We start from the raw sequence: 115,343 nt of genomic DNA, 5'->3' as shown, positions 1-115,343 counted from the left end.
GGCCAGATACACGAAGGGAAACGCCAGCCCGTCGTTGAGGCCGGCCTCGCCGGTGAGGGCAAAGCGCACGTTGTCTTCGCGGCCCTCGCCCGGGTCGCCCACCTGCACGTCGCCGGCCAGCACGGGGTCGGTGGGGGCCAGGCAGGCGGCCAGCAGCACGGCGCTGGCCAGGGGCAGCCCCACCAGCCAGGCGCCGCCGGTCAGCCCGGCAATGTTCAGCACCATCAGCACCAGCACCAGCAGCAACGGCGGCAGCCAGGGGCGCCACGAAAACGCGCGGTCAATCTTGAGGCCGGTGCCGGTGAGGGCCACAATCACGCACAGCTCGGTGGCGTGGGTGACCAGCTGGGGGTGGGCCAGCGGGTCGGGCACGGGCAAACCCAGCGGCAGGGCAAACACGCCCATGCCCAGCAGCAGGTATAGAATGGGGTAGGAGAGCGGGTATTTCTCTAGCAGCGACGGCAGCCAGGCCACGCCCAGAATGGCTAGGCCCAGCAGCGTCAGCCCGATGGTGTAAGGAGACATGCAGTAACGGTGAGGCAAGCAACTACCGGGTACTACGGGAAACCCCGACAGAACGGGTGACGCGGGGTGGCGCGGCCGCCGGGCTTACAGCTGCTGCAGCTCCACCGTTACGGCCAGGTTGGGCGTGGAACGCTTGCTAATGGGCACCAACGAGAGCCGCTTATCTACTGCTGGGTAGCGCTCGGGCACCATCACCGAGATGCACTGCGCCGGCGCGGCATTCCACGTGGTAGCCAGGGCCGGATAATCACAGGCGGATGTCATGCGCAGCTTGCTGCCGCCGCCGGGCAGGTGGCAGCGCACGGCCACGCGGTTGCGCGCCGGTGCCAGCTCGGAACTGGCCATGGTTTCGTTGCCCGCGGTGGGCAGCACATCCACCATCACCACCACCCCCGCCGGCGGCAGCAGCAGGTGGCGGCTCGTCAAATCCAGCCGCAGGGTGCCTTTGTGGTTGCGGCGCGACTCCGCCGGCGTAATGATGAAAGCCGTCGTCAGCGAATCGGCCAGCGCCACCGTGCCATCGGCGGCCGGCACCAGCAAGCGCACCCGTACCCGGCCCTCGCGAAATGCCTGCTGGTCCTGCACTACCTCGTCGGGGCTGCACAGCGGGCGTTTGGCCAGCAGCAGCTCCACGGCGCGCAGCCGGTACGTGCCTTCGGTTGTGGGGGGCTGATGCCAGATGGCCCGGGCGTACCAGTTGGGCGTGTCGGAAGGGCCGCTCTTGTGCAGGTCGCCGGCCGGAGCCAGCCGCAGCACCTGGTTGGCGGAATGCACGACTACGTTGGCCAGCTCCACCGTGCGCGGCTCCAGCTGAACGGTGGCCGGCGGGGACTGGCCGCGGAGCTGCACGCGCAAGGGTTGGTAAGATACGTGCGTGAGCTCCACCTGGCCGGTGTCGGCCGCCACCGGCAAGCGGCCCTGGGCGTCGCTGGTATACACCGGGCCGGGGCCGCGCAGCCGGCCCGTAACGCCTGCTACCGGCCGGCCGGTGCGCGCATCCTGCACCACAACGTGTCGTTGGGCCAGCGCAGCCGCCGCCGGAAAAAGCAATGCACACAGGAGGGAAGCAAAGCGGTTCATCGGCCGGGTACAAACGGGTGGATTATCGGAGCAAGTATACAAGACTAAGCAGCGGCGGCGACGAATAAAAGCCCGAAAACACAACGAGCAGCCAGCATCATGCTGGCTGCTCGTTGCAGAACTTGGGCAAGTGTTACTGCTTACGCCGATACTTTGTCGCCTTTCAGCACGCGCAGCATGGTGTCGCCGATTTCGGCCGGCGAATCCACCACGTGAATGCCGCACTCGCGCATGATGGCCATTTTGGCCGCGGCCGTGTCGTCGGCGCCGCCGACGATGGCGCCGGCGTGGCCCATGCGGCGGCCGGGAGGCGCCGTTTGGCCGGCAATGAAGCCGACGACGGGTTTCTTGTTGCCGGTTTCCTTGATCCAGCGGGCGGCTTCGGCTTCCATGCCGCCGCCGATTTCGCCGATCATCACGATGCCCTCGGTTTCGGGGTCGTTCATGAGCAGCTCCACGGCTTCCTTGGTGGTGGTGCCGATGATGGGGTCACCGCCGATACCAATGGCCGTGGTCTGGCCCAGGCCGGCCTTGGTCAGTTGGTCAACGGCTTCGTAGGTCAGCGTGCCCGACTTCGACACGATGCCGATTTTGCCTTTCGAGAAGATGAAGCCGGGCATGATGCCCACTTTGCACTCGCCGGCGGTCATCACGCCGGGGCAGTTCGGCCCGATCATGCGCAGGCCTTCGCGGCCCTTCAGGTACTCTTTCACCGCAATCATGTCCTTGGTGGGAATGCCTTCGGTGATGGTCACGATAACCTTGATGCCGGCGTCGGCGGCCTCCATGATGGCATCGGCGGCGTAGGCCGGGGGCACGAAAATGATGGTGGTGTCGGCGCCGGTTTCGGCTACCGCGTCGGCCACGGTGTTGAAGACCGGCTTGCCCAGGTGCTGCTGGCCGCCCTTGCCGGGCGTCACGCCGCCCACCACGTTGGTGCCGTAGTCCATCATTTGCTGGGCATGAAACGAGCCTTCGGAGCCCGTAAAGCCCTGCACAATCACTTTCGAGTCCTTATTGACCAGTACGCTCATGTGGGGTAGGTTGGGAGGAAATATCGGTGGGAGTGTGGCGCCCGCGGCGGCACGGCCGCAAAGGTAGCCTTTTCGGGCGGCGGCGAAACCCGGAGGTGGGGAAATTGTGAATTTGAGCGGCGCGGGTGCACCTGTCCGCCGCCGTCCGGGTTAACCGGGAAAGCGCCTGGTGCCGTCGGGCAGCCCGGCGGTCGGCTCACCATTTGGCCCCCTCACCATCCGGCCTTTCCGTACCTTTGCGCTTTCCCAACCTCCCGCTCATGTACCTCAATAACATCATTGAAGCCATCGGCAACACGCCGCTGGTCAAGCTGAACAGCGTCACGAAAGGCATTCCCGGCACCATCCTGGCCAAGGTCGAGTACTTCAACCCCGGCAACTCGGTGAAAGACCGCATGGCTGTGCGCATGATCGAAGACGCCGAAAAGGCCGGTCTGCTCAAGCCCGGCGGCACCATCATCGAGGGCACCTCGGGCAACACCGGCATGGGCCTGGCGCTGGCCGCCATTGCCAAGGGCTACAAGTGCATTTTCGTGATGAGCGACAAGCAGAGCAAGGAAAAGCAGGATATTCTGCGGGCCGTGGGCGCCCAGGTGGTGGTATGCCCCGTCGACGTGGCGCCCGAAGACCCGCGCTCCTACTACTCGGTGGCCAAGCGCCTGAGCGAAGAGACGCCCAACTCGTTTTACCCCAACCAGTACGACAACCTTTCCAACACCGCCGCGCACTACGAGGGCACCGGACCCGAGCTCTGGAAGCAGACCGAAGGCACCATCACCCACTACGCCTGCGGCGTGGGCACCGGCGGCACCATCTGCGGCACGGCCAAGTACCTCAAGGAGCAGAACCCGGCCATCGTGAGCATCGGCCTCGATACTTACGGCTCGGTGTTCAAGAAGTACAAGGAAACGGGCATCTTCGACGAAAACGAAATCTACCCCTACAAAACGGAGGGCATCGGCGAGGACATTCTGCCCAATAACGTGGACTTCGACTTGATCGACCTGTTCATCAAGGTAACCGACCAGGACGCGGCCCTGATGACGCGCCGCCTGGCCAAGGAAGAAGGCTTGTTCGTGGGCTGGTCCTGCGGCTCGGCCGTGCACGGCGCCCTCGAATACGCCAAGGAAAACCTCAAGGAAGGCGACACGATGGTTATCGTGCTGCCCGACCACGGCACGCGCTACCTCGGAAAAATCTACAACGACGAGTGGATGCGCGAGCAGGGCTGGATCGAATAGTTTTCGTACCTTTAAGTACTTAAGCCGACTGCTGCCGTGGCCGGTTATCATTCACTTAACCCGGCATCAGCTATGGTACGCAAACTGCAGAAAGTCGTCCTGATCGACGACAACGAAACCACCAGCTTCCTGAATAACCGCCTGTTGCAGCGGCTGGACCTGGCCGACAACGTACTGTCGTTTACCAACGCCGAACAGGCCTTTGCCCACTTCTGGGGCAAGCCCGCCCCCTCGGTCGACGAGGCGCCGGACCTGGTATTTGTGGACCTGAAGATGCCCGGCATGGATGGCTTCGAGTTCTTAAACCAGTACAACCGCCTGTCGCCCGAGCTGCGCGAAAAAACCGTTATGGCGGTGCTCACCACCTCCATGCACTCGGCCGATACCAGCCGGGTGGCGCAGTACGAAGGCGTGGAATACTTGGCCAAGCCGCTCACGGAAGAAAAGATGCAGAAGCTGCTGGACAAGCACTTCGCCGGCCTCAACTAAGCCGGACTTGCCCTTTACGAAAAAAGCCGCTCCGGGCAACCGGAGCGGCTTTTTTGTGCGCCTTGGGGCCGCGCTACTGCAACACGGGCACAAACTCAAACTTCTCGCCGTCGAACAAACCCTTGTCGCTGAGCTTGAGGGCGGGAATCACCAGCAGGGCCATGAACGAGAGGGTCATGAACGGCGCCGCCAGGATGCTGCCCAGTTGCTTAGCCAGCTGATCGACGGCTGTGTAGGCCTCGGCTACGGCGTAGCCTTCGCCGTCGGACATGAGCCCGGCCACCGGCAGCGGCAGCAGCAGCTCTTCGCCCGCGGCTCCCACGGCCGCCAGCCCGCCCCGGGCCGCAATAACCAGGTTCACGGCGCGGGCAATGGATTCGTCGTCGCAGCCCACGGCGGTGATGTTGTGCGAGTCGTGGCCGACGCTGCTGGCCAGTGCCCCGCGCTGCAGTCCGAAGCCGCGAATGAAGGCCACGGCCGGGGCGGCGCCGGCCTCGTAGCGGTTGACCACCGTGAGCTTAAGCACGTCGGCGGCCACGTCGGCTACCAGATTGCCGTCGTGCACCGGTACCTGGGCAGGCTCGGCGCTGGTAATGAGCTGGCCGTCGTAGCAGCGGATGGCGCGCACCGGGACCGAAGCCGCGGCGGCGGCCGGGGCCAGGCGGAAGTCGGCGGCCTGCACGGGGCGGGCCTGGAAGTTGTTGGGCGCCAGGTTGCGGCCCGCCGGCAGCAGCGTTTGGCCGTTTTCGGCCACCAGCTGTCCGCGCAGGTAGGTGTGCTGCACCCGGAAATCCCGCAGGTTGTCGACCACGATAAAGTCGGCCGCGTCGCCCACGCGCAGCAGGCCCACCGGGAGGCGGTAGTGCAGCACGGGGTTCAGGCAGGCGGCGCGCAGCACCTTAAACAAGTCGATGCCGCGGGCCAGCGCCCGGCGCACCAGCGCGTCGATGTGGCCCAGCACCAGGGAGTCGGGGTGCTTGTCGTCGGAGCAGAACATGATGCGCTCCGAGTGCTCGGGCAGCAAATCCACCAGGGCCTCGAAGTTGCGGGCGGCCGAGCCCTCGCGGATGAGAATGTGCATGCCCACGGCTAGCTTGTCGAGGGCTTCGTCGGCAGTGAAGCACTCGTGGTCGGTGCTCATGCCGGCGGCGGCGTAGCGGCGGGCGTCGTCGCCGCGCAGACCGGGCGCGTGGCCGTCGATGGGGCGGTTGTAGCGGCGGGCCAGGGCAATCTTTTCCAGCACGTCTGCATCGCCGTGCAGCACGCCGGGCCAGTTCATCATCTCGGCCAGGTAGCCGATCTGCGGATTCTGGAACAGCTGCTCGATGTCGTCGGCCGAGATGACCGCACCGGCGGTTTCGAAGGTGGTAGCCGGCACGCAGGAAGGCGCCCCAAAGCAGAAGTGAAAGGGCGACTGGCGGGCGTTGTCGAGCATGAACTCCACGCCGGCCACGCCCAGCACGTTGCCGATTTCGTGGGGGTCGGAGACGGTGGCCACGGTGCCGTGCACCACGGCCAGGCGGGCAAACTCGGCCGGCACCAGCAGGGAGCTTTCCACGTGCACGTGGGCATCCACGAAGCCCGGCAGGGCGTAGGGCAGGGCCGGGTCGGCAGCATCGCCTTCGTAGGCTATGGCGGCCACGCGGCCCTGGGCTACCTGCAGGGTAGCGGGGCGGATGGTGCGGGCAAACAAGTCAATGAGGTTGGCGCGGAGCAGGAAATCGACGGACATAGCGGCGGGAAAGGCACAAAACGGAAGAAAGCGGCGTTCAAGCCAGCGGGCAAAGAAGGTTATCTTTGCCTGAAATTCTAGCTACCGGTGAGGAAGACCCTGACATTGCTGCTTTCCCTGCTCATTCTGGGTACTTCGGTGCCCCTCACTACGGGCTGCGCCCGCCGCACGGCCCAGCAGAAGAAAACGGCGACGTTTAAGCGCAAAGCCAAAGGCGGCAAAACGCCCTGTCCCTGCGACTCGCACTGAGGCGACGGGCGGTATATTGCCCGAATTGTGCTTTGGTATGAGGGAAATGTTACTGCATTTGAGTCCGTCGGCGACTGATTACGTCCGCCCGAAAAAAGGCAGCCCTCGGTGGGTGGCGGGCTTGCCGGGCCGCAAGTGGCTGCTGGCGCTGCTGGTGGCCGGTCTGGGAGCGGCGCCGGGCGCCCACGCGCAGGGAGGAGCCATCGGGGCGGCTATTTCGGGCTTCAATATGGTATCCGGTGCTGCCACCCCCGTTTTCCGGCCCGGCGCTTACCAGCAGTTAGGCGGCGACTGGGTAGCGGCCAGGGTGTGCGTGCGCGGCGGCGACGTGCTGCTGGTGCGGCGGCCCGAAGAAGACAACCGCGAAAAGGCGTTGGGTCCGGAGAGCGTCAAGCGCGTGGTCGTCGGGCGCGACACCATGCAGGTGCTCACCCGGTTTACGTACCGGGTTAAAAAGCAGGATTATTACTGCTCGGCCGGTTTCGTGCAGCGCGTAGTGGGGCAGCAGGGCTACAGCCTGTACCGGCGCCAGCACTTCGACCGCTCGGGCCTGACCGAGCCAACCACGGTGTTTCTGCTGCAGCGCACTCCCGATGGGCCGCTGGAAACGGTGCCGGAGCAGCAAAAGGCGTTTCAGGCGTTTATGCTACCCATCCTGGCCGACAACGCGGCCCTGGCGGAGCAGCTGCAGCGCGGGCAGATTTTTCACTCACAGACGCCCTACGTGCTGTGGAAATACCTGGCGGGCAAACAGGCCGCCCGCTGAGCTACCGGCGGCTCCAGGATTCAGGCTGCGCCAAAAAAAATCGACCATTTTCACCCGCAAGTCCCGCGGTGGTCACCCGCCGGCAGCGGCAACAGTCGTTGCGGTTGCGGATATTGCCCAGCCCTCGTTAGGTCCCAACTCTGTTTTATGATTGAGCTTTCGCCCAACTCCACGCCTAGAGCTTCTTCTCAAGCTGCTTCGCCGCCAGTTCGCAAGCGGACAGGCAGGCGCCTCATGTTGCTGATGGCGGCCCTGCTGGTGGGCATTCCGGCCAGCTACGGGCAACTGGTGGGCATTGTGGCGGTGCTGGTGGCCAACTCCGTTGCCGCCGCCGACATGCAGTTTGTCACCCGGGGGCGCGGGCAGTTTCACCGGGTGGGCGGTGCTGCGTGGGAAACGGATTACCTGGTACTGACGAGTCGGAACGTAACCGTAGGCCAGGGCAGTGCGGCCAACACGCTGCATCTGGAGGCTTTGGAGGGAGTGGTCATCCACCAGGACTCTTTTGCCGTCGTCCGCCAAGCGCATTTTGCCCTGGTCGCCAAAGGAAAAGAAGCCCTGCCGCCTGCCACGGTTTTAGGGCGGCGGCTTTGGCGGCGGCCGCAGGTCGAATTGCTCAGCTACCGGGCAACCGCTGGCGAACTACCCCTGCTGCGCTTTGTCGATGGCAAGGCGGCCGTGCTGCCGAAGAAGCCCAGGGACTTTCGGGCGGCCATGCTGCTGCTCGTCGGGGACCACCCGATTCTGGCGCAGCAACTGAAAGGCGGCGAAAGCGCCTTGCAGCCGGAGCACCTCCGGCAGATCCTCGAGGTATACCTGCGTTGGAAGCCCGCCGGATTCGATACGACGGCCTTTTTTGCGGCGGCCGCTGGGGAAAAGGGCGAGTAATTGGTAGGTGGCCGCGCTGAGGAAGGTGCATCAGCACGCTTTGGGGCTTGCAACAAACCCGGCCAATGACGTGCAACGCGCCGGCCGCTGCCCGGCCTCCCGACTATATGACTGCTGCCTCGTTTCGCTTCTCTGGCCTGTTGACCGCGCTACTACTGGCTTCGGCCGGCTGCCTGGCCCAGCGGGTACCTTCCGCCGCCGCGCCGCCACCTACTCCCGCGCCGGCAGCCGACGCCGCCCAGTACCGCGGCACGGGGCTGCACGGCCGCTACCAGACCCCCGACGGCCGTTGGCACGCCGCGCGCGTGCACCAGTGGCGGCGCGACCGGGTGTACCTGGGCGAGCCGGACCGTCCCGACTTCCGGCCCTACTTCCCCAGCGAGGTAAAGCGCTTTGTGGTGGGCCCCGACACGATGGCAGCGGTGCAGCACTTCGTGCTGCCCAAGGGCCGCGGGCAGCTGGTGGCCCAGGGCTTTGCCCGGCAACTGCTGCGCCAGGGCGAGTACCGACTCTACCAGTATGACCATTCGGAAAACCCTTCGCCCCTGACGGCGCTTACCGCCCAGGTGATGCTGTTGCGCCGGGGAGCGGAGCCGCTGCAGGTAGTGCCCACCAGAGCCCGGGCGTACCGCGCCTGGATGCTGGCGCAGTTCGGCGCGTGCCCGGCGGTGGCGCGGCAACTGCGCACCGGCGCCGCCCGGCCCTGGCGCGACACCCCGCAGTTGCTGGCCACGTACGTAAGTTGGCAAACCCAAACGGCGGCCGCGGCCCCGGTTTCTCCCTAACGTTCGTTCCAATGTCCGAAAACCCCCTCGCCCAACTCCAGCAAGCCGCCGAAGCCGTGCGGCAGCAACTCGAGGTCAACGCCTTCGACGAGGCCGCCGTGCAGCGCCTCGAAGCATTCATTGAAGAGCAGCGCCCCCTGCTCACCCCGCAAACCACCCAGGGGGTGGTGGTGGCCTTGGGCGCATTCCTGGGGCAGTGCCTGGTCGAGGGCTTTCAGGGGGAATGGGCCTCGGCGCCCGACGGTACCACCGGCATCGGCGTGCGCGGCGACCTGTTTTTCAACCCGTTTTTCCGGGTAGCCATGCAGCTGGAGAAAGGACTAAGCGAGTCGGTTACGGCCTTCTACGCTTCCATGCCGGCCCGCCTGGCCGAGCCGCCCAAAAAGCGCAGCTGGATTTAGGCCTACCCCAAACGTTTGCAGTAAGAAATTAACAGAATAATTCAATAAATAGCCCCCGAACCGGACTAGGGTTTGGGGGTATTTTTTTGCTGAAAATTCGCGTTTGCGGCAAAAATTTTGTAACTACGTTGTCTCCCGAACGCGGGTTGCTTCATCTTTCTTTTTTCTTACTTCTTCTTGTCATGGAAGAACTCCGGACTGCCGCCGAAGCTGTGCGGCAACAACTCAACGTATCCGCCTTCGACGCTGTCGCCGTGCGGGCACTCACCGATTTTATTGAACAACAACGCCATGAAATTGAACCCGGCGCCCGCGCCGGCGTGGTCAATGCCCTCGGCTGCTTTTTAGGTCAGTGCATTATCAACTCATTTGGAGGGCGTTGGGAAACCAACGAGCACGGGGTAGTCGGCGTACAGCTTGGAGCGCATACCTTTGTGCGGCCGTTCGTGCACGTGGACCGTCAGCTCACGCACGGGCTTGTTGAATCGGTGGATGGGTTTTACCAGTCGGTGCCCGCCCGCCTGCAGCAGCCCGCGCCGCGGCGGACGTGGATTCCCGTGCCGCTTCCGCCGGCCACCCGCCGAACGCACGCTTCATGAAAAACATCGTCATAGCCATCGACGGCTACTCTTCCTGCGGCAAAAGCACCACGGCCAAAGCCGTAGCCGCCGAATTAGGCTATGCATACATCGACACCGGGGCCATGTACCGCGGCGTCACCCTTTACCTGCTCGAGCACGAGATTTCCTTCGACGACCTGCCGCGGGTGGAAGAAGCCCTGCACCAGCTGCAGATCAGCTTCAAGCGCAACCGCCGCACCGGCCGCAACGAGCTGTGCCTCGACGGCGTCATCCGCGAGGACGACATCCGGCAGATGCGGATTTCCAACTCCGTGAGCGAGGTGTCGGTCATTGCGGCCGTGCGCCACGCCATGGTGCGCCAGCAGCAGCGCATGGGCCGCAAGCGCGGCGTGGTGATGGACGGCCGCGACATCGGTACCACCGTGTTTCCCGACGCGGAGGTGAAGGTGTTTATGACCGCCGACGTGCACACCCGCGCCATGCGCCGGCAGATGGAGCTGGCCGCGAAAGGGGAGGAGGTGCCGCTCGACGACATCATCCAGAACCTGCAAAAGCGCGACCACATCGACTCAACCCGCGCCGAAAGCCCGCTGCGCCGCGCCGCCGACGCGGTACTACTCGATACCTCGCACATCACCATCGACGAGCAGGTGGATTTCGTGCTGGAGCGGGTGTCGTCGGTGCTGGTGGATGCGCTGCGCATGGCGGAAAAGGCCTGAGTTTCTGAGGGAAATGAGCTGGTGGAAAAACCTGTTTTCGGGGCGTCCGGCAACCCCGGTGCCCGCCGAACCTATTCCCCTGCCGCCAGCTGTGATTGATGAATCGGCCAAACCAGGCCTGCCGCCCGAACGGCCGCTGGCTGAGCTCCAAGGGCTGATCCGGTCCTTCGCGCGCCCGGCCTGGCTGCCCCTGACAGTTGACGCAGACCACGGTGCGCTGGCTTCCAAATTCGGCGGCCTTGGCTTGGTGAGTGCCAGCCACCCCGGGCCCGTATGCCCCGGCTGCCAGCAGCCCATGCCCTTGTTCGTGCAGCTGAACCCGGCCGATTTGCCCGCGGAAATGGCGCCCCGGCTGCAGGGCCAGCTGCTGCAGCTGTATTACTGTCCCAACGAGTGCGACGACGGGTTTTTGCCCTTCAGCTCCAGCTCGGTGGTGCGGCTGGTGCCGCCGGCCGAGCCGCCAGCCGCGGGGGCAGTAGCCGAGAGCTTGCCCGCCAAAACCATCGTCGGCTGGCGGGCGGTGGCCGATTACCCGCACTGGGAAGAATGGCCGACCATTGGCCTGACGCTGACCCTGGACGAAGGCGTGCGGCTGGAGCAGGAAAGCGCCGAGCCCCTGCTGCCCGCCCACCAGGACAAGCTGGGCGGCTGGCCCCACTGGGTGCAGGCACCGGACTACCCGGCCTGCCCCGAGTGCCACGAGCCGATGCAGGTGCTGTTTCAGCTGACTTCCGAGGAGCACTTGCCGTATATGTTTGGGGATGTGGGCACCGGCCATATTTCACAGTGCGCCCGGCATCTGCCGGTGCTGGCTTTCGGCTGGGCCTGTCACTAGCCACCTAATACCCGCGGGCTGCGGCACTAAACGTACCTTTGCCGCGTCTCCCGTTTGATCAAACCGCAGGACATGAACGTCACCATCGATAAAAATTCCGGGTATTGCTTCGGGGTCGAGTACGCTATTCAGATGGCGGAAGACGAGCTGGAAAACAGCGCGGAGCTGTATTGCCTGGGCGACATCGTGCACAACCGCATGGAAGTGGAGCGCCTGCACCAGCAGGGCCTGCGCGTCATCGACCGCGAGCAGCTGGGCACCCTGCACGACTGCAAGGTGCTGATTCGCGCCCACGGCGAGCCGCCCGAAACCTACGAGCTGGCCCTGCGCAACAACCTCACACTCATCGACGCTTCCTGCCCGGTGGTGCTCAAGCTGCAGAACCGTGTCAAGCACGCCTTCGACGCCACCCGGCGCCAGGACGGGCAGATCGTCATCTACGGCCAGCCCGGGCACGCCGAAGTGGCCGGGCTGGCCGGGCAGACCGGCAACCGCGCCATCATCGTGATGAACGAGGCCGACCTCGACCAGGTCGACTTCTCGCGGCCCGTCACTTTGTTCAGCCAGACCACCAAGAGCACCGCGGGCTTCTACCGCATGAAGGCGCTCATTGAGCAGCGCGTGGCCGCCGCGGGCACCCCGCAGGAAACCTTCGACGCCAACGACTCGATTTGCCGGCAGGTGTCGAATCGCGAGCCGCAGCTGCGCCGCTTTGCCCAGGAACACGACGTAATTGTGTTCGTGAGCGGGCGCAAAAGCTCCAACGGCAAGGCCCTGTACGCGGTGGTGCAGCAAACCAACCCGCGCAGCTACTTCGTCGAAAATGAGCAGGAGCTGGCCGAAGCCTGGTTTGAGGGCGCCCAGTCGGTGGGCATTTGTGGGGCCACCAGCACGCCCATGTGGCTGATGCAGCGCGTGGCCGACCGCATTGCCGAAATCGGCGCGGCCGTCCCGGCGTAGTGCAGCACCCCCGGCATTTTAATAGCTTGCCCGCCCGGTCGGCCCGACCGGGCGGTTTTGTGTTTCGGCCATGAAAAAGATTATTGGCTATTTCCTGCGCGGCCTGCTGATTCTGGCGCCGGTAACGCTCACCATCTACTTGCTGCTGGCCGTGTTCCGCTGGCTCGACGGCGCCTTCGACCTCAACGGCATTCCCGGTCTGGGGCTGGGGCTGATGGTGGTGCTGCTGACGCTGGTAGGCTACATCGGCTCGCACGTACGGCCCTTCATCGTGCTGGGTGAGCGGATTCTGAACCGCCTGCCGGTGGTCAACATCATCTACTCCAGCATCAAGGACGTGTTCGACGCCTTGCTGGGCGAGGAAGCCAAGTTCAACTGCCCGGTGCTGGTGAAGGTGTTTGCCGGCACCGAGTGCTACAAGCTCGGCTTCGTGACCCAGGAAACCATGGATATGATTCACCGCGACGACCTGACGGCCGTGTACTTCCCCGACTCCTACAACTTCTCGGGCGAGCTGCTGCTGGTGCCCAAGGAAAGCGTGATACGCCTCGACTTGCCCAGCTCCCAGGTCATGAAGTTCGTGGTATCGGGCGGCGTGGCCCGCCTTTGAGTCATTTATCAATTAACATTTATCATTTATCAGCCGGCACCGGCCTTGGTTAACCTTTTTAGCCGGCCTGTTTAGCTGGGGGCTTTTCATTTATCGCCTATCGGCCGGTGCCGACTTGGCAGCTGGGTTCGGCCTGGGTTGACTCATTTTACCCTGGAGCATTTTCATTTATCAATCATCATTTAACAGCCATCAGCCGTATCCGTCGCCAGCCGGAGCGGCTTGGCTTTCCCACGCCTGGGGCTGAGTCTGGCTTTTTGCCGCCGCAAGCCAATAAGTGGTCGAAGGTGCCTCAGGGCTGATGAATGATAAATGTTAATTGATAAATGACCCAGCTGCACTACGAGGTGTATGGGCACGGACCGCGCGTGGTGCTGGCCTTTCACGGCTACGGGCAGAGCGCGGGCCACTGGCGCAGCCTGGCCGGGGCGGTGGGCGAGCAGGTGACCCTCTACGCCTTCGACCTATTTTACCACGGCCGCAGCCGGCTGAGCAAGGCCGACGCGCCGCTCAGCAAGAAGCGCCTGAGTCAGCTGCTGGAAGCGTTTCTGGCCGAGCACGGCATCGAAAGCTTCGGGCTGCTGGCCTTCAGCATGGGGGCCAAGTTTGCCCTCACCCTGGCCGAGCACCGCCCCGCGCGCGTGCAGCAGCTCTGGCTCATTGCCCCCGACGGCATCCACGCCCAGTTCTGGTATTCGCTGGCTACCTATCCGCCCTGGATGCGCGGGGTGCTGGGCCGCGCCGTGCTACGTCCTCAGCGCCTGCTGCGCTTTATCGACCGGCTGGCCGAGCGCCGCCTCGTCGACCACGGCCTGGTGCGCTTTGCCCAGTGGCAGCTCGACAGCCGCGAAAAGCGCCTGCGCGTGTACCGCAGCTGGACCGGCTTCCGCCACCTCACCTTCGATTTGCGCCGCTTGGCCGCCGCGCTCAACCGTCGCCCCACGCCCATTACCTTTTTCCTCGGCCGCCACGACAAGGTGATTCCCCAGGCCGGCCTGCAAACGTTCATCGGCTCGTTGCACGCCGCCCACACCGTGCTGCTCGACACCGGCCACGCCGGGCTGATCTACGACGTGGCCGCCTACCTGCGCCGCCACCCTGAGGAGTGGCGCTGGGCCTGAGCTAAGCCGCCGCCCAGAGCCTGTCATTGCGAGCGAAGCGAAGCAACCGCAGGAAGGCGTAGTCAATCTTTCCCCTCGCGGCACGACCGAAAGAGCCTGACCACCCGAAAACCCGCTGTCATTGCGAGGAGGCACGACGAGGCAATCTTTCCCCGCGTGGCACGACCCAACGAGCCTGACCAGCCGGAATACGTTTTCAACTGGTCAGGCTCTTTCGGTTTCTACCACCGACAAGGACCGATTGCTGCGCTTCGCTCGCAATGACAGCGGATTTTCGGCTCGTCAGGCTCCGGCAGTTTTTACCACCGAAAAGGACCAATTGGCTATGCCTTCCTACGGTTGCTTCGGCTTACGCCTTGCCATGACAGCTGGGACGGGCGGCACGCAGGTATGTAACACGGCTTAGCTGGCCAGCTCCCGCGCGTAGAGGCGGAAGCTTTCCTCGTCGAAGGCCACGAAGACCACGGTTTCGGGCAGCGGGTGCTCCTGCAGAAACTGCCGCACCTCGCGCACGGCAATGCGCGTGGCCTCGGGCTTGGGGTAGCCGTAGACGCCGGTGCTGATGCCGGGGAAAGCCACGCTGGCCAGCTGCTGCTCGGCGGCCAGCTGCAGGCAGTGGCGGTAGCAGGCGGCCAGCAGCTGCGGCTCGTGCTGGTGGCCGCCCTGCCACACCGGCCCCACGGTGTGAATCACGTAGCGGGCCGGTAGCCGCCCGCCGGTCGTGATGACGGCCTGTCCTGTGGGCAGCCCCTCGGGGTATTGACTGAGACGAAGGGCGCGGCACTCCGCCAGAATCTGCGGGCCGCCGGCGCGGTGAATGGCTCCGTCGACGCCACCGCCCCCGAGCAGGGAGGAGTTGGCGGCGTTGACGATGGCGGCGGTGTCGAGGCGGGTGATGTCGGCCTGGGTCAGCAGGATGCGGCCGAAGGCCTGACGGGCGGAGTAGGGCAGGGGCATAGCGCGGGCCACCGATGGGCAGAACGGGATGATTGGATGGCTATGATACGGGAATGCCGGCTCCCCATTGCACTAGCTCACCCATTCACCGCTACGGCTCGTCGGCGTCTTTTGACGGTTCGGCGACTCCGCCCGGTGGTTCGGCACCTTTTACTTGAAGCTGAGGGGCGGGACCGGCTAGGTTTGATGCAAGATAACCGCCTAACCACCAGCCACCATGAACCTGCAAGACCCTAACGCCCGCCTCTGGAGCCTCGCCCAAAGCCGCGCTCAGTTCAAAATCCAGCTCCTGCGCTACGTGCTCGTCAGCGCCGTGCTCTGGGCCGTATGGTACTTCACCGGGCACCGCCTGCACGCCGGCCAGCAGGTGGCCTGGCCGGCCTGGGTGATGCTGTTCTGGGGCCTGGGCCTGGCTATTAAAGGGCTGACCAGCTACGGCCTGCTGGGCACCGACTCGCTGCCGGAGCGCGAGTACCAGCAGCTGCTGCGCGAGCGGGAGGCCAGCCGGCGCTAGGCCCCTCCCGGCAGCGCCCGCGCCGGGGCCATCCTGCCCGGCTTGTTCCAGGTATCGTCTGCGCGCTATATTTAACTCGGCCTCAGCCTCCTCACCCCACTACTGCCATGAACGCCCCCATCCAAGACCGTGACCCCCAGCTCTGGCGCATGGCCCGCCGCCGCGCCGCCTTCAAATCCCACCTGGTAACCTACGTATTCGTCAATGCGCTGCTGTGGGCTATCTGGTACTTCACCGGTGCCTACACCCACGGCTTCGTGCCCTGGCCGGTCTGGCCCAGCGTGTTCTGGGGCCTGGGCCTGGCCATCCAGGGCCTGACCACCTACGGCTTCCTGAACGAGCAAAGCTGGTCGGAGCGCGAGTACCAACAGCTGCTGCGCGACAAGGAAGCCGGTCGGCTGTAAGAACGAGTGGTGCCACGGCTTTGAAGTCGTGGCACCACTCGTTTAAGCTACCAGTATTGCTTGCCTGCCGCCTTGTTTGGGCAGCGTGGGCTAAACGTCGTGGCCCCGGCCGAACCGCCGTAACCTTTGCTCCCGGCTGGCAGTTGGTAGCGCTATGATACGCCGACTGCTTTCCCTGCTGGTGCTGCTGCCGCTGGCCGGCGCCCGCCCCGTAACCCCGCCCGCGCCCGACAACCTGGCCCGAATCAAGCTGCCGGCGGGCTTCCGCATCAGCTACTTTGCCCAGAACGTGGGCGGCGCCCGCTCCCTGGCCCTGGGCGCCGACGGTACCGTGTACGTGGGTACCCGCGGCCAGAAAGTATACGCCCTGCCCGACCGCAACCGCGACGGCCGCGCCGACGAAGTGCTGACCATTGCCGCGGGCCTGAACGAGCCCAACGGCGTGGCCGTGCGCAATGGCGCCCTGTACGTGGCCGAAATCAGCCGCATCCTGCGCTTCGACAACATCGGCGCCCGGCTCAAGAGCCCTCCCCGGCCGGTGGTGGTGTACGACCAGCTGCCCGACAAGGAGCACCACGGCTGGAAGTACATCAGCTTCGGGCCCGACGGCAAGCTCTACGTGCCCGTGGGCGCGCCTTGCAACGTGTGCCTGCAGGAGGAGCCCATCTTCGCCACCATCACCCGCATGAATCCCGATGGCACCGGCCTGGAAATCTTCGCCCGGGGCGTGCGCAACACCGTGGGCTTCGACTGGAGCCCGGTGGACCAGGCCCTGTGGTTTACCGACAACGGCCGCGACCTGATGGGCGACGACGTGCCGGCCTGCGAGCTGAACCGCGCCCCCAACGCCGGCCTGCACTTCGCACTTCGGCTTTCCCTACATCCACCAGGGCGACCTGCCCGACCCGCAGTTCGGCAAGGGCAAGTCGGCCGCGACCTACGTAGCCCCGGCCCGCAAGCTGGGCGCGCACGTGGCGCCGCTGGGCATGAAGTTCTACACCGGCCGCATGTTCCCGGCTGCTTACCGCAACCAGATTCTGATTCCCGAGCACGGCTCCTGGAACCGCTCCCGCAAGAGCGGCTACCGCATAATGCTGGTGAAGCTCGACGCCAGCGGCCGGCAGGCCACGTCCTACGAACCCTTCGCCACGGGCTGGCTGCAGGGCGAGCGTAGCTGGGGCCGCCCGGTGGCCCTGCTGGTGCTGCCCGACGGCTCCCTACTGGTCTCCGACGACCAGAACGACTGCGTGTACCGCATCAGCTACGTCGGCTAGGGGGCCGGGGGGAGGCTACCGGAGGGGCTGGGGAGAGAGGGCCGGGGGTGAAGCGAAAAAAAACCGGCCGTTCTGCCGCTGCACTGCCGCCCGCGCCCGTATTTTGCCCCCGTGAAGCAGCCCCAGTCCCGACGTCCGCCGAAGAGAACCGTAGGCCGCCGCGAACTGGTGGATTTTCCTCTGCTCGGGCTGAGCGGCGTGGAGGCCAAGGTCGACACCGGCGCCTTCACCGGGGCCATTCACTGCTCCGACATTCACGTGGACGCGCTGCCGGACGGGCGGCCCGTGCTGCGCGTGCTGCTGCTCGACGACGAGCACCCCGCCTTCAACGGCCGCCCCCTGCACTTCCCCGAGTTTGCCTTGCGCGATATTCGCTCCTCCAACGGCGACGTGCAGGAGCGCTACGTCATCCGCACCACCATCCGGCTGTTCGGCGAAGACTTCGACACCGAGTTTTCGCTTTCCGACCGCTCCGACATGAAGTACCCCGTACTCATCGGGCGGCTGCTGCTGCGCCGGGCCCGGCTGGTGGTCGACGTGGCCCGCCGCAACCTCTCGTACCGGCAGCAGCACCGCCGCCAGCCCGACTAACGCCGGTTCTTTCGAAATTCCTACCCGTTATTCCCTCGCCCCATGAAATTGGCGATTCTGTCGCGTGAGCCCAAACTGTACTCCACCCAGCGCCTGGTGGAAGCAGCCGTAGCGCGCGGCCATCAGGTCGAAGTCATTGACCATTTGCAGTGCAACCTTGTGCTCGAAAAGGGCACGCCCAGCATCATCTACGAGGGCCGCCGGCTCGAAGGCTTCGACGCGGTGATTCCCCGCATCGGCGCCTCCGTCACGTTCTACGGCACGGCCGTGGTGCGCCAGTTCGAGATGATGAAGGTGCGCACGGCCGTCGACAGCCAGGCCATCGTCCGCTCCCGCGACAAGCTGCGCTCCATGCAGATTCTGGCCCGCGCCGGGGTGGGCATGCCCAAAACGGCCTTCACCAACTATTCCGACGAGGTGCTGGAAATGATTCAGCAGGTGGGCGGCGCGCCGGTCATCATCAAGCTGCTCGAAGGCACCCAGGGCCTGGGCGTGGTACTGGCCGAGACGGAGAAGGCGGCCCAGTCGGTTATCGAGGCCTTTCACAACCTCAAGGCCCGCATCATCGTGCAGGAGTTCATCGCCGAAAGCAAGGGCGCCGATCTGCGCGCCTTCGTGGTCAACGGCGAGGTAGTGGGGGCCATGAAGCGCCAGGGCAAGGAGGGCGAGTTCCGCTCCAACCTGCACCGCGGCGGCACGGGCAAGCTCGTCAAGCTCACCCGGGCCGAGAAGGCCGCCGCCCTGCTGGCCACCAAGGCCCTGGGTTTGGGCATTGCCGGCGTGGATATGCTGCAGAGCCAGCGCGGGCCGTTGGTGCTGGAAGTGAATTCCTCGCCCGGCCTCGAAGGCATCGAAAAAGCCACCGGCCTCGACATTGCCGGCAAAATCATCGAGTACACCGACCAGCTGGCCGCCAAAAGGAAGCCCAAGAAGAAGCCCAGCCCCCAGTCGGCCGCCAAATCCCTGCCCGATACCCAGTCGGACGAGCAGCACCTGTAGGCGGGAGCCGAGCAGCGCGTAGTAATGCGCCTCGGGCGTTTGGGCTTGGCCGGTTAACCGCCTGGTCGCACATGGCGGTGTTGCTGAGCAGGCGGGCGGGTTACCTCGTTCCCGGCAGGCCTATCAAGGGGCAGGTTCTAACCGTTTCCGACTATGCGACCGGCTCCTGGTATTCGATGGTGGCCGCTGGCGCTGCTCCTGTTGCCAGGCTGCGGGGCGCCGGATGCTGCCGAAGTCTACCCCTTCGAAACGGCCCCCACCAAGCGCCGGCTGAACCTGGTCCGGCTTCTGGGGCCGCAGCTCACCCTGGTAGCGGCCGCCGATACGCTGCAGCTGGCCGTGCGCTTCGAGCGACCGACCCGCACGAGCCTGGTGCTGAACGCCCGAACCGGTGATACCCTGCTGCGGGGCTGGGTGACGCGCTACCGGGGGCTGTACTACCTCACCCAGCCCCGCACCGATTCCAGCTACTGGGTGCACGCCTGGCGCCGCACCAGTACCACGGTGCAGGGCCTGACCAACGACTGGGAGCAAATGCTGGCGTTGCGGTACGCCGCCGACCGGGGCGAGCTGCCCCCGCCGCTATTGCGGGCAACAGTGCAGGCGGATACCGTTCTAACCAAGCGGCTGCGCTACGACGCCGCCCGGCTACGGCCCTTCTTTGAAGCGCTGGTTGACAGCTGTCCGCGCTACCAGGTGCTGACAGCCCGGCTGCCGGCGGCTCAGCCAACGGCAGCTTCCCTGGTGCGCAGCGTGTACCCCAACCCCGCCCGCAGCTACGTGGAAGTGGTATTCGGGCGTACCGGCGCCAGCAAGGCGGAGCTGCTTGACCAGCAGGGCCGGCGCCGACGCATGGTCCGGCACGACTCCACTAACCGGCTGACCTTGTCCCTGCACGAAGTTCCGGCCGGCGTTTATCTATTACGTCTGCACGATGAGGCCACTCACGCCGCGGCTACCCGTCGGCTGGTGGTGGAATAGGCCGCCGGAATTTGCGGAACTTAGACCGCCCCGCCTCACGCCATTTACGCCGCCTTTGGACCCTACCGCTACTCCCGCCGCCCCCGTCCCCGATTTCAGCCTCAACGGCCTCACCATCCGCCCCGGCGAGCAGGTGCTCACCCGCCTCGTCATTGCCCGGCTGCCCTCGGGCACGGTCATCGACGTGCCGGTGCACGTGTTCCGTTCGACTCAGCCCGGCCCCACGGTGCTGCTGATGGCGGGCATGCACGGCGACGAGGTAAACGGCATCGAAACCATCCGGCGCATGGTGCGGCGCGGGCAGCTGCAGCAGCCGCTGCGCGGCAGCATCGTGGCCATTCCCATCCTGAACATCTACGGCTTCCTGAACTTCTCGCGCGAGGTGCCCGACGGCAAGGACGTGAACCGCTCGTTTCCCGGTCACCCGCGCGGCTCGGTAGCCAGCCGGGTGGCCCACCGCTTCATGCGCGAAATCATGCCGCTGATCGACTACGGCATCGACTTCCACACCGGCGGGGCGGCGCGCTCCAACCACCCGCAGGTGCGTTGCCTGCTGGGCGAAGACCCCGAAACCGACGCCCTGGCCGCTGCCTTTGCCGCGCCCTTCACCCTGCACGCGGCCCTGCGTCCCGGGTCGCTGCGCGAGGCCGCCATGCAGCAGGGCCGGCGCATCATCGTGTACGAGACCGGCGAGTCGCTGCGCCTCGACGAGGGCGGCATCGAGCTGGCCACGGCCGGCACCTTCCGGTTTCTGCACCACCTGGGCATGCTGCCCGACGCGCCCGCGCCCGCCCAGGCCACGGTGGTGTGCCGCCGCCACACCTGGCTGCGGGCCAAGTACGCCGGGCTGTGGCGCAGCTACCTGAAAACCGGCGACTACGTGCAGAAGGGCCAGGAATACGGCGTGGTGGCCGACCCCTACGGCGAGCAGGCCGTGCGGCTGGTGTCGCCGGTGAGCGGCTTCATCATCGGCCTCAACCACATGCCGGTCGTCAACCAGGGCGATGCGCTGCTGCACATCGGCGTGCCCGAGCCGGCCGACAAGGCGGGCTAGGCCAGCCCGGGCAACCCCGATAGGCTCTGCTGGGGCTTCGGGGGCTTCGTAGCCAGAGCATTCGAGAGGAGCAACCGGCGGGCAGTAAGCCGCGAAAGTGGGGCGCCCTGCCCAGCGCGGACCACGCTTAAAACATTCATTCTTGTTGAATTAATATTCAGACGCACGTCGCCCGGCCTATCTTGCCGCCATGAGAGTGTGGCTGCTGCTGCTGCTTGTTATTGGGGGGCTGGTTAGGCCGACCCGGGCCGCGCCCGGGGGCGGGTGGCTGCCCGATGCGGCTCTTGGCGGCCTGATGCTGCGCAACCTGACCTCGACGCCCGACGGCCTGCTCTGGGTAGGTACCGACGACGGCGTGTACCGCTACGATGGCAGCGAACTGGTGCCCCTCAATGCCCTGCGCCGCGGCGGCGTGTCCCTGCCCCCTGTACCCTGCAACGAACTGCTGGCTTTGCCCGACGGCCAGCTCTGGCTGGGCACCGAGGCCGGCCTCTTCCGCTTTCGCCCCGACGGCGTGCTGGAGGCCCTGGCGCTGCCCGAGCCTCGCAGCAGCAACCGGCACATTACCACCCTGGCCACCGACGGGCGGCGGGTGTGGGTGGGCCAGGACCGGGCCGGCGTGCGCGCCTACACCCTGGCCGGGCGGCCTACCGCGCAGCCGCTCAGCGCCGGCACCAGCGTGGGCGACATCTGGACGGCTCCCGACGGCACTCTCTGGCTGTCGGGCCCCGATAGCCTGCGCCAACTGCGCCCCGGCGGGCAGCGGCTGGGCGCCTGGCCGGTGTCCATTCCGGGCGTGCTGCGGCTGGTGTACGACCCCGCCGGCCGGCCCTGGCTGCTGAGCAGCAGCGCCGCCTACCGCCTCGGCCCCGCCGGACGGTGCACCGAGATGCTGCGCTGGGCTTCTCGCGCCACTGAAACGGGTACCGACTTGCTGCGTCTGCCCGAGGGGCCCGTGCTCATTACCCCGGGGCAGGTGCGGGAGCTGAAATGGACGCCCGGCCCTGCGCCGCAGCTGCGGCTGCGCACCGTCCTGCCGCTGCCTTTTCCCGTGGGCGACATTTGGCGCGGCCGCCTTAAAGCCGACCAGGCCGGCCGTTGGTGGGTGTTCGATACCGGCCTGCGCGGCTGCTGGACCCGGGCTGCTTCTACCGACTTTATCCGGGCGCTGCCGGGGCCGGACGGGCGCCCCTACAGCGTGCGGGCCGCTGTGCGCCTGCCCGATGGCCGCTTGCTGGTGAGCAGCTACGGCCGCCTGCTGACTCAGGCTGCTGATTCGTCGCTGGCCCCGCTGCGGCCCTGGCGGGCGGCGGTGCTGCCCACCGGCAACGCCCCCGTGCTGCTGGGCATCGTGCCGGCGCCGCTGGGGCCGGGCGGCGACTGGCTGGCGGCGGGCGCCTTTCCGCTGCTGCGCTTCAACCCGCGCACCGGGCAGTTCCGGCACCTGGTGCCGCGGGGACAGGTGCAGGCCGACATCGGCGTCAACAGCCTGGAGCGTGACCCGGGCAGCGGCCGCGTGTGGGCTGCCACCCGCATCGGGCTGTACGAGTACGACCCCGCTGCCCAAACCTTCCGGCCCTATGTGCCGCCCGCCCGGCCCGGCGCCGCCCCGCCCCTGGCCGGGCAGCTGCTCGAGGACGTGTGCCCCGATGGCCGGGGGCACCTCTGGCTGGCCACGCCCGAGGGCGTGGAACAACTCACGCTGCGCACCGGCGCGCGCGTGCGCTACGGCCCCACGGTCCCGGCGCCGCGTCGCGTGGCCGTCGGCGGGGCCCGCTGCCTGTACCTGGCGCCCGAAGGCCGGCTGTGGGTGGGCACGCGCGCCCACGGCCTGGCCGTTATCGAGCCCGATGGCCGCGCCCGGGTGGTGCTGACGCGGGGCCAGGGCCTGCCCAGTTCCTCGGTGGCTACCATCACGCCCAGCGCGGGCGGTTTCCTCTGGCTGGGTACCTACCAGGGGCTGGTGCGCTACCAGCCAAACAGCAGGCAGCTGGCCGTATTTACCACCGCCGACGGCCTAGCTTCTGATGAGTGCAACGCCCGCGCCGCCTACGTAGACCCGGCCGACAGCTCCCTGCTGATCGGCAGCGTGGCCGGGATGCACCGGGTGTGGCCCGGCCGGGTGCCCCTGACCTCCGCCGTGCGGCCGCGCCTGTTGCTGACGGCCCAAACCGTGCTTAGCGCCTCGGCCGAGGCCAGTCGCACCCGCTACCTGCTGCCCCCCGATGGCCTGCCGGCCCTCACGCTGGCGCCCGAGGCGCCTCTCATCGACCTGCACCTGGCCCTGACCAACACCCCCGACCCCGCCCGGGCCCGGTACGCCTACCGGGTGCGCGGCTGGCTGGCCGACCGGTGGCTGGGTCTGGGCACTACCCCGCAGCTGCGCCTGCAGGGCCTGCCGCCGGGGCGCTACACCGTGGAAGTACGGGGCGAAACCAGCCAGGGCGTGCCCGCCGCCAACGTGCTGCGCCTGCCCTTGGTGGTGACGGCCGCGTGGTGGAACCGACCCCTGACCTGGGTGCTGGCCGCGGTGGCCGCCGTGGCCGCGGTGTACCTGTGGCAGCGCGGCCGGCTGCGGCGGGTGCAGCGCGAAAATGCCCTGCGCGCCCGCCTGGCCGCCGATCTGCACGACGAAGTGGGCTCGTTGCTGACCCGCGTGACCATGCAGGCCGAGCTACTGCGCGAGCTGGAGCAGGGCCCGCCCGCCCGCCTCACGGCCTTGGTCGACGACAGCCGCGCCGCAGCCAGTACCGTGCGCGACATTATCTGGAGCGTGGACGCGGGCGCCGACAGCTTGGCGGCCCTCGTGGACCGCATGCGGGACCACCTCGACGCCACGGCCCGCGCCACCGGCCGCCAGCTGCTGCTCGACGACGCGCACCTACCGCCTGAGTTAAATCGGCCCCTGCCGCCCACGGTGCGCCAGCACGTGTACCTGATCTTCAAGGAAGCCGTCAACAATGCCCTGAAATACTCTCGGCCCGGCAGCGTCATCGGCGTGGCCCTACACTACGCCTCCCCGCTGGAGCTGACGGTGAGCAGTCAGGGAGCAGCAGCGGGCACCTCGCGAGCGGGGCAGGGGCTGCGCAACATGCGACACCGCGCCCAGCTGCTCGGAGCCGAGCTGGCCGCCGGGCCGGTGCCGGGCGGCTGGCAGGTGCGGCTGCGGGTGCCCTAGCTGCCCCGGAAACGTTTACAGGTCGCCCTTCACGGCCCGGCTCAGCAGTTCGGCCCGCGAGTTGACTTTCAGCTTGTCGTAGAGACGCTTGACGTAGGTGTGCACCGTGTCGGGGGAGAGGGTGAGGCGGGCGGCTACCTGCTTTTCGGTGAGGCCTTCGACCAAGCCCTGCAGCACCTCCTGCTCACGGGCCGAGAGCAGGTCGGGCTGCTGGCTGGGGGCGGGCTGGAAGTGCTGCAGGGCCTTGCGGGCCACCGAAGGGGAGAGGGCCGCCCCGCCCTGCAGCACGTCGAGGATGGCTTGCCGGTACTGGGGCAGGCTGGTGGCGTTTTTGATGACGTAGCCCGTGGCGCCGGCCCGCAGCGCCTGGTAGATGCGGTCGGGGTCGTCGTGCATAGTTTGCAGAATCACGTCGCAGTTGGGCAGGCGCTTGCGCAGCTGGGGCAGGGCTTGCAGGCCAGTCTGGCCGGGCAGGCTCACGTCGAGCAGAATGACGCGCGGGGGCAAACTCAGTTCCAGCTCCGCCCAGAACTCTTCCATCGAGCCGACGACGATCGGGCAGGTAAACTCGGGCTGGCGACCCAGGTACTCCCGTAGCAGCTCGCGCACGCGGGCGTCGTCTTCAACGAGGGCCAGGGCAATGGGAAAGGTGGGGGCGGTCATCGGCCGCAAAGGTGGGTTGCGGCGGCCAAAAGGATGTGGCGCGCCTGTCCCCTGAACAGGGTACAAGGCCATTGTATTTATCGGCTATCTGGTTGGCTTAGCTTTGGCGCTGCAATCCGGGTCGCGAATGCGGGACCGGACTCCTGCCCCAAACCCCTATGAACAAACCGCTACGCCTCGTTCGGCCTGCCTGGCTGACCGCCGCTTTGCTGCTCGCCGCCGCCCCCGCTGCCCTGGCCCAGACCGGGGGCGTGCGCATCGGCACGGCCGGCCAGCCCGACGCCAAGGCCGTGCTCGACCTCTCAGCCACCGACAAGGGTCTGCTTATCCCGCGCCTGACCCAGGCCCAGCGCCTGGCCATTGTCGCGCCCCCGCAGGGCCTGATGGTATACCAGACCGACGGCACGGCCAGCGGCGGCCCGCAGACGGGCTTCTGGTACTACGCCGGCACGCCGGGCGCCTGGGTGTTCCTGAGTCCGGCCGGCGACAACCTGGGCAACCACACCGCCACCCAGAACCTCGACCTGGCTGCGAACCAGCTGGTGGGCAACGGCGGCAGCACCGGCCTGGCCATCAGCAGCAGCGGCCAGGTGGGCATCGGCACCACCGCGCCCACGGCCACGCTCGACGTAGTGGGCAGCGTGCGGGCCGTGGGCCCCAGCAGTAGCGGCAGCGTGAGCCAGACGAACAACAACGTCACCTACAGCACCGCGGGCGACGTGGGCCAGAGCTTTCAGCTGCCCGCCGGAGCCACCATCACCCAGATTAGCCTCACGCGGGGCAGCGCAGGCAGCACCACGGGCACACTCACCATCTACGCGGGCACGCCGGGCGGCACGGTGCTGGGTACCCAACCGGGGCTGACGTATACCAACGGCGTCAATACCATTGTGCTGACTACCCCCTTGACAGTAGACGCGGCGGGTACGTACTCGTTCAGCACGGGTGCCACCGGGTGGCGGCGCGCCGTCGGCGACCCCTACGCCGGGGGCTCCATCTACAACGGCGCCACTGCAGCGAGCAACGACCTGGTGTTTACGGTGAGCTACACCCTGCCCGGCAGCCCGGCCCTGTACAGCACTACCAGCGGAAACGTGGGTATCGGTACCGAGACGCCCAGCGCCCAGCTTGATGTGGCCGGCAGCACCCGCCTGCGCAGCCTGAGCACGGCCGGCGTGGTGACCACCGACGCCAGCGGCAACCTGGGCAGCGTGGCTGCCAGCAGCCTCGGCGACAACCTGGGCAGCCACCTCGCCAGCCAAACCCTGGCCCTGGCCAATAACGCCCTGCACCTGCGCTCGGCCGCCGACGCCAACCACCGCCTCATCTGGGTGGCCTCACCCGACGGCCCCGAGCTGACCGGCGCGGGTGGCGGCCTGCTGGGTACTCGCAGTGGCAGTACCACCACCGGTGTGCTGGGCTGGCGCAGTACCGGCCGCGTAGGCATCGGCCCGGCGGCCGGCAACCCGGCCACAACATTCCACGTGGGGGGCACCGCCGGCACGGCGAACGTGCGCCTCGAAAGCCTGGGCGGCGCCGGCAGCCGCATGGTGGTGGCCGATGCAACCGGCAACCTGAGCACCCAGGCCATTCCCATCGGCGGGGGCGGCGGGGCGCCTACCGGCGCGGCCGGCGGCGACCTGACCGGCACCTACCCCAACCCCACCGTGGCGGGCGGGGCCATCACCAGCGCCAAGCTGGCCGACGACGCGGTGACCATTCCGAAGCTGGCGGCCACGGGCACGGCCAGCAGCAGCACCTACCTGCGCGGCGACAACACCTGGGCCACCCTGCCCAGCAGCAGCGGCTGGAGCCTGACGGGCAATACTCTCGACGGTACCCAATTCCTCGGGAGCAACAACAACGAGGACCTTGTCTTTAAGCGCAACGGAGATGAGGCCTTTCGGGTGTTCGGCAACGGGCGCGTGTCGCTGGGCAACAACTCCCCCGGTTCGACGTCGGTGATGCTGGGCTTCAATGCCGGCGTGGCCGTAACCACCGCCCAACAGAATACCTTCGTCGGGAACAAGGCCGGCGAGAGCAGCACCCAGCAGGGAGCCAATACCTTCATTGGCAACACGGCGGGGCAGCGGTCGACCGAAGCAAGCAATACCATCGTGGGGTCCAGCGCGGGCTACCGCATGACCACGGGCGCCAACAACGTGTTTATCGGCGCCAGCGCGGCTACCGGTCTCATCACCAACGGCGGTAACGTCGTGATTGGGGCCAGCGCCGGGTCGGACCTGACCAACAATTCCAGCAACATCATCATCGGGACCAGTGCGCAGGCCGACGCCGGTCTGAACAATGCCTACGCGATTGGCAACAGTGCCCGCGTCAAGCAGAGCAACTCCCTGGTCATGGGCGGCACGCCGGGCAACTCTACGGCTACCAGCGTGGGCATCGGTGTGGAGCAGCCGCACAGCTCGCTGCAGGTCGCGGGCACCTTTGCCGTGGGCGTAGTGAATGGCTACGGGGGCGGCACCAGCGGCAACGCCAACGGCCTCGACCAGGGCCGCATTCACTTGACGGATATCATTGGAAGCTACTACGGGCTGGCGCCGAGCAGCTCCAGCAACCAGTACTACCGCCTGCCCAACCCGGGCACCTGCACCGGCCGCATCTACTACCTGCGCAACAACAGCGGCAGCACCAACGCCATTCTCACCGTCGGCAGCGGCCAGCTCATCGACAGCGCCGCGGGCAGCGGCATCCAGCAGTACACCCTCAATACCACGGGTTCGAGCAAAACGGTCATTGCCATATCGGATGGCGTGAACTGGACCATTATGCGCACCGGCAACTAAGCCTTGGTGCTGAAGCAAGCTCAGCACGACGACCCGTGACTGCGGGTGCTTAGGACGAACCACCTGAAAGCCTATTCCAACCCTGCTGCCCTTTCGGAGCGGCTGGTGGGACTGGCTCCAGGGGCGCGGGTATCGTTTGCCTACTATCCCGGAAAAGGGCGGTCCGCTGGGCCGCCCTTTATTATGTCTGGCCGCAGGGGCAGGGCGCGGCCGCCGCTTTCAGGGGGCGTTGCCCACCGTCAGCTGCCAGTAGGTCCCGACGGACGACTTGATCATCGCCAACCACCGAGGCGTGGTTGACCAGGGCAACGCACTGCTGCACCTTGGCGGGCCCAGGCCGGAGCCTCCGTGCCAGTACGCAGGTGGCCATCGGGAGCGGCGGGGAGACTAAATTGCCCGGTGGCGCGGATTGCCGCGGGGGGTGGGAAAACCGTGCTTTGTTAGGAGCCTTCTAAAAGTCCGCCGGGCGGGCCGGTTGGCAGGCCTCCTCCCATGCAGATAAGCCTTGTTTCTTTTGTTGCGCGGGCGCGGGTGTTGTTTCTTCGCAAGCCCAAGCTTCCTGCCGCCATGACTCCCGCTCCCGAGCCCCCGGCCGACCACCGGATTCCCGTTCTGCTCGTCGACGACCACCAGCTGGTGCTGGAAGGCGTACGGGTGCTGCTGCTACCCGAGCCCGACCTGCGCGTGGTGGCCACCTGCACCTCCGGCGCCGAAGCCCTGCGCTGCCTGGCCCAGCACCCCGAGGTGCAGGTGGCGGTGGTCGACCTGAACATGCCGCAGATGTCGGGCGTGCAGCTCACCCAGGCCATTCGCGAAACCCACCCGCAGGTGCGCGTCATCGCCCTGAGCATGTTTCACGACCACGCCTCCATTCAGGAAGTGCTGGCGGCCGGGGGCTCGGGCTACCTGCTGAAGAACACCACCGGCACCGAGCTGGCCACCGCCGTGCGGCGCGCCGCCGCCGGCCGCACCTACTTCAACGCCGAGGTGGGGGCCACCCTGCTCGACCACCTCGACGTTCCCGCCAACCGCGACGGCGCCGAGCGGCCCGTGACGCTGACGGCCCGGGAGCGGGAAATTCTGCAGCTCATTGCCGGGGAGTACTCCAACGCCGACATTGCCCAGAAGCTGTTCATCAGCGAGCGGACGGTGGAAACCCACCGCAAAAACATCTTCACCAAGACCAAGGCCAAATCCATCGTGGGCCTGATTCAGTACGCCCTGCGCCACAAGCTGATTCTGCTCTGAGTTGCCAGTTGTCAGCTCTGAGTGGTGAGCTTTCAGCTGCCAGCGCGACTGTTTCGGAAGCTATTCCCGCACTGCAGCTGCGGCGCTACGGCAATAGGGGCGCCCGCCGCAAACCGGGCCGAGCTCCGGCGGAGCGGCACCTTACCTGCGCGGTAAAGGTGCCGCTCCGCCGGAGCTCGGGTTCGTTGTCGGCCATTCCGGGCGACCGATGTGGCGCCGCTACGCGGCTGCAGTGCCGGCACGGGGCTACTGTACGGTCAGTCGGACCAACCGCCCGCTCAACCAGCACCTTATCCTTAACAACTGGCAACAATCAACCAACCACTGACAGGGGCACTTCCAGCGTGACGGTGGTGCCGCGGCCGGGGGCGGCGTCGAAGTGGGCATGGCCGCCGAGGAAGGCCATGCGCGTCTGCACGTTGCGCAGGCCGATGCCGGCCTCGGGCGCCAACAACTGCGGGTCGAAGCCCACGCCGTTGTCTTCCACCACCACCGTCAGCTCCTGCTCGTTCTGGATCAACTGCAGGGTGACGTCGGTGGCCTGGGCGTGCTTGACGATGTTCTGCACCAGCTCCTGAATGACGCGGAACAGCACGCTCTCCACCGTGGGGGCGAGCCGCTCCTGCTCGAAGCCGAACACCTCTACCTCCACGCGCAGCGCGTCGCCGGCGGGCAGCTTGTCGAGAAAGTCGCGCACGGCCTGGGCCAGGCCGCGCTTGAGCAGGGCGTTGGGCATCAGGTTGTGGGAAATGGTGCGCACCTCCCGAAACGACTCGTCGACGGTTTCCACCGCGTTATCAAGCAGCACCTGGTGGCCGTTGAGCTGCCCGTTCAGGTCGCGGTGCAGCCGCTGGCCCAGGGCGTGCAGGTTGAGCTTGGCGGCGGTGAGCAGCTGGCCGATGCCGTCGTGCAGGTCGGAACCGATGCGCCGCCGCTCGTTTTCCTCGGCTTCGAGCACGGCCGCGGCCCGGTGCCGCTCCAGCCGCTGGCGCTGCTGCTCCAGCTCGAGCTGCTGGCCCAGCGCCCGGCGCTTGTAGAGCAGCCAGCCCACCGCGGCCAGCAGCAAGAGCATGCCGCCGGCGGCCCCCAGCTGGATGTTGCGGGCGCGAATAACCTGGTGCTGGGCCCGTAGCTGAAGGGCCTGAATGCGGTTGCGGGCGTCCTTTTTCGCGGTTTCGTAGCGGGTCTGCATTTCCGTGACGCTGCGGGCCGCGGCCTCGCTGCGCAGGCTGTCGTTGAGCTGGGCCAGGGCGTGCTGGTAGCCGTAGGCCTCAGTGAAGTCGCCGCGGCGGGCAGCCAGCTGGGCCAGGCCCTGCAGGGCATCGGCGGCTTCCTCGCGGGCGCCGCAGCCGCGGGCCAGGGTCAGCGCCGCGCGCAGGTACTGCTCGCCCCGGGCCGGCTGGCCCAGCTGCCCGTAGGTTTGACCTATAATGGCCTTCAGGTCGGCGTCGCTGATGGGGTTGGCGAAGGCCGCGGCGGCGTAGATGCGCTCGGCCCGCAGCAGCGGGGCCAGGGAGGCGGCCCACTGGCCCTGGCGCTGGCGCAGCACGCCCAGCGTCACCAGAAAGCTGCCGGCGTCGGCGCTGTCGCCTTTGTGCGCGGCCAGGTCGAGGCCCCGGCGGATGTAGGCCAGGGCCTGGGAGTAGCGGCCCGCGTCGCGGTGAATGATGCTGAGGTGGTTGAGCGCGTCGAGCACGAACACGGGCACGTTCAGGGCCTGCCAGCGGCGCAGGGCTTCCTCGTAGGCGGTTTGGGCGGCGGGAAAGTTGCGCTGCTGCAGGTATACCTGCCCGATGCAGGAGTAGGAGTCGGCCACGCCGCCGGCGTCCTGGGCGGCTTCGCGGCGGCGCAGGCCGCGCATCTGGTAGCGCATGGCCAGCTCGTACTCGCCCAGCTCGGTATAGCGCGCCCCGATGTTGCGGTAATTGTGGCCTTCCCAGAGCGCGTTGCCCAGGGCCGCGAAGTAGCGGGCCGAGGCCCGGTGGTGGGCAATGGCGGTGTGGGCGCGGGTGACCATGGCGTTCATGGTGCCCAGGTTGTAGTGCACCCGGGCCAGGCGCAGGGTGTCGCCCAGTTCTGCGGCCAGGGTCAGGGCCTGCCGGGCGTAGCGACCGGCGGTAGTGGTGTCGTTATACTGATAGTAGTACATGAGCGTGACCAGGGCGCGGGTGCCGTGGGTGTCGCGCGGGTGGCGGGCCAGCACCCGGCGCAGGCTGTCGATGGCCCGGTCGTCGCGCTCGGGGATGAGCTGGGCGGGGGCGGCGACCGGCAACAGCAGCAGCGCCAGCAGGCAGAAGCGTAGGGAAGCGGAGAGTAGCGGTAGGGGCATAGCAAGCGGCTGATAGCGGCGGGGTAAGCGCAAAAGCAGGGTGGAGAAAGTCAGGCTCGGGCGGAGAAAGGCGCTGCGGGCGCGGCAGCGGCTGGGCGAGGCCAGGCGCGCGGCGGCTTCGGCGGATAAGGGGTCGGCCAGCTGAGCCCGCAGTTGCGGCGGCGGGCTTGGCGGCTCCAACTGCGCCCGGGGAGCCGGTAAAAAGCACCCAGCAGCCTGATCCGGAATGCAACGGTAACCGGCCGGCCCAGGCCGCGGAAAGGCCAGCTTAAAGCTACGGGTCAGGGGCATATATCCCAAAAGGTATTTAAGCTGATGGTCAGTGAATAAAATCCGAATACCGAGGGGCGAACCGGAGCGCGGCGGCGCAGGAGCCCGGTAGCGGGGCAGGAGCATGCTGCTACCCAAAAAGACACCCCGACGGGAAGCCCGCCGGGGTGTCTGACTCAAGTAGCAAAGGGGAAAGGCACGCTTATTCTTTCACCAGGCGGCGTACCAGCGTGCCCTCGGCCGTGTGCAGGCGCAGGGTGTAGACGCCGGTGGGCAGCTGCTGCAGGTTTAGCTCTTGGCTGATAAGGCCTTGGCGTACCGGCAGCTGCAGCCTGCGCACTACCTGGCCCACCGAGTTCAGCACTTCGGCTTTCACCGTGCTCTGCTCGCGCAGGCCAGCCACCGTCAGTGTTACGAAGCCCTGGGTCGGGTTCGGGTACAAACTCAGGCTGGCTTGCAGCGAAGCGGCGCTGGCGCCGGCCAGTACACGCGGCTGCAGCCAGAGGAAGAAGCGCGCCCGGGTAGAATCGGGATGCATCGTGAACGAGTACACCGAGTCCAGCGCCAAATCCTGGCGGCGGTTCAGCAGGCGGTCTTCCAGCAGCACCCGGGTGCCGGCCGGCAGCAGCTGCTGGGCCGTGAGCACCAGCGTGTGCTGGCCGGGCTGGCTCACGCGCAGGCCCAGCGGCACCACCCCGGCCGTGGCTAGGTCGGGCAGGCCGTTGATGCTGAGCGCGTCGTTGCCGGCCTGGCTCCACAGGCTGGGCCGGCCCGAGCCGTTGAGCTGCACCTTGTAGGCGTCGTAATTTGCCTGGTAGCCGGCCCCGGCCTGGGGCTCGAAGTACAGCACCGCCTCGTCGGCCTGGCCCTGGGCGTTGCGGGCTTCGAGGCGCAGCAGCGGCCTGGCCGCCGTGGCGGCAGGACCGTTGGGCCCGGTGCGGTTGAAGGCCGGGTTCAGGTAGCTGGTATGGCGCACGGCGTTGCTCAGGCTCAGGGTCGCCGAAGCTGCGGTGGCGCGCACGAAGAAGCCCTGCATGGCGGCCAGGTCCTTGCTGCCCCCGTTCTGGCCGATGCCGTTGACGTAGCTCTGGTAGGCGCCGGTGTACGGCCCCGAGGGCACGAACACGTAGAGCGCCTTGTCCAGCCCTGGGGCAGCCGGCACCAAATCCCAGTCAATGGGGGCCGGGTAGGGGTTGCCCAGCAGGTTCCAGCCCGAGCCGGTTTGTGTGCCTCGCGTGAGCGGGATGCTGACCGGGCCGTTCTGCAGCACGCCCGAGATGTCCACCGTGGTGGTCGGGTTGGTCTGGGCCGAGTAGCCGCGCAGCGGCAGCAGGTTGTCGGTGGCCGCGGGCGTCATCCAGCCCCGGTCGAAGAAGCCGGCCGCGGCGTTCAGGCGCGCCTCGTTGTACTGGAAGAAGGTCGGGAAGGGACTCACCGTGTTGCCCTGGGTGTTGTAGGCCGGGTTCAGCTCGAAGACCGGCAGGTCGTCGGCAAATTCCTGGACCGTGGCCGAGCCCAGCTGCATGGGCGAGGCGTAGTGGCGGTAGCCGCTGCTGCCCACGCCCGTGATGAAGCGCTCCATCGTGGCGCGGCCCGTCACCACGCCGCCGCCGGCCGGGTTCACCACCATCGCGGTGCCCGTGGCCGAGGAGTGCAGCGTCAGGTGGCCGTTCGAGGCCAGGTTGCCCTGGGTCAAGGTCAGCACATGGCCCACGCCGTAGGGGCTGGTCAGCGTCACGCCCGCCGGGTTCTGAATCAGCAGATCGTGGAAGCGGATGGGTGTGCTGCTCGTGCCGCCCAGCGTTTGGGCCGCCGTGCCCACGCAGTACCAGGGGTAGCTGCCCACGTTCACCCGGCCGGTGTTGGTGAGGTTGCCGGAGAGGTACACTGGGCCGTTGCAGGTTACCCCCACGGTGTTGCTCACGTTCAGGCCGTGGAAGCGGATCTGCCCCGAGCCGGCTATGGTCTGGGCCAGGGTGCCGGTGAAGTACACCGTGTAGGTGGCCGGGTTGAAGGGGCCGTTGCAGAGCCAGTTGCCCGTCACGTAGATGTCGCCGCCCAGCACGCAGCCCACCGGGTTAGCCCAGGTGACGTGGTGGAAGCTGGTCTTCGCGGTCGAGCCGGTGGTGGTAATGGTCTGCTGAGCCGCACCGTTGAAGGTTACCAGCTGGCCGTTGCCCGAGAAGATGCCCGAGTTCAGCCAGTAGCCGCCCACCACGATGCCCCGCAGCAGCTGCACGTTCACGACGTTGGTGATTTGCACGTTGAAGAACGTGCTCAGCGCCGGGCCGCCAATGGTTTGCAGGACCGTACCGCTGAACAGCACCAGCTGCCCACCGTGCACGAAGCCCGCGTTGTTTACCCAGTTGCCGGTCACCCCGATGGCGTCGAGCAGGGTTACCCCGGCCGCGTTGTCGAAGGTCAGGTCGTGGAAGCGGGTGTTGCCCGAGGTGCAGGTGATGGTCTGCGCCAGGGTGCCCACGAAGCGGGTTTTCTTGCCGCAGCCGCAGAAGATGCCCGTGTTCACGAAGTTGCCGGTTACGTCCACGTCGTAGTCCAGACTCACGCCCACCAGGTTGCTGAGCGTCAGGTGGTGGAACACCGTCAGGGCCGTGCCGCCGATGGTCTGGGCCACCGTGCCGTTGAAGAGCACTGCCAGGCCGTTAGCCGCGAAGCTCGCGCCCTGGTTCAGCCAGTTACCCAGCAGCGTAATGGCCCGGTCGAGGCGCACATTGGCCCCGGCAGCCAGGGTGAGGTGGTGGAAAGCGGTAGCCACCGAGCCGCCGATGGTTTGCAGCGCCGTGCCCTGGAAGGTTACCCGCTTGCCGCCGCTCACGAAGCCGCCGTTGTTGAGCCAGTTGCCCGTCACCAGCACGTCGTGGTAGAGCGTCACGCCGCCAGTGTTGGCGAAGGTCACGTGGTGGAAGCTGAGCGTGCCGCTCGGGCAGTAGATGCCCTGGGCCAGGGAGCCGTCGAAGAACACCGTATGGGCGCCGGCTGCAAACAGGGCCAGGTTGCGCAGGTCGCCGCGCACCCGGATGTCGCGGAGCAGGCTTACGCCCGCGGCGTTGTTGAAGGTCAGGCCGTGGAAGGCCGTTACCTGCGTGCCGCCGATGGTCTGGGCCACCGTGCCGGTGAAGCTCACCAGGTAGCCGGCCACGCTAAACAGGCCGTCGTTCAGGAAGTTGCCCGTCACGAAAATCGGCCCGCCCAGCGTTACGCCCACCGGGTTCAGAATGCTCAGGTGGTGGAAGGTCGTGTGGGCTGTGCCGCCGATGAGCTGGGCCACCGTGCCGTCGAAGGTCACGGTGTAGGTAGCGGGCACGAAGGTGTTGTTCGTGGCGCCGTTGTTCACCCAGCCGCCGCGCACGCGGATGTGTTGGGCCAGCGTCAGCGTACCCCCGGTTTTGTTGATGACGATGCCGTAGAAGGGCACCACCACCGAGCCGCTGATAATCTGGTTTACGGTGCCCGCGAAGGTCACCGCGTAGCCGTTGGCCAGGAAGCCGCCGTTGGTGGTCCAGTTGCCCAGCAGAGTCACGGTCCGGTCGAGGCGCACGTTGGCGCCGGTGCCGATGGTCAGGTGGTGGAACTGCGTCAGCACCGAGCCGGCAATGGTCTGCAGCGCGCCGCCCACGAAGTACACCCCGTAGCCGCCGGCCACGAAGCCGCCGTCATTCACCCAGTTACCGGTCAGGTACAGGTGCGAGAGCAGCGTCACCGAGGCCGGGTTCTGGAAGCGCACGTGGTAAAAGCGCGTGGCGGCCGAAACGTTGATGGTCTGGGCCGCCGAGCCGTTGAAGTACACCAGGTAGTTGCCGCCCAGGAATACCCCGGTGCCCAGCCAGTTGCCGAGCACCGTAATCGGCTGCGCCAGCGTCACCGACACTAGGTTGCCCACGCTCACGTGGTGGAAGGTGGTCGATACCGCGCCGCCGATGGTCTGGGCCGCGGTGCCGTTGAAGTACACCGCGAAGCCGCCGTGGGCGAAGCCGCCCGAGTTAACCCAGTTGCCGAGCACGTACACGTTCTGCTGCAGGGTTACCGTGGCCGGGTTGTTCCAGGTCACGTGCCAGAAGTTGTAGCTGCCCGCGCCGCCGATGACCTGGGCCGTCGAGCCGCCGAACACGCAGGTGTAGCCCGTGTACACGCCGCCCACCAGGTTGTAGCCGTAGAAGGTGCCGGCATTGGTTACCGAGCCCGTCCAGGTCACGTTCTGCAGCAGGCGCACCTCCGTGCCGGCGCCGATGTTCCAGCCGTGGAACGAGAGGCCGGTGTAGCCACCCACCGTCTGCGCGTAGCCGCCCAGGCCGTTGAAGTACACCGTGTAGGTGCCGGGCGCGAACGAGCCGCTGTACAGGTAGTAGTTGCCCGCCACGTAGATGTTCGAGGCCAAACTCACGCCCGCCGCGTTGTCCACGTAGAAGTGCCAGAAGTAGGTCGTAGCGTTGGTCGTGATGACCTGGGCCGCCGTGCCGCCGAAGCGCACGAAGTGGCCCGTGGGCACCCCGCCCGCCAGGTAGTAGCCGTAGAACACGCCGGTGTTGACGAAGCCGCCCAGCACGTAGATGTTCTGGTGCAGGGTCACCGACACCGGGTTCTGGAAGGTCACGTCGTAGAAGCTGGTGACCTGCGTGCCGCCGATGACCTGCGCCGCCGTGCCGTCAAACACCACCGTGTAGGAGCCGGCCACGAACTGCCCGTTGTTGATCCAGTCGCCGAGCACGTAGATGTCCGACCCCAGATTCACGCCCACCAGGTTGTTGATGGTTACGTGGTAGAAGGTGGTCTGCTGGCTGCCGCCGATAGTCTGTAGCACCGTGCCGTTGAAGGCCACCGACTGCACACCCACCGCGAACGAGCCGTTGTTGACGAACGCCCCAGCCAGCCCGATGCCGGTGTTCAGCGTCACGCCGCCCGCCGTGTTCAGGATGGTCAGCCCGCCGAAGTTGGTAACGGAGCTGCCCCCGATAATCTGGTTGACGGTACCCGCAAACGTCGTCACGTACGAGCCGCCCCCGAACACGCCGTTGTTGGTCCAGTGGCCCAGCACGTACATGTTCTGGCTGAGCGTGAGCCCCACCGTGTTCGATACCACCACCGAGTAGAAGCTGGTCACCTGCGAGCCGCCGATAACCTGCGCTACCGTGCCGTTGAAGTTCACGAAGTACGAGCCGCCGATGAAGCCGTTGCTGGTCGTGCCGTTGTTGACCCAACTGCCCGAAACGTAGATGTTGGTGCTCAGGCTCATCACTGCGCCGGCGTTAATCGTCACGCCGCCGAAGTACACCGCCGAGGAGCCGCCCACCGTCTGCGGGCCGCTGCCGGCAAACACGTAGGAGCCGCCGCTCAACCAGGTACCGTTGCTCACCACGTTGCCGTAGATGGTCAGCGTCGAGGAAACCTGGAACCGGGCGCCGCTGCTCACGGTGATGCTGTTGACCACCGCGCCGGTACCCGTCACGATGGGGTAGTAGTTGCCGTGCAGGATGACGACGTTGCTGCTGGCGGTGGGCACCTGCCCGCACGACCAGTTGCGCGCGTCAAACCAGTTGGTCGAGTAGCCGCCCGTCCAGGTGTAGCTCACGGCCTGCACGGCCAGGTTCGTGCCGTTGTCGTTGGGGCTGCTGGTGGCCGGGCTGCTAGCTTCCACCCGAATGCGGTAGCCCGTGCCCACGGCCGTGCCGGCCGGAATGGTGGCCGCAATCGAGCCGCTCACCCCGGTGCCGCTCAAACTGAGCGTCCCGATGGTGGCGGCGCCGGCAAACGAGCCGCCGGCGTCGGAAAGCACCGCCCGGAACACGTTGCCCGCGCCGAAGCTGCCCTGGGTCGTGAACGGTACGCTCACCGCCGAGCCGGGGCAGAACGAGCCGCTAAACGCGCCCGTGCTGATGCTGGCCAGGGGCTGACCAATGCTCACCGCCACGGTGCGCTCAATGGTGCAGCCGTTCTGCGTTACGCTGAGCGTGTAGCTGCCCGCGTTGGCCGGGGCGGCGTTCTGAATCTGCGGGCTGGGCTGCGTCGAGGCAAAGCCGTTCGGCCCGCTCCACTGCAGGGTGGCGCCGGCCGGAATGCCGGTGGCCGTGAGCTGAATGGTGCCGCCCGCCGGAACCGGCGAGTTCGACGAAGCCGCGACGCCCGCCAGGCTGGTGATGCTCCACAGCCCGCTTTCGGCCGAAGTCAGCGTGGGGTTGGTGCTCACCAGGCGCACCCGATACAGGCTGCCCGTGGCGGCCGCGGCCGGCACGATGACGTTCACCGAGTTGCTGCCGGTGCCCGTGAAGCTGCGCGTGCCGATAACGGTGGGCGCGGCAAACGAGCCGTTGGCATCCGACAGCTCGGCCGAAACCGTGCCGCCGGCCGTCAGGCCGCTGCCGCCAACCGTGAAGCTCAAGCTCAGGAAGTTGCCGGCGCAGGTTTGCTGGGGGGCGTTGGAGTTCAGCGTCAGCGTTGGGGCACCGGGCTGCACCGTCACCTGGGTGGTGGTGCTGGCCGAACAGCTGCCTAGCGTTACCGTCAGCGAGTAGGTCCCCGAGTTGCTGGTCGTGGCGTTGCTGAAGCTCAGCGTGGGGCTGCTGCCGGTGCTCACGTTGCCGAAGCCCGGCACGCTCCACTGGTAGCTGGCCCCGCTCACGGCCTGGGCCGTCAGCGTTACGGTGCCGCCGTGGGCCACCGGCGAGTTGCTGCTCACGATGGCCGCCGTCGGCGTTGCGTTGATGGTCAGGTTGCTTCCGTTGTCGTTGATGCTCAATACCGCGGGGTTCGAGCCCACCACCCGCACGCGGTAGCCCGCGCCGGGCGGCGTGGTTACCGGCAGCGTCACCGGAATCGAGCCGGAGCCCTGGCCCGCGAAGTTCAGCGTGCCGATGGCGGTGGGCGCGGCAAACGAGCCGGCCGCATCCGACAGCTGGGCCGTGAGCACGTTGCCGCCGCCGAAGTTGTTGCCCGTTACCGTGAAGGCCACGTTGCGCGTGGCGCCGGCGCAGAACGTGCCGCCAAACTGTGCCACGCTCAGAATCGGGTCAGTGGAGGGATTCACCGTCACCTGGGTGGTAGCGGCTACGCTCTGGCAGCCGCCCACCGTCACGTACAGGGTGTAGGTGCCTTGGTGCTGGTTCTGGGTGGCGTTCGGAATGGTGGGGTTCTGCTGGGTCGAGCTGAAGTTCGGCCCCAGCCACAGGTAGGTAGCTCCCGCTACCGGCTGGGCCGTCAGCTGAATGGTGCCGCCGTAGGGCACCGGCGCGTTCGACGAGGCCCCGGCCACCGGCCGCTGAATCAGGCTGATGTTGGCGCCGTTGTCGGTCTGGCTGGTTACGCTGGGGTTTGAGGCCACCAAGCGCAGGCGGTAGCCCGCGCCCGTGGGCGTGCTGGCCGGGAAGGTCACCAGCAACGAGCCGGAGCCCTGGCCCATGAAGCTCACCGAGCCAACGGCGGTGGGTGCGGCAAACGAGCCGGCAGCGTCGGAGAGCTGGGCCGTGAGGATGTTGCCGGCGGCAAACACGTTGCCTTGCACCGCAAAGCCCACGTTCAGCGAGTTGCCGGCGCAGCCCGAGTAGCTGAACTGGCTCATCGTCAGAATGGGCTGGGCCGAGGGCTGCACCGTGATGCGCACCGAGGCCGAGTCCTGGCAGCCCGCGCCGTTCTGCACGTACACCGTGTAGCGGCCGCTCTGGCTGGGCTGGGCGTTGGGCAGGCTGAGCGCGGCGCCGCTGCCCACGTAGCTGGTCGAGTTGCCTGGGTAGCGCACGTACCACTGGTAGCTGGTCTGCCCGGCCGGACCGGCCGTCAGCTCAATGGTGCCGTTGTAGGGCACCGTGGTTTGGGCAGCCGCGGCGGTAGCCACGGGCAAGGCGCGCACGGTCAGGTTCTGGCCGTTGTCGCTGCCCGTCAGGGCCGGGTTGGTGGCCACTACGCGCACGCGGTAGCCGGTGCCGGCCGGGGTGCGGAAGGCCACCGTGTCGGTGAGCACGCCGCCGGTGGCCGTGAGCGAGCTGGTGTTGCCGTAGAGCCGCGAGCCGGCCGTGAACACGCCACTGGCGTCGGAAAGCTGAAACTTAAACTGGTTGCCCGCCGGGTAGTCGGTGGTGTTGGTGGTGAACGGCACCGAAATAAAGGTGGTCGAGCAGAACGAGCTGGGCGACACCGGGCCGGTGGCAATGGTGGGCGGATACGCGTAGCTGGCCGCCGAGCAGGCCGTGCCGCCGGGCGTGGTCACGCAGATCTGGCCCGAGTTGCCGCCGGCCGGGGCCGGCACCGTAATCTGGGTCGGGGAGTTCACCACGAAGCCCGGGGCGCTGGTGCCGTTGAAGGTCACGGCCGAGGCGCCCGTGAGGTTGGTGCCGGTGATAACGACGCTGGTGCCCGGCGCCCCGCCCGCGGGCGTGAAGCTGGTGATGGTGGGGCCGGCGCAGTTGAAGTAGTAACCGCCCGCGCCCGAGATAATGGCGTACTGGCCGGCCGCGTTCTGAATGACAAGGCGCAGCACCCGCGCGCTGACCGGCGCGGCCAAAGTGCGGGTTACGGGTGTGGTGGTGTTCACCGCGAAGCTGGCCGCGTAGGTGTCCACGGTGGTGTAGGGGCCACCCACACCCGGGGCCGTCTGCACCAGCAGGGTAAAGTTGCTGGTGTTGCTGGGCGTGAGCTTGAAGCGCACCTCGCTGATGGTCTGCGCTGCGCCCAGGTCGGCCTGCAGCAGGCTGCCGTTGTAGCCGTAGAAGGAGTTGCTGGTGTTGGGCGCGGCCGGATCGGCGTTGAAGGCCACCTCGGCCAGGCCGTTGGTGCCGCCGCCGTAGCCGTAGCTGGCGGCCGGCAAACCCGCGGCGAAGTTGGGGCTGGCGGCGCAGCCATTCTTGAGGAAGCTGCGGTTGGTGACCAGGCTCCAGTGGCCGTTGGCGTCGCGGCTGCGCACGAAAATGCGGTGCGTGCCGTCGCTCAGGCCACTGGCGTCGGCCACGAAGCCGAAGCCGGCCAGGTCGGGAGCCGGCGTGGCGATGGGCGCGGCGGTGGCGTTGCCGAAGCCGGGGTCGGTGTCGAAATAATACTCCACCCGGGTGACGTTGGGCGCGGCAACCGGCGCGGGCTCGTAGTAGAAGGGCCGCGCCGTAGTCAGGCTCCAGTTGCCGCCCGCGTCGCGGGAGCGGACGCTCAGGGTGTGAAAGCCGGGGCTGAGCGTGCCCACCGGCAGGGCGAAGGCTACGCCCGCCACGTCCTGGCCGGGTGTCACGGGCACGTCGGTGCCCTGGCCGAAGCCCGGATCGGCGTCGAGGAAGTACTCTACCTTGGTCACGTTCACCGCGGCGGCCGCGGCCGGCTCGTAGTAGAACGTGCGGCGCGTGGTCAGGCTCCACTGGCCGTTGGCGTCGCGGCTGCGCACGCCCAGCTGGTGGAAGCCCGCCCCCAAGCTGCTCACGTTCAGCCCGAAAGCCAGCCCGCTCACGTCGGTTGCCGGCGTGGCCACCGGAATGGCGGTGGCGCTGCCCAGGCCGGGGTCGGTGTCGATGAAATACTCGGCCTCGGTGATGTTGACGACGGCCGTGGCGGCGGGCTCGTAGTAGAAGCTGCGCCGGGTAGTCAGGCTCCACTGCCCGTGGGCGTCGCGCGAGCGGACGCCCACGCTGTGGAAGCCGGCGCCCAGGCTGCTCACGTTCAGCCCGAAAGCCACGCCCGGCAAATCCTGGCCGGGCGTCACGGGCACGTCGGTGGCCTGGCCCACGCCGGGGTCGGCGTCGACGAAGTATTCCACCTTGGTCACGTTGGCGGCCGCGGCAGCCAGCGGCTCGTAGTAGAAGCTGCGGCGCGTGGTCAGGCTCCAGCGGTTGTTGCTGTCCTTGCTGCGCACCGAGAGGCGGTGAAAGCCCGCGCCCAGGCCGCTCACGTCGGCGGCGAAGGAGAGGCTGGCCAGCTCGGCTGCGGGCGAGCTGATGGTAATGGGCGTTGCGGAGCCGTACCCGGGGTCGGGCCCGTCGAGGTAGTACTCCGCTTGGCTAATGGTTTGCGCCGCCAGGGGTAAGCCGCTGCCCACGATGCCGCTTGTCAGCAGCACCAGCAGCGCCCAGGCGCGCAACAGCCATCGGCCCCGCCCCGAGTGATTTCGGGAAGGGTGTCGCATGGCCGGTTAGTTGTTCGAGCGGGTGCCCAGGTTCACGTTCAGCGTGTTGCCGCTCAGCGTCTGGTTGAACTGGTAGATGCTGGGAATGGCCGGCAGGCCCGAGAGCTTGTAGGGCGTGTTGCCGCCGAAGGCCCCGATGTCGGCGCCGCCCGCGCCGGTGCCGCGGGCCGGGTTGGTGCCGGCCTTGAGCTGGTACCAGGCATCAAACTGCGTAAAGCCGGGGGCCAGGGTAAACACGGCCGTCTGCGGCACGTTGTTCTGGTTGTTGTTGGCGGTGGTGAAGCCCGGCTGCGCGCTCAGGTTATAGGAGTACAGGTTGTTGTTGGGCTGAAAGGTGCTGGCAAAGTAGTTGTTGCGCACGTTGAAGTTGTCGATGTTGATGCTGGCCAGCACCACGTTGTTGACGAACTCCCCGTTGGTAGCCGCGTTGAGCGAGATGCCGCCGCTGGTAAAGATGTTGTTGGTCACCAGCACGTTGTTGGCCCCGGCGCTGTAGGTGTAGAGCCCGTAGATGTAGTTCTGCCGGATGTTGAGGTTGTTGGTGCCGTTGGCGTAACCGGTGTAGATGTAGCCGCCGGGCAGGTAGTTGCGCTGCACCGTCACGTTGCTGGCCCCGATGTAGATGTAGGCGTTTACCGTCACGCCCGCGAGCGAGGCGCCGTTGCTGCCGCTGCTGAAGTACACGTTGTCGAGCAGGGCCGAGGCGGGGTTGGCCTGCAGGCCGGCGTTCAGCCCCAGGAAGTAGCCCGGGCCCACCACTGACACGTTCTTGGTGAAGTTGAGCGTGCCGTAGCTCGTGCCCGAGGGCTCCAGCTGAATCACGTCGCCGGCCACGGCCGCGTCGTGGGCAGCCTGGGCGGTGGCGTAGATGTTGGTGCCGGTGATGCCGGAGTTGTTGACGCGGCGGATGGTCTGGGCCTCGGCCGGGAGCGTGGCGGCGCTCAGCAGCAGGGCGAGCAGGGGAACGTACAGCTTTTTCATAAAACAGGAAAAGTGAGTGGAGCAGGGCAAAAAGGGCACTTAGCGGCGGCGCAGGCGCGCAAGGGCGTAGGCCGCGCCGCCGGCCAGCAGCAGCGAGGCGCCGCCGTCGATGGGCACGGCCGTGGGCTGGCCGGGCTGCGGACCGCCCGAGCCGGGGTTGCCCTGGGCCAGGGCGGCGGGGGCGGAAAGCAGCAGGGCGGCGGCCAGCAAGGCTGGTCGCAGGGGGAGGGTGAAGCGCATAGCGGCAACGGGAAAAGGCAGCAAGCAGTGCGGCGTGGCGGCCGGCGTTTAACCTGCTGATTGAGCAGAATTTGACGGGGTAAAATTGGCCGCTTCTGGCCCCCGGGCGCAATCCGTAAGCCCGGGCATTTTGCCCTCCGTACCAGCACGGAGGCCGCCCGCGGCCCGGGCGCGATTAAATGCCCCGTGCCCCGCCGGCAGGGCCGACGGGGCACGGGAAAAATCTGCCTGGCAGGCGCCGGGGGCTGTTCGCGGGCCGCCCGGGGCGGGGCCTAGTTGGCGGGCTGCAGGTGCTTGTTGAGGAAGCTCAGGGTGGTTTCGTAGGCCTTCAGCTCGTTGGCGCGCTTGGCAAAGCCGTGCCCTTCGTCGGGAAACACCACGTACTCGACCACGCCGTTTTTGCGGCGGATGGCCGCCACCATGTCGTCCGACTCGGCCTGCAGCACCCGCGGGTCGTTGGCGCCCTGAATGACCAGCAGCGGCCGCTCGATCTTATCGGCGTGGAACAAAGGCGAAGTGGCCTTCAGGCGCTCCAACTCGGTGTCGGGGTCGCCGATTTCCTGGTACAGCGCCTGCCGCTGCGACTCCCAGTAGGGCGGAATGCTCTGCAGCGTGCGCACCCAGTTCGACACCCCAAACAAATCGACGCCGGCGGCGAAGCGCTTGGGCGTGAAGGCCAGCGCGGCCAGCGTCATGTAGCCGCCGTACGAGCCGCCCATGATGGCCACGCGGCTGGTGTCGACGTAGCCCAGCGAGGCGAGGTACTTTTTGGCGGCCAGGCAGTCCCAGAGCGGCTCGCGGCCGTGCCGGCGGTCATCGGCGGCGAAGAAGGTTTTGCCGTAGCCGCTGGAGCCGCGGTTGTTGACCCGTAGCACCACGTAGCCGTTGTTGGCCAGGTACTGGCCCAGGGCGTAGTAGTTGGGCGTGCTTTGGCCGCCGGGGCCGCCGTGCACCTCAATCACGGCCGGCAGCTTGACGCCGTTGGGCCGGGCGCCCTGTGGGGTGTAGAGCAGGGCCGGAATGGCCATGCCGTCGAACGACTGGTAGCGCACGGTGCGGGAATCCACCAGGTCCTGGGCGTTGATGGCCGGGTTCAGGCAGCTGGTCAGCCGCAGCGCGTCGCGGCTCTTGAAGTCGTACACGTACAGGTCGGAGGGGCTCCGGTCGCCGTTGACGAAGTAAGCCATCTTGCGGTCGGTGGGCGAGAAGCTCAAACCGGTAATGACCCCGGCGGGCGGCGCGGGCAGGTCGACGGGCTGGTTGCTGGCCGCGTCGTAGAGGCGGATGCTGGTGCGGCCGTCTTCGTTGAGGCCGGTGACGCGGTACTTGCCGGTGCGCGAAAAGTAGGTGTAGCTCACGTCCCAGGGCGCTTTTTCCACCACTTCGCGCTGGCCCGTCTGCAGGTCGTAGCGAGCCGCGTAGCTGAATTCGGCGCCCTCGTCGGTGGTGAAGTACAGGTAGCGCGAGCTGGGGTCGAAGTCCATGGGAGTCTCGGCCACGCTGCCGCCGGCCGGGCTCAGCGGCCGGGCCTGCTTGGTCTGCGTGTCGTAAAGGTACATGTCCTGGTCGAGGGTGGTGTTGGACTTCTGCAAGGCTACGTACCGCTCGTCGTCCGACACGTCGAGCGCGTCGAGGCCCTGGGTGTTCTGGTAGAGCAGGGTGCGCTGCAGCGCGGGTACCTCGTAGCGGTACAGGTCCATGAACTTCGGGTCCCGCTCGTTGGTGAGCACGTAGAACGCCTGGTTGTCGCGGCGCCAGCCACCGAACTCGGCGCGCACGTTGGCGCCGGGCGTCAGGTCGCGCTCGGCGCCGCCCTTCTCGCGCACGTAGAGGTGGTGGTTTTCGTTGCCGCCCTGGTCGTGGCGGTACACGATGCGGCCGTCGGGCAGGTAGGTGGCCGGGAAGATGCTTTCCTTTTCGGAGGCCGTGACCGGCTGCGCGCTGCCGCCCGTTACGGGCACGGTGTAGAGGTTGAACACCCCGCTTTGGTTGGAGGCAAACAAGAGCAGCTTCTCGTCGGGCGAAAACGCGCGGCCGTTGAGCCGGGTGGTGTTCATGAACTGCTCGATGGAGTAGCGCCGGGCGCCGCCGGGCAGAGCGCGGTCGGCGCCGCGGCGCGCTTTCTGGGCCTCGGCGGCGGGCAGCAAACCCGCCAGCAACAGCAGCAGCGGCAGGGCGCGAAGAAGGAGGTGTGGCATGGCGGGTTGTGGAAAAGAAGGGGGACAAAAGCCGGCAGGCGCGCTGGTCGGCCGCCGCAGTAGCTCGGCGACGAAGCCGGGAGCGGGTAACCGGTAGCTACTAAATATAGCAAATCAAAGGATAAATTGTAATTCCTGTTTGGGCGCTATTCCCCGCGCCGCGCCGGGCTGGTCCACGCCGGCCGCCGGCCGCTGAAGCTGCCCGATTCTGCGTTTCTTTGCCGGAGCCCGCGGATTAGCCGCGGCCGTTTCGTCGTTATCTACTGCATGAAGAACTCTTCGCTCCAACTGGCGCTCAACGCCGTGCTGCTGCTGGCCGTGGCGGTGCTGTTTTACCTCCACTTTGCCCATAAGCCCGCCGCCGCGCCCGTAGCCGCCGCCCGCCCCGCGGCCGCCGTGGCCGATACCAGCGCCGCCCCCGCGGTAGTGGCGGCCGACACGGCCAGCGCCCCCGCCGTGGCCGACTTGGCCGCCGGCACCAACATCCGCCGCGTGGCCTACGTGGAGTCGAGCAAGCTGCTGGAGGGCTACAAGGGCATGCAGAGCGCCCGCGCCGCCTTCGAGCGCAAGGCCGGCCAGTGGCAGCGCCAGCACGAGAGCAGCCTGCGCGGCTTCCAGGCCGCGGTGCAGAACTACCAGAAAACCGCCGCGGGCATGACCGAGGAGCAGCGCGCCGCCACCGAGCAGCGCCTGCAGGCCCAGGAGCAGCAGGTGGCCCAGCAGCAGCAGAAGCTGCAGCAGCAGGCCCAGGAAGAAGAAGGCCGCATGACCGAGCAAATTCTGACCCGGGTGAACAAGCTGCTGGAAACCTACGGCAAGGAAAACAACTACGACCTGATCCTGATTGCCGGCAGCGGCAGCATTGCCTACGCCCGCGAAGGCCTCAACATCACCGACCCCATCCTCAAGCGCCTCAACGCCGAGTACGCGGCCAAGAACAAGAAGTAATAAGCGGCCCCGCCGGCCGTTCTGCCTGCCCCGCCCGCTGCCAGCAGCGGGCGGGGCAATTTTTTGCCCGCTGGCCTGCAACCGCGCGCCCCGCTGCGGGCTCCCGGTGAAAGCCCCGCGGCGGGCCGGTGCTACATCATTGTGCGGTTGCCGGCCGGCAGCTGAAGCACTTAGCTTTGTAAACGTATTTCTCCTTCCTCCCCTATGTTCCCTCATTTACGCCCGGCCCTGATGGCCGGCGCCTGCTGCGGCCTGCTGGCGGCGGCACCCGCCCAGGCCCAGCAAGCCGCCACCGGCCGGGTCACGTTCAGCGGCTACGTGCGCGACGCCAGCACCGGCGAGAACCTGATTGGCGTGGCCGTGGTGCACCCGGCTTCGGGCCAGGGCACGGCCACCAACACCTACGGCTTCTACTCGCTCACGCTGCCGGCCGGCGCCGACACCACCCGCCTGCTGACTTCCTACCTAGGCTACCAGCGGCAGGTGCTGCGCGTGCGCCTCGACAAAAGCCAGACCCTGAACGTGCGCCTGCAGCCGGCCACCAGTGAGCTGCAGTCGGTAGAGATTGTGGGCACCCGCCAGGAAAAGCTGGCCGAAACCACCCGCATGGGCACCATCAACGTGCCGCTGACTCAGCTCAAAGCCGTGCCGGCGCTGTTTGGCGAGCGGGACGTGCTCAAGGTATTGCAGCTGCTGCCCGGGGTGCAGGCCGGCGGCGAGGGCCAGAGCGGCCTGTACGTGCGCGGCGGCTCGCCCGACCAGAACCTGATCTTGCTCGACGGCACGCCGGTGTACAACGCCTCGCACCTGTTCGGCTTCTTCTCGGTGTTCAACGCCGACGCGCTCAACAACGTGGAGCTGATCAAGGGCGGCTTCCCGGCCCGCTACGGCGGCCGCCTCTCCTCGGTGCTCGACATCTCGATGAAGGAGGGCAACATGGAAAAGTTTCACGGCGAAGGCGGCATCGGGCTCATTGCCTCGCGCCTCACGCTGGAAGGCCCCATCAAGAAAGACACCGCCTCGTTTATCGTCTCGGCCCGCCGCACCTACATCGACCTGCTGGCCCGCCCGCTGATTATGGCGGCCACCGACGGGGCCACCGTGGGCTACTTCTTCCACGACCTGAACGCCAAGGTGAACTGGAAGCTTAACCAGCGCAACCGCTTGTACCTGAGTGCCTACACCGGCCGCGACAAGTTCTACGCCCGCACCAAGGACGAGGGCGAGCGGGGCGAGTACAACGAGGTGGACTCGGGCCTGGGCTGGGGCAACCTCACGGCCGCCGCGCGCTGGAACCACATCGTGAACGACCAGCTGTTTGCCAACACCCACCTGACCTTCAGCCGCTACCAGTTCGACGTGGGCGTGGAGGACGAGAGCCGGCGCCGCGACAGCCAGACCGACGAGCTGCGCACCGACAAGTTCGCGCTCAAGTACCTCTCCAACATCCGCGACCTGAGTTTGAAGACTGACTTCGACTACGTGCCGCTGCCCGACCACTACATCCGCTTCGGCGGGCAGTACGTGCTGCACCACTTCCGGCCCGGCGCCATGCAGGTGAAAAGCTCCGACCCCGACGCCAACCTCGACCAGTTCAACAAAAGCACCCGCACCCTGGGCCACGAAATCGGGCTCTACGCCGAGGACGACTACAAGGTAACCGAGCGGCTGAAAGTCAACGCCGGGCTGCGCCTGAACGGCTTTGCCACCGGCAACAAGTTTTTCCCCTCGGTAGAGCCGCGCCTGGCCGCCCGCTACCTGCTCACCGAAGACTGGGCCCTGAAAGCCTCCTACGCCCGAACCACGCAGTTTATTCACCTGCTCACCAACAGCGGCATCGGCCTGCCCACCGATTTGTGGGTGCCGGCCACGGCCAAGATCAAGCCCCAGAAAGCCCAGCAGGTGAGCTTGGGCGCGGCCCGCAACGTGCGTTTCCGGGACGAAGACTACGAGCTGAGCCTGGAAACCTACTACAAGCCCATGGACCGGCTGATCGAGTACCGCGAGGGCGCCAACTTCCTGGGCACCACCGACAACAACTGGGAAGACAAGGTGACCAGCGGCAAGGGCTGGGCCTACGGCGCCGAGGTGTTTCTGCAAAAGAAGTCGGGCCGCACCACCGGCTGGATCGGCTACACCCTCTCGTGGAGCAAGCGCAAGTTTGAGGAGCTGAACCAGGGCCGCATCTTCCCCTACAAGTACGACCGCCGCCACGACGCCAAGCTCGTCGTCATTCACCAGCTCAAGGACAACCTGCGCTTGTCGGGCACCTGGGTGTACGGCACCGGCAATGCCGTTACGCTCTCGCGCGGGCGCTACCTGCTGGGCAGCTACACCGAGTACCAGGACTACGGCCCGCGCAACTCCTACCGCATGCGCGCCTACCACCGCCTCGACCTGGATTTGAGCCACACCAAGAAAAAGAAGTGGGGCGAGGTGGTCAACAGCGTGAGCCTCTACAACGCCTACAGCCGCGCCAACCCCTACTACCTCTACTTCAGCCAGGGCTTCGAAGACGGGCAGGGCAACGTGCGGGAAAAGCCCGGTTACCGCCAGATCAGCCTGTTTCCCATCATTCCCTCTTTTAGCAAGAGCTTCCGCTTCTAACTCCTTATGCTGAATTCCCCGATTATGCGGCTGCACAATCAACTAAGCAAGACCAGCCTGCTGCTGGGCGGACTGAGCGTGCTGCTGAGCGGCTGCGAAACGGCCATCGACGTGCCCGAGCCCGAACACACGCCCCGGGTGGCTGTATCCTACGTGCTCGACAACATGCCCGGCACCGACCACGACTACCGCCAGTTCTTTCAGGACCGCGAACCGTACGTGAGCGTGAGCCAGCGCCTCTACGATACCCGCCCGCTGCAGGGCCGGGCCGATGCCACGGTGGAAGTGCGCGACGCCAGCGGCGCGGTGGTGGAGCGCTACGAGCACTTCAACTCCGGCCCGTTCAACCAGGGCCAGTACCGCGGCCTGCTGGGCTACACCTTTCAGCCCGGGCAGCGCTACCAGCTGCGCGTGGCCGTGCCCGGCGTCGAAACGGCCGAGAGCGAGCTGACGTTGCCCCAGCCAGTGCCGGTGGCCGAGGCCACGCTCACCCCGCGCGGCAGCAACCCCAACTTCCCCGACGAAAAGCGTGCCCGCCTCACCGTGAGCTTCGACGACCCGGCCGGCGGCGCCGACTACTACCTGGTGTACGCCCGCCTGCTCGACGACCAGGGCCGCATCATCGGCTCGCTGCAGCACTACGAGGGCGACGAAACCGTGAGCGTGCCGCGCATCCGCCTCTCGCAGTCGGGCAACTACGGCACCGTGCCCTTTTCCGACAGCGGCTACGAGGGCCGGCGTATCACCCTCATCAACGAGGTGCGCTACTACGACAACCCCATGTCGAACGTGCGCCCGGCGGCGGTAGAAGTCATCGTCTCGCACGTCACCCGCGACCTGTACCTGTTCTACAACAGCCGCACCGTGTACCAGGACAGCGACGGAAATCCCTTTTCCGAGCCCACGCCCCTGCACAGCAACGTCAACGCCGGCTTCGGCATCTTCGGCGGCGCGGCCGATGCCGTTTTCCGGATTCCGCTCTAGCAGTGGCGCCCATTGCCCAGCCAACGCTTTTCGGCGGGGTGATTAACGTAAAACCGCCCCGGCAGCCAGCTGCCGGGGCGGTTTTACTTGGTAGGAGCAGGGAGCTGCCTTATTGCTTGACGAGGCGGTAGGCGGCGTGGCCGTCGGCGGTGCGCACGCGCAGCAGGTAGGAGCCGGCGGGCTGGGCGCTCAGATCAACCTGCTGGCTGGCCCGGCCCTGCTGCACGGGCAGAGTGTAAGTGCGCAGCACCTGGCCCAGCGCGTTCAGCAGCTCGGCTTGCAGCGGGGCCTGGGGCGGCAGACCACTCAGCTCAACTTGCGCCGCGCCGACCGTGGGGTTGGGGAACACCTGCGCGGCCACGCCGGCAGCCAGACCCGAGCGGTTGGCCAGGGTAATCGTCTGGAAGTTGCTGAAGGTTTGCACGTAGTTGTTCTCGTAGCGCCCGGTGGTGGTGTTGAAGTCCTGCTCCACGGCGCGGCGCACCTCGTTGGTGGGCGTGTAGGCCAGCAGATAGCGGTAGGCGTGGTCGATTACCCAGGCACTGCCCGACCAGGTGTCGCCCTGGTGCAAGGTTTCGTTGCCGAAGTTGTCGAAGGTGTAGGTGTGGCGGTCCTCGTTGGTCCACACGCCGGGGGCGGTCAGCGTCTGCTGAATCTCCACGTAGCTGCCGTTGGGCTGGTAGGTGGTAGTCGTTCGGTACTCGCCGGTCCAGGTGCTGGTTACCTCGTCCCACTCGCGGGCTTCGTAGTAGGCCACCTGCTTGTTGTTCCAGTTGTGCCACACGATGTTGCGAATCTGGTCATCGTTCACGTAGGCAGCGCCATTCCAGGATTGCTCCAGCACTTCCGTCCACTGGTTGGCCGCGTTCAGGGTGAAGAGCGTACGGCCGTCGAGCACGTAAGCGCCGTTGTCCCAATCCTCGTACACGGCCTGCGTCATGGCGCCGGCGGGGTTGTAAGTGTAGGTGGTACGGTAAGCCGACTCCAGCTGCCAGGTCCCGCCTTGCCAGCTTTCGGAGCGGTACAGTGTTTCGTTGCCCTGGGCGTCGTAGGTGTACTGGGTGCGGCCGGTGTTGATATAAGCCGTACCGTCCCAATGCTGGTACAGCTCGCTGGTTACCATTCCCTGACCATTGTAGGTCATGTTGGTACGGTAGCTGGGGCGGTTGGTGGCCGAGTCCAGCTCGGTAATCTGGGTGGGCTTGCCCTGGTTGTTGTAGGTGTAGGTCTTGATGATGCCACTCGTCCACCGGCTGATATTGTCTTCCCAGTAGTGGCCTACCGAGCGGCCGGGTAGGGTAACGGTGGTCGTGGGGCGGCGCGTGGCCAGCCCGGCCGATTCCAGGGCCGTGCGCTCGGGGCGAGCCGCCGGGCGCGTGGGCGACGGTGCCGGGCGCGTGGCCGGGCAGATCGATTGGGCCGCGGCCGGCAAACTGAGGGCTGCCGCGCCGAGCAGGAGAAGTAGATGTTTGTTCATGCGAAAGGGGGGAAGGGAAAGGTGGAAAAGTGAGAAACAGCCGGGTAGCGGCATAACCAGCCTTCAAAATTAAGCGGCCCGGCCCCGGTCGGGAAATACCCGGAAGTAGGTATTTATGGGCCGGCCGGGTTTTCAGCCCGGGCTGATAAATGGGGCGGCAGGCGCAGGTAGCCGCTGGAAAAGCAAGTGGGGCGCCCCGGCCGGAGCGCCCCACTTGCTAGGGTTGGCATCATTCCCTGATGAGCCGCTGGGTAATCACGCCCTCGGCGGCGTAAATCCGCACCGAATACACCCCGGCGGGCAGCGTGCCTAGGTCAAGCTCCTGCCTGATCAGGCTGCGCTGCACGGGTACCGTGAGCGTGTGCACTACCTGGCCAATCACGTTCAGCACCTGCACCGTAGCAGGGCGCTGCTCGCGCAGCCCGTCCACCTCCAGCCGGACCCGGCCGGTATTGGTGGGGTTGGGGTAGAGTCGGGTGGCGGCCTGCAGTGCCGCGGCCGTGGTGGCCGTGGGGCGGCTGCCCAGCCACAGGAAAAACCGCTGCCCCGCGTAGCTCGGCGCCATCGTAAAGGCGTAGCTCGGCACCTGGCTCAGATTGTGGTAGCGGCCCAGCTCCCGGTCTTCCAGCCACATTTGGGTGCCGGCGGGCAGGTTCAGCAGCTCGGTCGCCACCAGGGTATGGCTGCCGGGCTGACTCACGCGCAGGCCCAGCGGAATCAGCTGCCCCAGACTCAGGGCGGGCAGGCCGTTGATGCTGAGCGCGTCGTTGCCGGCCTGGCTCCACAGCGAGGGGCGGCCGTTGCCGTTGAGCTGCACCTTGTAGGCGTCGAAGCCCGGCTGGTAGTTCTGGCCGGCCTGCGGCTCGAAGTAGAGCACCGCCTCGTCGGCCTGGCCCTGGGCGTTGCGGGCTTCGAGGCGCAGCAGCGGCCTGGCCGCCGTGGCGGCAGGACCGTTGGGCCCGGTGCGGTTGAAGGCCGGGCTCAGGTAGCTGGTATGGCGCACGGCGTTGCTCAGGCTCAGGGTCGCCGAAGCTGCGGTGGCGCGCACGAAGAAGCCCTGCATGGCGGCCACATCCTTCGAGCCCCCGTTCTGGCCGATGCCGTTGACGTAGCTCTGGTAGGCGCCGGTGTACGGCCCCGAGGGCACGAATACGTAGAGCGCCTTGTCCACTCCCGGGCTGGCGGGCACCAGGTCCCAGTCGATGGGGGCCGGGTAGGGGTTGCCCAGCAGGTTCCAGCCCGAGCCCGCCTGCCCGCCCCGCGTGAGCGGGATGCTGACGGAACCGTTCTGCAGCACGCCCGAGATGTCCACCGTGGTGGTCGGGTTGGTCTGGGCCGAGTAGCCGCGCAGCGGCAGCAGGTTGTCGGTGGCCGCGGGCACCAGCCAGCCTTGGTCGAAGAAGCCGGCCGCGGCGTTCAGGCGCGCCTCGTTGTACTGGAAGAAGGTCGGGAAGGGACTCACCGTGTTGCCCTGGGTGTTGTAGGCCGGGTTCAGCTCGAAGACCGGCAAATCGTCGGCAAACTCGCTGACCGTGGCCGAGCCCAGCTGCATGGGCGAGGCGTAGTGGCGGTAGCCGCTGCTGCCCGCGCCCGTGATGAAGCGCTCCATCGTGGCGCGGCCCGTGACCAGGCCGCCGCCTACGGGGTTCACCACCATGGCCGTGCCCGCCGCAGTCGAGCGCAAAGTCAGGAAGCCATCCGAGACCAGGTTGCCCTGGGTGAGCGTCAGCAGGCGGCTGACCTGCACGTTGGTTGAGCAGCGGGCGCCGGCGGGGTTGGCCAGCTGCAGGTCGTAGAAGCGCGGTGGGGTGCTGCCGCTCAAACTCTGCGGGCTGCTGCCGTTCAGCGTCACCAGCGCGGTGCCGGCCTCAAAGCTGCCGTTGCTGAGCCAGTTGCCGGCCACCCGCAGCGGCGTGGTCAGCCGCAGCGTGGCCCCGGCGTTGATCTGCAGGTCGCCCACCACTATCGGGGCGCTGCCGCCCAGGGTCTGCGGCGTGCTGCCGGCCAGAATCAGCCGGCTGCCGGTCCCGGCGAGCATGGTGCCCTGGTTGAGCAGGTCCCCGGTCAACGTCAGCGGGGCCGTCATGGTCACCGTGGCGCCCGCATTCACCGTCAGGCTGCGGATGTTGCCCGCGAGGCTGACCATGGGGTTGAAGGCCGCCGGGGCCACCACCACGTTGCTGCTGCTGTTGGGCGCCTGCCCGCACGACCAGTTGCGGCCATCGGTCCAGGCCGTGGAAGTTCCGCCGGTCCATACGAAGCTCAGCGCCTGCACCGTCAGGTCGCTGCCGTTGGTGTTGGTGCTCACCAGCGCCGGGTTGCTGGCTTCCACCCGGATGCGGTAGCCGGTGCCCAGCGCCGTACCAGCCGGCAACGTCGCGGCAATGGTGCCCGTCAGCGGGCCGGTACCGCTCAGGGCCAGGGTGCCGATAACGGTGCCGCTGGCAAACGAGCCGTTGGCAGCCGACAGCACGGCCCGGAACAGGTTGCCGGCGGAGTAGCTGCCCTGGGCCGTAAACGGTACGCTCACGCCCGAGCCGGGGCACAGCGTACCACCGAAAGCGCCGACTGCCACGGTGGGCTGCAGCTGAACCGTAAGCGGGTAGGCCACGGTGCAGCCGGTGGTCGTGAGCGTAAACACGTAGCTGCCCGCGTTAGCCGGCTCGAAGTTCGCCAGCTGGGCGCTGTTCTGCGCCGCGCTGAAGCCGCCCGGGCCGGTCCACTGGCCGGTGAGGCCGCTGGGTACGCCCTGGGCCGTGAGCTGCAAGGTGCCGCCTACCGGTACGGGCGAGTTGCTGCTCACGCTCACGGCGCTCAGGTTGTAGATCTGCCAGTTGCTGGCGTTGGTGGCGCTGGTCAAAGCCGGGGCGCTGCTCACCAGGCGCAGGCGGTAGCCGCTGCCGGTGGGCGTACTCAGCGGAATAGCCACCGTGAGCTGCCCGTTGCCGGTACCGGTAAACGCCGTCGAGCCCACGTTCACGGGAGCGGTAAACAAACCCGTGGCCTCCGAGAGCTGCGCCGTGACGACGTTGCCCGAGCTCATGCCACCACCCGTCACGCTGAACTGCACCGGGAAGGAATTGCCGGCGCACAGCTGCAGGGGCCCGATGGGGTCGAGGGTAAGCACCGTGGCTACCGGACCCTGCACCTGCACCGTCACCGAGGCGCGGTTCAGGCAGCCGGTAGCGGGGTTGCGCACCAGCAGGTTGTAGGTGCCCGCGTTAGCGGGCGTCGCGTTCAGAATCTGGGGGTTCTGCTGAGTCGAGCTGAAGCTGGCCGGGCCGGTCCACTGGTAAGTAGCGCCCGCCACGGTTTGGGCCGACAGCTGCAGGGTGTTGCCCGTAACCACCGGCGAGTTGCTCGAGGCCACGGCCGCCGGCAGCGGGTTGATGGTCAGGTTCTGGCCGTTGTCGTTGGTGCTGGTCACGGCCGGGTTGCTGCCCACGAGGCGGATGCGGTAGCCCGTGCCGAACGGCGTGGCGTCGGGCAGGGTAATGGAAACCGAGCCGCTGCCCTGGCCCGCGAAGGCCACCGTGCCGATGGCAACCGGGGTGGCAAACGAGCCGCTGGCGTCGGAGAGCTGGGCCGTGAGCACGTTGCCGGCCGCGAAGCTCAGGCCGTTCACCGTGAAGTTCACCGCCGAAGCCGCGCCCGCGCAGTAGGTGCCGCCAAACGAAGTCAACGACAGCAGGGGCTGGGTGGGCGCCTGCACCGTAACGGCCACCGCGCTCTGGGCCGTGCAGCCGTTCTGGCCGGTTACCGTCAGCGAGTAGGTGCCCGAGTTGCTGGGCGTGGCATTCGGCAGCTGCGGATTCTGCTGGGTCGAGCTGAAGCCCGCCGGGCCACTCCACTGGTAAGTAGCGTTGGCTACGGTGGGCGTGTTCAGCTGCAGGGTGCCGCCGTAGACCACCGGCGAGTTGCTGGTGGCCTGGGCCGTGGGCAGCGCCCGCACGGTAATGGCGCGGGTGTTGCTGGTCACGGCCGGGTTGCTGCTCACGAGGCGCAGCAAATAGCCGCTGCCCGGCGCCGTGCCGGTGGGCAAACTGAAGCCAATGCTGCCGTTGCCCTGGCCCGAGTAGCCAATGGCGGCCACGCTTACCGGCGTGGCAAACGAGCCGCTGGCGTCCGAGAGCTGCAGGGTGAGGGTATTGCCGCCCTGCAAGGTGCCCACCGTCACGCTAAACGGCTCGGCATTGCTGGTGCCGGGGCAGAAGCCAGCGGTGGTGCCGGTCAGCGTAATCACGGGCGTCGGGGCGTTCAGCACGCTCACGTCGGTGAAGGCCGAGTAGGTGCAGCCGCCCAGCGTGACGGTGACGGTGTAGCGGCCGCTCATGCCCGGGTTGGCGCCGGTGCGCTGCGGGTTCTGCTGGGTCGAGCTGAAGCCCGCCGGGCCGCTCCACTGGTAGGTGGCCCCGGGATAGGCCGGACCGGCCGTCAGCGCAATGGTATTGCCGAAAGTCACCGGCGAGTTGGAGCCGGCCTGGGTCAGCGGCGTGGCGTTGATGGTCAGGTCCTGGGCGTTGGCTGGGCTCACAATGGCCGGGTTCGAGGCCACCACGCGCACGCGGTAGCCGCTGCCGGGCGGGGTGCGCAGCGCCACCGAGTCGCGCAGGGTGCCGCCGGTAGCCGACGAGCTGATGAGCGTGCCGTAGAGCCGCGAGCCGGCCGTAAACACGCCGTTGGCGTCGGAGAGCTGAAACTTAAACTGGTTGCCCGCCGCGTAGGCCGTGGTGTTGGTGGTGAAGGGCACCAGCAGCAGCGTGACGCCGGCGCACAGCGGCGTGGGCGACACCGTGCCCACCGCAATGGTGGGCGGGAAGGTGTAGCTGGCCGCCGAGCAGCCAGTGCCGCCGGGCGTGGTCACGCAGATCTGCCCCGAAGTGCCCGCCGCCGGCGCCGTCACCGTGAGCTGGGTGGCCGAGTTGACAGTGAAAGCCGTGGCCGCCACGCCGTTGAAGGTTACCGCCGTGGCGCCCGTGAAGTACTGGCCGGTGAGCGTAACCACCGTGCCGGGCGAGCCGCCCGAGGGCGTGAAGCTGCTCACGATGGGCGGCTGGGCCGGGCAGTCGAAGTTGTAGACGCTCACGTCTTCCAGGGCCGAGGCCGCCGTGGCCCAGTTGACCACTACCCGCACGCCGCGCACGTTGGCAATGGGCGCAGTATCAAACGAGGCCACCAGCTCCTGTCCGTTGGTGAAGGGCCCGGTGAAGGTGCGCTGCGTGGTCCAGGTGTTCAGGTTGGTCGAGGTTTCCACCCGCACCGTGCCGTTGGTGGCCGTGGAGGGGCGGGCCGTCATACGCACTTCCGAGATGGTGCGCGGCGTGCCCAGGTCGGCCCGCACGAAGTAGTCGTTGTTGGTCGAGTAGGTCCAGCTGCCGCCGTTGAACACCTGCTCGGCGCTGCCCACCGACGAGCCCGACTGGGAGTAGCTGGCCGCCGGCAGTCCGGCCGCCAGGTTGCTCGATACCGCGCAGCCGTTTTTGCGGAATACGCGGCCTGGAATCACCATGCTCCAGCGGCCGTTGGCGTCGCGGCTGCGCACGTAAAGGCGGTGCTCCCCGTCGGCCAGGGCGGTGGCGTCGGCCAGGATGTTGAGGTTGCTGAGTACCGGCGCCGGGGTGGCAATGGCAATGTTCACGCCGCTGCCGTAGCCGGGGTCGGTGTCGAAGAAGTACTCGGCCTTGGTGATGTTCGGCGCCGCGGCTACGTTGGGGTCGTCCACGTAGAAAATGCGGTGCTGGGTCTGGCTCCACTTGCCGGCCGCGTCGCGGGTGCGGTAGTACAGGGTGTGAAAGCCCGAGCTGAGCGCGCCCAGCCCCACCGAGAAGCTCACGCCGGTGGCGTTGGTGCCGCCGCCCGCAATGGGGGCGCTGGTGGCGTTGCCGTGGCCGGGGTCGGTATCCACGAAGTACTCCAGGGCCGTCAGGTTGGCCGGGGGCGCGGTGCTCGAGGTTGGCTCCACGTAGAAGATGCGCCGCTGGGTCTGGCTCCAGCCCCCGTTGGCATCACGCGAGCGGATGTAGAGGGCGTGGAAGCCCCCGCCCACGCTGCTCAGGGGTACGGCAAAAGTGAAGTTGCTGAGCGCGGTGCCCGGGCTGCCGGGCAGGGTTACGGCGGTAGCGCTGCCGTGCCCAGGGTCGGTGTCGATGAAGTATTCCAGTCGGTTCAGGGCCGGCACCGGGCCGGCGCCGGGGCCGCTTTCGCCCACGTACAGCAGCTGCTTGCTGGTTTGGCTCCAGGCGCCGCCCACCGCCCGCGAGCGGATGAACAGGTTGTGAAAGCCGGGACTGATGGCGCTCAGGCTGACGGGAAACGTGAGGTTGGCCAGCGTGGCGCTGGGCGACGCGGGCAGGGTTACGGCCGTGGCGCTGCCGTGGCCGGGGTCGGTGTCGATGAAGTACTCCACCCGGTCGAGGTTGGGTGGAGTTTGGGCAGCCAGGGGCGATAACGCCGCCACGGCTGCCAGCAGCCAGACCAGCCGAAGCCAGCCCTGCCGCAAAAGCAGATGCAGAAGGTGCATAACCAGCCGAGAGCTAACGGGCCCTAGTTGTTGGAGCGCGTGCTGATGGTCGCGTTCAGGGTGTTGCCCGAAACCGACTGGTTGTACTCGTAGATGGTGGGCACGTTGGGAATGCCCGAGAGGCGGTAGGGCACGGCCCCGCCAAAGGCCCCCACGTCGACGCCGCTTTCCCCGGTGCCGCGGGCGGGGTTGTTGCCGGCCCGCAGCTGGTACTCGCCATCGGTCGAGGCCGTGCTGCCTACAAACACGGAGGTGGGCAGCACGTTCTGCTGGTTGCCGTTGCTGGTGCCAAACTGGGTGCCCGCGCCGATGTTGTAGGTGGCGGCGTTGTTGCGCGGCGTGTAGGTAGCAGCAGCGCGGGTGATGTAGTTGTTTTTGATGACTGCATTGTCGACCTGCAGCTCGCCCGTGGTGGCCCCGTCGGCGCGGCCCAGCACGTTGTTGGCAATGAGGATACCGGTCATGCTGGCATACTGGGCAGTTGGCGTGCTGATGCCGTTATGAATGATATTGTTGGAAATGTTGACGTTGCTCACCGGGGCGCTGCTGCCTGGGTATAAGTAGAAGTTGCCAGGCGAGTAGTTCTGCCGAACGATGATGTTGCTGACCGTTACCGACCCGATCTGGGGATTGTAGCCGATGTAAAGCTGGCTGGTAATGCGGTTGCGCTCTACCGTGACATTGCTGGCGCCAATGTAGAGAGTGGTGATGACGCAGCCCGTAATGCGCGAACCCGCACTACCCGCGGCGAAGCTGATAGTGCCGGTTTCCGAGTCGCGGACATCCAACTGCAGGCCGGTGTTTTCGGTCAGGAAGTAGCCGTTGCCAATGATGGTCAGCGGCCGTACGCAGGTCAGGTTGCCGTAGGAGATGGACGAGGGCTCCAGATAAATGAAGTCGCCGGCGCTGGCCGCGTCGTGGGCGGCCTGCAGGGTGGTGTAGATGTTGGCCCCGGTGATGCCCGGGGTGTTGTTGACGCGGCGAATGGTCTGGGCGTCGGCGGCGTTCAGACCGGCCAGCATCAGGGCCGAAACCAGCAGCAGGAAAGCGGAGAACTTTTTCATAGGAGCAAGAACGGGTGAAATGGTTGGAAGAGGTGAAGTGAGAGGCTTAGCGGCGGCGCAGACGCCGCAGGCCGTAAGCCGCACCGGCCGCAAGCAAGAGGGACGCGCCCCCGTCGAGGGGCACGGCCGTGGGCTGGCCGGGCTCAGGGCCACCCGAGCCGGGGTTGCCCTGGGCCTGGGCCAGCGAGGAGCAGCACAGCAGGGTCAATAGCACTGACCACCGCCGCCAGCGGCGGGAAGAGCAGAAGTGAGACATAAGCAAACGGGTTGTGGGAGGTGGAAACCGCGTAGGCGGCAAGCGGGCAGGCAATCGAATAATTGAATCCTGCGACGCTAAACTTGTGCTTTATTGCAGTAAGATGCAATACCTGAATGCAGGTATTTTTATAAAAAATAGCAATTTGTTGTAATTATCGACTAGGAGCCTGGCTAAGTATTCGCCGTTGCTGGTGCCGGTCTGCTGTACCCAAGTCGGTTTTAGGATGGGGCGTGGGCACAAAAAAACGGCCGTGGAAGATTCCACGGCCGTTTGGCGGGCAACGTTGGCGCCGCGCCCTAAAAGGTAAAGCGCACGTTCAGGGCCGCGTCGTTGTAGAGGCCGCTGGCGCCGTCGTAGATATCGAAGTAGGGTTTGTAGTCCACACCCACGGTCAGCGGCAGGTCGTCGATTTTGTACTCCAGGCCTAGTACCAGGTCGGCGCCGAACACGGGGTAGAGTTTGTCGTCGCCGTAGTACTGCACGTAGTAGTAGTCCTTGTGCTTTTTGCCGCGCAGGCGGTAGCCCACGGTGTAGTAGTTGTAGCGGCGGTAGGCGCCCAGGTGCATGCCACCGCCCACGTACCACTGCAGGTTTTTGACCTCGGGCAGCAGCGGGAAATGCTTTTCCAGCAGCACCGTGAGGCGGGCGCCCTTGGCGTAGTACTCGGTGGTGAGCAGACCCTCAATGGCCACATTGTTTTTGCCGCCCATGAAGTGCTTCACCGTCAGGCCCGAGGCGTAGCCGCCGCCGCGCAGCCCGATGCCGGTCTGGTAGCCCGCGCCGCCGCTGCTCTTGCCCGAGTTCTTACCTGAACCCTTACCCGTGGACTTGGCGCCGGGCTTGCCGGCGGTTTTCTGGGTTTGGGCCGAAACCGGGGCCGCGGCCAGCAGCAGACTCAGGAAAACTAGGATGAGCGCGGGTTTTTTCATGGCAAAAGTCAAATGTTTGCGGAATTAAAGCCTGAAAGAGGCTCTTTGATCGACAAACATACGGATGCCAGTGCAATTTCAGGCCGTGGGCGAGATGCCCCGGGCAATGACGTCGGAGGAGTAGGTGCGTACGCCGCCGCCTTCCTGCCGGGCCGCGTTGAGCATGCCCTGGGCCACGGCTTCGGCCGAAATGGCGCGGTAGGGGCGCAGCGGACCAATCAGCAGCGGGTTGAGCACCTTCAGCACCAGGGCGCCCAGCTTTTCGCCGGTGCGCTGCGCGCTGCGCTGGCCCAGCAGCAGCGAGGGACGGAAAATGTGCACGGCCCGAAACGGCGTCTGGCGCACGGCCGCTTCCATGTCGCCCTTCACGCGGTTGTAGTAGATGCGCGAGTCGGCGTCGGCGCCCATGGCCGATACCACCATGAACTGGGCCGCGAAGTTGGAGGCCGTCAGGGCGGCCAGCTTCACCACGTAGAGGTAGTCGACGCGGTAGAAGGCCTCGCGCGAGCCGGCCTGCTGCATGGTGGTGCCCAGGCAGCAGTACACGTCGTCGGCAATCAAGCTCAGGCGCAGATCCTCCAGCCGCTCGAAGTCGACCACGCGCTGCTCCAGCTTGGGGTGCACCAGCGGCAGGGCGCGGCGGCCGATGGAAATAACCTTGGCGTACCGGTCGCTTTGCAGCAGCAGCGGCAGCAGGTAGCTGCCCACCAGGCCGGTGGCGCCGGCAATGAGGGCGGTTTTTTTCAGATCCGACGTGGGGACCATACGGGGCGGTGGAGTTCAGGGAATGGAAAGCCGGGCGCCTTTCCCAACGCACCCGGCGGCCGAAGGTTACCGGCTTACTCTTCGCTCAGCAGACGGGTGTGGTCGTCGGCCAGTTGCACGGCGCCGCGGCGGTAAAGCGTGCCCAGGGCTTTCTTGAACACCTTCTTGCTCATGCCCAGGCGGCGGTAAATGTCTTCCGGCTCGCTCTTGTCGGAGAGGGGCAGGGTGCCGCCGGCCTTGCGCAGGGCCTGCAGCAGCGTTTCGGCCGCGGCCAGGGCCTCGTCGAAGCCCTGGCGCTGCAAACTCACGTCGAGCTTGCCGTCGGGGCGCAGCTGGCGCACGAAGCCGGGCAGCTCGTCGCCCACGCTCAGCAGGCGAAACACCTCGTTGCGGTAGAGCATGCCCAGGTAGCGCTTGTTGACCAGCGCGGCGTAGCCCATTTCGCTCTGGCCGCCCACCACCAGCTCCACCTGCTCGCCGGGCTGCAGCGTGGGCTCGCGGTCGGTAAACTTCTCCCACTTGGCCGTGGCCACAATGCGGTCCGACACCTCGTCGACGTAGATGTACACCAGCACCTTGTCGCCGGCTTTCACGCGCTTGGGCTGGTTGCGCAGCGGCAGCAGCAAATCCTTGGGCAGGCCCCAGTCGAGAAAGGCGCCGATGCCGGTCACGTCGCGCACGGTGAGGGCGGCAAACTCGCCCACCCGCGCCAGCGGGGTTTCGGTGGTGGCCACCAGGCGGTCTTCCGAGTCGCGGTACACGAACACGCGCACTGCGTCGCCCACCTGAATGCCGGCCGGCACGTAGCGGTCGGGCATGAGAATGTCGCCGTCGTCGGAAGTCAGGTACACGCCGAATTCGACGAAGCGCGCTACTTCCAGTTCGTTGTAGTCACCGAGGAGCATGGGAAGGGTCAGTTGTCAGGTGGGAGTTGCCGGTTGTCAGCTGCCCGCTGATGGGAGCGGGGAGGTGGGCAGAATACGCAGGCCGCGCCGGCGGGGGCGAAGTTCCGCAACCCCGGCCGCATTGTCACCCTTTGCTTAAACTATCCGCCCCACCCGCCGCAAACGCGTAGCGGTGTTTGCCATCAGTGCCCGAAAAACCAACAACCAGAAACGAACAACGAACAACCAACAACTCATTCGTACCGCGTGATGCCGGGCTGGCCGAAGCTGAAATCATTGAACTGGTAGTAGTTGCGCGACGACTCGAAGATGCGCAGGCCGCGGGCATCGGTCACGCCGCGGGGGTAGAAGCCGAAGATGATCTGGATGGTGCGCACCGCCAGGTATTCGTTGCGGAAGCGCAAGCCCAGGCCGAAGCCGGTGTAGGGCTTCTGGCGGAAGGGCCACTCGCGGCCGTCGGTGCTCAGCCAGGCCGCGTCGAGAAAGGCCACCCCGGCCAGGCGGAAGCCCAGGAAGGAAACGGGCGTGAACACGTTGGTTTCGTAATTGACCACGAAGCGGCTGGAGCCCCGCAGCAGCGCGTCGGGCTCGAAGCCGCGTAGGCCCCGCTCGCCCTCGATGCCCAGCGGCAGCTCGCCCGGCAGGCGGTCGAGGCCGATGAGGGCGCGGGTCCAGAAAAAGTGGCGCCACTGCCAGTTGCCGGTGTGGTAGAGGCGGGTAAAGGCCAGCGCCTCGCCGTTGAGCGTACCCTGCTGCCACTGCCCGCGGCGCAGAAAGCGGCCCACCTCGCCGCTCAGATACAGGTAGCCGCGCAAGGGACTGAAACCGGCCCCGGCTACGCGCAGCCCCACGTAGGGACGGTTGCCATTCTGGTTGAAGTCGTAGCCGCCCGTTACGGTGAGCAGCGTGCCGGTGGGCACGTCCTCGGTGCGCCCGAAGCCGAACAGGTAGCGGTCCTTGTAGTAGTGGCGCACGCTGTAGCCCAATCCCACCAGGGCCAGGGTGCTGTTGCCCCAGCCCGGACTGGGCCGCTTGGTGTAGCTGGTCTGCACCAGGCGCGAGGCCAGGATCAGGCGGGCGGGGTTGTCGAAGTTGAGGTCGTAGCTGCGCAGGCGGAACGAGCGGCCCAGCCAGGCGTCGGCCACGTTGTAGCCCAGGGGCGTGAACACCTCGGGCTGCTCACCCGAAGGACTCACCAGCAAGCCCTGCTCGTACTGCGAGAGGCCCACCGAGTAGGCGTACTGGGTGTTTACCGACACGAAGCCCCGCGACAGCGAGGCGCCCTTTTCCTCGAACTGCCAGATGTTGCGGTAGCGGGCCTGGGCCACCAGGTAGTTGCGCAGGGGCACGGTGTAGCCCCCCTCGTAGGCCCAGCCCTGGGGATTGTTCAGCCCGTAGGAAAAGCGGTTGCGGAAGTCGTGGCCCCGGGCCAGGAAGTTCTTGTCGCGCAAGCTCAGAATGCCCGAGCCCACGTCGCGCAGCTGAAAGCCGGCGCTGATGCTGAAGTTGTCCTTGGTGATAACCTTCAGGTCGACGCTGTCGGCGGTGGTAGTGCGCTCGTTCACCAGCACGCGCGCGTCCAGAATGAAGTCGGTCTGGCGCAGCAGACGCTCGGTTTCGGCCAGGGCCTGGGGCTCCAGCTCCTCGCCGGGGCGGAACAACAGCAGCTTGCGGATTTTGCGGCGCGAGGTTTTAATGTGCAGCGCGTTGCCGCCCTTCTCCAGGATGTTGCGCGGCAGCCGGGTCGAGTCGTTGATGCTGTAGCCGAACGCGTCGAGGGTCACTACCTCAATGTGGCGCACGGTTTTGAAGTTGTGGCGGTCGTACTGGCGGTCAAGTAGGGTGGCGTCGAGGCCGGCCTGCTCCTCGCGGCGCTCGGTGAAGTTGAACACGGCCGCGGCGGCCTTGCCCATGATGGTCTTGCGCTTGGTGTAGGCCTTGAGCCCGCCCAGAAACCGCTGCTGGTCGAAGCGGCGGCGCAAGGAGTCGAGCGGGGCGTTGCGCAGCGAGTCGGCCGGCTCGGTCTGCTGGGCCGCGGCCGGGCTGGCCAGGGCCCCCAGGAGCAGGCACGGCAGCAGCAGACAAAGCAGAAAACGCGGCAGAAACACGGGCACGGGCGGGCTGACGCCGGCCGGACCGGCCGGGTGGGCTGCCGAAGATACGAAAGCCCGGGGGCAAGGGTGAAAGCGCGCGGGTGGTTCTAAAAAAATTAGTCGGCGAAAGGCCGGAACAATCTTGCGTAAAGCGCGGTTTTTAACCTTATTTACACCCCGAAGCGCAGCCGCGGCATGAACGAGCGAATCATAGAAAAGCTAAGCATTTTGGCCGACGCGGCCAAGTACGACGCCTCGTGCTCGAGCAGCGGCGGCAAGCGCAAAAACGAAAACAAAGGGCTGGGCAACGCCGAGGGCATGGGCATCTGCCATAGTTACACCGAGGACGGCCGCTGCGTGTCGCTGCTGAAGATTCTGCTCACCAACCACTGCATTTTCGACTGCGCCTACTGCGTCTCGCGCAAGTCGAACGACGTGAAGCGCGCCGCCTTCACGGTGCAGGAAGTGGTGGACTTGACCATGAACTTCTACCGCCGCAACTACATCGAGGGGCTGTTTCTGAGCAGCGGCATCTTTTCCTCGGCCGACTACACCATGGAGCGGCTGGTGCGCATCGCCAAGAAGCTGCGGCTGGAAGAGAAGTTCAACGGCTACATCCACCTCAAAACCATTCCCGGAGCCTCGGAGGAGCTCATTCAGGAAGCCGGCCTGTACGCCGACCGCCTGAGCGTGAACATCGAGCTGCCCTCCGATCAGAGCCTGCAGCAGTTGGCACCCGAGAAAAACTACGCCGAGATTCTGACGCCCATGAGTCAGATTCAAACCAGCCTGGCGGCCAACCGCGAGGAGCGCGAGCTGTTTCGGAAAGTGCCGCAGTTTGCTCCCGCCGGCCAGACCACCCAGCTCGTGGTGGGCGCCACACCCGAGTCGGACCACCAGATCATCAAGCTCGCCGACGGCCTCTACAAGGGTTACGGCCTCAAGCGCGTGTACTACTCGGGCTACGTGCCGGTGTCGGGCGACCAGCGCCTGCCGCAGGTGGTGCAGCCCCCGCTCATGCGCGAGCACCGCCTCTACCAGAGCGACTGGCTGATGCGCTTCTACGGCTTCGACGCCGATGAAATCCTGGACCCGGCGCACCCGCACCTCGACCTGGAAATCGACCCCAAGCTGGCCTGGGCCCTGCGCCACCGTCACGTGTTCCCCGTCGACGTGAACACGGCCGACTACGAGCTGATTCTGCGCGTGCCGGGCATCGGCATGAAGTCGGCCAAGCGCATGGTGGCGGCCCGCCGCTTCGCCCCGCTCACCCTCGACCACCTGCACAAGTTCGGCGTGGTGTTGCGCCGGGCGCGCTACTTCATTACCTGCCGGGGCCTGGCCCTGGAAAAGCGCGAGTACGACGAGCAGACCGTGCGCCGCAAAATTCTCTACGGCGACGGGCAGACGCGCTCGGCCCTGGTTAAGCGCCAGCTCGACCTGTTTGCGCCCGAGCCCAGCATCGTCACCGCCCCCGACCTGGTTTCGCCCCAGCTCGACCTGTTTCGCCAGGCCAGCTAACCCCACCGACTTTTCTTTCTCCGCCATGACCATCTCGCTTCACCCCGCCGAACAGCCGCAGCCGCCCCTGCAGCTCGCCCAGCCCCAGAAAGTAGCCCGCATGGCCTGCTGCTGCAAGCTTTCCGACCTGCTGCCGCTGGTGCGCCAGCAGCTGCAGGCCCGCCGCGAGCAGCAAGCCGCTGCCCCGCGCCGCGAGGCCGAAGCCGCATAGGCTCCAAGTCATTGCGAGGAGGCACGACGAAGCAACCGCAGGAAGGCGTTAGCCAATCTTTCCCTTCGCGGCACGACCCAACGAGTCTGAGCAGCCGAAGGATTTTCGTTGTGTCAAGCACTTTGGGTTGCTACCACCGACAACGACCGATTGCTTCGGCTTACGCCTCGCAATGACAAGCGCGGCAGCGGCGTTGTAGCCAGTCGCGCCCGGGTTTACGGCGCTAGTCTCTGCCCACTTATTAGTCGTGTCGCGCGGTTCTCGCTTTCCTGATACCATGTCCCTGAACCATTCCCGCCGCAACCTGAAGCGCCGCGCCCCCGGCCTGCCCGCTGCCGTGCCCATTACGGCCCTGCGGACCGCCCAGCAGCTGCCGCTGAGCTTCCAGGCTACCGCCCGCTTCACCTACGACGGCTCGTTCGACGGCCTGCTCACGGTGCTGCTGCGCTGCTGGGAGCAGCGGCTCTGGCCCGAGGCCATTCAGCCCGCGGGCGCGGCCCAGGGCGGGTTGTTTGCCGAAACCCAGGAGGTGGCCACCGACGAGGCCGCCGCCCGCCGCGTGTGGGAGGGGCTGCTGCGGCACATGCCGGCCGAGGCGCGTACCAGCCTCTACAAAGCCTTTCTCTCGGAGCGCGCCGACCGCGAGTTGCTGGTCTTCCGCTACGTGCAGCTGGCCATCGAAGCCGGCGGGCAGGACATCAGCGAGAACTTTGGCAACGACACCGTGCGCCTGGTGGCCGACGTCAACAAGCAGATGTTCCGCGAAAAGCACCGTATGGAAGCCTTCGTGCGCTTCGAGAAAACCCGCGACGGGCTGTTCCACGCCACCGTCGAGCCCGACTTCGACGTGCTGCCGCTCATTGCCGAGCACTTCACTAAACGCTACGCCGACCAGCGCTGGCTGATTTTTGACCGCCGCCGCGGCTACGGCCTCTACTACGATTTGCAGCGCACCGACATCCTGAGCCTCGACGCCGCTCCGGCCGCGGGTGCCGGCAGCGTCTCGGCCGCCGTGCTCGACGAGCGGGAGCCGCTGTACCAAACCCTGTGGCAGGCCTACTTCGACCACGTGAACATTCCCGAGCGCCGCAACCTGAAGCTGCACCGCCGCCACCTGCCGCGCCGCTACTGGAAGTACCTCACCGAAAAGCAGCCGCGCCCGCAGCGCTTCGAGCCCATTGCCAACAAAAACCGGGTGCCGTAGCTGCGGGGGCGTTCAGGCGCGACCGTAGAAGCGGCTGAAACCGAAGGCCAGGGCCACAAACCCCATTCCCGCGGCGCACACGCCCGGCCAGCCGGCCGCGGCCCAGGCCCAGCCGCCCACCAACGAGCCCGCGGCCCCGCCAATGAAGTAGCCCGTCATGTACACCGTGTTCAGGCGGCTGCGGGCTTCGGGAATCAGCGAAAACACCCTGGACTGGTTGGAAATGTGAGTGGCCTGCACGCCCACGTCGAGCAGCACTACCCCCGCCACCAGTGCCGCCACCCAGGTGCTGCCCGGCAGCAGAATGCCGAAGGCCAGCCCGCTCAGGCCGATGCCGATGCCGATGGCGTAGTCGGGGCCGCGGGTGTCGGCGGCCCGGCCGGCCAGGGGCGCGGCCAGCGCGCCGCAGGCGCCGATAAGCCCGAAAAAGCCGGCTACGTCGCTGCCGTAGTGGTAGGGTGGGCCTTCGAGCAGAAACACCAGCGTGGTCCAGAACACGCTGAAGCTGGCAAACATGGAGCCACCCACTAGGGCCGCCCGGCGCAGCAGCGGCAGCTCGCGGGTGAAGGTGAACAGGGACTTCATCAGCGACGCGTAGCTGCCAGCAAAGCCAGGGCGGTCGGTGGGCAGGCGCCAGGCTAGCACGGCCCCCAGCAGCACCATAGCCGCAGCGCCCGCGCTGAACATGGTGCGCCAGCCCAGGTGCGCCCCCACGTAGCCGCTGATGGTGCGCGAGAGCAGAATACCGATGAGCAGCCCGCTCATGATCTGGCCCACCACGCGGCCGCGGTCTTCGTCGCGGGCCAGGTGGGCGGCCATGGGCAGCAGCAGCTGCGGCACGGCCGAAAACACCCCAATGAGCAGGCTGGCGCCCACCAGCACGCCGAAGCTGGGCGCCCAGGCTGCGGCCGCCATGCACAAGGCCACGCCCAGCTGCATGAGCAGAATCAGCCGTTTGCGCTCCAGCTTGTCGCCCAGGGGCACCACCAGCAGCATGCACAGCGTGTAGCCCACCTGCGTGACGGTGGCCACGATGCTGGCCTGCCGGTCGGGCACGCCGAAGCTGCGTCCGATTTCGCCCAGCAGCGGCTGGTTGTAGTAGATGTTGGCCACCACCAGCCCGCAGGTCAGCGCCATCAGCCAGACCAAGGCCGGAGTGAGGGCGGGCGGGGTCGGGGCAGTAGAAGCGAGGGACGAAGCAGCAGACACGGAACGCAGGCAGGAGTGGGGCGGCGTTGGCTAACCGCGGAAGGCGCCGCCGGGTTGCAAGCCGGTGCGGGCCGCGGCCGCAATCGGCAGGGCTTTCGGGCACCTTCCGGGCCGGCGGGCCTCAGCGGCGTGCTGCCCCGCGAAGCATTGCGGCCCGAGGGTTTCGGGCAAGTGAGGCCCCGGAGCCAACCCGCCGCCCCGGCCCGACGTGGCCGGCGCTGCCGCGCTTTCAGCCCCGCCACCGTGCCCCGGGCCCCGCGCCGATGGGTTTCGCCCCGGACATCGGCACGAGTTGCCGATGACATTACTATGTCACGAGGAAAAGACTGCGGTCTTTTACCCAAAAGACTGCAGTCTTTTTCCCAAGACGATAGGTCGTCTTGGTGGAAACGTACCGTCGTGTTGGTTGAAACGACGGTACGTTTTAGCCAACTGGATCTATCGTGCCGTGCAAAACGAAGCGCGACTTGCTCAGTAGCGGCGACCCGGGTGGGCCAGCAGGTGCGGGCCAGCCCGGGCAACCCTTGGCGGCGGGCCGGCATCTGGCATCTGCGGCGGCCCCAAGCCCCCGCCGCAACGGTCCTGATGCTTTCCTACTCCCGGCTCAACAACCTCACCGGCGCGCTGGTCTTTGCCGCCACCCTGACCACCTACCTGCTCACGCTCGAGCCCACCGTGAGCTTCTGGGACTGCGGCGAGTTCATTGCCAGCGCCCGGCAGCTGCAGGTACCCCACCCGCCCGGCGCCCCGCTGTATCTGCTGCTGGGCCGCGCCGTTTCGCTGCTGGCGGGCGCGCAGCCCGAGCAAGTAGCCTGGTGGGTCAACGCCCTATCAGCCCTGAGCAGCGCACTGACCGTGCTGTTTTTGTTCTGGACCATCACTATGCTGGCCAAAAAGCTGGTGCTGGGCCGCCCCGGCCAGCACGACGACCGCGGCCTGGAGCCCAGCGGCGGGCAAACGCTGCTCATCCTGGGCAGCGGCGTGGTGGGCGCCCTGGCCCTGGCCTTCTCCGATTCGTTCTGGTTCAACGCCGTCGAGGCCGAGGTCTACGCCTTGTCTTCGCTGGGTACGGCCGTGGTGGTGTGGCTGATGCTCAAGTGGGAAAACCGCGCCCACGAGGCCGACTCCGACCGGTGGCTGCTGCTGATTGCCTACGTCATCGGGCTCAGCATTGGGGTGCATCTGCTTAACCTGCTAGCCATTCCGGCTTTGGCCTTAGTCTACTATTTCCGCCGTAGCGCGCAGCCCACCACTCGCGGTGGTTTGCTCACGCTGGGCCTGGGCGCGGCGCTGGTACTGGGTATTCTGCTGGGCGTCATTCCCGGGCTGCCCACGGTGGCCGGGGCGCTGGAGGTAGCGGTGGTCAACGGCCTGGGGCTGCCCTTCAACAGCGGAGTGGTGCTGTTCTTTGTTTTGCTGACGGCACTGCTGGCGGGCGGCCTGCGCTACGCCCGGCGGCGCGGGCGGCCGCAGCTGCACACGGCTTTGCTGGGGCTGGTATTCATTCTGATCGGCTACGCGTCCTACCTCATCGTGCCCATTCGCTCGGGCTTCAACCCGGCCATCGACGAAAACAACCCCGACGAGGTGCTGTCCTTCGTGAGCTACCTCAAGCGCGAGCAGTACGGCGACCGGCCCCTGCTTTACGGCCCGCAGTTCAGCGCCCAGCCCATCGATCAGCAAGCCGGGTCGCCGCGCTACGTGCGTCAGGGCGGGCGCTACGTGGTGGCCGAGTACAAGCCCGAAGCCGTGTACCGCCCCGAGGACAAGATGCTGCTGCCGCGCCTCTACAGCAACCAGCCCGGCCACCTGCGCGAGTACCAGAAGTGGACCGACGTGCAGCCCGAGCAGAAGCCCACCATGGGCCAGAACCTGGCGTTCCTGATTAAGTATCAGTTGGGCCACATGTACGGGCGCTACTTCCTGTGGAACTTCGTGGGCCGCGAGAGCGACGTGCAGCAGGCCGGCGTACTCTGGCCCACCGCCAGCACCAAGAACGGCCTGCCCCGGGAACTGGCCGACAACCGCGCCCGCAACAACTACCTGGCTTTGCCCCTGCTGCTAGGCGTGGCGGGCCTGCTGTTTCAGGGGCGCCGCGACGGCCGCAACGCCCTGGTGGTGGCCCTGCTGTTTGCGCTGACCGGCGTGGCCGTGGTGCTGTACCTCAACCAGCCGCCCATCGAGCCGCGCGAGCGGGATTACGCCTTCGCCGGCTCGTACTACGCCTTTGCCATCTGGATCGGGCTGGGCGTGCTGGCCCTGGCCGAAGGGCTGCGCCCGCTGCTGCGGGCCGAGCGGCTGCGGGCCGCCGCGGCCGGCACGCTGGCCCTAGCGGTGCCGGTGCTGATGGCCCAACAGAACTGGGACGACCACGACCGCACCGGCCGCTACGCCGCCCTCGACTGGGCCCGCAATATGCTGAATAGCGTAGCGCCGAACGCCATTCTCGTCACCTACGCCGACAACGACACCTTCCCGCTCTGGTACGCCCAGCAGGTGGAAGGCCTGCGCCCCGACGTGCGCGTGGCCGTCATATCGTACCTGAATACCGACTGGTACATCGAGCAGATGCAGCAGCGGCAGGGCGCTTCGGCTCCCTGGCCCATGACGTTGCCGCCGTCCCGCTACGCCCAGGGCACCAACGACTACCTGCCCTACGTGCCCAACCCCGCGGTGCCGGCCGTAAACCTGCGCGAGTTTGTGCAGCTGGTCAAGCAAAACTCCCCGCTGTTGCAGGTGCAGGCCCGCGGGGGGCAGAGCCTGCTCTCATACCCCAGCGCCAACTTCTTTCTCGACGTGGACACGGCCGCCGTGCGCCGCCAAGGCCTCGTGCCCGCCGAGCGCCGCGGGCAGGTGGTTGCCCGCATGCAGTGGCAGGTGGGCCAAGACGTGCTGGAGAAAAAGCAGCTGGCCTTGCTTGATTTGCTGGCTTCCAACAACTGGCAGCGGCCGGTGTACTTCTCCACCAGCATGCACCCCGAAGAATACCTGGGCCTCGACCGCTACCTGCAGCTCGAAGGCCTGGCCTACCGCGTGCTGCCCTGCGCCGCGCCCCGCCCCGCGGAAGCAGACCGTGGGGCCGCGCCCGAAATCGGCACCGTGGCGCGCCACCTGCTCGACGACTCACTCATGCGCAAGTTCGCCTACCGCAACCTGAGCCTGCCCCGGGTGTACCTCGATGAGCAGCAGCGCCGCCTGATGGGCCAGTACCGCGAGCAGTTTGCCCGCCTCACCCGCGCCCACCTGCAAGCCGGCGACCCGGTGCGGGCCCGGCAGGTTATCGACCATTGCCTGCGCGTGCTGCCCGACGACTCGGTGCCCTACGACGCCTTCACTGCCGACTTGCTGGCCCCGCTGGTGCAATTGGGCCAGGCACCGCGGGCCCACCAAATGATGGATTTGATGACCAACCGGGCCCAGCAGAGTCTGGCTTACTACAGCAGCCACGAGCCGGCCCGCTTCGAGCGCGAGATTCAAACCAATGTGCTGCTGCTGAGCCGTCTCTACCAGGCCGCCGCCGACACCGGTGACCAAGCCCGCGCCACGCGTATCGCCCAGCTGTTTCAGCAGTACGTGCCCCGCTCGTAGGACCGCACAGCTGCGGCGGCTGGTTACGAGAACATTGGGCGGGAATGGAACAACCGCTGCCCTCGGGAAACGCAGCGGCTTACCGGCCGGTGTCACCAAAACGGCCCGAATTCGTTTGCCCAGGCATGAGCCGAGGTTTTGTAAAGGAAGATGACGCCCAGCAGCCGCCCATTGTGCCGCCGCGGGCCGCCCTGCCGCCCAATACGCCCAACTACGTGACGCCCCGCGGCCTGGAGCAGCTGCGCCAGGAGCTGGCCGAGCTGGAAGCCGAGCGGGCCCGCGCCGAAGCAAACCGCGACAACGACGCCGACCGCACCCGCCTGCTTTCGGTGTACAACGGCCGCCTCAGCGCGCTCAATGAGCGCATCGCCAGCGCCCGGCTGGTCGACCCGCGCGCCCAGGCGGCCGACGAAGTGCGGTTCGGCGCCACCGTTACGCTGCGCACGCTCAGCAGCAGCAACCCCAAAGCCGCCAAGCCCGGGCTGGAGCGCACCTTTACCATCGTGGGCGTCGACGAGGCCTCGGTGGCCGAGGGGAAAGTGGCATTTGTAGCGCCCATTGCGCGGGCCGTGCAGGGCGCCCGGCCGGGCCAGGTGCTCACGCTGCGCCTAGGGCCGAACGAGGAAGAAGTGCAGGTGCTGCGCGTGAGCTACGACGGCGCTTAGCCGTCAGCCGGGGCAGGCAAAACCACCGGGCGCGTAGTTTTGCGGCACCGCGCTGCTTTTAAGGCGCGGCCGTAGCGTATGATCGTTTACAAATCGACGGACTGGTGGGACGCCTTTCGCCACCTGCACAAATCGGGCGTGATTCGGCGGCTGCTGAAGCGGGTGGTGCTGCTGGGCCTCTACGGGCTGGTAGTGGCCGTGCTCGGGCGCGGTGTGATGCAGGTCAAGTTTACCGTCGACCCGCAGTACTTTTCCCTGCTGGGCATTCTGCTCAGCCTGCTGCTGGCCTTCCGCACCAACACGGCCTACGACCGGTTCTGGGAAGGCCGGCGCCAGTGGGGGCAGCTGGTCAACAACTGCCGCAACCTGGCTGTGCTGCTGCACGCCCGCCTGCCCGCCCACGACCGCGAAAACCGCTTCCACCTGGCCAAGCTGCTGTCGAACTTTCCCATTGCCCTCGACGGTCACCTACGCGGCGGGGTACGTTTCGAGAAGCTGGAAGACCTGGGCCCCGAGCTGATGGAGGAGCTGCGCCAGGCCGGGCACGTGCCGTCGTTGCTCTCGCTCACGCTGCAGGAATTCTACGAGGAGCTGCTGCGCAAGGAGCTGATTCTGCCGGTGCACCTGCTGGCCATTCAGCGCCACCACGAGGCCCTGCTGGAGGTGACGGGCGCCTGCGAGCGGATTCAGCGCACGCCCATTCCGTTTTCCTACAGCTTCTTCATCAAGGCCTTTATCGCGGTGTTTCTCATCGTGATGCCGCTGGTGCTGCTCTCGGCCTACGGCTACTTCATGGTGCCCATCACCATGTTCGGCGCGTTTGCGCTGCTGGGCGTGGAGATGATCGGCGACGAAATCGAGGACCCCTTCGGCAAGGACAGCAACGACCTGCCGCTGACCCAGATGGCCAACCGCATCCGCGTGAACGTGCACGAAATCCTGCACGTGGAGCTGAACGAAGAGAAAAAAGCCCTGGCCGACGCGCCCTACAGCGTGGTGTTTTAAGCTCAGGGCTGTTTCTTCCGAAAGCTGTTTGGCATCCTGAAGAAGGACCTTACCACGCCCGAACGATTCGTTCAGCAGTGGGAAGGTCCTGCGGCTGCGCCTCAGGATGAGGGCTACCCGGGTATGCGCGCCAAATCGATGATGCTGCCCGAGCCGTTGAGTTGGCGCAGCTGGTGAATGAAGACCGCGTCGAAATCGTGCTGGCTGAGCAGGGCCGCCAGCAGCCGGTGCTGCCGGGCTAGTTCGGCCCGCATAAACGGGTCGGCGGCCACCACAATTTCCAGGTCCCGGCGGCTGGGCTCCAGCTGCCGATATTCCTGCACGAACTGCTCCACGCTGTCGGCCGCGGCGGTGGCGCAATGGCTGATGTGGCTTTCCTGCTTATCGGTGAGAAACTGCAAAGCCTCGTGCAGCGCGATGCAGGCGTCGACGGCGTACACGGTGGCGGGGCTGGGAAACTCCTGCAGGCCCGGGGTTACCAATTCTAACTTTTCGAGCAGGGTTGCGGCTTCGGCGCGGTAAAACTCGCCGAGGGAGGAATTGTACAGCAGCTCCACGCCGCGCTCGTACACGGCCGGGCTGCCCCAGCCGGTCGTCTTGGCAAACGCCTCGTACTGCGGCAGCAGCCGCTCGCAGATCAGCCCGGCAAATGCCGCCCGTTGCTTGTCGGATAAACTGTAGATGAGGGTTTCTATATCGTCGGCCATGCCGCAAAGCTAGTTCCGATCAGCCTAGGGCGCCCTGCTGCTTTTTGTAGAGGCCGGGCGTGAGGCCCTCGTGCCTGCGGAACAGCTTCTGGAAGTAGGCCGGGTTGTTGAAGCCGGTGCGGTAGCACACGTCGGCAATGGTGCTCAGGGGGTGGCGCAGCAGGCGCTTGGCCTCGCTGAGCCGCTCCTGAATGATGTACTCGACGGGGGTGAGGCCGAACTCGCGCTTGAAGAGGCGGAAGAACGTGGCCTTGCTCATGCAGGCCAGCTCGCTGAGCTTGTCGATGGGCAGCGGCTCGGCGAGGTTGCGCTTGATGTAGTGCACCACGTGGGCGAAGCGGTGCGAGGTCAGGTGCTGCTGGTAGTGGTCGAAGATCAGGCGGCGGGCCTGGGTTTGCATCAGGCGCACCAGCAACTCCTGCAGGGTAAAGCCGGCCAGCACGTCCTTGGCCGCCGTGGTTTCCTGTGACACCCGGATGATGCGCTCCAAAGTGCCCGTCAGCTCGGGCGTGTTGTGCAGGTGGGCGTGGCTGCGGGCGTCGAGCTGCCAGGGCGTGTGCTCTTCCAGGCGCGGGTACCGCTCGTTGAGCAAGTCGATGGTGCCGCGGATGGTTTCGGTGGGAATGGCCACGGCCAGGCACTGGGTAGGGTGCTGCGCGTCGGCCTCGGGAAAGTCAATTTCCATGGTTTCCCGCTCGCCCACAATCACCGACTCGCCGGGCAAATAGTCGAAGGCCGCGCGGCCGGGCAGGTGCATCACCTTCTTGCCGCGCAGCATGGTGGTCAGCACCAACGAGCCCAGGTTGAGCGGCACGCGCGCGGCCTGCTGGTGGGTTTCGAAGATGTTCAACTCGAAGGCATTGAGCGAGTACACCGTGCGGTTTTCCACCAGGGTCGTCAGGTCGGCGGGACGGCTCAAAGCCACGGGCGAAGGCAACAGCGGACGGGACATAGCAGCAGGAAAGAAACCGAAAAAACAACGCGTACTCGGCTCGCAGGTAGCAACTTGCCGCGGCGGCTACTTGTTTGCCAGGGCCGGACCGGCACCCCGCGGTAGCGGCGCAAGATAGGCTTTCGGCGCCGGGAAAAAGAGCTTCCCGGAGGTGGTGAGCGAGTACTCACTGCCCGCAGCGGCAACTTGCGACGATAAGTGAGTTTGTTGCGAGAATAGTGCAGCGCCGGGGGCGGTTAAAGAGGGAGCTTGGCCTACTCAATCACTAAACCCTCGACCGCATGGAAACCCTCGAAAGAACTACCACCCTCGTGGCCCGGCCCAGCTTCAAGTCGCACTACGACAACTTTATCGGCGGCAAGTGGGTGGCGCCGGTGAAAGGCCAGTACTTCGACAATCCCTCGCCCATCGACGGGAAGGCGTTCTGTAAGGTGGCCCGCAGCACCAAGGAAGACATTGAGCTGGCCCTCGACGCGGCCCACGAAGCGTTCAAAACCTGGAAAACCGCCTCGGCCACCACGCGCAGCAACCTGCTGCTGAAGATTGCCGACATCATGGAGGCCAACCTGGAGCACCTGGCCGCCGTCGAAACCGTGGAAAACGGCAAGGCCATCCGCGAAACCCTGGCCGCCGACCTGCCCCTGGCCATCGACCACTTCCGCTACTTCGCGGGCGTGATTCGGGCCGAGGAAGGCTCGGCCACCGAGCTGAATGAAACCACCCTCTCGCTGGTCATTCAGGAGCCGCTGGGCGTGGTGGGCCAGATCATTCCCTGGAACTTCCCGCTGCTGATGGCCACCTGGAAAATCGCGCCGGCCCTGGCCGCCGGCTGCTGCGTGGTGGTGAAGCCCGCCGAGCAGACGCCCGCCTCCATCATGGTGCTCATGGAGCTGATTCAGGACGTGCTGCCGCCCGGCGTGCTGAACGTGGTGAACGGCTTCGGGCTGGAGGCCGGCAAGCCGCTGGCTTCGTCGCCGCGGGTGCAGAAGGTGGCCTTCACGGGCGAAACCACCACCGGCCGCCTCATCCTGCAGTACGCCGCCGAAAACATCATTCCGGTGACCATGGAGCTGGGCGGCAAGTCGCCCAACATCTTCTGCAAATCGGTGATGGACGCCGACGACGAGTTCCTCGACAAGGCCCTGGAAGGCGCGGCCATGTTTGCCCTCAACCAGGGTGAAATCTGCACCTGTCCCTCGCGCCTGCTCATCCACGAAGACATCTACGACGAGTTCATGCCCCGCCTGATCGAGCGCGTGAAGTCCATCAAGCTGGGCCACCCCCTCGACAAGGAAACCATGATGGGCGCGCAGGCCAGCAACGACCAGTTCGAGAAAATCCTCAGCTACCTGGAAATCGGCAAGGCCGAGGGCGCCGAGGTGCTGACCGGCGGCGAGGCCCACCGCGACCATGAGCACGAGGAACTGACCGAGGGCTACTACATCCAGCCCACCATTTTCCGCGGCCACAACAAAATGCGGATTTTCCAGGAGGAAATCTTCGGCCCGGTGCTGTCGGTAACCACCTTCAAAACCAACGAAGAGGCCCTGGCCATGGCCAACGACACGCTCTACGGCCTGGGCGCCGGCCTCTGGAGCCGCGACGCGCACGAGCTCTATACCCTGCCCCGCGCCATTCAGGCCGGCCGCGTGTGGGTCAACTGCTACCACGACTACCCGGCCGGCGCGCCCTTCGGCGGCTACAAGGCTTCCGGGTTCGGCCGCGAAAACCACAAGATGATGCTGGCTCACTACCGCCAGACCAAGAACCTGCTGATTTCCTACAGCAAGCAGAAGCTGGGATTCTTCTAAGCTGGTGAGTTGCTGAAAGCGGTTGAACGTCATGCTGAGCGTAGTCGAAGCATCTCGCGTGCTGATGATTAAATAGCGTCTATTGTCCAACGAAGCGGTAGAGATGCTTCGACTGCGCTCAGCATGACCTTTTTACATTCATTCGTATCCCTCCATGCCTGTTCTCACGCCCCGCGTCCTCATCACGCCCGCCGCCGAGGCCACCATCGATTTGCTGCGCGAGGCGCACGGCCCGCTGATGTTTCACCAGAGCGGTGGCTGCTGCGACGGGTCGTCGCCGATGTGCTTCGCGGAGGGCGAGTTTCGGGTGGGGGCCAGCGACGTGTGGCTGGGCCGGATTCACGGCTGCGACTTTTTCATGAGCGCGGCGCAGTTTGCCTACTGGCAGCACACCCAGCTAACGGTGGACGTGACCAAGGGCCGCGGCGCCAGCTTCTCGCTGGAAATTCCCCTGGGCGTGCGCTTTCTCATTCGCTCCCGGCTCTTCAGCGAAGCCGAAGCCCGGAACCTGGCGCCGGTGTACGACGGCGAAACCTACCGAGCGCACCAGTCCGACGAGTCCTGAGCCCGCCCGCGGCCCGAAATGCAACAAGCCCCGCCAACCAGGTTGACGGGGCTTGTGCTTGTTACGGCTATCGATTCAGCCGAAAACCTTACTTGGCTTTCACGGGCAGGCCTTCGAGCTGGGCGTAGCTCAGCTTCCAGGCGCCCTTGACGTTCTTTTTCCACACCAGGATGAAGTTGCCTTCGCCCTCGCCCTCGGGCTGGCCGGGGGCGGCGGGCAGCACGTCCACGGTGTAGGTGCCACCCTCGTAGGCCGTCTGCGCGTCGTTGCCGGAGCTGACCACGTTCAGGCGCAGATCTTCGATGGTGCCCATGGTGGCCCGCACCCACTTATCCGAGACTTCCGACTTGCCCTGGTAGTGGGCCTCGCCCTGCAGAAAGTGCACGTCGTCGGCCAGCAGGGTGTCGAGCTGAATGGCGTTCTTGGCGTTCCAGGCGCCGATGAACTGCTGGTTGAGCGTCTGCACGTTCACGGCGGGCGTTTCGGCGGTCTTGGTGCAGGAAGCCGCCGCGACGGCGGACGCCAGCAGAATCCAGGTGAATGCTTTCATGAGTAGGTTCTGGTTGAGAAAGAAAAGGAGGTAAGGGAAAACCCAGGCCGCAGGGCCTGGGTTTTCGGCAAACTAGCGGAAAAACCGGTTACCAGCTCTTGCGGCGCACCTCCGACGAGTGGTAGGGCGTCGAACGGTCGCCGTACGACTGGTTGGGCAGGTAGGCGGCGCTCATGGCCATCGGGGCCCCGGCGTTGTTGGCGTACATCATGGCCGGGGCCGAAGCGGCAAAGCCGGCGGCCATGGCCGGGTACTGGGGCTGCTGCACCTGGGCCAGAGCAGCTTTTTGCTCGGCGGCCTCGGCGCGGCGGGCCAGGGCGTTGCGCTCGGCGCGGGCGGCCGCGGCCTGACGCTCGGCGCGGGCGGCGCGGGCGGCGGCGGCTACGCGGGCGGCCTCGGCGGCTTGGGCCTTGCGCTTGTTTTGGATGTTGCGGCCGATCATGTAACCGGTACCGGCACCGGCGGCGGCACCCACGGCACCACCCACTACGCGGTTGCGCTTGTGAATGATGGCGCCGGCGGCGGCACCACCCAGGCCACCGATGATGGCGCCTTTGGCCTGCGGGCTAACTTTCTTTTGTTCCTGGGCCTGTACCGAGGTGCTGATGATCGAGAAGATGAGCAGCAGGACGGTGAACATATACGGGACCTTTTTCATGGCGAGTTTCACGGTTAAGGTTCGGAGAACCAGCGGTTGAACTTGGGGTAAATCACGACGTCTTGCCAGGGATTTTGCAAGCACCGTGCCATAACCCAAACCAGTACCCTTAACTGCCGCGGCTGGCGCAGGGTTACAGTAGCTCGACAGTTCCTGAAAAAATGCCTTTCCGGGCCCGGAAGCGCGTTTATCCGGCCGCCGGCGCCGTTAGCGGCTCAGCCAGCCATTGGCTTCCAGCCAGTGCTGCAGGTGCAGCGGCCAGTCGTCTTTGGTGGTCTGGTTGCGCAGGCCGAAGCCGTGGCCGCCGCGGGGGTAGAGGTGCATTTCGGCCGGCACGCCGCGGCGCAGGCAGGCCTCATAGAAGCGCAGGCTGTTTTGCACCGGCACCGTTTTGTCGTCCTGGGCGTGCACCAGAAAGGCGGGTGGCGTCTGCGCCGTTACCTGCTGATCGGCCGAGTAGCGGCGAATCTGCGCGGGGGCGGGGGCAGAACCCAGCAGGTTGTTCCGCGAGCCGGGGTGCATCAGGCTATCGGTCAGGCTCACCACGGGGTAAATCAGCACCAGAAAATCGGGCCGCACACCAGGCTGGGCGGGGGCGTTGGCGGCCACTGGCGTGAGGTGCGTGCCGGCCGTAGCGGCCAGGTGCCCGCCGGCCGAAAAGCCCATGATGCCTACGCGGGCGGGGTTCACGCCGTAGTCGGCGGCGCGCTGGCGCACCAAGCGCAGGGCCTGCTGGGCGTCGTGCAGCGGGGCGGTGGTTTTGTCGGTCTGGCTGCTGTCGTTGGGCAAGCGGTACTTCAGCACGAAGGCCGTGACGCCCATCTCATTCAGGCGCCGGGCCACGTCGTAGCCCTCGTGGTCGATGGACAGGCGGGCGTAGCCGCCACCGGGGCAGATGACGACGGCCGTGCCGGTGGCCTTGTCTTGGGGCGCCCGAAATACGGTAAGCGTGGGCTGCACCACCCGGGAAATGCGCACGCCGCCGTTGGCCAGGGTCACGCTGGTTTCCTGCACCCGACTGGGCCGCGAGTTGGGAATGGTGCCGGTGTAGAGCGGCAGGGTAGTCTGGGCCGACAGCAGCGACGCCGAGCCAAGGGCGAGCAGTAAAAGCAGAATCCGTTTGTTCATGGTGGGCAGTGAGGCGGGGCGTTAGAGCGTTTCTACCAGCACCCGCACGTTGGTGTTGCGGCCGTGGTCGTCGGCGCAGGATATTTTCAGCACGCCCGCCGCGGGCCGGATGAACACGGCCTCGGTGGGGGCGGCGGCCTGCACAAACTGGTCGTTGGCGTACCAGTACACCTGGCGCACGTCGGCGGCGGCGGCGCAGCGCAGCTGCAGCTGCTGCGAGTCGCGGGCGTCGAGCACGTACTCGGCGTTGGGCGTGGGCGACAGAATGCGCGGGGCCTGATCGGGGGCGTCGTCGGCGCGCACCAGCGCGCAGGCGGGGTTGTGGGGCGGGCGCACCGCGTGGGGCAGGCCCTGGGCGGCTTTGAAGGCCAGCACCTCGGGCGAGAAATTGGGGTAGAGCACCCGGCGGTAGCCCGCTTCGGGCTGGCACACCCGGCAAAAGCTCACCCGCCCGTCGGCCGACACCAGCACTTCCCGCTGATGCTCGCAGCGGCGCGTGTCGGAAATGCCGGGTAGAAAGTAATCCATCACCTGGTCGGGGCAGTGCGGGCCGGGCACCTGCCCGCTCACGCCGCACACCAGGCGGAAGTCGAGGCCGGCGGGCGGGGCAAACCACTCGCCGCCGTCGTTGTAGCTCAGGTCGTTGAACAGGTCGAAGAGCAGGGGCGTGGCCACATCAGTGCCGGTGAGGGCCGCCGCGCCCTGCCCGCCGAAGTTGCCCAGCCACACCCCCACGGTGTAGTGCCGGTTGTAGCCGATGCTCCAGGCGTCGCGGCGGCCGTAGCTGGTGCCGGTTTTCCAGGCAATGCGCGGCAGGCGCAGCGAGTTTTCGTAGCCCACCGGCAAATCGGGGCGCACCAGCTGAGACAGGATGTCGGTGATGAGGAAAGCCGCCGGCTCCGACATAAGCGCTACTGGCTTACCGATTGAGTCGGCCGCGGTCCAGCGCAGCGGCTGGTAGCGGCCGCCGTTGGCCAAGGCGGCGTAGAGGCCTACCAACTCTTCCAGCGAAGCCCCGCAGCCGCCCAGAATGGTGCTCAGCCCCAGCTGCGGCGCCTGCCGCCCCACGGTGCGAAACCCGGCCCGGCTGAGCTGGCCGGTAAACGTGCCCACGCCCAGCTGCTCCAGCACGTGCACGGCCGGAATGTTGAGCGAATAAGCCAGGGCGCGTTCCAGCGTTACCTCGCCGTTGCAGCGCTTGTCGAAGTTTTCGGGGCGGTAGCTACCGAAGCTGGTGGGCACGTCGGGCAACACGCGCTTGGGCGTGACGAGGCCGCGGTCGACGGCCAGGGCGTAGAGAAAGGGCTTGAGCGTGCTGCCCGGCGAGCGAACCGCCCGGATGCCGTCGACCTGGCCCTGGTGAAAAGCGTCCCGGAAGTCGGCCGAACCCACGTAGGCTTCCACGGCGCGCGTGCGGTTGTTGACCACCAGCACGGCCGCCTGGGTGATGCCCAGCGGGGCGAGGCGGCGCACGTAGTTGCGCGTCAGGGCTTCGGCCTTGGCCTGCTTGCCGCGGATGAGGGTGGACCGCAGCCCGACGGCTTCCGCGGTCATCGAAAAGCTGCTTGCGGATTGGCGGGCCGCCCGCAGCTGCGCCTGCACCAAACGGCGCGCGAGGTGGGGCGCCAGTTGCGGCACGGCGCGGCGCTGGGCCAGCAGCGGTTCCTGCAGCGCGTTTTCGATGTCTTTGGCGGGAAATACACCTTGGTCGCCCAGGCGGCGCAGCCAGCGGTTGCGGGCCGCCAGCAGCGCCGCGTTGTGCCGGCCCGGCGTGAGGCGGCTAGGGTTGTTGGGTACGATGGTCAGGGTAACCGTTTGGGCCAGGGACAGGTAGTGCGGAGGCTGGCCGTAGTAGAGCAGCGCCGCCGATTTCACGCCCTCCACGTTGGAGCCGTAGGGGACCAGGTTCAGGTACAGCTGCAGAATTTCGTCCTTGGAGTAGTGCGCCTCCAGCTGCAGGGCCCGCAGCATTTCCTGCAGCTTGCCCGCCACGGTGCGCTCTTTGGGCTCCAATAGCCGCGCCACCTGCATGGTGATGGTGCTGGCCCCGGTGCGCCGCCCGTTGCCCAGCACGTTGTTGCCGGCCGCTTTCAGCAACGCCAGGGGGTTGATACCGGGGTGCCAGTAAAACCACCGGTCTTCCTTGGCCACCAGCGTCTGGCGCAGCGTGGGCGTGATGTCGCGCAGTGCGGCGGGCAGGCGCCACTTCTGGTCGGGCGAGAGGTAGGCGTGCAGCACCGCGCCGTCGGCGGCCAGCACCACGGGCGATGCGGGCGGCACGGGCGGCAGGGGAAAGGCGGCATCAAGACCTAGCGCTACGGCTATTAGGCCTGGTAAGCCCAGCAGCCCAAGGCGTAGGCGTCGGCCGCCCGGCCCCGCATTTTTCCACCACTTTTTGGCCCAATGGCGCATAACTTCTTACCGCACGCGCACCGTGCCGGCCCCGCTGTAGCTGTGGTACTCGGCGTTGTACATGGCATCGGCACTCACCGGGCCGAGCTTGAAGGTGCCCTTCGACACGGCGCGGGCCAGGTAGTAGAACGACTTGGGCTTGCCGGTGGCGGTGGTGAACAGATTAATTCGGTCGTCGCGTACGTCTAGGTAATCGGGCGTGGCGGCGTCGGTGGCCCAGGTCAGCTCGCGCACGGCGCCGATGCGCGGATTCTCGATTTCGAGACCAGCGGGCAGCAAATCGGTAATGGCTACGTTGGGCACTTCACCAGCTGTTTCGGCGGCCTGCAGCGTGATTTTGACCACCACCAAATCGTTCTGGCGGAACTCGGCCCGACCGAGCGGACTGCCGTTGCGGTCGAGGAACTGCCGGCGCACCTGCAGAAACTGGTCTTCCTCGCGCATCTGGCCGGTGGGTGAAATGCCCTCCAGCGTCCAGAAATAATAGAGCGCGCCGCTGCCCTGGGTTTTCACGCTCAGGCGACGGTTGGCTACGTTGCTCACGGCCAGGTTTTGCGGGCCTTTGTACTGGCCCAGCACCGTGCCGCCGGCCTCGGCCAGCGTGGCCGTGACGGTGCTATTGCGGTTTTGCCTGGCCACTTTGCCCAGGGCCAGCAGGGCAAAGGCGCGCTCCTGGGTACTCAGCCAGCCGGCCTGCTTCACCAGCCCCGAGAGTTGCCGGGCCATACCTGCCACTTGCGGGTTCTGTGGGTCGGCTTCGATGAGCGTGTTCAGGGCCAGGCCCAGGTCGCGCACCGGGGAGTAGAACGAGCCGTCGAGGGCGCGGCGAGCGGCGGTTTCGGTGAAGCCGCGCGGCAGCAACGCCTGGAAGCCGCGCCGCTGGCCCGACAGCGCGCTGGTGCTGGCCAGCACGAACTTCATGTCCTGCGCCAGCAGGTTCTGGTTGGCCTGGTAGTAGTTCAGGGCCACCGGGTCGGGGCGGCCGGCCAGGGCCAGCACGTAGAGTGAGTAGGGAATTTCCTTTTTGGCAATGACCTTCTGCCGCGCCACGTTGCCGGCCGCGAGGTACTGGTACTCCTCGGTTTCGCGCTTCCGAACGCGGTATTGCAGGTAGCGCAGCGTTTTGTCGAGCACGCCGGCGTTTACGGCGAAGCCGGTGCGCTTGGCCTCCAGGAGGAAGTGCGCGGCGTAGGCCGAGGCCCACCAGTTGTCGTAGTCGCCGCCGGGCCAGTAGCTGAGCGCGCCGTTGTAGAGCTGCTGGGCCTCAATCTTGCGGATGGCCTCCTGCACGTGGTAGTTGGGGTTGTAGCGCTGCTGCTTTTTGCCCTGGCCCAGCGTGGCCGCCAGATCGGGGTAGTAGAGCTGCGGGAAAGCCGCCGACACGGTTTGCTCCAGGCAGCCGTAGGGGTACTGCAGCAGGTAGCGCAAATCCTTGCTGAACTCCGTCATGGGCGAGCGGCTCAGCACCAGCTGGCTGCGCTGCGAGGTCGGCAGGAAATCGGTGCGCAAGTCCAGCGCCTGCGTCTGGCCGCCCGCCACGGTTCCTGAACCGGTGCGCATCTGCAGAGGCGAAGCGGGGCGGATGGATAGTTCGATGGTTTCGGTGAAGGTTTCGGTGACTTTGGCATCTTCTGCTTCGGTCGTCATTCCACTCAGCCTCTTCACAAGAATCTTGACTTTGCTGTTGCCGATTCCGGTGGCAGTAAAGTGGAACAGTTTTCTTATTTCAGCATTAGGCTTGAGCTTTATCACGTACTCGATTCCGACATTCGATAACTGCTTACTTGGGTTTTTTGGATCAGGTGGTCCTGGTTCAGCGGATTTAAGAGGCCCTTCGACTGAATGTCCTACTGCTGCGAACAAAGTGGCGTTCGTCGTATTCGTCAGCGTTACCGGCACGTCAATCGTGTCGCCGGGGCTGAGGAAGCGGGGCAGGGCGGTGCTGATAACCACCGGGTCGGCTACGCGCATGGTGTGGTCGGCCGAGCCGAAGGCGTCGCCCTGGTAGGCCACGGCCATCAGGCGCAGGGCCCCGCTGAACTGCGGCACGCGCATTTTCACGCGCACCTTGCCGCTGGCGTCGGCGCGCTGCACGCCGCTCCAGCGGGCCACCAGCTGCACCCGGCGCGAGGGCACGGGCGTGGTGCGGCGGGCCAGGTCGTAACCGTCGCCGCCGCTGCTGCTGGTGCCTAGTTCGGGCAGCAGGAAGGGGTACACGTCGTGGGCCGATACTTCGAGGGCGCGCTTCTGGTAGAAGTAGCCGAAGGGGTCGGGCGTCTGGTAGTTTTTTAGCTGCAGAATGCCCTCGTCCACCACGGCCAGCGTCACGGCCGCGCCAGGTTTGGTTTGTACTTCAATGGTCTGGAAGGTCTGCGAGCGGCTTTGCGCGGGCGCCTTGATGGCCACCGGCAGTTTGGCCTCGGGCTTTTCCACCGTCAAGGGCACGAACCCGCGGGCCACCGTGAGCGGGTTGCGCGCATCGGTAGACAGCGGCCGGATGGCGGTGGCCGTCACGTACACGTTGGGCACGTGCGCGCCGGTGATGGGCACCGTCACGCGGGCCGATTTCTGGTCGGTGTCCACGTAGAAGTGGTCGAACACGCGGTTGCGCTCCACCGTCACCAGCACCCGGCCGGGGAAGGGCGTTTTGAGCAGCAGCGTAGCCTTTTCGCCGGGGTGGTAGCTGGCTTTGTCGGCCTCAATCTGCACCTGCCCCTCGTTGCTCACCTCGAAGGCATTGCTGGGCGTGTCGCCGTAGCCGTAGGCGTAGAAGCGGCTGGCCACGTAGGTCTCGGCGCCGGGCCGCGCCACGCGCACCTCGTACTCGCCCGAGTAGCTGGGCTGAAAGCTAAGGGTGGCGCCGGGGGCGGCTTGCACGGTTTTGGTCAGCACCACTTCCTCACGCCGCTGCGACTGGTAGATATATCGCCCGCCCTGGCGCTCCAGCACGGTTTCCCACAGAATGCGCACTACCCGCACCAGCGCGGCAGCCCGGGCCGGCTTGCCTTGAGTTGAAGTTTGGGGACTCAGCGCCACCACGCGGATTTCGGTGGGCTGGCGGGTGCTCACCAGCTCGGGCAGCTGCTGCACGCCGTAGAGCACCGGCTGGGTGCGCACCTCGAAGGTGGCGAGGCGGTTTACGGGGCGGCCGGTTTCGTCGAACACCGTGGCGAAGGCCGTGCCTTCTAGGGTGCCCAGGTCGCGGTAGTCGGGCACCTGGTATTCGGCGGCGGCGCGGCCCTGGGCGTCGGTCACGGTTTCGCGCACGGCCTTTTCGAAGCGGCTGTTGAGGCTCGATTCCTGTTCCTCGCTGTTCACGTAGCGGCGCTGGGTGCCGCCGCTTTCCAGACTGAAGCTGTAGTCGGGGTAGTCTTTCGGGGCGAAAGTTTTCTGCTTGAGCGAGAATTCCACTTCCACTTTGCGGTCGGTGGCGGGCGGGCCGAACAGGTTCTGGGCCAGCACGGCGGCGCGCACGGTCTGGCCCGGCTTCACGGTGGCGGGCGCGGCCGTGACGGTTACTTTCAGGCGGTCGGGCACGAACTCCTCCACGCTGATTTTGCGCGAGGTCAGCAGCACGTCGTTGCCGGTCAGCACTTCCAGGGTGTAGAGGCCGGTCATCACCGAGGCGGGCAGAATAAACTGCGCCTCAAACGAGCCGTCGGGCTTGCTCAGGGTGCGGCGGTAGCTGGCGTATTCCTTGCCCGAGGGCAGCAGCAACCGAATTTTCATGGGCACTGGGCCGGGCACGCGCCAGTCGTCGGTGCGCACCACGGTGTTGGTCCGGATGGTGTCGCCGGGGCGGTACAGGTCCCGGTCGCCGTAGAGAAAAGCCTGGAAGCGGGCCGCGTTGCTTTGCAGGCCGCCCACGTCGTAGCGCGAGGTTTCTACCTGGCTGCGTGGCAGCGACAGGAAGGTGAAATCGTGGCCGTGCTGCACCAGCACCGTTTCCAGCTGGAAGCGCCGGGCCCGGGCGGTGTCGGCGGCCGTGCCCATCTGGGCCACGCCGCGGCCGTTGGTGGCGCCCGTGAACATGGTCTGGTTGTTTGTGCTGATGAAGCGCACCGTGGCCCCGCCTACCGGCTTGGCCGTGCGCAGCGAGTTCACAAACACCAGCGCGCCCGTGGGCCCCTGCTTCACCACCACGCCCAAATCCGACACCGTCACCAGCTTCGATACCTGCAGCCAGCTGCGCTCGGTATCCTGCACGCGCACCACGTACAGGCCCTTCAGCTGGTTGCTGAACTCCAGATCCTGCAGCGAGAGGTGCAGCAGCCGCAACGAGCCCTGCCTGGGCAGCGCGGCGGTAGAATAGGTGCGCTCCGTGAGCAGGTTGCCGTAATCGGCGGTGTTGAAGTAGCGGTAGCTGCGGTCCACGTACTCGCCGTTTTCGTCCTGCTCGCCGCCGTCTTCCTCGTAGTCGTAGCCGTACTGCTCGCCGGAGCGTAGTAGCTCCCGGATGTTGTTGGCGTACACCTTGTAGATGCTCACCTTCACCCGGTTTACCTCGTTGAGGCGCAAGCCCAGGTTGCGCAGGCCGCCCGCGCCCAGGTACATGGCTTTTTCACCGTGGGCAAAGCTGATGCTGGGCCGCTCGTCGCTGAACGACACCTGCTGGCTCACGGCCTGATTCAGCCGCCCGCCCAGCTCGCCGGAGGCGCCGGCCTGAATGCTCACGGTGTAGCTCTTGCCCAGCTCGAAGCCGCCGCGCAGCAGCAGGCCGCTTTCGGTGGCCTCTACGGTGTAGCCCACGGCTGGCTGCACCGCAATCAGCGGCTGCAGGGCCGCCACGCTCACCGGCTGGCTGGTCAGGATGCGCACGGCCGGCTCGCCCTCGATCTGCGAGCCGCTCAGCTCGCGCACCTGCAGCTCCTGCGGGTCGGGCACCGTGACGGAGCCCGTGAGGCGGCGCCGGCTGGTGGTGTCGGTTTGCGCCGGGGCACCCACCGGCGTGAGGCCCGGCGCTACTACCAGCTGAATGGCGCTGCCGGCCGGCACGGCCTGCGTGGGCTGCACGCCCACCACCTTGTCGGCCTCGGCCGATACCACTTCAAAGGGAATCTGCTGGCCGTTGGCCGTCAGGCGCAGGTGCTGGCTTAGCTCGGCGGGGCGCACGGCGTAGTTGAAGCCCACGTTCAGGCGCACCGCGGGGCCGCGGTTGCCGGCGGTCCAGAATACCTGCGGGGTGGTCATGTCGAGGTAGGGCGTGTGGAAGCGGCGGCGCTTGAGCTCGGGCAGCTTGCCCTGCAGCTCCTTGGGTAGCGCCTGCGGCTGCCACTCAGCCTTGAAGGCGGTGCTGGGCGCAAACGGCTGACTGGGCGAAAACACCAGTTCCCGGTCCGAGGTCCACATAAACCGCCCGCGCACCGCCGGCTCGAAGCGCACCAGCTGCGCGGTGTCCCAGCGACTAAGCTCCACCCCGGCGGCCACCGGCTTGTCGAAGCTGAACACCAGGTTTTCGTAGGGGTCGATTTCGTCGCCGTCGGCGCTGGCAGAGTCGGTGCCGGGCTTGGAGCAGGCGCACAGCAAAGCCAGCAGCACCAGCAGCGGCAGGCGGAGCAGTAGGGGGGAGGTCATAGCGGATGGGGTGGTAGCGGCGGCGGGAAGGTATAGAAAAACGGTGTTGGATAAGGATTCGCGCGGCCACCGGCGAAAAAACCGTAGCCTCGTCGTAAGCCTGACAGCTGATGGCCGGATGACTACCGGCTGCACCGCGAGCAGCGGAGCGGCTGCTGACACCAACTTGCTGCCGTAGGCCGGCTGGGGCGCTAGGTTGGTAGGCTACTTCGCTAGCGAGCAGAACTATCCTACAGCCGCGGCAGGCTATTCGTGAGATAGGTGAAAATATTCGATAAGCCGGCCCGGTGCCCGACTGCAACCTTGCCCCCCGGCGGGCTCGTCTTTGCAGCTACGCAAGGCAACCGTGCGGGCCCGGCCGGCCGAGCTTGCCCGCACGGTTCCAGCCGTGTTATCTTACTCCGGCCCGCTGTCGTCACCTGCTCCTTACGCCGCCCGTTGCTATGAAAACCACCTGCACCCTTGCCTGCGTCGCCGGTCTGGTAGCGGGCGCGCTGTTACCCGCCCACGTTTTCGCCCAGGTAGGAGGGCTGGTGCAGGAGTACCGGCAGGGCACGGTGGTGCTCACCAGCGGCGACACCCTGCGCGGCCCGCTGAAGCTCTACCTCGACCGCGACGTGCTGCTGGTAACCATGCCCGACAGCACCGTGCGCACGGTGGCGGCCGTGGCGGTGCGCACCTTCGCCGTGCGCGGGGCTGTGCTGCCCTACGGCACTTCCCTGCCCAGCGCCCGCACCGCCCTGCCGGCCCGGGTGCGGCGCTTCCGGCAGGGGCCGCTGCGGGCGCGGCCGTTTCTGGTGTACCACTGGAACCACGACAAAGCCTCCGACTACACCTCGCCCGCGTTTTTCGAGCGCCTCAATGGCGGACCCGTGGTGCTGCTGCGCCGCCGCTTTCTGGTGCGGCGCAGCGTGAGCCAGTCCGACGCCTACGGCTACCCGGCCACGTACTACCGCCCCCGCGTGCCCGCCCCCCGCATCAGCTACCTCGACGTAAGCGACTGGTACTATCTGGGTACCCCCGAGGGGCAGGTAGTGGCGCTGCGCCGTCCGCGGCGCGACTTGCTGGGTTACTTCCAGGCCGAGGCTGCCCAGCTGGAAGCCTACGCCGAAGAGCACAAGCTGAGCTTCGACGCCGACCACGACCTAGCCCGGCTGGTCGACTACGCCAATGCCCTGCGCCAGGGTCCGGCGCAGTAATCCTGGCAGACCGGCCGCAAAAAAGCCCGTTCGGCGGAGCAGTAACTCGGCCAAACGGGCTGACTCCTGGCTATCGGCTGCCGGACCTGGTCAGGCGCCTGCCCGAGGAAGGCTACGACAAACCCAGGTTGACCTGCTCTACCACCTGCGGGTACTGGCTCATCTGCTCGCGCCGGCGGTGGCGGCGGTGCTTCTGGGCAAGCTGCCCCGCGCGCTTGTGCTGCACGTGTTCGATGAAAGCCCGGGCTTCTGTCAGGCTGTGAAAGCGGGCCGTGGCGAGCTGAACTCTCTGGTGGCCGTAGCTGCGCTGCTTGAGCGTGTGCCAGCGCCGCCAGGGACGCAGCCAGGAAAGCCGCCGCTCTTCGACCTGGAACGGAAAAGGCGCCGACAGCGGAGCCACCTGCACAATGCGGAAAGTACTCATAACAAAGGACCGGCGGTGGGGCCGCGGCGTAGGGGTGGGCGCTAAAGCCAGGAGGGCGGCGGGGCGCGCTCCTGGCTTTAGCAGAGGGTAGGCAGGAAGTCGGGGACAGTCTTGCGACGGAGACCGGCCGGGCAGAGGTGGGGCTGCCGGGGCGGTGGGGCAATAACGAAGGCTGGGTGTCGGGGCCAACCCGCAGTGGCGCGGGAACTGGCCTTAAAAGGGTGCCTGCGGCGGCCGGGCCGCAAACGTAGCTGTTACATGGGTACTGCCTCCGTCGTAAAAAGTACTATCGAGGTGCGAAGGTACCGGATTGTGGATTCCTTTCCAACGCCGACGTTAATAAGGTTTTTTCGACTACGCCCGGGCATCAGATGTTATGCCTGAACTATGTATAATACTAAAAATAGGTGCGCTGGTTGCCAAGGGCTGCTCCGCAGCGTCGGGGCCTGCCAGCCCCGGGCTCCCGGGCCGGCTGGGGGCCAAGGCTTTAAACGGGTTGACCGAAAGTTGCTGGCCGCCGCCGGAGCTGCCTGAGCGGACTGTGCCTATCTTGACCGGCCCGCCACCAGCTGCTATTCCATGCCCCCTGATTTCTCCCGCGCTACCCTGCTCCGGCGCTTGGCCCGGCAGCCCGACTGGGACCTGATTGTCATTGGGGGCGGCGCCAGCGGACTGGGGGTGGCCCTCGATGCCAGCGGCCGGGGCTACCGCACCCTGCTGCTCGAGCGCCACGACTTTGCCAAGGGCACCTCCAGCCGCAGCACCAAGCTGGTGCACGGCGGTGTGCGCTACCTGGCGCAGGGGCAGCTGGGCCTGGTGCGGGAGGCCTTGCTCGAGCGCGGCCGCCTGCTGCGCAACGCCCCGCACCTGGTGCAGGCCCAGCGCTTCATTATTCCGGCCTGCCACCGCTGGGAGCGGCCCTGGTACGGCCTGGGACTGATGCTCTACGAACGGCTGGCCGGCGACCTGGGCCTGGGCCGGCCGCGCTGGCTGAGCCAGGCCGAAACCCTGCGCGAGCTGCCGGGCGTCCGCCCCGCGGGCCTGCGCGGCGGCATCAGCTACTCCGACGCGCAGTTCGACGACGCCCGCCTGGCCGTGAACCTAGCCCAGACCTGCCTGGAGCTGGGCGCGCTGGTGCTCAACCACTGCGGCGTGCGGGCGGTGCTGCACGATGCCCGGGGCCAGGTGGTGGGCGTGGAGGCCGAAGACGCCGAAACCGGCTGCCGCTACCAGCTGCGGGCTCCCGCCGTGGTCAATGCCACTGGCATCTTCGCCGACGACGTGCGCCGCCTCGACCAGCCCGCCGCCGCGCCGCTGCTGCGCCCCAGCCAGGGCGTGCACCTGGTGCTCGACGCCACGTTTCTGCCCGGGGCGGCAGCCCTCATGATTCCGCGCACCGACGACGGGCGGGTGCTGTTTGCCGTACCCTGGCAGGGCAGCGTGGTGCTGGGCACCACCGATACGCCGTTATCCGCTATCAGCGAAGAGCCCCGCGCCCTGCCGGCCGAAGTCGACTTTATTCTGCATACCGCTGCCCGCTACTTGTCCCGCCCGCCCCGGCCGGCCGATGTGCGGTGCGTGTACGCCGGGCTGCGCCCCCTCGCTGCGGGCGGCGCCGGGCAGGCTACCCGGGATTTGTCGCGCCGGCACCGCGTGGTGGTTTCGCCGGCCGGGCTGGTGTCGCTCACGGGCGGCAAGTGGACCACCTTCCGGCAGATGGGCCAGGATACCATCGACCAGCTTATCGGCCGGGGGCGGCTGCCGTCCCGGCCCAGCAGCTCGGCCCGGCAGCTGATTCACGGCGCCCTGCCCGCGGCTGCGTCGGCCCCGGGCGGGGCGTGGGCAGCACCCGGCAGCTACCTGGCCCGCTACGGCACCGATCAGGCGGCGCTGGCGGCGCTGATAAGGGCCGAGCCGGCCCTGGCCCAGCCGCTGGTGCCGGGCCTGGACTACCGGCAGGCCGAGGTGGTGTGGGCGGCGCGGGCCGAGCTGGCGCGCACGGTGGAAGATGTGCTGGCCCGGCGCGTGCGCCTGCTGTTTCACGATGCGCGGGCGGCCCTGGCGGCGGCCCCCACCGTGGCTGCCCTGCTGGGCCGCGAGCTGGGCCACGACGAAGGCTGGCAGCAGCGGCAGCTGGCCGAGTTCGGGCAGCTGGCCCGCGGCTACCTGCTGGAGACGTAGCCCCGCAGAATTTTACGGCCGGGTGCGGGCGGGCGGCGCCCCGGCGGCGTATAAAGCGGGTACGCCGCCCGCAATCCGCCCAGCTTATGCCCGCCACCCAAGCCCGTCTCTACGCCGATGTGAAGTTTCTGACCTCTCTGCAGCCGGCCCGCAACTATCGCAACCTCAGCTCCCTCAACCAGGCTGCCGACTACATCAAGGCGGCATTTGCCGGGTTGAGCTGCCGCCTCGCCGAGCAGACCTTCGAGGCCGACGGCCGTAGCTACCGCAACATCATTGCTTCCTTCGGGCCGCCCGAGGCCGAGCGCCTGATTGTAGGCGCACACTACGACGTGTTCGGCGACCAGCCCGGCGCCGACGACAACGCCTCGGCCGTGGCGGGCCTGCTCGAAACCGCCCGCGTGCTGCACGAAAAAGCGCCCCCGCTGCGCTGTCGCGTCGATCTGGTGGCCTACCCCAACGAGGAGCCGCCCTACTTTGCCGGTGAGTACATGGGCAGCGCCGTGCACGCCAAAAGCCTGCACGCGGCCGCAGTGCCGGTGCGGGCCATGATCTGCTACGAAATGATCGGCTACTTCCGCGACGAGCCCGGCTCCCAGCATTTTCCCGACGAGGAGCTGGCCGCGCGCTACCCCAACGCCGGCAACTTCATCGTGGTGGTGGGCCGCGAGGGCGAGGAGGCCCTGACCCAGCAGGTGCAGCAGCTCATGCAAAGCCACGCCAACATCGACGTGCAGCGCATTAACCTGCCGGCGTCGGTGGGGCTGGCCAGCCTCTCGGACCACCGCAGCTACTGGCGCTACGGCTACCCCGCGGTGATGATCAACGACACGTCCTTCCTGCGCAACCCGCACTACCACGAGCCCACCGATACCATCGACACCCTGGACTTTCAGCGCATGGCCGAGGTAGTGAAGGGCGCCGCCGCCGCCATCATGGCGCTGGCGGCGGAGTAGGCGCGGGCCGACAAGCTGCCTGTCCGGCGGTAGGGATGGAGGCAGCTGCATCCATCCCGGCCACCGGACGAAACAAAACGGGCCGCAGCCGCTGATGCTAGCTGGGGCGCAGCGCGAAGCCCCACACGTAGAGCAGGGTGCCCAGCAGGAACGCGCCGAATAGTAAGTTGTGGCCGCTCATGCCCAGGGCCAGCAGCAGCACCGCCAGCAGCCCGGTGGCCGCCAGGCCCAGGCCCAGCCAGCGGGAAATACGCCGCTGCCGCGGCCTGGCCTGCGCGTAGGTGCCCGCTACCGGAAACAGCAGCCCCAGCAGCACCATGCCCAGCAGCTCGAGCGGCTCCCAGGCCCAGGCCAGATTGTACACGGCCAGGACCGTGAGCCCACCCAGCAGCAGCGCCGCGAAAACGTTGGAGTGCTCAGTATCTTCCGGACTCAGAGCCAGCCTTCCGTCGCGGCTGAAGCGCAGCAGGGTGTTGAACAGGGGCTCGGCAAACCAGCTAAGACCCACGAAGGCCAGGTACAGCGGCAGCAGCGCCGGCACCAGCCGGGCCAGCACGAACATGCCGATGAACAAGCCCGTGCGCGCCCCGCTGCTCAGAGTCTGCGTCCACGTCATGAAGCGGAAAAAGCCGTTGTAGAGCCAGAAACGGGCTTTCAGCGAAGCTACCAGTCCCTCGCGGGCGTAGTCGGAAGTCGGGTTCAGGCGCAGGGCCTCGCGGAAGTGGCCGGCGGCTTCCTTGGCCCGGCCCCGCTCCAGCGCCACCCAGCCCAGGTCGGCGTGGGTACCGGTGTCGGTGGGGCCGTAGCGCAGGGCTTCGTCGAAGTCGGCGGCGGCTTCTTCGCGGCGGCCCAGGCGGGCCAGGCAGCGGGCGCGCAAGCTCAGGCAGTCGACGTGGGTCGGGTCGCTGATGAGTCCGGCCTCGGCGGCCTGCAGAGCGGCGCGCAAATGGTGTTGCTGAAAGCGCAGCTGGCCCAGCACGTGGTAGTAGTTGGCGTCTTCGGGGTCGAGGCGCAGGGCTTCTTCAATGGCGGCCTGCGCCCGGGCTGCCTCGTGCAGCTGCAGGTGCGCCAGGCTTTGCACGTAGAATGCGAAATCGTACTCGGGCTCCAGCGCGGCGGCGGCCTGGGCGGCAGTCAACGCCTCGGCCGGGCGCTGCTGCTGCAGCAGGCTCAGGGCCAGCAGGCCGTGCACGTAGGCGTCGTGGGGCTCGTCGCTCAGCAGGCGGCGAGCCTCCTGCTCGGCCAGGTCGGGGCGCTTTTGTTGGAGCAGCAGCGAAACGCGCTCGGGAGAAGAAGTGGGCATGTGGGGCGTAGTCAGGAAAACGAGCGGCTGAAAAAGTAAAGGCGGCTCGATGAGTGAGGAAAGTTACGGCCTGGCTCGAGCCGCAACCCAAGCAGCGGCAAACACCGCCAGCAGCAGCCCCGCCGCCAGGGGGTACGCCCAGCTGTGGTCGAGCAACATGCCCACTAGGCTTACCCCCAGCAAGGCAATCAGCAGCAGGGCCAGCATTAGCTCGCGGCGGGTGCCAAGGAGGCACTGGTTGAGGCTAAAGCGGGGCTGCTTGCTCAGCAGCCGCCGAACCTGCGGGTCGAGGCGCCAGCGCAGGTAAAGGCCGAGGTAGGCCAGCAGCAGCGGCACGCACAGGTAGGCAAGGACAATGCTGAGCACGACCACCAGCAGCAGCGCGCCCAGGTGGCCCTCGGTGCCGCGCAGGTAAAGCGCGTCCATACGCTGCTTGCCGGCATCAAACCAGCGCTGCAAGGCAAAGCGGCGTTTCAGGGCGGTGGCTAAACCTGGTTTGGCGGCCTGCAAGCCAGGCTCCAGGCGCAGGGCTTCGGTGAGGTGCTGCCGGGCGGCGGAGTAATCGTGGTGGCGCAGGGCAGTTTGACCGGCCGCCAGCTGGGCGCGGGCGTCCGTGGGACTCAGGCGCAGCCAGTGGCGCAGGGCTTGGTCGGCGGCCGGATAGTCGGCCAAACTTACCAGCACGGCGTAGCGGTAGCGCCAGGCTTCGGGGTTGGCCGGGGCCAGCGCCAGGGCCTGGTTCAGGGCGTCGAGGGCCTCCGTTGGGCGCTGCTGCGCGTGGCAGCTATAGCCCAGCGCTACCCAATAGCCGGCGGCCCGGGGGCTTAGCCGGATGGCTTCCCGGAAACTGCTTTCGGCCGCCGTGGCCTGGCCGCCGTCGGCCTGGATCAGCCCCTGCAGGAAAAAGCCATAACCGTGTTGCGGGTCCAGCTGGATGGCCGTGCGCACGGCCTGACCGGCGGCCGGCAGCTTGCCCTGGTGGTACAGCGCCCGGCCCAGCAGGCGGTGCAGCTGGGCCGATTGCGGATGCTGGATCAGCAGCCGCGTCACGACCTCTTCCGCCAAATCCAGGCGCCGCACGTCGAACAACATCTCCAGGCGGTGCAGCTCGCCGCCGCTGATTACCCCGCTCACCCTACCCGCTGCTTAAGGTGTTTCAGCTGCCCGTGGGCATACATGGTGCGCAGCAGGGCCAGCGCGGCGGCCAGGCGCAGCAACAGCATGGCGTGGTCGGGCTGCCCCGTTTGTTGCTGATGCTCCGCCAGCCCCAGCATACCCACCAGCGCGGCCAGCCAACCGGCGGTACCGGGCCAGCGCGCGTGCAGGCGCAGGTGCAAGCTATAGCCAACTGCCAGGCCGGCCAGCAGCGCCAGGATAGCGCAGCCGGTAAAGGCCAGGGCATGGCCCGCCGCCGGCCGCAGCAGCCGCTCCCCGGCCAGCACGATAAACGATACCACCCAGCCCAGCCAGCCCCACCACGGCATCAGCGTCAGGTCAATCTTCGGGGCAGCCTGGGGCGGGCCTTTGTCCGGTAGCCGTTTCAGGTATTGCTGGGCCAGATTCAGGTTCGGGTCGAAGCGCAGGGCCTCGTGGAAATGGTTGCGGGCCGCTGCGAAGTTTTCGCGGTAGTACAGCAAAATGCCCCGGTTGGTGTGGGCGACGGGGTCGGTGGGCGCCAGTTGCAGCAGGGTTGCGAAGGCCTGGTCGGCCGCCGCAGAGCGGTGCAGGGCTTCGCAGCTCATGGCGCGCCACAGCAGGCAGTCGGCGTGGTGCGGATTGATGGCCAGGCCCGCATCGGCAGCTGCCAGCGCCTGACGCAGGCGCTTCTGGTGGTAAAAACTCACGCTGCGGCGGCCGTGGTAATCGGGTTCGTAGGGATTGAGCCGCAGCGCGGTTGCCAGCGGCCCTTCGGCGGCGCTGTGCCGGCCCTGGTACTGCAGGGCCAGCGCCAGCAGGTAGTGGGCCGCGGGCTCTTCCGGGTCGGTGTGCACTGCTTCGGCCGCAACCTCGGCAGCCCGCACCAGCTGGTTTTGCGCGAGCAGGGCCTGGGCGAGCGTGAGCTGCGCCGTGACGTTCCGTGCATCGAGGGTCAGTTGCCGGGCCGCCAGCTGCGCCGCGTCGGCGGGCCGGCGCAGACGCAACAGCAGCTGGGCGCGTTCCTGCCAGATGGGGCTTGCCTCGCTCATGCGCGTGGTGGGCTTAGGGCTTTTTGATGCCCAGGTAAGCGAGAATGTCGTCGTAGGTGCCACCCTCGTTGGAGTACAGGGCGTAGTTTTTGGCGGTGGCAAACCACTCCTTGGTGCTGGGGCGCACCTGCTTGGCGGCGGCCAGCAGGTCGCTTTGCTGCACGGGCAGGGGGCGGCCGGCGCGCATCGACTCGCGCAGGCGGGTTTCCACGGCGGTATCCACCACGGCTTTCAGGTCGGCGCCCGAGAAGCCGGCGGTCTGCGCGGCCACGGCCGGCAAGCTCAGCTTGTCGTCCACGGGCTTGCCCTGCAGCTGTACCTGCAGGATGGCGGTGCGGGCCGGCTCGTCGGGCGGCGTCACCAGCACAATGCGGTCGAAGCGGCCGGGGCGGCGGAAGGCCGGGTCGAGGTGCCAGGGGGCGTTGGTGGCGGCCAGCACCAGCACGCCGTCGTTGGAGCTGCGGGCGCCGTCGAGCTCTTCCAGAAACTGGTTGATGAGGGTGCGGCCCGCGCTCTGGCGCAAATCGTGGCGGTTGGCGGCCAGGGCGTCTACTTCGTCGAAAAACAGCACGCAGGGGGCCTGCAGGCGCGCCAGCTCAAACAGCTCGTGCAGCTTCTTCTCGCTCTGACCCAGGTACATGTCGAGAATGTCGCTGATGCCCACGTGAATGAACGAGGCCTGCACCTCACCGGCAGTGGCCCGGGCCAGGTGGGTTTTGCCGCAGCCGGGCGGCCCGTAGAGCAGCAGCCCGCCGCCCGCGGCCTTGCCGTAGGCCTTGTAGAGGTCGGCGTACTGCAGGGGGTGAATGATCTTGAGGCGGATTTCCTCCTTCACGGCTTCCATGCCGCCCACCTCGGCAAAGGTGATTTTGGGCTTTTCGAGGCCGGCAAACAAGGCCCGCTCGTCGAGGCCGGCGGGGCTGACGGCCGAGCCCAGGGGCAGCGGCTCGCCCCCGCCGGCGGGCACGGCGGCCGGGCGCAAGCCCAGCTGCTCGTCCAGCCCGGCATCGTGCAGGGAAGCATCGAGGGCCTGGGCGTGGCGGTAGGCCTCGCGGGCTTCCTGGGAGCTGCCGCCGGCGCGAGCCAGCAGGCGGGCGTGCAGCAGGTGGGCCGCGGCCAGCTCGGGCTGGTGGCTCAGCAGCTCTTCCACCACCACCAGCGCCGCCGACGGCTTGCCCAGGGCGGCGTAGGTTTCGGCCAGGCCCAGTTGCAGCTCGGCATCATCGGGGGCCTGGCGCAGGCCGGTGCGGTAGTGGGTTTCGGCTTCGGCGAGTCGGCCGGCCAGGCGCAGCTGAGCGGCCACGTGGCGGCGTAGCACCAGGTTTTCGGGCGAAAAAGCCAGGGCGTCGAGCAAAGGCTGCAGGTCGGGCTGGAAAGAAGCGGCTGACATCTCAGGCAGTTGGGTTGAAGCTGCAAGGTACGCCCGGCGGCTAGGTCAGCGAAATTCCGGGCGCAGGATGGGCAAGACCACTACAGGGCTATTGATTTGTAGATGCACGTAAGCAGAGGGTTGTTTTATTAGGGGGTAATGCTCTTGAATTGCGGGTATTTTATGAAATGGGATATAAAAACAAGGGGCCTTGCGTTGATAATGTGGCGAATGAATATAGATTGCCTGTAAAATTTAAGGGCATGTTGCAATGAGTGTATTTTCTTTCCCTCGGCTTTCGGTTTCCCGGCTGGTACTGGGCGCACTACTACTGGGCACGCTGGTGGCGGCCGTTTACCCGGCCACCCACCCGGCGGCCGCGCCGGGCAGCCTTAATCCTGCCGACGTGGCCTGGATGCTCACCGCTACCGCTTTCGTGTTGATCATGACGCCGGGCCTGTCGTTTTTCTACGGCGGCATGGTGCGGCCCAAAAACGTCATTTCCACCATGCTGCAGAGCTTCGTGGCCCTGGGCGTCATCACCCTGGTGTTTTACTTCGTGGGCTTCTCGCTGGCCTACGGCGACTCCTGGCACGGGCTCATCGGCAACCCCTTCACCTACGCCCTGCTGCGCAATGTGGGTACGGCCCCGCACCCGCTGCTTTCGCCGGGCATTCCGTTTATTCTCTACTTCGCCTTTCAGCTCAAATTCGCCATCATCACCCCGGCGCTGATTACCGGCTCGTTTGCCGAGCGGGTGCGCTTCAAGGGCTACCTGGCCTTCATGGTGCTGTTTTGCCTGTTCATCTACTGCCCGCTGGCGCACTGGACCTGGCACCCCGAGGGCTTCCTGCGCCGCTGGGGCGTGCTCGACTTCGCCGGCGGCACGGTGGTGCACATCTCGGCGGGCATTGCGGCCCTGGCTGGGGCCCTGGTGCTGGGCCGCCGCTCGGCCCACGTGCGCGCCACTTCGTTCTCTACGCCCAACGTGCCCTACGTGCTGCTGGGCACCGGGCTGCTGTGGTTTGGCTGGTTTGGCTTCAACGCGGGCTCGGCCCTGGGCGCCAACGAGCTGGCGGCAACGGCCTTCGTCAACACCAACCTGGCCTCGGCCGCGGCCCTCATTGCCTGGCTGCTGGTGGAAGTGGCCCGCGGCGGCAAACCCACGGCCGTAGGCGCCTGTATTGGGGCCGTGGTGGGGCTGGTGGCCATTACGCCGGCCGCTGGCTACGTGAGCTACGGCCAGAGCCTGCTATTTGGGGTGCTGGCCGCGCTCATCAGCCACGCCGCCGTGCACTGGCAGAACTCGCGCACCACCATCGACGATACCCTCGACGTGTTTCCCTGTCACGGGCTGGGCGGCATTGTGGGCATGCTGCTCACCGGCGTGTTTGCCGACAAGGTGGGTCTGATTCACGGCGACGCCACCGTGTTCGGCTACCACGTGCTGGGGCTGCTGATTGTGGTGGCCTACTCGTTTGGCGGGGCCTGGTTGCTGCTCAAGCTCACCGACCGGTTTTTTGCCCTGCGCGTGAAGCCCGCCGACGAAGACCTCGGCCTTGACCTGAGCCAGCACGAGGAATCGACCTACCACGTCGACGAAGAGTTTGAGCGCAGCTACCGCCCCGAGGCGCTGGCCGCCCGCAGCTGAGACTGGCTGGTTATTGGTTGCTGGTTATTCGTTTTTCGTTGTTAGTCGTGCGTTTTCCCGCAACCCGGTTCAGGCAGGCCAGTACACGCTACCAACTACCAACTACCAACTACCAACTACCAACTACCAACTACCAACTACCAACTACTCCCTAACCAGGGGGCGGGTGACGCGGTTGCCGTCGATGTCGAGCACCAGCAGGTAGCGGCCGGGGCGGCGCAGGCCCAGCTCGGCCGCCGAGAACCGGTACTCGTGGGTGCCGGCCCGCTGGGCGCTGCGGCGCAGCGGGGTTTTCAGCTTGCGGCCCGCGTCGTCGAGCACCGTAATTTCCACCGGCAGCGCCCGGCTCAGGGTGTAGCTCAAATTCAGCTCGGCAGCCACGGGGTTGGGGTAGGTTTCCAGGCGGTACTCATAGGCTGCGGCCGTGGTGCGGGTGCCGGTAACGGTGCGGTTCACGTCCCAGGTTACTGCGTAGGTGTGCTGGGTGAGGTGGCTGGCACTGCGGGTGAGGGCCGTGGTGTCGGTGATTTCGGCCTGAATGCGGGTGAGGCCCAGCGGCAGGCTACCCAGGGCCACCGTCAGCTGCGCCACGTTGCGGGCCACCACGGTGCTGCCGCGCTTCCACACCACGCGCAGCGGGCTGGGCGCCGCCGGGTGCAGCAGGTTCAGCGTGAGGTTCACATCCTGGCTGGGGCCATTGACGACGGGCGGGGACGGCGTGAAGCTTTGCAGGGGCAAGGCCAGGGTATGAATGCGCTCCACGAAGGTTTCGCGGCACACGCTGCAGAAGGGCACACCCAACTGCTGCATCTTGCAGCCCTGGTGGGGCTTTTTCCAGCTCGCGTCGCCGGTGTGCGGGTAAATGCCCACGCCGTTGGTGTTCATCCACGCGGCCCACTTCACCAGCAGCGGGTTGGTCTGCTGGGTCATGTTGGGCCGCTCGCGGGCATACTGCGGACCGGCCCAGTACTCATCGGCGAGGCCGGCAAACGAGTGGCCGACTTCGTGGATGCCGATTTCCTTGGCGCTGGGGTGGGTAGACGACGTGGCCAGCGTGCCGCCCGAGCCGCCGTACTCGGGCGTGTTCACCACCACAAAGGCCTGGTCGTACTGCGGCAGGTTGCGGGCCAGCACGCTCATCACCGTGGCCATGCGGGTGGGCACCACCAGGCGGTGAATGCCGCCCTGGTCGAAGGCGCTGCCGAAGTAGTTGTTGACGCTGCCCGTGGGCAGGGTGCTGGCGCCGCAGTCGGAGGCGGTACGCGGGTGGCTGGCGCCCGACTGCACCGAGGGCACGCGCACGGCAAACACGTTGAAGTAGGGCCGGTACTCGCGGAAGGGCGTCTGGTTGAACAGCTCGGCCACAATCTGGTCGACGTCGGTGCGGAACTGGTTTAGCTCGCTGGCTTGGTACCCGTCGCTGAGAAACACCAGGTTGATGCGCTGGTTCAGCGGGCCGGTTTTCACCAGCGTATCGACGGGAAACGATTGGGCCCGGCCGCCGAAAGCCAGCAGCAGCGCCCCCAGTAGTGCGAAGAAGTGTTTCATGGTCGGGACGATAAGGGAAAGTCGGCCGGGGCGCCCGGCTGGCGGTCAATCGTTTCGGTAAGGCGCACGGTGGCAGCGCCAGCCTGCAGGGGCAGGCGCACGAAGAACTCGGCCTCGGGCAGCGTCACGGCCTGGCGCCGCAGCTCCCCGCCCGCCGCGCCCAACTCGGCGTCGCGGCGCAGGGGATGGTCGATGCTGGTGGTGTGCAGCACCTGCCCGCGGGCATCGAGCTGGGCCACGCTCAGGTAGGTGTCGGCCGAAGCCGGGGGCGGGGTGTCGGCCTTCAGGCTGCCCGCCACTACGGTGGTTTCCAGCAGCTCGAAGCGAACCGCCGCTCCCGGCGCGGCCGCCGCGCGGAAAGCCATGAATACCAGGCGGGGCTGGGTGGCGGGGGCCGCGGCCGGACTAGTGGTGGCGGGCGGCGCCAGGTACCGGTAGGCCGCCGGCCGCTGGCAGGCCAGCGTCAGCAGCGCAAGGCCCAGCAGGGCAGGGGACAGAGCCGGTACGGAGCTAGGCATAGGAAGCGAATAGGCGCTAAGCAAAAATAGCAGCCAGCGCCAGGAATATAGCCGAATAATGCAAAGTATCTGAGGCCCGCTGCTCCGGAGGCGTTGCGGCGGCGCCCGAGTGGTCAAGGCGGCCGCAACAGTCGCGAAAATGCGCCGCGGGTGTTCAGCACTGGCTGACTCTTATCCGAGGTGCGCGACGTGGGTGGTGAGGGCGGCGCGCAGCTCGTCGTCGGAGAGGGAGGGCACGGCTACTTTCTTGAAGGGGGCGGTGTGGCCGGAGAGCAGCGTGAGGCTGGAGCGGGGTACGGCCAGCACCTCGGCCAGGAAGCGCAGCAGGCAGTCGTTGGCCTTGCCGTCCTGGGCCGGGGCGTGCAGGCGCACCACCACTGCGCCATCGGCGGCCAGCTGCAGCTCGTTGCGGCGGGCGTTGGGCTTGGCGCGCAGGTGCAGAACGGCCATTGCGGAAGGGGTGAGGAGGTGAAGTTCAGGCGGCGCGCAAAAGTGCCCAAAAAGCGCCACCCGCGGCGGCGGGCATACGCTATTTCACCCTTTCACCGCTACGCGGGCGAGTTGTAGGCGTCGTAGATGTTCCAGAGCCACACGGCCAGCGGGGCAATGACCGTCCACCACAGCAGGAAGCCCACCACGCCGCTGACCACCCAGATAAACACCGCCTTCAGAATCTGGCCCTTGATGAGCTGGCCCAGGCCGGGAATGATGGCCGACAGCAGGGCCGGTACGCCGTAAGTAGGTTTCATGGTGAGGGGGTGAAATGATGAGGAGGTGAGTTGGTGCCTGAGGCGAAGTAAGTTACTGGAAAGGCAGGTGGGATGTTGGGCGCAGTCCTGGCGGGAAGACTATCAGCTGTGCAAACGAAAACTCACCATCTCACCGCTTCAGCACCCGCTGGCCGTAGGGGCACACGTCGAGCATCACGCAGCGGCCGCAGGCGGGGGAGTGAAAGTAGCAGCACTTCTGGCCGTGGAACATCAGCGCCTCGTGGTGGTCGTACACCTGCTGGGCATCCCAGTCGGGCGGCAGCAGGGCTTCGAGCAGGGCGTGGGCGGCCTCGGTACCCACTTTGGGGCCAATCAGGCCCAGGCGCTGGGCCACGCGGTGGTGGTGGCTGTCGACGGGCATGGCCGGGCGGCGCAGGGTGCTGAAGAGCAGCGTGGCGGCGCTGGTTTTGGGCCCCACGCCGGGCAGACTTTCCAGCCAGGCGCGCGCCTCGGGCACCGGCTGCTCGCCCAGAAACTGGAGGTCGAGCTGGCCGTCCAGGCGCGTGGTCAGCTCACGCAGAATGGCCTGCAGGCGCGGGGCTTTCTGCTCGGGCCAGGTGCAGGGGCTGATGGCGGCTTCGACCTCGGCCACGGGCGCGTCGCGCACCTGCTCCCAGCGGGGAAAGCGGGCCGTGAGCTGCTGATAGGCCCGGTGCGAATCGGCGTTGCGGGTGCGGTGCGAGAGTACGGCGCTGATCAGCTCACTGAGCGGGTCCTTGACGCTGAAAAAGCGGAACGGCGCGCCGTATAGCTTGCCCAGCCGCTCGTGGGCCAGCAAAGCCAGCTCCCGCAGCTCGGGCAACGCAGGAGTAGAAGAAGGGCGCGAATCGGCGGCGGAAGTAGCCATAGTGCGTTGCCAACGCAGGCCGCGCAGCTTGGGTTGTGCCCCAAGCGCAACCGCCCCGCCCGGCCGGGAGGCCAGGCGGGGCGGCAAGCCGGTTTGCCCCGGGTTCGGGCTTACTGGCGGTTGTAGAGCGTTACGGCCTGGCGCAGCTTGCGGTGCTGCGAGCCGCTCAGGATGGAGGGCACCAGCAGCACCGGCACCGAGAGGAACATCAGCGGCGAGATGCGCTGGTTGGCCCCGCTGAAGGTGCTCAGCAGGCCGGCCGCCATCAGTCCACCCCCGGCCACGTAGCCGGCGGTGCTGATGCGGCGCAGGCGGGCCACGTCGCGCAGGGTTTCGGCGCTGCCGGGGTTGTCGGAAAGCGCCACGCTCAGGTTGCGGAAGCTCATCTCCTCGATGGGGCCGCCGTCCTTGCTGAAGTACTCGGTGCGCACGGTGCGGTAGCCGCCGTAGGGGTAGCCGCCCCAGGGCCCGCCGAAGCCGCCGTAGCGCCCGTAGCCGTAGGGGCCGCCAAAGCCGCCGGGCTGGTACTGCTGGGTGGTGATGGAGTAGGTGCTGATGCGGCCGGTCTTGTCGCGGCGCAGGGTGGCTTCGCGGCGTGAGCCGGGCAGCATGGTGCGCACGTAGTGGCCGGTTTCATCCTCGAAGAACTTTACCTGGTCGAGGTCGAAGCGCTGCTGGCCGTTGACCAGCAGGTAGGAGCGGCCGAACACGGGCTGGCGCACTTCCACGTCGTCGGCGGCGTACACCTGGCCCGACTTCAAACCCAGACGAAAGCGGGCGGGCGGGGCCACGGGCAGCACCTGGGCAGCGGGTGCCACCGTCGAGTCGGGGGCCGGGGCCACGGGAGGCGTATTCAGTTGGCGGGGCGCATCCTGCGCCCGCACCGCCGAGAGCGGCGCACTCAGCAGGGCCGAGGCCAAAAGCAGGGAACGAACGTTCATGAACGAATGGAATGAGCAGTGGACTGGATAAGGCGAAGAAACGCGCCGGGCCGCCGGAGTTGCACGCCCCCGCGCCGCGGCGGGCAAGTACGCACAAAAAACCGGCCAGCGGCCTTCCGCCCGGGTAACGATGCCGGGCGGGCCGCTTGTTCCGGGCGGGCTGATTTGGCTTCGGGCAGCTGCTATATAGCGGGGCCGGGCGAATGATGGGCACAAAAAAGCCGGCCGGAAGACGAGCTTCCGGCCGGCATACGCTCCCGTGGGCGGGAGACTTACTTGAGCAGCGTCTCCAGCAAGCTCATGCTGTCGATCAGGTCGCGGGTATTCTCGAAGTCCAGGGGCTTCACGATGTAGCCCTGTACGCCCATTTCCTGCATGCTGAGGCGGTCCACATCCATTTCGGAGGTAGTCGTCACGAACACCGGAATATGGCGCAGTTCCTCGTGGTTTCGCAGCTCGGTCAGGAACTCGTGGCCGTTCATCTTGGGCATGTTCAGGTCGAGCAGAATCACTTCGGGCAGGGGCCGGATGGGCTCCACGCCGTTGGTGCCCAGCAGCAAATCGAGGGCTTCGAGGCCGTTGAAGGCCGTGTGGAGCTTGTGGGGGACGCTAAATTTCTCGAAGGACTTCTGCACGGTCATCGTGTCGAAGAAGTCGTCTTCCAGCAGCAAAACAGAACGCATAGCTCGCAACTTAGATAATCGGGAAAATGGGGCCGACAAAAGTACGAAGAACCGCTCCCGAAACCGCGCCTTTCGGCATTATCCTACCGTTACCGAGGCGGGGGCCGTAGCTGGCTGCTTGGGCCAGGTAAACACAAACGCCGCCCCCTGGCCCACTGCCGATTCCACCCGGATGCTGCCGCGCTGCTCGTCGATGATTTTGCGCACGATGCTCAGGCCGATGCCGGTGCTTTCGGCCGTGTGCCGGTCGCGCAGGGTTTGAAACATCAGGAAGATTTTGTCGTGGTACTCGGGCGCAATGCCGGGGCCATCGTCCTGCACCCGGAACTCGTACTCCTTCTTCAGCTCCTGGCAGCCGATGTGGATGTGGCCGCCGCCGCGGTGGTGGTATTTCACGGCGTTGCTGAGCAGGTTGGTAAACACCTGCTGCAAGCTCAGGCGGTCGGTGAGCAGGGTGGGCAGGTGGTCGGCGGTGTGCACCGTAAACTGGGGCGGCACCACCAGGTCTACCACCTCGTGCACCAGCTGGGCCACGCTGACTTCTTCAATCTTGTGCTGGCTGCGACCCACGCGGGCGTAGGCCAGCAGGCCGTTGATGAGGTCTTCGAGGCGGGCGAGGCGGCCCTTCATCAGCCCCAGATACTCGCGCATCTTGGGCGAGAGTTCGTGGCCCAGCTCGTCCTCAATCCACCGGACCACGGTGCTCACCCCGCGCATGGGCGCCTTCAAATCGTGCGAGGCCACGTAGGCAAACTGGTCCAGCTCGCGGTTGCGCTTTTCCAGGGCGCCGAAGGTGTCGTCCAGGGTCTGGGTCATGCGGTTCAGGGAGTTGGCCAGGTTGCCCAGGTTGTCTTTCTCCTTGTCGCGAATCTTCACCTTGTAGTCGCCGCGCACGATCTGCTCGGCCAGGTGCTCGATGATGCCGATGCGCTGGGCCACGGCTTCGTTGGTCAGCTCCAGCTCGGCGCGCAGCTTTTCGTTGGCGCTGATTTCGGCGCCGGCCTTGCCAAACAGCCACAGGGTAATGACCACCGCCAGCACCGCCGAAAGCAGAATGATGGCCGGGGTAAGGCTTTCGTACACGTCCTTGGCGGCGTTGCGCTCGGCCAGCAGCTCCAGCTCGCGGGCCCAGGTGCGGGCCAGAATCCGCTCGATGGAGCGCATGGTGCGGCGGTCGGTGTCGAGGGCCGTCTGAATGGCGGAGGCGCTCAGGCCGGCGTTAGGCCGCGAAAGCGACCCGAGCAGGCGCAGCTCCGAGTTGATGGCCGCGTCGAGCGTGTCGAGGCGACGCTGCTGCATGGGGTTGTCGCGCGAGAGGCGGTCTACTTCGTGGAAGTGGGGGCGCACCTGCGCCACGGCTTCGTGGTAGCTATTGAGATACACCGTGTCGGCCGTGATGAGGTAGCCGCGCAGGCCGGTGCGGGCGTCTTTCAGGCGCAGCTCCATGTCCTTGAGCTCCTGCATCACCTCGTAGGAGTGCTCGACCCAGCGCGTGCGGTTCGACAGTTGTCGGATGCTGACGAAGGCGGCAATGGCCGTGAGCAGCAGCACGCCGGCCGCAATGCCGAAGCCGACGTAGAGTTTGGTTTTGGTTTGCAGACGCATAAAGAAAACGGCGCCGCGGCCCCCAACGGGCGGGCAACAGACGGGCAAGATACGCAGGCCCGCGCGGCCGGGCGCGGGGCGCGGGCGTATCTTCGCGCCCGCCTTGCCCGCCACTACCATGCCCGACGCCATCAGCAGCCCCCAGAATCCCCGCATCAAAAACCTGCTCCGCCTGCAGCAGAAAGCCGCCGAGCGCCGCCAGCAGGGCCTCACCATCGTGGAGGGGTTGCGCGAGCTGATGGTGGCCCGCAGTGCCGGCGTGGAAGTGCCCACCGTGTTTGTCTGCCCCGAGCTGCTGCCCGCCGCCGAGCAGCGCCAGCTGCGCCAGGTACTGGCCGCCGACGTGGAGTGGCTGGAGGTGTCGAAGACTGTGTTCGAGCGCGTGGCCTACCGCGAGGGTTCCGACGGGGTGCTGGCCCTGGCCCGCCCGCCCCAGCGGCGGCTGAGTGAGCTGGTGCTGCCGGCCAACCCGCTGCTGCTGGTGCTCGAAGCCGTGGAAAAGCCCGGCAACCTGGGGGCCGTGCTGCGCACCGCCGACGCGGCCCAGGCCGACGCCGTGATTGTGTGCGACCCGCGTACCGACCTCTACAACCCCAACGCCATTCGCGCCAGCATCGGCTGCGTGTTTACGGTGCCGGTGCTGGCTACCTCGCGGCCCGAGCTGCTGGCCTGGTGCCGCGAGCGGGGCATTCGCACCTACGCCGCCGCCCTCACGCCCGCGGCCCGGCCCTACACCGAGTGCGACTTCCGCGGCGCCACGGCGCTGGTGATGGGCACCGAAGCCGACGGCCTCACCCCCGAGCTGCGCTCGGCCTGCGACGAAACCATCATCATTCCCATGCGCGGCGCCATCGACTCGCTTAACGTGAGCACGGCCACCGCAGTACTGGCTTTTGAGGCCGTGCGCCAGCGCGAAATAGCCGGCGCCTAGCCCGGCTTCGCGGGCCGGGTTCAGGGCTGAATTAAAAGCCGCGACCCGGCGACCTGCCGGCCGGGTCGCGGCAAGGGTGAAAGCCAGAGCTAGAAGACCAGGTTTTCTGGGGCTGGCACCACCGTGGTGATGGTGTAACCGCTCGCGCCGGCAGCGGCGCTGGCTGGGGCCGAGCCAAAAGGCCCGCCACCGCCGGCGCCACCGTTGCCGCCAGAGGCCCCGCCGCCGAGGCCGCTTTGATTGGAAGTGGAGGCGCCGTTCGACACCAGTGCGTCGGTTCCGGCCGCGCCGCCAAGTGCCTGGACAGTTCCGGTTATGGCTGGCGTGGAGGATGCGATGAGGTGAATGATTCCGCCCCCGCCCCCACCGCCTGCCCCGGCGCCAGCAGTGCCGCCGTTGCCGTTGAGGCCGTTGGCACCTTGGCCGCCATTGGCCCGCAGCGCACCCGCCACCGTGAGCGTACCCTTGGCCGCCACCACGATGAGGCCGCCCGCCCCGCCCCCGCCCCCGGCTATGTCGGTACTGCCCGTGGGATTGGTGCCGCTGTTACCGTTGGCGCTGATGCCAGCGCCCGCCATGATATTCACATTGCCCTGCGACACAATCACTATCGAGCCGCCGCCCTCGCCCCCCGAGGTGACCGTGGACAGCCGGTCGCCCGAGCCGCCGGCCGCCGGCACGGCCCGCGTGAGGCTAGCCGCGGCGAGTGGAGCGATGCCAACGCCCCCCGCGAGGGTGCCGGGGGCGGCCAAGGAAATGCCCGGGTGCGGTGGCCCATTGCCGTTGTCTCGGGCCCCTGGAGCCACCGTAATGGTGCCCGTAATCGTGACGTTGCCCGTAGCGCGGATGGTGGTGCCGCTCGGGACGATGAGGTTGCCGGCAATGCTGAGGGTAGTGAACTGCAAATGATGCCTGCCCGCCAGGCTATTGAAACCGGCCGTGGTGGTAAGGTCCAGGGTATTGCCAAAGGCAAGGGACAAAGCACCACCCGAGCCGTCGCCGAAGCTGTCCAGGCTACCCGAGGGCCCCTGTGGCCCTGCTGAGCCCTGCGGACCGGGCGGGCCGGAAGGGCCAGCCGAACCAGCGGGACCTTGTGCACCTAGCTGCGTCCAGGCGGCGCCATTGTAGAGGTAGTAGCCGGCGAGGCCGTCCGTCTGATACACCAGCAGACCCGCACTCTGACTGCTCACCGGAATCAGGCCGCGTTGGGCCTGTGACATGCGGGGTGGCAGAAAGCCGCGGCTCGAGGAATGCAGGTCGAGAACCGCCGTTTCGTGGGGAGTGGTAGTGCCGATGCCCACGCTTTGGGCCTGCGCCTGGAAGCCGGCGCTGCTGAGTAAGGCTAGGACAAAAAGATTGCGTAAGCTTTGTTTCATGCAGAAGGTAATGGATGGAACTTCGGGAAGGTAACATTAGCAAATGATAATACTATCAGGTGCTGGAAGCTTCCAATCCAACTCTGGTGATGAACCAAACCGGCGCAGCTGCCCGGGCTCGTGTAACTATCAGTCCCGTGGCCATGCGCCAGTGAGGACAAACGCTGAGCCGGCTCAGGCCTAAACAAAACCGGCGCTCCGCTTGCTGCGGGGCGCCGGCTTGCAGTGGCTGAACGCGGCTAGCGCATAATTTCCAGCCAGCCCCGGTTGCGGTTGCCGCAGTTGGGCAGGCGCGCCTCGTAGTAGTAGGTACCTGCTGGCAGCTCGCCGCCGCGCCAGTCGTTGGCGTAGCGGGCGGCGTGAAATACCTCGCGGCCCCAGCGGTTAAACACCCGCAGCTCGGCGCCGCGCAGCTGGTTGGGCAGGGTAAACGCGCGGTTGGCCTGGTTGTCGCCCACGGGCAGAATAATGTTCGGCACCAGCCCCGGCCGGACGGTGGTTACCGTGAAGTTCACCGCGGGCGGGCAGCCGGGCGTAATCAGCTCCACGCGGTAGCGGCCCGGCTCCTGCACCCGAATCGTGCGCGTCTGCTCCCCGGTCGACCACAGGTAGCGGTCGGCCGCGGCACCGGCATCGAGCACCACCGAGCCGCCGCACTGCAGCGAGTCGAGGCGCTGCACCTCTGGCAGGGCCCGGGCTTGGTGCACGGCAAAGCGAATTTCCTGGGCGCAGCCCCCGACCTGGGGTACCAGCACTGAGTAGGTGCCGGCCGCCCGCACCACGATGGTGCGGCTGGTGGCCCCGGTGCTCCAGGCGTAGGTGCCGCCGGGCAGGCCCAGCGGGCCGGCGTCGAGCTGGCGCTCCTGCAGGCAGTCGAGGGAGTCGCGGCGGTTTTCGGTGGCCGCCGGCCCGTTCACTTCCACCACAATCGAAGTGGTGTCGCGGCCTTGCCCGCCGCTGCAGGTCACCAGGCTCTGGGCTTCCAGGCGCACGCGGTAGCGGCCGGGCTGCAGAAACAGGTGCTGGGGCGTGGCGTCGGTTGAGGCGGGGCTGCCGTCGCCGAAGTTCCAGCTGTAGCCCGAGGCGCCGGTGCTGTTGTTGGCGAACTGCACGCGGTAGGGGGCGCAGCCCGGCCCTACCGCGGGCACGGCTGCCCGCAAGGGGGTGCTGGCCACGGTGGCCAGCGAGAATTTAAACGAGGCGCCGTCGTTGCTCATGGAGCGCTTGCCGGGAGAGAGTGCGCCGGGCGTGGTGGGGAAGTTGGGCGAGGTGGTGCACTCCACGTGGTACAGGTCGCCCTGGCGGGTTATCTGGTTGGACGCCGCGTAGTGCAGGTGGGTGCCGGAGAACTGCGGGCCGCCGAAGTAGCTGCCGTACAAGAGCGTGCGGGCATCGGGCGAGAGCACGCCCAGGTACAGCGTGCGGGGGCCACCGGGCAGCGCATCGGCCGTGAGCGGGCAACTCGGCAGGTTGGTGTAGGCACTGAACAGAATGCGCCCGCACTCGTCCAGCCCGAAGCCGGTAACCTGAAACGAGCTCAAGCCAAAGCCGCCCTGGCTGAGAGCCAGCTGGGTCGAAAAAGTGGTGCTGCCGAGCGTGGGCGCGAGCGAATGCACGAACAGGCGCTCCGAGTTGGGCGCGGCGGGTGGGCTGAACGCGCCGGGACTGACGGGGTAGTCGGCGGTAGTGGCGCCGGCCACCAGCACCATGCCGTTGGCGTCGATGTCGAGGAAGCGGGCCGCGTCGATGGCCGTGGTGCCCAGGTAGGTGCCGTTGAGGCGGCTGCTGCCGTCGGCGCTCAGGCGCAGCACGAAGCCGTCGAGGTTGCCCTGCAGGGCCGGCATCAGCCCGCCGGGGCCCACGGGGAAGTTGAAGCTGTTGGTTTGCCCGCACACGTAGATGCTGCCATCGGCGGCGCGGCGCAGGTCGTGCACCTGGTCGGTGGCACTGCCGCCCAGGTAGGTCGACCAGCGCAGGGTCGTTAAGTTGGCATCCAGGCAGGTCACGAAACCATCGGGCGTGGGGCCGCCGGGCTTGACGTTCTGAAAGCCGTTGAGGGTGGGGAAGTTGCTGGAGGAAGTGACTCCCCCCACAATTACGTCGCCATTAGGCGCCAGCAGCACAGTGGACGGTATGCTCGACAGGCTGCCGCCCTCGTTCTGGTCGCCGCCCAGGTAAGTGGAGGCCAGCAGGCTGCGGCCATCGGCGCTGAGCCGGGAAATGGCGTAGTTCTGCTGCAGGCCGGGCGTGCGGTCGAAGCCGCCGGTGGGCGGGAGCGGGTAGTTAACCGAGGACGTCAGGGCCAGCAGCACCAGCTCGCCGGCCGGGGTAACGGCCGCGTCGAGCGGGTACTCCGAGCCGCTGCCGCCCAGGTAGGTGGCGTAGAGCAGCCCGGTGCCCGCGGCGTTGAGCTTGGAGATGCCCATGTTGGAAAAGCCGTTGGGTGAGGTCTGAAACGCGCCGACGGTAGTGGGGTAGGGCGGGGTGATGACGTAGCCGGCGGTGTACATCTGCCCCTGGCCATCGGCCAGGGCCACGTTGGCCGAGAGGCCGCCGGTGGTGCCCGAGTAGGTGCTGAAGATCAGGGCCGGGTCGATGGTGAGCGGCAGCTTGGGGTCGAGGCGGCCCAGCTCAAAGCTCAGCTCGGTGCCGCGCAGCCGGAAGCGGCAGGCCACCGGGCGGCGGCGCCCGTCGGCGGCGGTTTGCCAGGCCACCGGGGCTTCTTCGGCCAGCGTGCCCACCGAAGTGCGCATGCGCAGCTCCCCGTCCACGATTTTTAGTTCTTCCAGGCCCTCGTAGCTCAGCCGGATAACGGCCGGGTCCACGCCCGGGGCCAGCTCGTAGTCGTACTTCAGGCGGCCCTGCTGGGTGTGCCAGCGCAGGTCGACGCCGGGGTAGAGCTGCCGGTAGCGTAGCCCGCCGAACAGGGGGACGCCCGTGGCCCACTGCTTGGGGTCGTTGCCCAGCAGGTAGTTGTGGTAGGCGGCGCGGCGGTCTTCGCCGGCCAGCTCGGCGTTGGGGCGGGCGCCCAGCAGGCGCACCCGGAAGGCGTGGCCGCGCACGGGTTTGGCCAGGTCGTGGTGGTCGTCGGGGCCGGATTCGAGCAGGCTGTAGGTGAAGCCGTTCTGCTCGGCGAACAGCCGGCCGCCGGGCACGTCGGCGGCAAAGCGCACCGGGCGGGGCCACTGGCCCTGGTTGGGCACAAACTCGAAGGGCAGGCTCCCGGCCTGCCCGCTGAGGCAGGCCCAGCAGGCGGCCAGCAGCAGGATAATTCTTTTCACGAAGGAGAAGCTAAATGCGGGAAGGATCGGGCCTGCGCCGGCTGCTCCGCAGGCCCCGCGGCCCGGGGCGCGCGGGGCAGAATTCGGCGCTGATGCGAAGAAACCTTTCGCCGGCTTATGGTTGCACTCGTTTTCTGTTTTTTAGCCAAAAAAATGTCGGAATGCTGCCGACTTAGCGGCAGCCAGCCAACCGCGGCCGCGCAAGCCGCCCGCTTTTTCCTTTTCTTTAGTGTTATGATCCAGCACCGCACTTTCCGCATTCACGGCCGTGTCCAGGGCGTGTTTTTCCGCCAGTCGGCCCGGCGGCGGGCCCACGAGCTGGGCCTGCACGGCTACGCCCGCAACAACGACGACGGCAGCGTAACCATCGAAGCCGAGGGCCCGGCCGAGGCGCTGCAGGCCCTGGAAACCTGGTGCCACCACGGCCCGCCCGCCGCCCGGGTCGACCGCGTGTCGGTGCAGGCGGGCGAGGTGCAGGGCTACGCCAGCTTTGACGTGCAGCACTAGCCCCGCGCGCCCGAATCAGCTTTTCGACCCTGGGCTGAGTAACTGACCATGTCCGCACCCGTTTTTCTCCTTCGCAAGTCTGCCTGGTGGTGGCCCCGGCTGCTGCTGGCCGCCCTGGTGGTGGTGCAGGTGCTGGGGGCCTGCGGCTCGTTTAAGTTTACCACCGAGGACGCCCGGCAGGCGCCGATAGTGCTGCGGCACACGGTCGACAAAAGAAGCTTCCTGCATTTCTTTCTGCGCAGCTACGATACCCTGCGCACCGATATCGTGTACCAGGGCCGGGAGCTGCGCGCGGCGTGCCCGGGCGGAACTACCCGCGCCAGCTGGTCGCGGCTGCGGCGGGCGCCCGGCCCGGAGCCCCGCTGGCTGGCTCAGAGCAACTGCGGCGGACAGCGGGCGGTGTACTTGATTGGGCTGCGGGCCGGCCAGCCCGAGCTGCAGTTGCTGGGGACGGTGCGCTACGGCTCCTACATGCCCGATCTGGTGCCGCTGGCCGAGGAACGCTTCGCCTACTACGCTGCTTCCGACAGCACGGGCACGCTCATCGACTGGCAAACGGGCCGCCCCGAGGCCGTGCGGCTGCCGGCCCTGCGGCGCTTCCGGGCGGGGCAACCGCAGCGCCCGGCCTACACGCTCGCGCCCGACCACCGCACCCTGGCCCGCCTGCACAGCCCCGATACCGCCACCACTGTGCTAGTAGTCGGCGGGGTACGCACCCGCCGGCCCGGTCCGGCCCCCGCCCTGGTCATCGACTATTACGAACTGGAAAAGCACCGCGCCCACCGCCTGCTGTTGCCGGGCCGCTACCTGCCGCCCGCCGCCCTGCTCGGGGCCGTGCACTGGGAGCACGACCCCGCGGCCGGCTGGCGCCTGCAGGCGCGGCCCTAGGGCGCAACAAAAAAGGCGCGACCGAAGCCGCGCCTTTTTGCCTGCTGACAACTGGAAGCTGTCAACGAATAACTCGGATACCTAGTCGGCTTTCTTGGCCGAGCGCAGCCGCTCGTTTTCGTCGAGCAGGATCTTGCGCATGCGGATCGACTTGGGCGTCACCTCCAGGTACTCATCCTTCTGGATGTATTCCATGGCGTCTTCCAGCGAAAACTGGCGCTTGGGCACGATTTTCACGTTTTCGTCCGAGCCCGAGGCGCGCATGTTCGTGAGCTTCTTGCCTTTCTGGATGTTGATGGTCAGATCGTTCGGGCGGGTATGCTCGCCGATAACCTGGCCGGCGTACACTTCCTCGCCCGGATCAACGAAGAATTCGCCGCGGTCCTGCATCTTGTCGATGGTGTAGGCGGTGCCGGCCCCGGTGTCCATCGAGATAAGCGAACCGCTGATGCGGCCGGGAATCTGGCCTTTGTAGGGCTCGTAGCTCTGGAAGCGGTGGTTCATGATGGCCTCACCGGCGGTGGCGGTCAGCACGTTGTTGCGCAGGCCAATAAGGCCGCGCGACGGAATGTTGAACTCCAGGTGCTGCAGGTCGCCCTTGGGCTCCATGATGGTCAGCTCGCCCTTGCGCATGGTCACCAGCTCGATAACCTTGCCGGCGGTTTCCTCGGGCACGTCTACTACCAGGTGCTCGATGGGCTCCAGACGGTTGCCGTTTTCGTCCTCCTTGTAGAGCACCTGCGGCTGGCCTACCTGCAGCTCGTAGCCCTCGCGGCGCATCGTTTCGATGAGTACCGACAAGTGCAGAATGCCGCGGCCGTACACCAGGAAGGAGTCTTCGCGGTCGGTTTCCTTCACGCGCAGGGCCAGGTTTTTCTCGGTTTCCTTGTAGAGACGGTCGCGCAGGTGACGCGAGGTGACAAACTTGCCTTCCTTGCCGAAAAACGGCGAGTTGTTGATGGTGAAGAGCATGTTCATCGTCGGCTCGTCGATGCTGATGCGGGTCAGCGCCTCCGGGTTCTCGAAGTCGGCCAGGGTGTCGCCGATGTCGAAGCCTTCGATGCCGGTTACGGCGCAGATTTCCCCGGCCGAAACCGACGGAACCTTGGCTTTGCCCAGGCCTTCGAACACCTGCAGCTCCTTAATCTTTACCTTCTTGATGGTGCCGTCGGCCTTCATCAGGCTCATGTTCGAGCCTTCGGTGAGCGTGCCACGCTGCACCCGACCGATGGCAATGCGGCCCACGAACGACGAGTAGTCGAGCGAGGTAACCTGCATCTGCGGGGTGCCTTCGTGGAACGGGGCGGGCGGAATGGAGGCAATAACGGCGTCGAGCAGCGGGGTGATGTCCTCGGTTTTCTGCTTCCAGTCGGTGCTCATCCAGCCCTGCTTGCTAGAGCCGTACAGCGTCACGAAGTCCAGCTGGTCTTCGGAGGCGCCGAGGTTGAACATCAGGTCGAACACCTGCTCGTGCACCTCGTCGGGGCGGCAGTTTTCCTTGTCGACTTTGTTGACTACCACGATGGGCTTCAACCCCAGGTCGATGGCTTTGCCCAGCACGAAACGGGTCTGGGGCATGGCGCCTTCGAAGGCATCGACGAGCAGCAGCACGCCGTCGGCCATCTTCAGTACGCGCTCCACCTCGCCGCCGAAGTCGGCGTGACCCGGGGTGTCGATGATGTTGATTTTAACGTCTTTGTAGCGGACCGAAACGTTTTTCGATACGATGGTAATGCCACGCTCACGCTCCAGGTCGTTGTTGTCCAGGATCAGGTCGTCGAAGTGCTGGTGCTCCGAGAAGAGCTTCGACGCGTGGATGATCTTGTCCACGAGCGTGGTCTTGCCGTGGTCAACGTGGGCAATGATGGCGATGTTACGGATGTTCTGCATGAGAGCTGTTTTGCGGGTGCAAAGGTAGGGAATTATGCCCGCAAATGCTTGTTACCCTTAATGTTTGAAAGCAAACCACGCTGGCTGTTAGCCTCGTAGGTAGCCCGAACAAACTCCGGCGCGCTTGAGTTCTGCTCTCGCCGCATCCTTTAAGTCGCCGCCTTTTCCGTGCTAATTCCCCGCCCCATGCGTGTTTTCCTGCTTTTGCTCAGCCTGTTTGCCCTGCCGGCCCTGCCCGCCTGCTCGCAGCAGGAGTCCCAGACTGTTCCGGCCCCCGCGGGAGCCCGCGCCTACCCCGCGGCCGCGCCGCGCAGCAACCGCGCCGACGAGTTTCCCGTGCGCAAAACCGAGGCGCAGTGGAAGGCCCAGCTCAGGCCCGAGCAATTCGCCATCCTGCGCCAGCAGGGCACCGAACGGCCCTTCGCCAACAAGTACAACGACAACCACGCCGCCGGCAGCTACTACTGCGCCGCCGACCGCAACCTGCTGTTCCGCAGCTCGGCCAAGTTTGAGTCGGGCACCGGCTGGCCCAGCTTCTGGGCGCCGGCCACTGCCACCAGCGTGAAAGTGCAGCAGGACGGCAGCCACGGCATGAGCCGCGACGAAATCGTGTGCGCCCAGTGCGGCGGCCACCTCGGCCACGTGTTCGACGACGGCCCTAAGCCCACCGGCCTGCGCTACTGCATGAACTCGGGGGCGATGGTGTTCGTGCCGGGCAAGTAGCGCCGGGTAACTACCGGCTATCGGGCCACCGCAGCCGGCCGGGCGGGGCTAACCCATGGAGAAGCCAACATCCGCGCCGCGCATCCGTTGAGCCAGGTAGGGCGCGGAAGTTCGCGCTGCCCACCATGCCATGTCTTCTTTGCAAGTAGTCTTTCGCACCGCCACCCTGCTCGCGCTGGGCCTGGGCGCCTGTACCGCCTCCGACCAGTCGGCCGAGGTCGACCGCGCGCCCACCGAAATCCGCACCGATGCCGACCGGCAGGCGGCCTACAACAACGGCGTGGGCACGGGCGCCCGGCCCGATGCCACGCCCAACCGCGTGCCGGCGGTGCGCGAGCAGGCCGCCGCCGCGGGCGGCCGCCAGCGCATCGAATCAGTTAATACCAACGACCCCAACACGACCACGCCCGAGGAGCGGGTGCGCCGCATTCAGGGCAACCCCA

86 protein-coding genes and 1 pseudogene (1 of these 87 running past the window's edge) are annotated in these 115,343 nt (G+C 66.8%); 44 read left to right on the top strand and 43 right to left on the bottom strand.

The annotated features are described in order from the left end of the window. The 3 genes from ACE191_RS10625 to sucD all read right to left on the bottom strand — a co-directional run. Positions 1-525 carry the start of a cation:proton antiporter gene (locus ACE191_RS10625; RefSeq protein ID WP_400192181.1) on the bottom strand. 792 nt of this gene lie to the left of the window's left edge, so only the first 525 of its 1,317 coding nucleotides appear in the window; the start codon lies at positions 523-525; its stop codon lies beyond the left edge, outside the window. A gap of 84 nt (positions 526-609) precedes the next feature. Further along, positions 610-1,605 carry a hypothetical protein gene (locus ACE191_RS10620; protein WP_400192180.1) on the bottom strand — a complete coding sequence of 332 codons (996 nt, stop codon included), beginning with the start codon at positions 1,603-1,605 and terminating at the stop codon, positions 610-612. 140 nt (positions 1,606-1,745) lie between these two features. Further along, the gene (gene sucD / locus ACE191_RS10615) at positions 1,746-2,639 is read right to left on the bottom strand and encodes a succinate--CoA ligase subunit alpha (RefSeq protein WP_400192179.1); all 894 of its coding nucleotides are present in this window, start codon (positions 2,637-2,639) and stop codon (positions 1,746-1,748) included. A 260-nt stretch (positions 2,640-2,899) separates the two neighbouring features. Between sucD and ACE191_RS10610 the strand changes: the two are divergent. Both ACE191_RS10610 and ACE191_RS10605 read left to right on the top strand, forming a co-directional pair. Continuing rightward, positions 2,900-3,877: pseudogene (locus ACE191_RS10610) on the top strand (PLP-dependent cysteine synthase family protein); the annotation flags it as partial. A 75-nt stretch (positions 3,878-3,952) separates the two neighbouring features. Further along, positions 3,953-4,369, top strand: a complete 417-nt coding sequence (locus ACE191_RS10605; protein ID WP_400192178.1) for a response regulator — start codon at positions 3,953-3,955, stop codon at positions 4,367-4,369. A 73-nt stretch (positions 4,370-4,442) separates the two neighbouring features. Here ACE191_RS10605 and ade read toward each other — a convergent pair whose 3' ends face one another. Continuing rightward, the gene (gene ade / locus ACE191_RS10600) at positions 4,443-6,101 is read right to left on the bottom strand and encodes an adenine deaminase (protein WP_400192177.1); all 1,659 of its coding nucleotides are present in this window, start codon (positions 6,099-6,101) and stop codon (positions 4,443-4,445) included. 87 nt (positions 6,102-6,188) lie between these two features. Between ade and ACE191_RS10595 the strand changes: the two genes are divergently transcribed. From ACE191_RS10595 to ACE191_RS10545, 11 genes are all read left to right on the top strand, one after another. Then, complete coding sequence (locus tag ACE191_RS10595) at positions 6,189-6,350, top strand: hypothetical protein (protein ID WP_400192176.1); 162 nt, start codon at positions 6,189-6,191, stop codon at positions 6,348-6,350. 112 nt (positions 6,351-6,462) lie between these two features. Next, positions 6,463-7,116 (top strand): hypothetical protein, encoded by a 654-nt coding sequence (locus ACE191_RS10590; RefSeq protein ID WP_400192175.1) that lies wholly within the window; start codon positions 6,463-6,465, stop codon positions 7,114-7,116. A gap of 147 nt (positions 7,117-7,263) precedes the next feature. Further along, positions 7,264-8,004 carry a hypothetical protein gene (locus tag ACE191_RS10585; RefSeq protein WP_400192174.1) on the top strand — a complete coding sequence of 247 codons (741 nt, stop codon included), beginning with the start codon at positions 7,264-7,266 and terminating at the stop codon, positions 8,002-8,004. Positions 8,005-8,144: 140 nt separating this feature from the next. Further along, entirely contained in the window at positions 8,145-8,789 is a 645-nt protein-coding gene (locus ACE191_RS10580; protein WP_400192173.1) for a hypothetical protein, read from the top strand. 11 nt (positions 8,790-8,800) lie between these two features. Beyond that, the gene (locus ACE191_RS10575) at positions 8,801-9,190 is read left to right on the top strand and encodes a hypothetical protein (protein ID WP_400192172.1); all 390 of its coding nucleotides are present in this window, start codon (positions 8,801-8,803) and stop codon (positions 9,188-9,190) included. Positions 9,191-9,372: 182 nt separating this feature from the next. Beyond that, positions 9,373-9,789: a hypothetical protein gene (locus ACE191_RS10570; RefSeq protein ID WP_400192171.1), complete on the top strand. Its 417-nt coding sequence runs from the start codon at positions 9,373-9,375 to the stop codon at positions 9,787-9,789. Then, positions 9,786-10,490: a (d)CMP kinase gene (gene cmk, locus ACE191_RS10565; RefSeq protein WP_400192170.1), complete on the top strand. Its 705-nt coding sequence runs from the start codon at positions 9,786-9,788 to the stop codon at positions 10,488-10,490. The genes ACE191_RS10570 and cmk overlap by 4 nt, the downstream gene beginning before the upstream one ends. Next, positions 10,462-11,325 carry a DUF1963 domain-containing protein gene (locus ACE191_RS10560; protein WP_400192169.1) on the top strand — a complete coding sequence of 288 codons (864 nt, stop codon included), beginning with the start codon at positions 10,462-10,464 and terminating at the stop codon, positions 11,323-11,325. The genes cmk and ACE191_RS10560 overlap by 29 nt, the downstream gene beginning before the upstream one ends. A 72-nt stretch (positions 11,326-11,397) precedes the next feature. Then, positions 11,398-12,285: a 4-hydroxy-3-methylbut-2-enyl diphosphate reductase gene (locus ACE191_RS10555; RefSeq protein WP_400192304.1), complete on the top strand. Its 888-nt coding sequence runs from the start codon at positions 11,398-11,400 to the stop codon at positions 12,283-12,285. Positions 12,286-12,355: 70 nt separating this feature from the next. Further along, positions 12,356-12,895: a DUF502 domain-containing protein gene (locus ACE191_RS10550; protein ID WP_400192168.1), complete on the top strand. Its 540-nt coding sequence runs from the start codon at positions 12,356-12,358 to the stop codon at positions 12,893-12,895. A 326-nt stretch (positions 12,896-13,221) separates the two neighbouring features. Further along, positions 13,222-14,016 carry an alpha/beta fold hydrolase gene (locus ACE191_RS10545; RefSeq protein ID WP_400192167.1) on the top strand — a complete coding sequence of 265 codons (795 nt, stop codon included), beginning with the start codon at positions 13,222-13,224 and terminating at the stop codon, positions 14,014-14,016. A gap of 402 nt (positions 14,017-14,418) precedes the next feature. Here the strand turns inward: ACE191_RS10545 and ACE191_RS10540 are convergent, their stop codons facing one another. After that, complete coding sequence (locus ACE191_RS10540; protein WP_400192166.1) at positions 14,419-14,973, bottom strand: O-acetyl-ADP-ribose deacetylase; 555 nt, start codon at positions 14,971-14,973, stop codon at positions 14,419-14,421. A gap of 217 nt (positions 14,974-15,190) precedes the next feature. On the opposite strand from ACE191_RS10540, the gene ACE191_RS10535 reads away from it, so the two are divergent. From ACE191_RS10535 to ACE191_RS10495, 9 genes are all read left to right on the top strand, one after another. After that, positions 15,191-15,487: a 2TM domain-containing protein gene (locus ACE191_RS10535; RefSeq protein ID WP_400192165.1), complete on the top strand. Its 297-nt coding sequence runs from the start codon at positions 15,191-15,193 to the stop codon at positions 15,485-15,487. A gap of 107 nt (positions 15,488-15,594) precedes the next feature. Next, a complete protein-coding gene (locus ACE191_RS10530) occupies positions 15,595-15,891 on the top strand; it encodes a 2TM domain-containing protein (protein WP_400192164.1) in 297 nt (98 codons plus the stop codon). Positions 15,892-16,045: 154 nt separating this feature from the next. Beyond that, positions 16,046-17,065: a PQQ-dependent sugar dehydrogenase gene (locus ACE191_RS10525; protein ID WP_400192163.1), complete on the top strand. Its 1,020-nt coding sequence runs from the start codon at positions 16,046-16,048 to the stop codon at positions 17,063-17,065. Then, entirely contained in the window at positions 16,989-17,165 is a 177-nt protein-coding gene (locus ACE191_RS10520; protein WP_400192162.1) for a hypothetical protein, read from the top strand. Before ACE191_RS10525 ends, ACE191_RS10520 begins: the two co-directional genes overlap by 77 nt. A 111-nt stretch (positions 17,166-17,276) precedes the next feature. Next, a complete protein-coding gene (locus ACE191_RS10515; protein WP_400192161.1) occupies positions 17,277-17,756 on the top strand; it encodes an ATP-dependent zinc protease in 480 nt (159 codons plus the stop codon). Positions 17,757-17,798: 42 nt separating this feature from the next. Further along, positions 17,799-18,755, top strand: a complete 957-nt coding sequence (gene rimK / locus ACE191_RS10510) for a 30S ribosomal protein S6--L-glutamate ligase (RefSeq protein WP_400192160.1) — start codon at positions 17,799-17,801, stop codon at positions 18,753-18,755. Between the two features lie 153 nt (positions 18,756-18,908). After that, the gene (locus tag ACE191_RS10505; RefSeq protein WP_400192159.1) at positions 18,909-19,736 is read left to right on the top strand and encodes a T9SS type A sorting domain-containing protein; all 828 of its coding nucleotides are present in this window, start codon (positions 18,909-18,911) and stop codon (positions 19,734-19,736) included. Between the two features lie 55 nt (positions 19,737-19,791). Then, positions 19,792-20,790, top strand: a complete 999-nt coding sequence (locus ACE191_RS10500; RefSeq protein WP_400192158.1) for a succinylglutamate desuccinylase/aspartoacylase family protein — start codon at positions 19,792-19,794, stop codon at positions 20,788-20,790. 190 nt (positions 20,791-20,980) lie between these two features. After that, positions 20,981-23,968, top strand: coding sequence for a histidine kinase (locus tag ACE191_RS10495; RefSeq protein ID WP_400192157.1), 2,988 nt, complete (start codon positions 20,981-20,983; stop codon positions 23,966-23,968). A gap of 15 nt (positions 23,969-23,983) precedes the next feature. Here ACE191_RS10495 and ACE191_RS10490 read toward each other — a convergent pair whose 3' ends face one another. Then, entirely contained in the window at positions 23,984-24,631 is a 648-nt protein-coding gene (locus ACE191_RS10490; RefSeq protein ID WP_400192156.1) for a LuxR C-terminal-related transcriptional regulator, read from the bottom strand. 158 nt (positions 24,632-24,789) lie between these two features. On the opposite strand from ACE191_RS10490, the gene ACE191_RS10485 reads away from it, so the two are divergent. Then, positions 24,790-27,438: a beta strand repeat-containing protein gene (locus tag ACE191_RS10485; protein WP_400192155.1), complete on the top strand. Its 2,649-nt coding sequence runs from the start codon at positions 24,790-24,792 to the stop codon at positions 27,436-27,438. A 567-nt stretch (positions 27,439-28,005) separates the two neighbouring features. Further along, on the top strand, positions 28,006-28,686 hold the full coding sequence (locus ACE191_RS10480) for a response regulator (RefSeq protein ID WP_400192154.1): 681 nt from the start codon (positions 28,006-28,008) through the stop codon (positions 28,684-28,686). A gap of 313 nt (positions 28,687-28,999) precedes the next feature. On the opposite strand, the gene ACE191_RS10475 is transcribed toward ACE191_RS10480, so the two are convergent. From ACE191_RS10475 to ACE191_RS10455, 5 genes are all read right to left on the bottom strand, one after another. Then, positions 29,000-31,015, bottom strand: coding sequence for a tetratricopeptide repeat protein (locus ACE191_RS10475; protein WP_400192153.1), 2,016 nt, complete (start codon positions 31,013-31,015; stop codon positions 29,000-29,002). 472 nt (positions 31,016-31,487) lie between these two features. Next, positions 31,488-41,393 (bottom strand): T9SS type A sorting domain-containing protein, encoded by a 9,906-nt coding sequence (locus tag ACE191_RS10470; RefSeq protein WP_400192152.1) that lies wholly within the window; start codon positions 41,391-41,393, stop codon positions 31,488-31,490. Positions 41,394-41,399: 6 nt separating this feature from the next. Continuing rightward, positions 41,400-42,374, bottom strand: coding sequence for a hypothetical protein (locus ACE191_RS10465; protein ID WP_400192151.1), 975 nt, complete (start codon positions 42,372-42,374; stop codon positions 41,400-41,402). 39 nt (positions 42,375-42,413) lie between these two features. After that, on the bottom strand, positions 42,414-42,614 hold the full coding sequence (locus ACE191_RS10460; protein WP_400192150.1) for a PID-CTERM protein-sorting domain-containing protein: 201 nt from the start codon (positions 42,612-42,614) through the stop codon (positions 42,414-42,416). Between the two features lie 272 nt (positions 42,615-42,886). Continuing rightward, a complete protein-coding gene (locus ACE191_RS10455) occupies positions 42,887-44,812 on the bottom strand; it encodes an alpha/beta fold hydrolase (protein WP_400192149.1) in 1,926 nt (641 codons plus the stop codon). Positions 44,813-45,079: 267 nt separating this feature from the next. On the opposite strand from ACE191_RS10455, the gene ACE191_RS10450 reads away from it, so the two are divergent. The 3 genes from ACE191_RS10450 (at position 45,080) to ACE191_RS10440 (ending at position 49,351) form a co-directional block, all read left to right on the top strand. After that, on the top strand, positions 45,080-45,760 hold the full coding sequence (locus tag ACE191_RS10450) for an OmpH family outer membrane protein (RefSeq protein WP_400192148.1): 681 nt from the start codon (positions 45,080-45,082) through the stop codon (positions 45,758-45,760). 204 nt (positions 45,761-45,964) lie between these two features. Beyond that, positions 45,965-48,367, top strand: a complete 2,403-nt coding sequence (locus tag ACE191_RS10445; protein WP_400192147.1) for a TonB-dependent receptor domain-containing protein — start codon at positions 45,965-45,967, stop codon at positions 48,365-48,367. A gap of 6 nt (positions 48,368-48,373) precedes the next feature. Beyond that, complete coding sequence (locus ACE191_RS10440) at positions 48,374-49,351, top strand: DUF4249 domain-containing protein (RefSeq protein WP_400192146.1); 978 nt, start codon at positions 48,374-48,376, stop codon at positions 49,349-49,351. A 109-nt stretch (positions 49,352-49,460) separates the two neighbouring features. Here the strand turns inward: ACE191_RS10440 and ACE191_RS10435 are convergent, their stop codons facing one another. The 8 genes from ACE191_RS10435 to ACE191_RS10400 form a co-directional block, all read right to left on the bottom strand. Continuing rightward, positions 49,461-50,828: a T9SS type A sorting domain-containing protein gene (locus ACE191_RS10435; RefSeq protein WP_400192145.1), complete on the bottom strand. Its 1,368-nt coding sequence runs from the start codon at positions 50,826-50,828 to the stop codon at positions 49,461-49,463. Between the two features lie 229 nt (positions 50,829-51,057). Further along, complete coding sequence (locus ACE191_RS10430; RefSeq protein WP_400192144.1) at positions 51,058-57,348, bottom strand: discoidin domain-containing protein; 6,291 nt, start codon at positions 57,346-57,348, stop codon at positions 51,058-51,060. Between the two features lie 23 nt (positions 57,349-57,371). Then, a complete protein-coding gene (locus ACE191_RS10425) occupies positions 57,372-58,412 on the bottom strand; it encodes a hypothetical protein (RefSeq protein WP_400192143.1) in 1,041 nt (346 codons plus the stop codon). A gap of 46 nt (positions 58,413-58,458) precedes the next feature. Then, positions 58,459-58,668, bottom strand: coding sequence for a PID-CTERM protein-sorting domain-containing protein (locus tag ACE191_RS10420; RefSeq protein WP_400192142.1), 210 nt, complete (start codon positions 58,666-58,668; stop codon positions 58,459-58,461). 299 nt (positions 58,669-58,967) lie between these two features. After that, positions 58,968-59,600 carry a hypothetical protein gene (locus tag ACE191_RS10415; protein ID WP_400192141.1) on the bottom strand — a complete coding sequence of 211 codons (633 nt, stop codon included), beginning with the start codon at positions 59,598-59,600 and terminating at the stop codon, positions 58,968-58,970. 78 nt (positions 59,601-59,678) lie between these two features. Beyond that, on the bottom strand, positions 59,679-60,365 hold the full coding sequence (locus ACE191_RS10410; protein WP_400192140.1) for an NAD-dependent epimerase/dehydratase family protein: 687 nt from the start codon (positions 60,363-60,365) through the stop codon (positions 59,679-59,681). A gap of 74 nt (positions 60,366-60,439) precedes the next feature. Continuing rightward, positions 60,440-61,270 (bottom strand): S1 RNA-binding domain-containing protein, encoded by an 831-nt coding sequence (locus ACE191_RS10405; protein WP_400192139.1) that lies wholly within the window; start codon positions 61,268-61,270, stop codon positions 60,440-60,442. A 233-nt stretch (positions 61,271-61,503) separates the two neighbouring features. Beyond that, positions 61,504-63,378: a hypothetical protein gene (locus ACE191_RS10400; protein WP_400192138.1), complete on the bottom strand. Its 1,875-nt coding sequence runs from the start codon at positions 63,376-63,378 to the stop codon at positions 61,504-61,506. Positions 63,379-63,558: 180 nt separating this feature from the next. On the opposite strand from ACE191_RS10400, the gene ACE191_RS10395 reads away from it, so the two are divergent. The 3 genes from ACE191_RS10395 to ACE191_RS10385 all read left to right on the top strand — a co-directional run bounded on the left by ACE191_RS10395 (position 63,559) and on the right by ACE191_RS10385 (position 66,299). Continuing rightward, entirely contained in the window at positions 63,559-64,884 is a 1,326-nt protein-coding gene (locus ACE191_RS10395; RefSeq protein WP_400192137.1) for a putative DNA modification/repair radical SAM protein, read from the top strand. Positions 64,885-64,909: 25 nt separating this feature from the next. Continuing rightward, positions 64,910-65,095, top strand: a complete 186-nt coding sequence (locus ACE191_RS10390; protein ID WP_400192136.1) for a hypothetical protein — start codon at positions 64,910-64,912, stop codon at positions 65,093-65,095. A 277-nt stretch (positions 65,096-65,372) separates the two neighbouring features. Further along, positions 65,373-66,299 (top strand): TIGR03915 family putative DNA repair protein, encoded by a 927-nt coding sequence (locus ACE191_RS10385; RefSeq protein WP_400192135.1) that lies wholly within the window; start codon positions 65,373-65,375, stop codon positions 66,297-66,299. Between the two features lie 12 nt (positions 66,300-66,311). Here ACE191_RS10385 and ACE191_RS10380 read toward each other — a convergent pair whose 3' ends face one another. Next, the gene (locus tag ACE191_RS10380) at positions 66,312-67,508 is read right to left on the bottom strand and encodes an MFS transporter (protein WP_400192134.1); all 1,197 of its coding nucleotides are present in this window, start codon (positions 67,506-67,508) and stop codon (positions 66,312-66,314) included. 585 nt (positions 67,509-68,093) lie between these two features. On the opposite strand from ACE191_RS10380, the gene ACE191_RS10375 reads away from it, so the two are divergent. From ACE191_RS10375 to ACE191_RS10365, 3 genes are all read left to right on the top strand, one after another. Continuing rightward, the gene (locus ACE191_RS10375; protein ID WP_400192133.1) at positions 68,094-71,096 is read left to right on the top strand and encodes a DUF2723 domain-containing protein; all 3,003 of its coding nucleotides are present in this window, start codon (positions 68,094-68,096) and stop codon (positions 71,094-71,096) included. A 125-nt stretch (positions 71,097-71,221) separates the two neighbouring features. Continuing rightward, entirely contained in the window at positions 71,222-71,761 is a 540-nt protein-coding gene (locus ACE191_RS10370; RefSeq protein ID WP_400192132.1) for a GreA/GreB family elongation factor, read from the top strand. 78 nt (positions 71,762-71,839) lie between these two features. Continuing rightward, positions 71,840-72,766: a bestrophin family protein gene (locus ACE191_RS10365; protein ID WP_400192131.1), complete on the top strand. Its 927-nt coding sequence runs from the start codon at positions 71,840-71,842 to the stop codon at positions 72,764-72,766. Between the two features lie 113 nt (positions 72,767-72,879). Here ACE191_RS10365 and ACE191_RS10360 read toward each other — a convergent pair whose 3' ends face one another. After that, entirely contained in the window at positions 72,880-73,473 is a 594-nt protein-coding gene (locus ACE191_RS10360; RefSeq protein ID WP_400192130.1) for a DUF416 family protein, read from the bottom strand. 19 nt (positions 73,474-73,492) lie between these two features. Continuing rightward, positions 73,493-74,425 (bottom strand): AraC family transcriptional regulator N-terminal domain-containing protein, encoded by a 933-nt coding sequence (locus ACE191_RS10355; RefSeq protein WP_400192129.1) that lies wholly within the window; start codon positions 74,423-74,425, stop codon positions 73,493-73,495. Between the two features lie 281 nt (positions 74,426-74,706). On the opposite strand from ACE191_RS10355, the gene ACE191_RS10350 reads away from it, so the two are divergent. Both ACE191_RS10350 and ACE191_RS10345 read left to right on the top strand, forming a co-directional pair. After that, on the top strand, positions 74,707-76,236 hold the full coding sequence (locus tag ACE191_RS10350) for an aldehyde dehydrogenase family protein (protein WP_400192128.1): 1,530 nt from the start codon (positions 74,707-74,709) through the stop codon (positions 76,234-76,236). A 154-nt stretch (positions 76,237-76,390) separates the two neighbouring features. Continuing rightward, positions 76,391-76,801 carry a DUF779 domain-containing protein gene (locus ACE191_RS10345; RefSeq protein ID WP_400192127.1) on the top strand — a complete coding sequence of 137 codons (411 nt, stop codon included), beginning with the start codon at positions 76,391-76,393 and terminating at the stop codon, positions 76,799-76,801. A gap of 88 nt (positions 76,802-76,889) precedes the next feature. On the opposite strand, the gene ACE191_RS10340 is transcribed toward ACE191_RS10345, so the two are convergent. From ACE191_RS10340 to ACE191_RS10320, 5 genes are all read right to left on the bottom strand, one after another. After that, the gene (locus ACE191_RS10340; protein ID WP_400192126.1) at positions 76,890-77,351 is read right to left on the bottom strand and encodes a YybH family protein; all 462 of its coding nucleotides are present in this window, start codon (positions 77,349-77,351) and stop codon (positions 76,890-76,892) included. Positions 77,352-77,439: 88 nt separating this feature from the next. After that, a complete protein-coding gene (locus tag ACE191_RS10335; RefSeq protein ID WP_400192125.1) occupies positions 77,440-78,009 on the bottom strand; it encodes a YMGG-like glycine zipper-containing protein in 570 nt (189 codons plus the stop codon). Positions 78,010-78,216: 207 nt separating this feature from the next. Beyond that, positions 78,217-79,137 (bottom strand): alpha/beta hydrolase, encoded by a 921-nt coding sequence (locus ACE191_RS10330; protein ID WP_400192124.1) that lies wholly within the window; start codon positions 79,135-79,137, stop codon positions 78,217-78,219. A gap of 21 nt (positions 79,138-79,158) precedes the next feature. Beyond that, positions 79,159-81,417 (bottom strand): penicillin-binding protein 1C, encoded by a 2,259-nt coding sequence (pbpC, locus tag ACE191_RS10325; RefSeq protein WP_400192123.1) that lies wholly within the window; start codon positions 81,415-81,417, stop codon positions 79,159-79,161. Positions 81,418-81,555: 138 nt separating this feature from the next. After that, entirely contained in the window at positions 81,556-87,123 is a 5,568-nt protein-coding gene (locus tag ACE191_RS10320) for an alpha-2-macroglobulin (protein WP_400192122.1), read from the bottom strand. A gap of 443 nt (positions 87,124-87,566) precedes the next feature. Here ACE191_RS10320 and ACE191_RS10315 point away from each other — a divergent pair, with 443 nt between their 5' ends. Further along, positions 87,567-88,322 carry a hypothetical protein gene (locus ACE191_RS10315; RefSeq protein ID WP_400192121.1) on the top strand — a complete coding sequence of 252 codons (756 nt, stop codon included), beginning with the start codon at positions 87,567-87,569 and terminating at the stop codon, positions 88,320-88,322. 112 nt (positions 88,323-88,434) lie between these two features. Here ACE191_RS10315 and ACE191_RS10310 read toward each other — a convergent pair whose 3' ends face one another. Next, a complete protein-coding gene (locus ACE191_RS10310) occupies positions 88,435-88,746 on the bottom strand; it encodes a hypothetical protein (RefSeq protein ID WP_400192120.1) in 312 nt (103 codons plus the stop codon). A gap of 579 nt (positions 88,747-89,325) precedes the next feature. Between ACE191_RS10310 and ACE191_RS10305 the strand changes: the two genes are divergently transcribed. Both ACE191_RS10305 and ACE191_RS10300 read left to right on the top strand, forming a co-directional pair. Further along, a complete protein-coding gene (locus ACE191_RS10305) occupies positions 89,326-90,927 on the top strand; it encodes an FAD-dependent oxidoreductase (protein ID WP_400192119.1) in 1,602 nt (533 codons plus the stop codon). Positions 90,928-91,013: 86 nt separating this feature from the next. Further along, a complete protein-coding gene (locus tag ACE191_RS10300; RefSeq protein WP_400192118.1) occupies positions 91,014-91,883 on the top strand; it encodes a M28 family peptidase in 870 nt (289 codons plus the stop codon). Positions 91,884-91,980: 97 nt separating this feature from the next. On the opposite strand, the gene ACE191_RS10295 is transcribed toward ACE191_RS10300, so the two are convergent. From ACE191_RS10295 to ACE191_RS10280, 4 genes are all read right to left on the bottom strand, one after another. Next, positions 91,981-93,186 carry a tetratricopeptide repeat protein gene (locus tag ACE191_RS10295; RefSeq protein WP_400192117.1) on the bottom strand — a complete coding sequence of 402 codons (1,206 nt, stop codon included), beginning with the start codon at positions 93,184-93,186 and terminating at the stop codon, positions 91,981-91,983. A gap of 63 nt (positions 93,187-93,249) precedes the next feature. Next, on the bottom strand, positions 93,250-94,320 hold the full coding sequence (locus ACE191_RS10290) for a tetratricopeptide repeat protein (RefSeq protein ID WP_400192116.1): 1,071 nt from the start codon (positions 94,318-94,320) through the stop codon (positions 93,250-93,252). Beyond that, positions 94,317-95,372, bottom strand: a complete 1,056-nt coding sequence (locus ACE191_RS10285) for a tetratricopeptide repeat protein (RefSeq protein WP_400192115.1) — start codon at positions 95,370-95,372, stop codon at positions 94,317-94,319. The genes ACE191_RS10290 and ACE191_RS10285 overlap by 4 nt, the downstream gene beginning before the upstream one ends. Positions 95,373-95,385: 13 nt before the next feature. Then, positions 95,386-96,762, bottom strand: a complete 1,377-nt coding sequence (locus ACE191_RS10280; RefSeq protein ID WP_400192114.1) for an AAA family ATPase — start codon at positions 96,760-96,762, stop codon at positions 95,386-95,388. A 250-nt stretch (positions 96,763-97,012) separates the two neighbouring features. On the opposite strand from ACE191_RS10280, the gene ACE191_RS10275 reads away from it, so the two are divergent. Then, on the top strand, positions 97,013-98,392 hold the full coding sequence (locus ACE191_RS10275; RefSeq protein WP_400192113.1) for an ammonium transporter: 1,380 nt from the start codon (positions 97,013-97,015) through the stop codon (positions 98,390-98,392). 144 nt (positions 98,393-98,536) lie between these two features. On the opposite strand, the gene ACE191_RS10270 is transcribed toward ACE191_RS10275, so the two are convergent. The 8 genes from ACE191_RS10270 to ACE191_RS10235 all read right to left on the bottom strand — a co-directional run bounded on the left by ACE191_RS10270 (position 98,537) and on the right by ACE191_RS10235 (position 105,304). Beyond that, positions 98,537-99,940 (bottom strand): M64 family metallopeptidase, encoded by a 1,404-nt coding sequence (locus ACE191_RS10270; protein ID WP_400192112.1) that lies wholly within the window; start codon positions 99,938-99,940, stop codon positions 98,537-98,539. Continuing rightward, positions 99,937-100,458: a hypothetical protein gene (locus ACE191_RS10265; protein WP_400192111.1), complete on the bottom strand. Its 522-nt coding sequence runs from the start codon at positions 100,456-100,458 to the stop codon at positions 99,937-99,939. The genes ACE191_RS10270 and ACE191_RS10265 overlap by 4 nt, the downstream gene beginning before the upstream one ends. Positions 100,459-100,629: 171 nt before the next feature. Beyond that, positions 100,630-100,908 carry a DUF167 domain-containing protein gene (locus tag ACE191_RS10260; protein WP_400192110.1) on the bottom strand — a complete coding sequence of 93 codons (279 nt, stop codon included), beginning with the start codon at positions 100,906-100,908 and terminating at the stop codon, positions 100,630-100,632. 98 nt (positions 100,909-101,006) lie between these two features. Then, entirely contained in the window at positions 101,007-101,207 is a 201-nt protein-coding gene (locus tag ACE191_RS10255; protein ID WP_400192109.1) for a hypothetical protein, read from the bottom strand. A gap of 130 nt (positions 101,208-101,337) precedes the next feature. Continuing rightward, the gene (gene nth / locus ACE191_RS10250) at positions 101,338-102,075 is read right to left on the bottom strand and encodes an endonuclease III domain-containing protein (protein ID WP_400192108.1); all 738 of its coding nucleotides are present in this window, start codon (positions 102,073-102,075) and stop codon (positions 101,338-101,340) included. Positions 102,076-102,185: 110 nt separating this feature from the next. Beyond that, complete coding sequence (locus tag ACE191_RS10245) at positions 102,186-103,016, bottom strand: hypothetical protein (protein ID WP_400192107.1); 831 nt, start codon at positions 103,014-103,016, stop codon at positions 102,186-102,188. Between the two features lie 272 nt (positions 103,017-103,288). Further along, the gene (locus ACE191_RS10240; RefSeq protein WP_400192106.1) at positions 103,289-103,699 is read right to left on the bottom strand and encodes a response regulator; all 411 of its coding nucleotides are present in this window, start codon (positions 103,697-103,699) and stop codon (positions 103,289-103,291) included. A 78-nt stretch (positions 103,700-103,777) separates the two neighbouring features. Then, the gene (locus ACE191_RS10235) at positions 103,778-105,304 is read right to left on the bottom strand and encodes an ATP-binding protein (RefSeq protein ID WP_400192105.1); all 1,527 of its coding nucleotides are present in this window, start codon (positions 105,302-105,304) and stop codon (positions 103,778-103,780) included. Positions 105,305-105,407: 103 nt separating this feature from the next. Between ACE191_RS10235 and ACE191_RS10230 the strand changes: the two genes are divergently transcribed. Then, positions 105,408-106,235 (top strand): TrmH family RNA methyltransferase, encoded by an 828-nt coding sequence (locus tag ACE191_RS10230; protein ID WP_400192104.1) that lies wholly within the window; start codon positions 105,408-105,410, stop codon positions 106,233-106,235. Between the two features lie 89 nt (positions 106,236-106,324). Here the strand turns inward: ACE191_RS10230 and ACE191_RS10225 are convergent, their stop codons facing one another. Both ACE191_RS10225 and ACE191_RS10220 read right to left on the bottom strand, forming a co-directional pair. Further along, a complete protein-coding gene (locus ACE191_RS10225; protein ID WP_400192103.1) occupies positions 106,325-107,611 on the bottom strand; it encodes a hypothetical protein in 1,287 nt (428 codons plus the stop codon). 239 nt (positions 107,612-107,850) lie between these two features. Continuing rightward, on the bottom strand, positions 107,851-110,892 hold the full coding sequence (locus ACE191_RS10220; protein ID WP_400192102.1) for a gliding motility-associated C-terminal domain-containing protein: 3,042 nt from the start codon (positions 110,890-110,892) through the stop codon (positions 107,851-107,853). Positions 110,893-111,126: 234 nt separating this feature from the next. On the opposite strand from ACE191_RS10220, the gene ACE191_RS10215 reads away from it, so the two are divergent. Continuing rightward, positions 111,127-111,399, top strand: coding sequence for an acylphosphatase (locus ACE191_RS10215; protein WP_400192101.1), 273 nt, complete (start codon positions 111,127-111,129; stop codon positions 111,397-111,399). A gap of 48 nt (positions 111,400-111,447) precedes the next feature. Beyond that, positions 111,448-112,287 carry a hypothetical protein gene (locus ACE191_RS10210; RefSeq protein WP_400192100.1) on the top strand — a complete coding sequence of 280 codons (840 nt, stop codon included), beginning with the start codon at positions 111,448-111,450 and terminating at the stop codon, positions 112,285-112,287. Between the two features lie 81 nt (positions 112,288-112,368). Here ACE191_RS10210 and typA read toward each other — a convergent pair whose 3' ends face one another. Next, a complete protein-coding gene (gene typA, locus ACE191_RS10205) occupies positions 112,369-114,177 on the bottom strand; it encodes a translational GTPase TypA (RefSeq protein ID WP_400192099.1) in 1,809 nt (602 codons plus the stop codon). A 186-nt stretch (positions 114,178-114,363) separates the two neighbouring features. Here typA and msrB point away from each other — a divergent pair, with 186 nt between their 5' ends. Both msrB and ACE191_RS10195 read left to right on the top strand, forming a co-directional pair. Next, on the top strand, positions 114,364-114,900 hold the full coding sequence (msrB, locus tag ACE191_RS10200) for a peptide-methionine (R)-S-oxide reductase MsrB (RefSeq protein WP_400192098.1): 537 nt from the start codon (positions 114,364-114,366) through the stop codon (positions 114,898-114,900). Between the two features lie 130 nt (positions 114,901-115,030). Further along, a partial coding sequence (locus ACE191_RS10195; protein WP_400192097.1) for a hypothetical protein occupies positions 115,031-115,343 on the top strand: 313 nt, incomplete at its 3' end.

The organism is Hymenobacter sp. B81 (genome assembly GCF_044628455.1).
Taxonomy (GTDB): Bacteria; Bacteroidota; Bacteroidia; order Cytophagales; family Hymenobacteraceae; genus Solirubrum.
Note: the sequence above shows the minus strand (reverse complement) of the source record. Positions and strands in the feature narration are given on the sequence as shown.

What these genes read in the sequence shown, in the direction of transcription:
- cmk (WP_400192170.1), top strand. Translation starts at nt 9,786, where the DNA reads ATGAAAAACATCGTCATAGCCATCGACGGCTACTCTTCCTGCGGCAAA.
- ACE191_RS10435 (WP_400192145.1), bottom strand. Translation starts at nt 50,828, where the DNA reads ATGAACAAACATCTACTTCTCCTGCTCGGCGCGGCAGCCCTCAGTTTG.
- ACE191_RS10445 (WP_400192147.1), top strand. Translation starts at nt 45,965, where the DNA reads ATGTTCCCTCATTTACGCCCGGCCCTGATGGCCGGCGCCTGCTGCGGC.
- ACE191_RS10240 (WP_400192106.1), bottom strand. Translation starts at nt 103,699, where the DNA reads ATGCGTTCTGTTTTGCTGCTGGAAGACGACTTCTTCGACACGATGACC.
- ACE191_RS10255 (WP_400192109.1), bottom strand. Translation starts at nt 101,207, where the DNA reads ATGAAACCTACTTACGGCGTACCGGCCCTGCTGTCGGCCATCATTCCC.
- ACE191_RS10370 (WP_400192132.1), top strand. Translation starts at nt 71,222, where the DNA reads ATGAGCCGAGGTTTTGTAAAGGAAGATGACGCCCAGCAGCCGCCCATT.
- ACE191_RS10420 (WP_400192142.1), bottom strand. Translation starts at nt 58,668, where the DNA reads ATGTCTCACTTCTGCTCTTCCCGCCGCTGGCGGCGGTGGTCAGTGCTA.
- ACE191_RS10495 (WP_400192157.1), top strand. Translation starts at nt 20,981, where the DNA reads ATGAGAGTGTGGCTGCTGCTGCTGCTTGTTATTGGGGGGCTGGTTAGG.
- ACE191_RS10425 (WP_400192143.1), bottom strand. Translation starts at nt 58,412, where the DNA reads ATGAAAAAGTTCTCCGCTTTCCTGCTGCTGGTTTCGGCCCTGATGCTG.
- rimK (WP_400192160.1), top strand. Translation starts at nt 17,799, where the DNA reads ATGAAATTGGCGATTCTGTCGCGTGAGCCCAAACTGTACTCCACCCAG.
- ACE191_RS10335 (WP_400192125.1), bottom strand. Translation starts at nt 78,009, where the DNA reads ATGAAAAAGGTCCCGTATATGTTCACCGTCCTGCTGCTCATCTTCTCG.
- ACE191_RS10390 (WP_400192136.1), top strand. Translation starts at nt 64,910, where the DNA reads ATGACCATCTCGCTTCACCCCGCCGAACAGCCGCAGCCGCCCCTGCAG.
- ACE191_RS10470 (WP_400192152.1), bottom strand. Translation starts at nt 41,393, where the DNA reads ATGCGACACCCTTCCCGAAATCACTCGGGGCGGGGCCGATGGCTGTTG.
- sucD (WP_400192179.1), bottom strand. Translation starts at nt 2,639, where the DNA reads ATGAGCGTACTGGTCAATAAGGACTCGAAAGTGATTGTGCAGGGCTTT.
- ACE191_RS10365 (WP_400192131.1), top strand. Translation starts at nt 71,840, where the DNA reads ATGATCGTTTACAAATCGACGGACTGGTGGGACGCCTTTCGCCACCTG.
- ACE191_RS10525 (WP_400192163.1), top strand. Translation starts at nt 16,046, where the DNA reads ATGATACGCCGACTGCTTTCCCTGCTGGTGCTGCTGCCGCTGGCCGGC.
- ACE191_RS10550 (WP_400192168.1), top strand. Translation starts at nt 12,356, where the DNA reads ATGAAAAAGATTATTGGCTATTTCCTGCGCGGCCTGCTGATTCTGGCG.
- ACE191_RS10355 (WP_400192129.1), bottom strand. Translation starts at nt 74,425, where the DNA reads ATGTCCCGTCCGCTGTTGCCTTCGCCCGTGGCTTTGAGCCGTCCCGCC.
- ACE191_RS10440 (WP_400192146.1), top strand. Translation starts at nt 48,374, where the DNA reads ATGCTGAATTCCCCGATTATGCGGCTGCACAATCAACTAAGCAAGACC.
- ACE191_RS10340 (WP_400192126.1), bottom strand. Translation starts at nt 77,351, where the DNA reads ATGAAAGCATTCACCTGGATTCTGCTGGCGTCCGCCGTCGCGGCGGCT.
- ACE191_RS10535 (WP_400192165.1), top strand. Translation starts at nt 15,191, where the DNA reads ATGAACCTGCAAGACCCTAACGCCCGCCTCTGGAGCCTCGCCCAAAGC.
- ade (WP_400192177.1), bottom strand. Translation starts at nt 6,101, where the DNA reads ATGTCCGTCGATTTCCTGCTCCGCGCCAACCTCATTGACTTGTTTGCC.
- ACE191_RS10235 (WP_400192105.1), bottom strand. Translation starts at nt 105,304, where the DNA reads ATGCGTCTGCAAACCAAAACCAAACTCTACGTCGGCTTCGGCATTGCG.
- typA (WP_400192099.1), bottom strand. Translation starts at nt 114,177, where the DNA reads ATGCAGAACATCCGTAACATCGCCATCATTGCCCACGTTGACCACGGC.
- ACE191_RS10560 (WP_400192169.1), top strand. Translation starts at nt 10,462, where the DNA reads ATGCGCTGCGCATGGCGGAAAAGGCCTGAGTTTCTGAGGGAAATGAGC.
- ACE191_RS10570 (WP_400192171.1), top strand. Translation starts at nt 9,373, where the DNA reads ATGGAAGAACTCCGGACTGCCGCCGAAGCTGTGCGGCAACAACTCAAC.
- ACE191_RS10270 (WP_400192112.1), bottom strand. Translation starts at nt 99,940, where the DNA reads ATGAAACACTTCTTCGCACTACTGGGGGCGCTGCTGCTGGCTTTCGGC.
- ACE191_RS10385 (WP_400192135.1), top strand. Translation starts at nt 65,373, where the DNA reads ATGTCCCTGAACCATTCCCGCCGCAACCTGAAGCGCCGCGCCCCCGGC.
- ACE191_RS10215 (WP_400192101.1), top strand. Translation starts at nt 111,127, where the DNA reads ATGATCCAGCACCGCACTTTCCGCATTCACGGCCGTGTCCAGGGCGTG.
- ACE191_RS10430 (WP_400192144.1), bottom strand. Translation starts at nt 57,348, where the DNA reads ATGCACCTTCTGCATCTGCTTTTGCGGCAGGGCTGGCTTCGGCTGGTC.
- ACE191_RS10300 (WP_400192118.1), top strand. Translation starts at nt 91,014, where the DNA reads ATGCCCGCCACCCAAGCCCGTCTCTACGCCGATGTGAAGTTTCTGACC.
- ACE191_RS10555 (WP_400192304.1), top strand. Translation starts at nt 11,398, where the DNA reads ATGAACGTCACCATCGATAAAAATTCCGGGTATTGCTTCGGGGTCGAG.
- ACE191_RS10260 (WP_400192110.1), bottom strand. Translation starts at nt 100,908, where the DNA reads ATGGCCGTTCTGCACCTGCGCGCCAAGCCCAACGCCCGCCGCAACGAG.
- ACE191_RS10245 (WP_400192107.1), bottom strand. Translation starts at nt 103,016, where the DNA reads ATGAACGTTCGTTCCCTGCTTTTGGCCTCGGCCCTGCTGAGTGCGCCG.
- ACE191_RS10275 (WP_400192113.1), top strand. Translation starts at nt 97,013, where the DNA reads ATGAGTGTATTTTCTTTCCCTCGGCTTTCGGTTTCCCGGCTGGTACTG.
- ACE191_RS10450 (WP_400192148.1), top strand. Translation starts at nt 45,080, where the DNA reads ATGAAGAACTCTTCGCTCCAACTGGCGCTCAACGCCGTGCTGCTGCTG.
- ACE191_RS10210 (WP_400192100.1), top strand. Translation starts at nt 111,448, where the DNA reads ATGTCCGCACCCGTTTTTCTCCTTCGCAAGTCTGCCTGGTGGTGGCCC.
- ACE191_RS10575 (WP_400192172.1), top strand. Translation starts at nt 8,801, where the DNA reads ATGTCCGAAAACCCCCTCGCCCAACTCCAGCAAGCCGCCGAAGCCGTG.
- ACE191_RS10405 (WP_400192139.1), bottom strand. Translation starts at nt 61,270, where the DNA reads ATGCTCCTCGGTGACTACAACGAACTGGAAGTAGCGCGCTTCGTCGAA.
- ACE191_RS10320 (WP_400192122.1), bottom strand. Translation starts at nt 87,123, where the DNA reads ATGACCTCCCCCCTACTGCTCCGCCTGCCGCTGCTGGTGCTGCTGGCT.
- ACE191_RS10455 (WP_400192149.1), bottom strand. Translation starts at nt 44,812, where the DNA reads ATGCCACACCTCCTTCTTCGCGCCCTGCCGCTGCTGCTGTTGCTGGCG.
- ACE191_RS10280 (WP_400192114.1), bottom strand. Translation starts at nt 96,762, where the DNA reads ATGTCAGCCGCTTCTTTCCAGCCCGACCTGCAGCCTTTGCTCGACGCC.
- ACE191_RS10460 (WP_400192150.1), bottom strand. Translation starts at nt 42,614, where the DNA reads ATGCGCTTCACCCTCCCCCTGCGACCAGCCTTGCTGGCCGCCGCCCTG.
- ACE191_RS10540 (WP_400192166.1), bottom strand. Translation starts at nt 14,973, where the DNA reads ATGCCCCTGCCCTACTCCGCCCGTCAGGCCTTCGGCCGCATCCTGCTG.
- ACE191_RS10395 (WP_400192137.1), top strand. Translation starts at nt 63,559, where the DNA reads ATGAACGAGCGAATCATAGAAAAGCTAAGCATTTTGGCCGACGCGGCC.
- ACE191_RS10305 (WP_400192119.1), top strand. Translation starts at nt 89,326, where the DNA reads ATGCCCCCTGATTTCTCCCGCGCTACCCTGCTCCGGCGCTTGGCCCGG.
- ACE191_RS10530 (WP_400192164.1), top strand. Translation starts at nt 15,595, where the DNA reads ATGAACGCCCCCATCCAAGACCGTGACCCCCAGCTCTGGCGCATGGCC.
- msrB (WP_400192098.1), top strand. Translation starts at nt 114,364, where the DNA reads ATGCGTGTTTTCCTGCTTTTGCTCAGCCTGTTTGCCCTGCCGGCCCTG.
- ACE191_RS10545 (WP_400192167.1), top strand. Translation starts at nt 13,222, where the DNA reads ATGACCCAGCTGCACTACGAGGTGTATGGGCACGGACCGCGCGTGGTG.
- ACE191_RS10225 (WP_400192103.1), bottom strand. Translation starts at nt 107,611, where the DNA reads ATGAAACAAAGCTTACGCAATCTTTTTGTCCTAGCCTTACTCAGCAGC.
- ACE191_RS10480 (WP_400192154.1), top strand. Translation starts at nt 28,006, where the DNA reads ATGACTCCCGCTCCCGAGCCCCCGGCCGACCACCGGATTCCCGTTCTG.
- ACE191_RS10465 (WP_400192151.1), bottom strand. Translation starts at nt 42,374, where the DNA reads ATGAAAAAGCTGTACGTTCCCCTGCTCGCCCTGCTGCTGAGCGCCGCC.
- ACE191_RS10505 (WP_400192159.1), top strand. Translation starts at nt 18,909, where the DNA reads ATGCGACCGGCTCCTGGTATTCGATGGTGGCCGCTGGCGCTGCTCCTG.
- nth (WP_400192108.1), bottom strand. Translation starts at nt 102,075, where the DNA reads ATGGCTACTTCCGCCGCCGATTCGCGCCCTTCTTCTACTCCTGCGTTG.
- ACE191_RS10475 (WP_400192153.1), bottom strand. Translation starts at nt 31,015, where the DNA reads ATGCCCCTACCGCTACTCTCCGCTTCCCTACGCTTCTGCCTGCTGGCG.
- ACE191_RS10360 (WP_400192130.1), bottom strand. Translation starts at nt 73,473, where the DNA reads ATGGCCGACGATATAGAAACCCTCATCTACAGTTTATCCGACAAGCAA.
- ACE191_RS10605 (WP_400192178.1), top strand. Translation starts at nt 3,953, where the DNA reads ATGGTACGCAAACTGCAGAAAGTCGTCCTGATCGACGACAACGAAACC.
- ACE191_RS10415 (WP_400192141.1), bottom strand. Translation starts at nt 59,600, where the DNA reads ATGAAAAAACCCGCGCTCATCCTAGTTTTCCTGAGTCTGCTGCTGGCC.
- ACE191_RS10490 (WP_400192156.1), bottom strand. Translation starts at nt 24,631, where the DNA reads ATGACCGCCCCCACCTTTCCCATTGCCCTGGCCCTCGTTGAAGACGAC.
- ACE191_RS10310 (WP_400192120.1), bottom strand. Translation starts at nt 88,746, where the DNA reads ATGAGTACTTTCCGCATTGTGCAGGTGGCTCCGCTGTCGGCGCCTTTT.
- ACE191_RS10285 (WP_400192115.1), bottom strand. Translation starts at nt 95,372, where the DNA reads ATGAGCGAGGCAAGCCCCATCTGGCAGGAACGCGCCCAGCTGCTGTTG.
- ACE191_RS10330 (WP_400192124.1), bottom strand. Translation starts at nt 79,137, where the DNA reads ATGAACAAACGGATTCTGCTTTTACTGCTCGCCCTTGGCTCGGCGTCG.
- ACE191_RS10350 (WP_400192128.1), top strand. Translation starts at nt 74,707, where the DNA reads ATGGAAACCCTCGAAAGAACTACCACCCTCGTGGCCCGGCCCAGCTTC.
- ACE191_RS10295 (WP_400192117.1), bottom strand. Translation starts at nt 93,186, where the DNA reads ATGCCCACTTCTTCTCCCGAGCGCGTTTCGCTGCTGCTCCAACAAAAG.
- ACE191_RS10620 (WP_400192180.1), bottom strand. Translation starts at nt 1,605, where the DNA reads ATGAACCGCTTTGCTTCCCTCCTGTGTGCATTGCTTTTTCCGGCGGCG.
- ACE191_RS10485 (WP_400192155.1), top strand. Translation starts at nt 24,790, where the DNA reads ATGAACAAACCGCTACGCCTCGTTCGGCCTGCCTGGCTGACCGCCGCT.
- ACE191_RS10265 (WP_400192111.1), bottom strand. Translation starts at nt 100,458, where the DNA reads ATGCCTAGCTCCGTACCGGCTCTGTCCCCTGCCCTGCTGGGCCTTGCG.
- ACE191_RS10585 (WP_400192174.1), top strand. Translation starts at nt 7,264, where the DNA reads ATGATTGAGCTTTCGCCCAACTCCACGCCTAGAGCTTCTTCTCAAGCT.
- ACE191_RS10345 (WP_400192127.1), top strand. Translation starts at nt 76,391, where the DNA reads ATGCCTGTTCTCACGCCCCGCGTCCTCATCACGCCCGCCGCCGAGGCC.
- ACE191_RS10375 (WP_400192133.1), top strand. Translation starts at nt 68,094, where the DNA reads ATGCTTTCCTACTCCCGGCTCAACAACCTCACCGGCGCGCTGGTCTTT.
- ACE191_RS10315 (WP_400192121.1), top strand. Translation starts at nt 87,567, where the DNA reads ATGAAAACCACCTGCACCCTTGCCTGCGTCGCCGGTCTGGTAGCGGGC.
- ACE191_RS10410 (WP_400192140.1), bottom strand. Translation starts at nt 60,365, where the DNA reads ATGGTCCCCACGTCGGATCTGAAAAAAACCGCCCTCATTGCCGGCGCC.